Origin of the sequence: Halorubrum salsamenti (genome assembly GCF_007671685.1) — an archaeon.
Taxonomy (GTDB): domain Archaea; phylum Halobacteriota; class Halobacteria; order Halobacteriales; family Haloferacaceae; genus Halorubrum; species Halorubrum salsamenti.
On record NZ_VCNL01000001.1, the window covers coordinates 53,969 to 166,117 of the forward strand.

Below are 112,149 nucleotides of genomic sequence, written 5' to 3' on the forward strand. Positions count from 1 at the left end.
CGGACTCGCGCTGTTGCCGGTGCTGGTTCGCGCGCTCCTCGGCGGCGAACTCGGGACGTTCGCGACGTACCTCTCGATCGCCGCGTTCGCGCTGATCCTCACCGTCGAGCTCCACATGTTCACCTCGCTACGGGTCACCCACTGGTTCGCGGTGCTTTTCGTCGTGTTGACGACGATGGCGACGGCGGCCGCGTGGACGGTGCTCCGGTGGAACGCCGACCGACTGCTCGACACCAACTTCCTGACGACGAACGAGGCGCTGATGATCGAATGGATCTACGTGACGCTGGCCGGGCTCGTCGCCGGCGTCCTCTTCGACGCGTACTTCCGGCGACGCGGGGCGCAGCTCCGCAGCGCGATAGGGTGGGTGGTTCACCGATGAGCGTCCGCGGGGCCCTCCGCACTCGGCCGTCGCTGCGGACACAGCGCCGGCTCACGAGGACGATGCAGATCCTGCTCGCCGCCATCGTCGTCTACGGCGCGGCGTTCGGCCAGCCGAAGGCGATCACCAACGGCGGGCTCGGCCTGTTCGTCACGTTCGTGCCGGCGCTGCTCGAACGCAACTACGACATCCCGCTCGACCCCTGGCTCGGCGTGTGGATCACGTCGGCGGTGTTCCTCCACACGCTGGGGTCGGCGTGGTTCTACGCGCAGATCCCGTGGTGGGACCACCTCACGCACGCGCTGTCGGCCTCGCTGGTCGCCGGCGCGGGGTACACGACGCTGCGCGCGGTCGACCTCCACAGCGACGAGATCCGGATTCCGCCCCGCTTCGCGTTCGTGTTCATCTTCGTGGTGGTGCTCGCGTTCGGCGTCGTCTGGGAGCTGTTCGAGTTCGGGCTCGACATCCTCGCCGACGAGACGGGGATCTCGATGCCGCTCGCTCAGTTCGGACTCGACGACACCGTGGCCGACCTGATGTACAACTCCGTGGGAGCGCTGGTCGTCGCGACGTTCGGACAGGCGCACCTCACGGGGGTCGCGGAGCGGGTCCGAGAGGGGTTATTCGGCCCGTCGGAGGACAAGCCCTAGCGCAGACACGCGGCCACGACCCGCAGCGCGGCTTCCCCGCGAACCTCCTTCGCGAGCAGCGGCACTCGCTTCACGTCGCGCCCGCGGAACAGGTCCGTCGCCCGGCGCAGCGCCGCCTGCTGGACCTCCCATCGGCGCGCGCAGAACTCGCAGGTGTCCGGGTTCGGCTCGACGATCCACTCGGGGTCGATCGCGGTCCCGCTCCCGTCGGTCACGTCGCCGACGCCCTCCATCACCCGGTTGACGACCAGCGTGTTCACCGGAATGCCGAACTCGTCGAGCCGCGCGACGAGCCGTTCCGACTCGGTGACGCTCATCTCCTCGGGGATCGTCACCACGCGGAAGTCGGTCTTCGCGGGGTCCCGCAGCACGCTCCGGAGGCGCTCGACCCGCTCGCGGAGCTCGTCGAGGTCGGCGGAGGGGTCGGGGTCGTCGCCCCCGCCGCCGAACATCCCTTTGATCCCGTCCATCATCCCGGAGAAGCGGTTTCGGAGCTTCATCACCCGGCCGATCATCGAGTCCATGATCTCGGGCAGTTGGAGGAGCCGGAGGGTGTGGCCCGTCGGCGCGGTGTCGACGACGACGCGGTCGAACCGGGGGTCGTCGAGGTACTCCAGCAGCTGGCGCATCGCGGCCGCCTCGTCGGCGCCGGGCATCGTGCCGCCGAGGAGGGAGTCGAGGCCGGCGTCGGCGTCCTCGTCGCCAGCGGGACCGTCCGCGTCGCCCGCACCGCCCATCATCCCGCCCATCGCGTCCCCCATTTCGCCCATTCCGCCGAGAGGGTCGCCGTCGGCGCCGAACATCCCCTCCTCCATCGCGTCGTCGGGGTCGATCTCGGCGGCGTACAGCGGGATCTCCTCGCGGATCCGCGACGGCTCGGCCGGGATCTCCGTCTCGTAGGTGTCGGAGAGGGAGTGGGCCGGGTCGGTGGAGACCACCAAGGTGTTGACCCCGCCAGCCGCCGAGGCGAGCCCGGTCGCGGCCGCCATCGTGGTCTTCCCGACCCCGCCCTTTCCGCCGTAGAGGACGTAGTCCGGGGCGTCGACGCCGACCGGGAGGTCCGTGGCGGCGTCCGTCTCGGTCGGGAGGTCGGCGTCGTCGGGTGCGGGGTCGGCGTCGGCGCTCCCGTCGCTCCCGTCTCCCTCGCTCTCCGGCTCCTCGACGCGATCCACCGGCTCGACGTCGATATCGTCCATACCCGGTCGTGGGCGCGGCCCGCTTGTGTACCCGTCGGTCCCGATATGTTGGCGTGTCATGAGTGATTGGGCGATTCGGTGATTCGAGAGCGCGAGTGGCTACCGTCGATCGCTTATAAACCGTTGCCAGTAACTCTGCGGTGAAGACCTCTAAAGCCCCAGCCGAGAGGCGGGCGCACGCTCGCTGCGCTCCTCAGTCGCTCACTGCGTTCGCTCCTTGCGGTGTCGCCGGCGGCTTCGCCGCCGGCTTTCCGTGGCGCGTAGCGCCACGCTACTTACGTCGCCTGCGCCCGCCTCTCGGCTGCCCCTTTGAGTCCCACCCCGAACCGCCCAGCACCGCAGCCTCACACCTCCCCAGCCTCGCGCCTCGCTCGGGGCTCCCTCCGGTCGCCCGCGTCGCTCACCGCGTCCCTCGCGCGACGCTCCTCACGCCCTTATCAGGGCGCTCGGAGGCGCACGCCACCGCACACGGGTCCTGAAAAGTCGTCTTAAAAATCGTGAGTGTGCGCTACTCGTCGACCTCGTCCCCGTCGCCCCCGGCCCCGTTCCGCACCTTCACGGCGACTCCGCTCTCGAAGGCCTCGGCCTCAGACCCGGAGAGTTCGGCCCGCCCGACCGCGAACAGCGCGTCGCCCTCGTCGACCACGAGCACCTCGTCGCCGGGGCGGATCCCGTCGTCGGCCGCGGTCACGAACTTCGCGAAGGCGTTGCGCCCCTCGCGGACGAACGGCTCGCTCTCCTCGCCGACGACCATCCGGTGGCGCGGGGCCGTGAACGCCTCGCGGAGCCGGTTTCCGCCGGCGATCCCGAGAGTGAACCGCCCGTCAGTGCCGTACGAGACGAGCCGATCGCCCTCCGGGCTGCCGGGGTCGTCGTCCACGTCGCCGACGATCACCTGTCGGGGGCGGCCGCCGCTCGACCGCCTGAGGGTCAGCGTCTCGTCAGGGGGGAACAGCGCGTCGCCCGCGCCCGCGCCGAACTGGTAGTCGGCGCCGGTCCGCAGGTCCGCGAGGGCCGCTGCGTCGCTCATACCTCGGCTACCGCGGCCACCCGCAAAGCCGTTGCGACACGGGACGCGGACGGAGTGGCAGGGGCGGGCTACAGCTCGATCCGGTCGACGATCGACCCGTTGCCGTCGTCGTCGCGGTGGGTGTTGATCGCGATCGTCCGGATCTGGTCTTCCAGCAGCGACCCCTCGATCTTCGCTTTGAGCAGCGAGTCGACCTGGTAGACGCCGGCCGCGTTGTTCATCCGGATCACGACCTGCGCCGGGGTCTCGTCCCCCTCGCGCAGGGAGACGCGCTCGATCGCCTGCGAGGAGACCGTGTTGATCCCGCGCCCGCCCTCCTCGTAGGGGACCCGCGAGCGCCCGCGCTCCATGTCGAGACCGTCGGCGATCCGGACCACGCCGGCCTCGCGGGTCAGCGGCTGCTCCTCGGTGTGGTGACAGAGGATGGCGTGGAGCACCTCGGCCTTGATCCGGACTTGGTCCGGAACGTCGTAGAAGGAGGGGAGGAAGTCGTCGAGGAAGTCGGCCGCGAGCGGGATCGAGTAGTACGGGTGGTCGTGGCGGTGGACGACGTGGCCGATGTCGTGGAGCGTGGCCGCGAGCGCGATGATCACCGGCTCGTCGGCCTCGTCGAGCCCCTGCTGGCGGGCGCCGTTGAACTCGACGCCGCCGGCCTTCAGCAGGTCGTACAGCCGGAGCGCGCGGTCGCGGACGATCTCGACGTGTTTTGCGCCGTGGTCGTTGTACCCCTTCCGGTCGACCGGGTTGACGTTCTGCGCCTCCAGGTACGCCGTGATCTCCGGGTTCGACTCGATCCGGTCGAGCATCTCGTTGAGCCGGTCGTCGGGGAAGGCGTGCTCCCCGTCGGAATGGTACTCGTGGCGATCGGCGTCGGGATTGTCGTCGGGATCGACGCCGATATCGGCGTCGTCGAGGGCGTCGGCCGGGTCGGACTCAGCGTCGACCGAATCGGATCCGGCGGAGTCGCTATCGGCGTCGGAGGAGTCGGTCATGAGATCGTTTCAAACGCGGCGAGTTGTTAAAAGGATGTTCGTGGCTGATCGGCCGGACCGGCAGTTTCGACCCGAGGCACAACCTATAAGCGAGCCAAAGCCGCATACTGGGGTGTGACCCGACCCGCGTCCGAACGCGGCTCGCCGACGCCGACAGCGACGCGGCTCTTCTCGAAAAAACGCGCGTGAACCGTCCGCCGGCGGGAGTGGCGACCCCGTCCCGGACGACCCCCGACCCGCGCGAGCGACTGATTCGACGACTACCGACGATCCGCGGCCGGCTCTGGCCGACACCGCGGCTGACCGCGACACACCCACGACCCACACCATGACGGACACCACGACCACGACACCCTACGCGACGCAGGACGCGATGGACCGAGAGACGACCGACGAGCCCTTCGAGGGCGTCTACCCGGCGATGACGACGCCCTTTACCGACGACAACGAGGTCGATCACGAGCGGCTCGCCGACAACGCCCAATACCTCGAACGCGCCGGCGTCGACGGAGTCGTCCCCGTCGGCTCCACCGGCGAGTCGGCGACGATGAGCCACGACGAACATGTCGAGGTGATCGAGACGGTCCGCGACGCCGTCGAGGACGTGCCGGTGATCGCCGGCACCGGCTCGAACAACACCGCCGAGGCGCTCTCGCTGTCCCGGCGCGCCGCCGACGCGGGCGCCGACGGCCTCCTGCTCATCTCACCGTACTACAACAAGCCCGAGCCGCAGGGGTTCCTGAACCATTACCGGACGATCGCCGACGAGGTCGACCTCCCGCAGATCGTCTACAACGTCCCGAGCCGGACGGGCCAGTCGATCCCCGTCGACGTGACCGTCGAGCTCGCCCAACACCCGAACATCCAGGGGTACAAGGCCGCTTCCGGCGACCTGAACCTCATCAGCGAGGTGATCGAGCGCACCCGCGACGAGGAGTTCTCGGTGGTCTCCGGCGACGACGGGCTCACCCTCCCCGTACTCTCGATCGGCGGCACCGGCACCATCAGCGTCGTCGCCAACGTCGAGCCGGAGCGCTCCTGCGCGATGGTCGGCGCCGCGCTCTCGGGCGACTACGACCGCGCGCGGGCGCTCCACCACGAGCTCTCGCCGCTCGTCCGCGAGCTGTTCGCCGAGACGAACCCGATCCCGGTGAAGGAGGCGATGCACATCCGCGGACGCGGCGGCCCTCGTGTGCGCTCGCCGCTCAGCCGGCTCTCCGAGGACCGGCGCGAGATACTGCGCGAGCTGCTCGCCGAGTACGACGAGGGCGCGCCCGGCGCCGTCGATCCGGAGGCCGTCGAGCCCGCGACGGGGGACGCCGAATGAGCGGCGACGCCGGCGCCGACCTCCGACTCGCCGTCACCGGCGCCGGCGGTCGGATGGGGCGAGAGGTGATCGAGGCCGCCGCCGACCGCGACGGCGTCGCCGTCGCCGTCGCGGTCAACCGCACCCCGACCGACCCCGTGGCGGGCGTCGCGGTCGAGGACGCCGACCGGCTCGACGAGCTGCTCGCGGCCGCGGGGCCGGACGCGCTCGTCGACTTCACCGGCCCCGAGTCGGCGGTCGCGTACGCCGAAACCTGCGTCGACGCCGGCGTACCGATGGTCACCGGGACGACCGGGTTCGCGGACGCGCAGCTCGACGGTCTCCGGGCCGCGAGCGACTCGGTCCCGGTCCTCAAGGCGTCGAACTTCGCGCGCGGCGTCGCCGCGCTCCGGCGCGCGGTCCGGGAGGCCGCGGCCGCGCTCCCCGGCTACGACGTGGAGCTGACGGAGACGCACCACAACGCCAAGCGGGACGCCCCCTCGGGCACCGCGAAGTCGATCCTCGGCGACGTGGAGTCGGTCCGAGACGACCTCGACCGGCGCGTCCACGGCCGCGAGGGCGACGCGCCGCGTGAAGCGGGCGAGATCGGCGTCCACGCCCGGCGCGCGGGCGACGTGACCGGCGAGCACGAGGTGCTGTTCGCCGGCAACCGCGAGTCGATCGAGCTCACCCACCGCGCCGGCGACCGCGGCGTGTTCGCCGAGGGCGCGCTCGACGCCGCCGACTGGCTCGCCGGTCGCGACCACGGCTGGTACGGGTTCGACGACGTGCTGGACGCGGGCGGCGGAGACGCTGGTGAATAACTACCGGACATACGCACATCGACGAATAAATACCGACACTCATCCATACACCATTCAATGACGCTGGAAGCCGACGTATCCGATCTGTGGGACCGCTATCAGGACGGGCTGACCGCGGCCGACGCGACGGACGAGGACGCCGCCGTCGTCGACGAGTTCCTCGCCGCGCTGGAGGCCGGCGAGGTCCGGGCCGCCGAGAAGACCGGCGACGACGTGACCTCGTGGGAGGCCAACGAGTGGGTCAAGCGAGGCATCCTGCTCAACTTCGGCCTGCGCGAGACCGAGGCGCGCGAGTACGGCGGCGTGACCTACCACGACGTGCTCCCGCTGCGCGACACCGACGACCTCGGCGAGCGCGGCACCCGAAACACGCCGGACGGCACCGCGATCCGCCGGGGCGCCTACCTCGGCAGCGACTGCATCATGATGAGCCCCTCGTTCGTCAACATGGGAGCGTACGTCGGCGACGGCACCCTCGTCGACTCGTGTGACACGGTCGGCTCCTGCGCCCAGCTCGGCGAGAACGTCAAGCTCGGCGCCAACACGCTGATCGGCGGCGTCCTCGAACCGGTCGAGGACGCGCCGGTGATCGTCGAGGACGGCGTCTCGCTCGGCGCCGGCTGTCGCGTCACCTCGGGCTTCCGCGTCGGTGAGAACAGTATCGTCGGCGAGAACACCCTGCTTACCCCCCGCATCCCCGTCTACGACCTCGTCGAGGAGGAGGTCGTCTACGGCCACCTCCCGGCCGAGCGCCGGGCGTTCACACGGATGGTGGAGTCGTCCGTCGGCGACCACGACCTGTTCGAGGGCGGCGCGTACAAGCCCGCGGTCGTCGCCACCCACGTCGAGGAGGAGACGCTGGAGGCGACGCAGCGGGAGGACGCGCTCCGCGAATGAGCGACTGCGACGCGGCCGCGGAACCGACCGCCGAACCCTCCGACCGCGACACCGCCGCTGGCAACCCGCCGGTCCGGCGCGTGAGCGACTGGAGCGCCGACCGCCTCGCCGACCTCGCGAGCGAGCACGGCACCCCCCTCTACGTGCAGGACCTCGACCGCGTGCGCGAGAACTGCGAGCGCCTGCGCGACGCCTTCCCGGACGCCGACGTGCGGTACGCGGTGAAGGCACACACCGGCCGGGCCGTGCTGGATGCGGTCCGCGAGGCGGGGCTCGACGCCGAGTGCGCCTCGGCGGGCGAGGTCGACCGCGCGCTCGCGGCCGGCTTCGGCGGCGGCCGGCTCCACTACACCGCGGTCAACCCGCCCGCCGGCGACCTCGACTACGTCGTCGACGTCGCAGAGGCGGAGCCGGACCTCACGGTCACCGTCGGCGCCGTCGACACCCTCGACCGCCTCGCCGAGCGCGGCTACGACGGCCGGGTCTGCGTCCGGGTAAATCCCGGCGTGGGCGCGGGCCACCACGAGAAGGTCCGGACGGGCGGCGCGGCGAAGTTCGGGATCCCCTACGACCGGGCCGCGGCGGCGACGCGGGACGCGGCCGAGCGCTTCGACGTGGTCGGGATCCACGCGCACGCCGGCTCCGGCATCGACCCGGACCAGCTCGACAGCCACCGCGAGCTGGTCGCGCGGATGGGCGAACTGGCGCGAGAGCTGGCAGATCCAGACGACGACACTCCCCCTCCCGACATCGAGTACGTCGACGTCGGCGGCGGCTTCGGCGTCCCTTACGAGGAGGAGGAGCCGCCGCTCGACCTCCCGGCCGTCGCCGAGGCGACGCGAGAGGCGGTCGCGCCCCTCCCCGCGGGCGTCGATCTCGCGATCGAGCCCGGGAGGTACGTCGTCGCCGACGCGGGCGTGCTCCTGACGCGCGTGAACACGGTGAAGCCGACGCCGGACGAGCGCGTCGTCGGCGTCGACGCCGGGATGACGGACCTGCTGCGCCCGGCGATGTACGACGCCTACCACCCGATCCGGAACCTCGGGGGCGGGCGGGAGAGCGACGGGAGCGACGCTCCCACCCCCGAGGATCGGTCGGCAACCCCTGTCACAGTCGCCGGACCTATCTGTGAGACCGGCGATACCCTCTGTACAGACCGAGCGCTCGCCGACCCGGCACGCGGGGACCTCCTCGCGGTCGGGATCGCGGGCGCGTACGGATACGAGATGGCGAACCAATACAACTCACGACCGCGGCCGGCGGAGGTCGCGCTCGACGACGGGACCGCGGCGGTCGTCCGCCGCCGAGAGACGCTCGGCGACCTGACGACGGTCGAGCGAGACGCGAACCGGAACCGAGCCGACGGAACGGGGGCGGACCGATGAGCACCCACGCCGTCCCGTTCGAGAAGTACCACGGCACGGGCAACGACTTCATCGTCGTCGACGCGGACGCCGATGTCGTCGGCGACCGCGCGGCCTTCGCTCGCGCGCACTGCGACCGCGAGACGGGCGTCGACGGGACGGACTTCGGCGCCGAGAGAGACAGTGAATCGATCGGCCGACGCGGCGCCGACGGCGTCCTCTTCCTCAGCGTCGAGGAGCGGTTCAACCCCACCCGCGTCGTAATGACGCTCGTCCAGCCCGACGGCTCCACGGCGACGATGTGCGGCAACGGCGCCCGCGTCGTCGCGCTGTGGGCCCACGACCGGACGGGCGACCGCGAGTTCATGATCGACACGCAGGCCGGAACCCGGCGCGCCTCCGTGAACGCGGACGCGACCGCGGCCACCATCGAGATGGGCGAGCCGACGTTCGCCCCCGCGAGGGTCCCCCTCGCCCGCGACGCGCCCCTGATCGACGAGCCGGTCGAGGGCCTGACGGTCACCGCCGTCAACACCGGGGTCCCGCACGCGGTGGCGTTCGTCGACGGCGGCCGCGACGCTCCCGACGGGATCGACGCGATCGACCTCGACGCGGTCGCGCCGCCGGTCCGCCACGCCGAGGTCTTCCCCGAGGGCGCGAACGTGAACCTCGCGAGCGTCGTCGATGACGGTTCCGGTGACGGCCCCGCCGTCATCGACCAGCGCACCTTCGAACGCGGCGTCGAGGGCGAGACCCGCTCCTGCGGCACCGGCGCGGTCGCGATCGTCGCGGCCGCGCGACGGCTCGGGCTGATCGACGGCGAGTCGGCGGTCAGCCGTCCCCCGGGCGGCGAGCTGGAGATCGCGGTTCCCGACCGCGGCCACGCGACCCTGACCGGTCCCGTCGCCCGCGAGTACGAGGGAACGCTCCCGGTCGACCCGCGATGAGCGAGGCGGCGTTCGACTCGGTCTCATTCTTGGAGCAGGCGGTCCGAACGCCCTCTCACCAATCGGTCGACGAGATGCGGGACCTCGCCGTCGAGACGCTCGACCGGTTCGGGATCGAGAGCGAGGTCGCCGCCGGCGGCTGCGTGCTCGCCGAGAAGCGCTCGGACGCGCCCGACGACGGGCCGCACCTCGTGTTGAACACCCACCTCGACACGGTGACGCCGCACGTTCCCTTCGATCGCGGGGACGCTCGCGAAGACGAGCGAGGCGACTCCGCCTCCACCGATCCCGCCTCTAACGACGGATCCGGAGACGTGATCCGCGGCCGCGGCGCCTGCGACGCGAAGGGGCCGCTCGCCGCGCTGCTGTCGGGGTTCCTCGCTGCCGAACCGGACTGCGGGCGGCTCACGCTGGCGCTCACCCCGGACGAGGAGTCGCTGTCGCTCGGCGCGGCCGCGCTGACCGGTCGCTCGCCCGGGACCGAGGACCGGCTCGACGGCGACCTGTTCCTCGTCGGCGAGCCGACGGGTCTCGACGTCTGTACCGCCGCGAAGGGGCGGTTTCAGGGGACCGTGGAGCTGTCGGGGACCGCGGCCCACGCCGCGGAGTTCGCGGGGGCGAACGCGGTCGCGGCCGCCGAGGGCGCGCTCGCGGCGATCCGAACGTTCGACGACGGCGCCGACGGACACCCCCAGCTCGGCCCGCCGAAGCTCACCCCCACCGTCATCGGGGGCGGCGGTGCGACGAACCAGGTGCCCGCGGACTGCGAGATCACCGTTGACCGACGGAGCGTCCCGCCCGAGACCGCCGAGGGGTTCCGGTCGTCGCTCGCGGACGCGGTACGGGAGTCGACGCCCAACGACGTCGGCGTCGCGGTCGCGCTGACGGACCGCGAGTCGCCGTTCTTCGAGGCGTTCTCGACGGACCCGGACCACGAACTGGTGGAAGCGGTCGCGAGCGCGGCTCGGACCGCCGGCGAGTCGGTTGGGCTCTCTGCGGACCGCGGCGGCACCGCCCGCCCCTTCGGTGCGGCGACGGAGGCGTCGTACTTCGCGCCGGCGCCGACGGTCGTGTTCGGCCCCGGCGACCTCGCGGACGACGCCGGGGCGGTCGCGCACGCCGAGCGGGAGTACGTCCGGGTCAGCGAGGTCGAGGCGGCCGCGGAGACCGTCGAACGGTCGATCGCGGCCCTACTCGGAGACACGGGTACGACGGCGGGCGGAGACGCGGTCTAGAGGAGGAACGTCTCCTCCTCTTCCGCGAGGTCGACGAAGTCGTCGGCGGCGTCGATCAGTTCGTCGGCGGCGGAGTTGCCGAAGCCCATGGCCTCGACGCGGACCCCCTCGTGGCGGAGGTGCGAGCAGAGCCGGGCGAAGTCGCCGTCGCCGGTACAGAGCACCACCGTGTCGACGTGGCTCGCTAGCGAGACGGCGTCGAGGCTTATCCCGAGGTCCCAGTCGGCTTTCTTCGAGCCGTCGGCGAACGTCTTGATGTCCTTGATCTTCGTCTCGAAGCCGATGTCGCGCAACGCCTCGAAGAAGCTCTCCTCCTCCGGCGAGTCGGCGCGGATCACGTACGCGATGGCTCGAACGAGCGATCGGTCGTTGACAGCCTCTTCTAGTAGTCCCGAGTAGTCGATATTTCGAGAGTACACGCTCTGTGCGGAGTGATACAGATTTTGTGAGTCGGCGAGCACTGCGACGCGCTGATCGGGGTGGATTTCGGTCATACGCCCCGTTCGACCCGGTGGCTTAGGGGTTTTGGGATCCGTCTGTCTTGTCGCGCAAGTCGATGTCGATCTGGGTGTTTTTGTATTCCTTCTTATTTGATTAGAACGTGCTACGGCAGCGTGATCACGGTAGAACTGACAGAGAGAGTTATGTTGGCCGGCGGCAATGGCTCTCCGCGCTCGGTGCCGCCGGCGTCGCGCCGCTGGCCGGCTGTTCCGACCGGGGCGGCGACGGCGGCGATGAGGTCAGCGGAAGGGACGGCGGGGACGGACGTGACGGAAGCGGCGGTGGCGACACCGTGTCAGCCGGTCGCTTCCCGCGGTTCGGCGTCGACGACCTGTACGGCGAGGAGGTCGCTCGCGACCTCGCGCGGCAGGCGTTCGAGGGGTCCGAGTACGACTACGGCTTCGACGACGGGGACCTGATCACCCCCGAGGGCGACCAGGTCGAACTCGATATCTACCACCGTGCAGACCAAGGTGTCTCACGGGCCACCGCCGAGTTCATCGCCCGGGAACTCGGCAACAACCTCGGCATCGACGTCGTCCCCCAGGCGATCGACGGCACCCGGTTCAACAACGAGTACTGGACCGCCGAGCCGCAGGGCGGTACCGACACCGTCGACGGGGAAGAGATCGAGTGGGCGGACCCGACGCCGCAGAACCCTGGCCCGCGGTCCGTCACGAGCGAGGAGCCGTGGGACATGTCGATCGTGTTCGGGCTGAACACACATCCACTCAACCCTCTGGCGAACGAGATGTTCTTCGACGGTGCCAACCCGTTTTACAACCCGGTCGGCTACTACCCCGAGTTCGACGCTACCGGGCTGTTCGAGGACGCTCGACAGGCGACCGGCCGCGACGAACTTCGGCGGGCATTCGTCGACCTCTTCGAGAGCCTCGCCCGCGAACAACCGTACATCACGCTGCTGGTCAGAGACGACCTCATCGGTTACAACTCCGACCTCAACGGGCCGGTCGGGAACTTCTCGAACGGCTGGGACCTGCCGGCGTGGTACTTCGACGACCCCACCGTCTCCGGGTCGTACGACACCGTCACTTCGGACGGATTCACGACGCTGAACCCGCTGTACAACACTGAGAGCGGCGATCAGACGGCGATAGCCCGTGCGCTCGATCGGGGGTACACCTTCGACGCGAACCAGGAGTACGTCCCGCTCCTGTACGATATGTCCACCGAGGACGGCGAGGTGTGGACGTTTGACGTCCGAGAGAACCTCCGGTTCAGCGAGCCGTACGGACGGGTGACGGCGGAGGACTTCGTCTACCTGATTCAGCGGCTCCACCAGAGCGACTGGGCGAACACGGCGGCGTCCAGTAGTTGGGACGGCGTTGAGGTCGAGCAGACCGGGGAGTTCCGGTTCGAGGCGACGCTGGAGACGCCGAACCCGCTGTGGCCTCGGACGAACGACCCGCTCCTGTATCCGATCCCGCGTGGCTTGGTCGAACCGTACGTCGAGGAGGAGGACGTCGACGGGCTCGAACAGGACGAGAAGCTGCTGGAGCTCCGGTTCACCGGCAACCTCGGAGCGTTCACCCTCGACGAGTGGAACCGCGGCTCCGGTACGGAGTACACCCGCAACGACGAGTACTACCTGCGTGACGTCGACGAGGGGCCGGACCTGTTCGCCGAGGGGCCGCTGTTCGAGGAGGCATCGATCAGCGTCGTCGAGGACCAGGCGTCCCGTCTCGACGCCTTGGAGACCGGAGAGGGCGACTCGGTCGCCGTCCCGCCGGAGCAGTACGAGTCGTACGACGAACGCGACGGCGTGACAGTCCGGCAGGTGCCCACCGCTTACAACACGATCGTCTCCGTGAACCAGCGTGCGAACGGATGGAACGCCGGTCCGGGAAACCTGTTCCAGCGCGTTCCGTTCCGGCAGGCGCTGGCGTCGGCGATCAGCAAAGATCGGCTCATTCAGGACGTCTACCGTGGGCTCGCGGAGCCGCACTTCACCTGGCAGCCTCGCTGGTCCGAGTTCCATCCGGGCGACGACTGATCTCCCGGCGCTACCGATCTCCGAGTAGCGGCTCGCCCTCAACGGGTCTCGAGCGCCGGAAGCGTCGCCCGCTCCGGCTCCGGCGGCTCGGGGTCGGTGTCACCGACGACCACCGCCAGATCGCCGCGGGACTCGCCGTTCTCGCGGCCGGAACCCCTCTCCGTCAACACGATCGTTCCGCCGACCGAGAGCGGCGCGACCACCCCGGCGGCCAGCGCCCGTGGGTCCGAGAGGTCGCTCCGGAGGACGACCCGGGTCTCAGCGTCGATCCCGTGTCGCTCGGCGGCCGAAGCCGCCGCCGCGAGGAGGGCTCGGTGGGTGACCTCGCCGGCGGCGGCGCGGACGACCGGGTCGTCGGGACCGACCGCGCTCGGCGGCATTCCCGGGTTCTCGCTCCACAGCTCCTGTTCCCAGTGGGTCGTCTCGGGGCGGTCCGGCGGGCCACCGAAGGCGGCGAGGTTGGTTCCGGGTGCCGGTTCGGTCGCCGCCTCGTCCTCGATGGAGACGAGGACCACACGGTCTCCCCGTTCGATCCCCGCCGCGGGCGCGAACCGGACCGGGGCGCCCATCCCCGCGGCACCTAAAAAGGCGAGCGTCGTGTGGAGTCCCGGCGTCGGATCGACGGCGACCGTCGACCCCTCGCGGGCGCCGAGATAGCGCAACACGTTGGCGGCCTTGTACGCGTTGGTGATCAGATCTCGATACGTGCGTTCGCGGCCGTCGGCCGTGACGAGCGCGGTGTCGCGGCTCCGCCGGTCGCGGGCAAGCAAGTCGCCGACGACGTCCATACGCGGGGCTCGGTGCGGGTAGGACTTAAAAACGTGGAGGCGTTCTCGGGAGCCGCGAGCCGTGGTCAGGAGCCGGGGACCGCGAGTCGGGACGGGGCCGCGCTCAGGGCGCGCCGGCGATGACCATCTTCGAGCCGTCCGCGGAGAACGACAGATCGCGGGTGGAGTCGGCGTCGACCCGGACCGCGTCGCCGGGCCCGAGCTCGACGGGGTCGCCGTCGACGATGAGTGTCGCCTCGCCGTGGAGCAGCACGTACACCTCCTCGTGGCCCTCCTCGGCGTGGTCGTGTTCCATCCCCTCCCAGCCGTCGTCGGCCTCCACGACAGTGACTCCGAGTTCCTCGCAGCCGAGCGCGTCGCGGAGGAAGTACATTCCGGGGGAGACCGGTTCCACGTCGTCGTAGGCGGTCGTGTCGTAGCCCATATCGGGGGAAGGGGCCGGACCGCGGAAAAGGTACGGGTCGGAGAAGGCCGAACGGCGAGGAAGGGATCGCCGAAGGACGCTTAAAACGAACTCTTCAGCTTCTCGAAGAACCCGCCGCCGACGTCGACGTCCTCGCCGCCGGCCTCGGCGAACGCCTCCAGCGCCTCGCGCTGTTCCTCGTTGAGCGAGTCGGGGATCACGACGCCCACCTGCACGTAGAGGTCGCCGCGCCCGCGCCGACGGAGCCGTGGCATCCCTTTCCCCTTGAGACGGAACGTCTCGCCGCTCTGGGTGCCGGCCGGCACGTCCATCTCGACGCTGCCGTCGACCGTCTCGACCTCGATGGTGTCGCCGAAGACGGCCTGCGGGAAGGAGACGGCCTCGCTCACCCGGAGGTCGTCGCCGTCGCGCTCGAACCGGTCGCCGACGTCCACGTCGACCTCGATCAGCAGGTCGCCCTTCGGGCCGCCGTTCTCGCCGGGCGCGCCCTCGCGCTCCATCCGGAGGCTCTGTCCCGAGCGGATCCCCGCGGGGATCTCGACCGAGAGCGTCGCCTCCTCCCGGACGACGCCGTCGCCGCCGCAGTCGGCGCAGTCCTCGCTGTACAGCTCGCCGGACCCTTCACACCGGGGACACGTCGAGGTCTGCTGGACGCGACCGAGCGGCGTCTGCTGGACCTGCTGGACCTGCCCGCGCCCGTTACACTGCGAACAGGTCTCCACGTCGGCGTCGGGCGGGTGGCCCGCGCCGTCGCAGGTGTCGCACTCGGTCGGTCGGGTGAGGGTGACCTCCTTGGTCGCGCCCTCGAACGCCTCCTCCAAGTCGATCGTGAGCCCGGTGCGGAGGTCCTGTCCCTGACGGGGTCGGTTGCCGCCACCGCCGCCGCGGCCGCCGCCACCGCCGAAGAACTGGTTGAAGATGTCCTCGAAACCGCCGGCGCCGCCGGCACCCCCCGCGCCGCCGAAGGGGCCGCCCGCGCCGCCGGGACCGCCCCCGCCGGTCGCGCCGCGCTTGTCGGCCTCGGTGAAGCGGTCGTGGCCCATCTGGTCGTACTGCTGGCGCTTCTGCTCGTCGGTGAGCACCTCCTTGGCCTTCTGGATCTTCTTGAACCGCTCCTCGGCGTCGTCGTCGTCGCTGACGTCCGGGTGGTGTTTGGCGGCCTTTTTACGATACGCCTTCTTTATCTCCTCCTCGCTGGCGTCCCGCGAAACGCCCAAGACGTCGTAGAAGTCCTCACTCATTCGTTATCGACTGTAGCCGACTCAGACACTTCAAAAGCCCGGGTCGACGGCCGGCGAGCTGTCAGGTCATCGCGCCGGGGAACGGTTAAGTCGGAGCCGAGAGAACGCGCCCACATGACAACTGAAGAGTACGTTCACGTCGCCGACCTCGACGACCTCGCCGCGGAGGGGCGGGCGGTCGTCTCGGCGGGCGGTCGGGCCGTGGCGCTGTTCCACCACGAGGACGAGGTGTACGCCGTCGACAACCGGTGTCCCCACATGGGGTTCCCGCTGTCGGAGGGGAGCGTCGAGGAGGGGGTACTCACCTGTCACTGGCACCACGCGCGGTTCGAACTCGAGGCGGGCGACACGTTCGATCCGTGGGCCGACGACGTCCAGACGTTTCCGGTGGTGGCCCGTGACGGCCGCGTGTACATCGATCCGGACCCGGAACCGGACGTCCCGCCGGCGACCCGATGGCGGAACCGGCTCGCCGACGGCCTCCAGGAGAACCTGCCGCTCGTCATGGCCAAGTCGGTGGTTGGACTCGACGACCACGGCGACGGGTTCATCACGCCGCTGGAAACGGCGGTGAACTTCGGCACCCGATACCGCGCCGGCGGCTGGGGGCGCGGGCTCACGACGCTCGGCTGTCTGGCGACGCTCCACGACCACCTCGGCGGTCGGGACCGACGACGGGCGATGTTCCTCGGGGTCCGCGAGGTGGCGGCCAACTGCGCCGGCGAGCCGCCGCGGTTCCAGGGGTACTCGTTCGACAACCGCGACGTGCCGAAGGAACGGCTGCAGTCCTGGTTCCGCGACAACTGTGAGGTCCGCGACGAGGACGGCGCGGAGCGGGTGCTGTTGACCGCGGTCGACGCGCTTCCCCCTGCAGACGTCGCGGACCTGCTGTTCACGGCCGCCACCGACCACCTCTACATGAACAGCAGTCACACGCTCGACTTCATCAACACCGCCTTCGAGACGCTGGACCACGTGGGGTGGGCGGAGCACGCCGACGCCGTCCTCGCCTCGGTCGTCCCGGCGATCACCGACGCGAGCCGGTCCGAGGAGCGCTCCTCGTGGCGGAACCCGGTCGACATCGCGGCGTTGTGCTTCGACGCCGCCGACCGCCTCCCGGAACTGGTCGCCGAGGGCGAGGGCACGCGATGGAAGCGCCCCGACGACTTCGTCGAGACGCTGCTCTCCGCGGATCCCCACGAGATCATCGAGGCGCTCACCGGTGCGATCCGGTCCGGGGCCTCGGCCGAACGACTGGCCGATGCCGTCGCTCGGGCCGCGACGCACCGGGTGGCCTACTTCGCGACCAACAACGAGTTCGACGACTGGAACACCGTCCACCACACGCTGTCGTACGCCAACGCCGTCCACCGAGCGACGACGCGCACCGACACCGCGGCGCTGTACCGCGGCTGTTTCGACGGCGCGATGTCGGTGTATCTCGACCGGTTCCTCAATTCGCCGCGGGCACCGGTCCCCGAACCGGGCGACGGCGACGGCGACCGCGATCCCGAGGCGATCCGCGAGGACCTGCTCGCGTGCTTCGACGAGCAGGGCGCGGTGAACCGCGCCGGCAGGCTGGTCAACGACCACTTCGACGCGGGCGGGGATCCCGCGGCGCTCAAGCGGACGCTGAGTCGCGGCCTCCTCCGGGAGGACGCCGGCTTCCATACGATCCAGAACTTGGAGGCCGGGATCCAGCGGTTCGAGGTGATCGACGACGAGCGGGGTCGACGGCTGGCGCTGATCGCGCCGGCCCGATACATGGCCGCACACTTCCCGACGCGCCGCGAGAACGAACAGACCTTCTCGATCGCGACACGGCTCCATCGCGGCGAGAAGCTTCACGAGGCGACGTGACGGCCGCTCAAGAGGAGCGTCCGGCGTAGTCGGACGGTAACTCGACCGCGGATCGAGCGGGTCCGCATCGGCTCGCGCTCAGGCGAACACCGCCCGCGCGGGAGAACGCGACGGCTCCTCGTCGTCCTCGCCGACTACTCCTCCTCGTCGTCCTCGCCGACTACTCCTCCTCGTCGTCCTCGCCGACTACTCCTCCTCGTCGTCCACGTCACCAGCACTGCGTCGCAGTTCTGGTTGGCTGATGAGACCGACTACTCGTCGTCGTTCTCATCAACGTCCTCGAAGTCGGCGTCGACGTACTCCTCGTCGTCGCCGTCGGCACCCGCACCGCCTGCACCGCCGGGGCCAGCGCCGCCCGGACCGGCGGCGCCGCCCATGCCGCCCATCCCGCCGGGACCGGCGCCGGCGGCACCGCCCGCGCCGCCCGGACCGGCCTGAGCGGCCTGTCCCTCGTACATCTGCTTGCCGATCTCCTGCAGCTCCTCGGAGAGGGCTTCGGTGGCGGACTCAATCTCGTCGGTGTCGGCGTCCTCGTCCTCGAGGACCGCCTCGACGTCCTCGATCGCCGCCTCGATGTCGGCGACGAGCTCGTCGTCGTCGAGATCCTCCTCGTTCTCCTCTAGGAGGGTCTCGGCGCGCTGGATCGTCGTCTCGGCCTCGTTGCGGGCCTCGATCCGCTCGCGGCGGGCCTCGTCCTCCTCCTTGTGCTTCTCGGCCTCCTCCTGCATCTCCTCGATCTCCTCGTCGGAGAGGCCGACGCCGCCCTCGATGGTGATCGACTCGGCGTTGCCCGAGCCCTGGTCCTCGGCCTCCACGTTGACGATGCCGTTCTCGTCGATGTTGAAGGAGACCTCGATCTGGGGCGTTCCGGCGGGCGCCGGCGGGATGCCGGAGAGCTGGAACGCGCCGAGCAGCTCGTTCTCGTCGGCGATCTCGCGCTCGCCCTGGAAGACGCGGACGTTGACGGAGGTCTGGTTGTCGGCGGCCGTGGTGAACACCTTCGACTCCTCGGTCGGAATCGTGGTGTTCTTCTCGATGAGCCGCTCGAAGAGGCCGCCCTTCACCTCGATCCCGAGCGAGAGCGGGGTCACGTCCAGCAGGACGATGTCGTCGACGTCGCCGGAGAGCACGCCGCCCTGGACCGCCGCGCCGAGCGCGACCGCCTCGTCGGGGTTGACGTTCTTCTTCGGCTCCTGTCCGACGAGCTCCTCGACCTGCTCCTGGACCTGCGGCATCCGGGTGGAGCCGCCGACGAGGATGACCTCGTCGATGTCCGACTTGGCGTAGTCGGCGTCGGAGAGCGCCTGCTCGGTCGGTTCGACGGTGCGCTCGATGAGGTCGGACGTGAGGTTCTCGAACGTCGCGCGGGTGACGGACTGCTCGAGGTGGACCGGACCGCTGTCGGTCGCGGTGATGAAGGGGAGGTTGACGGTGGTCTCCTTCTTGTTGGACAGCTCGATCTTCGCCTCCTCGGCGGCGTCCTTCAGGCGCTGAAGCGCCTGCCGGTCGTCGCGGAGGTCGATCCCGTGGTCGTTCTGGAACTCGTCGGCGAGGTGGTCGATGAGCGCCTCGTCCCAGTCGTCGCCGCCGAGGTCGTTGTCCCCGTTCGTGGCGACGACCTCGTAGACGCCGCCGCCGAGGTCGAGGACCGACACGTCGAACGTGCCGCCCCCGAGGTCGTACACGAGGACCGTCTGGTCGGACTCGTCGTCGAGGCCGTACGCCATGGAGGCCGCGGTCGGCTCGTTAACGATGCGCTCGACCTCGAAGCCGGCGATCTCGCCGGCGTCCTTGGTCGCCTGGCGCTGCTTGTCGTTGAAGTACGCGGGGACGGTGATGACAGCCTTCTCCACGTCGTCGCCGAGGTACTCCTCGGCGTCGCGCTTGATCTTCTGGAGGATCATCGCCGAGACCTGCTCCGGCGTGTACTCCTCGTCGCCGATCTCGACGGTGTAGCCGTCCTCGCCCATGTGCCGCTTGATCGACTGGATCGTGCGGTCGGGGTTCTGGACGGCCTGGTTCTTCGCCGGCTTGCCGACGAGTCGCTCGCCGTCGTCGGCGAAGGCGACGACCGACGGGGTCGTCCGGTCGCCTTCCGCGTTGGCGATGATCTCGGGCTCGTCGCCCTCCATCACCGCGAACGCGGAGTTGGTGGTACCGAGGTCGATACCGAGGATTTTGTTGCTCGCCATCTTACCCAAATGTACCGGCTTGTGTCGGTTAAAGGTTACTAGACGGAGCGATCTCGACGAACAGCCGATCCCGACGCAGTCATGCGGTTTCTCCGATCGTGTGAACGCGTCGCACCGGTGTCTTTATACCGATCCGCAAGCGCAGCAACACGATCCGGATCCGGGAGTCGCGGGTTCGGATGCCGACCGACGCTGCGGGGCTCTCAGATCCCGCTGATGAGGCTCTCAGATCCCGTCGAGGGGCCCTCAGATCCCGCTGACGAGATCCTCCAGCACGGCCTCCGGGTCGTCGGCCTTTGCGACGCCGGAGGCCAGCAGGACGCCCGCGGCACCGAGGTCGCCGGCGGCGGCCACGTCCTCGCCGGTCGAGACGCCGGCGCCGCAGAACACGTCGACGTCGGGGTCGACGGCCTCGGCGGCCGCGACCGCGTCCTCGACGATCCCGGGGTCGGCCGTCGAGACGGAGACGTCGCCGCCGATCAGCTCCGGCGGCTCGACGGCGACCGCGTCGGGGCCGAGCGCGGCGGCGGCGCCGACCTGCGCGGGGTTGTTCGCGCAGACGATCGTCTCCAGGTCGGCGCGCTCGGCCGCGCGGACGGAGCCGTCGATGTCGGCGAGCTTCAGCCGGTTCTCGGAGTGGTTGACGAGCGTCCCCTCGGCGCCGTTGTCGGCGACCGCCTCGGCGAGCGTCGACCCGGTGTGGGAGCCGTGGGCGTTCGGCGAGACGTGCTGGGCCCACGTCTCGACGCCGGTGTCGGCGACGCGGGCGACGTCGGCGGCCTGGGGCGAGACCCCGATCCGCGCGCCGGACGCCTCGGCCACGTCGCGGGCGGCGGTCGCGACTTCGATCGGGTCACACGGGTACGCCTTGAGGTTCACCAGGATGAACATACTCTCATTCGGGGTGCGCGGCGCAAATAGCTTCATACTTCGGCGACGCTCCATCGGCGCGTCCGCGCGGACCCCGAGACCAGGGCCCGTTTGCGACCCCGAGAGCAGAAACGACCTTATACCACGCCACTGTGGGTCCGACAAGGGATGTCCCTCATCGAGCTCATCGCCGGCGTGGAAGCTCACGAGGCCACGTTAACCGTCTTCAACGTCGACCCCGAGGTCGCGGAGGAGCTTCGGGAGCACTTCGCCGACCGCAACATCCGGATCGTCGAAGAACGGACCGCCGCCGGCCCGGAGGAGTTCGCCGTGCTCTCGCGGGACGGCGAGTTCGTCACGGCCGTGACCGTCGACGACCTGTTGCCGCGGCCGGGCGGAAACGGGAAGCCGGAAGCCGATGCATCGGGAGACGGAGAGCCGACCGACGACCGCGTCGGGGGGCCGGTGTTGGACCATCTCGACGAGACGATGTTCACCTCCTACTCCCGTGCGGACATGGTCGCCGCGTCCCGCGAGATCGAGGATCGCGCGTGGCGGGTCGGCGACGGGGAGCTCCACGCCGGGTTCCAGACGCTCGACGTGCTCACGGGCGAGTCGGACACCTACGACCTGCTCGGCGAGAAGGAGCGCCTCGACGTGCACGCGTACGCCGCCGACGAGGGCGACGCCCCCGACGTGGAACACTACGCCGTCCACGTCGGCGAGACCGCCGAGATCCGCGAGACGTGGTTCGTCGCGTACGACGGCGGCGGGTACGACGACGCGAAGTGCGCGCTGCTCGCCGAGGAGCGCGCACCGGGCGAGTTCTACGGGTTCTGGAGCTACGACCCCGAGACGGTCGACTACGTCATCGACTACCTGACGGAACGGTACGGCGGATCGGAACGAACGGACGACGGCGGGGCCACGGTGTGACGAGGCGCCCCTCGGTGACGACGCTCTGGCTGTCGGTCGCGGCGTTCGTCGCGACGGTCGCGACCGCGGGGAGTCTCTGGTTCAGCCTCGGGCTCGGTCTCACGCCCTGCGATCTGTGTTGGTACCAGCGGATCGCCATGTACCCGCTCGTCGCGGTGCTCGGCGTCGCCGCCGTGGAGAAGCGAGCGGCGGTCGTCGGGACCGCGCTCCCGCTCGTGGCTCTCGGACTGAGCCTCGCCGCCTACCACTCGTTCCTTCAAGCGACGGTGACGGAGTGCACGCTCGGCGGCCCGTGCGCGGCCGTTCAGTGGCAGAGCCCCGTGGTCGGGCTCACGATCCCGAACCTCTCGCTCGTCGCGTTCGCGCTGCTCGCGGTCCTGCTCGCCGGGATGTGGGTTCGGGTCGGACGGCGGTGACCGGCGGGAGAACGGGAGGGCGGTCGCGGACGGATCCGGGCGTCAGTCCTTCCGCTTGACCACGTCGCCGAGCGTCATCGTCCCGGCGTCGCCGCTGTCCCAGTCGGCGTCGTCGACCGACTCGCCCTCGACCAGCGAGATGTCGAGCGCGCTCTCCAGCTTCCGCTGGATGTCGTCGGTGGGGAGCGTGTCGCCGCGCTCCAGCTTGCGGATGAGGCTCGCCTTCTCGTTGAGCTGGTTCGCCAGCTCCTCCTGGCTGAGATCGCGGGACTCGCGGGCGTTTCGGATCTGGTCGTCGTAGTCCGTGGCGATCTCGTCCATGTCGTCGAACATGTCGCGCGGACGCGTCGAGCCGCCCGACGAGCCGGACGACCCGTCCGAGGAGCCGGAGGAGGACCCGGACGACTTCCCGGTGCTCGAACTCGTGGAGTACTTGCTGCCGCCGGAGCCGGTCGACTCGTCGCGGACCTCGGTACCGAAGTCCGTACACGAGCTACACAGCTCCAGCTCGGCGCCTTCGACCTTCGTCGTCGTCAGCGAGGCCTCGTCGGCGCCACACATCTCACACTGGGGCATACGCGACGGTAGCGCTCCCGGTGGTATAAAGGGTGCGCCGCGGGCGCCGGGTCACCGAACCGCGTTCGGATCCCGTCCGCAGAATCGTGCCGCGGCCGGTACCCACTTGTCGCCGCGGGCGGGAGGGGACGTATGGACGTTCACGTCACCACCTCGGCCGTGCGGGGGACCACCCGCGCGCCGCCCTCGAAGAGCTACACCCACCGCGCGCTGCTGGCCGCGGGGTACAGCGACGGCGCGACCGTGCGCTCGCCGCTCGTCTCGGCCGACACGAAGGCGACCGCCCGGGCCGTGACCGCCTTCGGCGGCGCGGTGGAGCCGGAATCCGGAGAGAGTTTCGACGGCGCCGACGCGCTCGCCGTCGACGGTTTCGGAGGCCGCCCCGCCGTCCCCGACGACGTGATCGACTGCGCGAACTCGGGGACGACGATGCGGCTCGTCACCGCCGCGGCCGCGCTCGCGGACGGGACCACGGTGTTGACGGGGGACGGCTCGCTGCGGTCGCGCCCGCAGGGACCGCTCCTGGAGGCGCTCGGCGACCTCGGCGTGCGCGCGGAGTCGACACGCGGGAACGGGCAGGCGCCCCTCGTCGTCTCCGGACCGCTCGCGGGCGGCGAGGTCGCGATCCCCGGCGACGTCTCCTCGCAGTACGTCACCGCCCTGCTGATGGCCGGTGCGGTCACCGACGAGGGCGTCGAGATCGACCTGACGACGCCGCTCAAGTCGGCCCCGTACGTCGACATCACGCTCGAACTGCTCGCCGACTTCGGGGTCGAGGCCACCCCCGTTGACGACGACGGCGACGCGCTCGACGGCGCGGCCGGCGCGGCGGGCTTCGTCGTCGACGGCGGGCAGTCGTACGCGCCGGCGGGCGGGAGCTACACCGTTCCCGGCGACTTCTCCTCCATCTCGTATCTGGTCGCCGCCGGCGCGGTCGCCGCAGAGCCGGGCCAGCCGGTCCGGATCGAGGGCGCCGTGCCGAGCGCGCAGGGCGACTCCGCGATCGTCGAGATCGCGGAGCGCATGGGCGCAGATATCGAGTGGGACCAAGAGGCGGGCGTCATCACCGTCCGACGCTCGGAGCTGTCGGGCGTCGAGGTCGACGTGGGCGACACGCCCGATCTGCTCCCCACGATCGCCGCGCTCGGCGCGGTCGCCGACGGCGACACCCGGATCACGAACTGCGAGCACGTCCGGTACAAGGAGACCGACCGCGTCGCCGCGATGGCCGAGGAGCTGGAGACGCTGGGCGCCGAGACGACCGAGGAGCCGGACACGCTGACGGTCCACGGCTCCGAGAGCGACCTCCGGGGCGCGAGCGTCGACGGTCGCGCGGACCACCGGATCGTGATGTCGCTCGCGGTGGCCGCCTTGGTCGCCGACGGCACCACGACGATCCGCGGCGGCGAGCACGTCGACGTCTCGTTCCCGAACTTCTTCGAGGCGATGGCCGACCTCGGGATGGCGGTCGAGCGCGACGGCGCGGGCGAGTAGCGCACAGCGTAGCTTATAAAGACGGTGCGGTGGCGCGTGCCTCTGAGCGCCCGCCGGACGCGAAGAGCACGCGCGAGGGACGCCGCGAGCAGCGTGGCGCGAAGCGCCACGGGCAGCCGGTGCAAAGGGCCGGCGACGACGTGGGTGACCGAAGGGAGCCCCAAGCGAGCGGCCGGTAGGCCGCGAGCCCCTCGCGACTGGGGCTTTGGAGGCCTTCACCGTCGATCCGGTAGCGACCACTTATAAGCGAGCGGCTGGAGCCTTGGAGATATTCACCGCAGAGACGTCGTCGATCACGTATATATAGCCGACGGCGACACCCGAATCGATTTATAAGAACCCGCCGAGACCGACCGCCTCGATCAGCGGGACGCCGGCGACGACGGAGCCGATCAGGTAGCCGCCGATCGCGCCGCCGTTTAAGAGGGGGAGCCCGGCGTGCGGCCGCCCCTTGATCACCCAGCTCATCAGTACCAGCAGCCCCGCGAGGCTGCCGACCATCGCGAACAGCGCGGGGAGGTTGATCCCGATCAGCGGCACGGAGAGGTTCGCGGCCGGCGAGAACATCGCCGCGCTCGCCACGAGCACCGCCGGGATCACGGCGTCTCCGAGCCCGATGAAGAACGCGTCGCGGTCCTCGATGTCGGTCGGCTCCGAGACGTCGGCGTCTTCCTCGTCCGAGTCGCCCGAGTCGACATCGGGATCGCCGTCGGAGCCGTCGCCGATCAGGGAGTCATCGCCAACATCCTCGCCCTCCGGTTCCGCTCCCTCCCCGAGAAGCGAGTACGAGAGCGACAGCGGGATCACGAGCACCACGGGGATGTTCAGGTCCATCACGCCCTCCGCGAGCGACAGCATGTGCTCGGTGCCGTACACCGAGATCGCGTCGTAGACCGCCAGGAAGCCCAACAGGAGCAGTGCGGGCAACAGCCCGAAGGAGATGCCGAACAGCCCGGCCGCGCCCGCCCCCATCAGCACCCCAGCGGCGTCGATCACGTACCACTCGGGGTACGCGAGGAGGGCGACGCCGACCGCGACCGCGGGCACCGCGGCCGCGAGCGGCGAGACCACCGCGGAGAAGACGTACCACGAGAGCCACGCGGAGACGCCGACGATCAGCAGCCGGATCCCCTGATCGAGGTCGTAGCGGAACGCCGCGAGCATCAGCCCGGTCATGGCGATGATCGCGGCGATGTACACGAGGCTGTTCGTCGGGTTCTTCGGGTCGTCGACCGCCTGATAGCCGCTCTCGGCGAACTCCGGAACCAGTGCTAACGCGCCCACCTGGACGACGAGGAACAGGCCCACGACGAAGGCGACGCCGCGGTACTCGCGGGGAAACATTCGATCGTCGGTTCGAGATCCGAGGGTTTCGTCCTTGCGCTTCGCACCGGAGTGTATCGGTCGCGACGGGCGTGGGTGCGGTACCGAGACACGGGAACAGGTACGGTGCCGAGAAACGGGGTCGGGTACGGTGTGGGAGCGGGTGAACCCGAGCCCGAAAGCCGACGGACGACGGACGGTGGAAGCGAGTCTCCGACCGGCCCGCCCGAAAACGGGATTGGGCCGGCCGGTTTCGTCCGCGGCGTTTACGTGCTCCCCCGAGCGAGGTAAGTAGCTACCGCTCAAATTATTATAATTGATACTTCTGACGCTTCTGTGGTGCGGAGCGCGGAAGACGAGGTCACTGCTGTGCGGCGTTCTGAAAGGGAAGAGGCGAGAGGGAGGCGAAAGGCGAAGCGGAAGGTTGAACGACGGGAGGCGGGCGGGCGGCGGCCGAACAGCGGACCCCCGGGCTGTCATCGGCGTCGCCGCCCGAGTGGTCGGGACGGGCGCGTGGTTTTGTCGCCGAACCCCAACGAGAAAAGCGTCGGACTTCGGCATCGGACCGTTGTCGCTTCTCCCGTATAAATGAGACGGTCCGTGGCTACGAATGAGGCGGTCCGCAACTACCGACGATCGCGCAGCGCGGGGAACTCTTCGCGCACCGCCGCGGCCTGGTCGGGGTCGACTTCGGCGGTCACGGTCGTCGGCTCCTCGCCCGCCGACGCCAGCGTCGTCCCCCACGGGTCGTAGACGGTCGTTCGGCCGCAGAGCGCGTCGCCGCCGTCGAACGCGCCGCTCCCGTTAACCGTCGCGACGTAGGTCAAGTTCTCGATCGCCCGCGCGCGGCCGAGCGTCCGCCAGTGCTCGACGCGCGGGTACGGCCACGCGCTCGGGACCAGCACGCAGTCGACGCCGTCCTCGACCATCCCTCGGAACTGCTCGGGGAACCGGAGGTCGTAGCAGGTCGTCACGCCGACACGGACGCCCTCGACCTCCGTCACGGGGACGCGCTCGCCGGGGACCATCCGGGCCGTCTCCTCGGACCCGTAGCCGAAGAGGTGCCGCTTCCGGTAGACGAGCCGGCGCTCACCGTCGCGGTCGAACAGCACCGCAGTGTTCGCGAACCCCTCGTCGGCCGGTACGTCGATCCCGTCGGTCGCGGACGCGGCGAGGTCCTCGACGACGGTCCCCGCCAGCACGTTGACGCCCTCCTCGGCGGCGACCGCGGCGAACCGACCCAACCGGTCGCCGGCGACGCTCTCGGCCGCGCGGGCGTACGAGTCGAACGCGAAGTACCCCACGTCGAACAGCTCCGGGAGGACGACCAGGTCGGCGCCGTCGGCCGCGGCCTCGCGGACCGACTCGATCGCGCTCGCGACGTTGCCCTCGACGGCGCCGCCCTCGACGCCGAGCTGGACGCAGGCGAGCCTCATGCCGTGGTTCCGAACGACGCTCGCAGGGCGTCTTCCAGGTTGTCCAGCTCCGCGTCGAAGTTGCGCTCGAAGAAGGACTCGACGCCCGGCAGCCGGCCGTCGACCACGAACTCGTTGGCCAGCCGGCAGCCGCCGTCCGTCTCGGTGATCGTGTGCTCGCCGGTGACGCGGAAGGCGCGCGACTTGCCGACGAACTTCACCCGGGTCGGCGGCTCGCGCTCGACCTCCTCCGTCTCGACGGAGATGGTCGACCGTATCATCGGGATCGGGAGCGCGACGTGCCACGTCGCTCGCCCGTCGCCGTGTACCTCGAAGGTGTCGACGACGCTGATCGCTCCTGCGCGCTGCTCGGCGTCCGAGATGAACGCCCACACGTCCTCAGGGGGGGCGTCGAACTCGAACGTCCGGGAGACTCGGACGGTCATACGCTCCCGTTTGGGGCTACGGGAGTTAAAAGCACGCGAGTCGAGCGGGCAGGGGCGGAGTCAAGCGGACGGGAGGGGGATCGTCTCAGCCCTGCGGGGTCACGCGCCACGTCGTCGACCGCGCGCGGCCCCACTTCTCGATGTCCACGTCGTCGGACTTCTCGGCGAGCCGGGGGAGTCGGGAGCCGACCTGCTTGGCGGTGAGGCCGATGGCGTCGGCGATCGTCTTCGAACGGACGTACCGCTCGCCACGGGTGACGCTGTCCGTGAGGTACGCGAGGATTCGCTGCTCCTCCTCGGTGTACTCGCTCATATCCCGGAGGTAGGCGGCAAACGTCCTTAACGGTTTCTCGTTCGGACCGCGCTCAGTCGAAGATCTGGACGGCGACGACCGAACAGAGGGCGAAGACGAACGCCGCCCCGAATCCCCACGCCTTCCCGAGCTGCGCCGGGTGGCCGAACATCACGACGGCGCCGACGACCGCGATCGCGCCCAACGCGAGCGCCACGCCGACCTCCTTGTCAGAGTCGATGGATGCCTCACTCATACTCGTCGCTTTGCGGGCGACTACTTAGTTCATGCGAACGCGGGAGATCGGACTCGAAACGGCGACGCTCGCCTAGATGATCTCGACGTGCTCGGAGGCCTCGTTGAGCGCGAGGTTCGCGGCGATCTCGGCGTTCCGCATCGCATACTCCGCGGTGTGCTGGAGACTGACGAGCACCTCGCGGGTCATCAGCAGGGTGTCGTTGTCGAGGTCGCTCGGGAGCTCCCCGAGGATCTCCTGTTCGCGGTCTTCGAGCCGGGCGAACAGCTTGCGGCACTCGACCGTGAGGTCGTAGTCGCGCTCGACGACCGCCCGCACGGCGAGCGCGGTCAGCTCGTCCACCTGGTCGGTGAACTCCCGGATCTGTCGCATCGTCGCGCTGTCGACGTCGAGCGTGTGACCCTCCGCCTCCATCACGATGTCGGCGATGTCCTCCGCGTTGTCGGCGGTGAGCTCGAGGTTCTTCGCGACCGATCGGTAGCCGATCAGGGGGAACCCCTCCTCCAGCCCGACTGCGCGGGCGAGGTTCGGGTTCTGGTACGCCGTGAAGATGAGCCGGAGCAGGAGGACGAAGATCTTGTTCGCCTGCCGCTCGCGGTTGAGCGCGCGCTGGGCCAGGTCGGGATTGCCGTGCGCGAGAGCCTTCACGGCCTCGCCGCGCATCGTCGATCCCGTGTTCTCCAGCCGTTCGAGCAGGTTGTCGAGAGTGAAGTCCTCGGGGTCGACGGAACACCGGATCGAGATGTCCGAGGGCGTCTCCTCGATGACGCCGAGCCCCATCAGCTGGGTCTCGGCCTTATAAACGGCGTTGATGTGCTCGCTGTCGAGCGTCCCCTCGCTACGGACGTGGATCACCCGCCGCCCCAAAACGTACTGCGCGACGATAGCGCGTTCGAGAGACTGCGCGTCGAGCCCGTCGGCGTTGATCACCGCTTCCGACTCTTCCGTGCTTACCGACTCCGGCAGGACCGTGAGGGTCCCCTTACCGCCCATCCGCAGCGACACCTCGTCGCCCTTGTTGACACCGTGTTCCTTCGCCCACTCTGCGGGGAGGGTCATCGCCAGCGTCGACGGCCCCAACCGCTGGACTTTCCGCGTTTCCATGGACGTGGATACCGCCGGATACACCTTAACCTTGTTCCTATGTTCATTATACGCTTCATCGAATATACAAGGTCTTCTTCCGCGTCGCCGGCGAAGTGGGAGGGAGGAGGAGAAAGGAGACGGTCAGCCGGTGCGTGATCGATCCGCGCGTTTATCCCGTTTAGCTGCCGACGAATGCGCATGACCGAGCGGGTACTCGTCGTCGACGACTCCTCGTTCCAGCGCACCGTCGTTCGGGACGCGCTGGACGGCCCCTTCGAGGTGGTCGGCGAGGCGGAGAACGGCGCGGAGGCGGTGGAGCTGTTCGAGGCGTACGAACCGGACGCGGTGTCGATGGACGTCGTCATGCCCGAGATGACCGGGATCGAGGCGACCGCCGCGATCAGGGACCGCTGGCCCGACGCCGTGATCGTGATGTGCACGAGCGTCGACCAGCAGGAGAAGATGATGGAGGCGGTGAAGGCCGGCGCCGACGGCTACGTGACGAAGCCGGTCGACGCCGACGAGCTGGTCCCCGAGATGCGGAGCCACTTCGAGTGAGGTGGCCGCGGTCGGTTGGGGAAACCGGGTCGACGCTCTTACGCCGGGTCGAACGATCGCAGGATCGCCCCGAGCGCGCTCGCGAGCTCCTCGAAGCGGTCGATATCCATCGAGTCGGTCGTCACCCATACCCCGTGACCGTTGTTGATAACGCGCGTGAGGTAGCCGTTTTCGAACACGCGGACCGTGAACTGGTAGTCGCCGAGCTGGGTGTCGGCGTACAGCGACTGCGCGTGGAACCCGTGTCGCTCGCTCTCCGCGAAACCGACGAGGTCGGCGGTCCGGCTCAGGTCGCTGCGGAGGTAGAGCTGCTCGACGTCCACCTCGGTGAAGTACGTGAGGCTCCGAAGCTCGTCTCCGGTCGCGGTCCGCGCGGCACTGAGCAATTCCTCGACGCTGTCGTCCGGTGGGTGTCCCATGCTACCACGATCGATCGTCTGGTACATGAGCGTATGGGTGCCCGCAGGACCGGCGGTAGTCCCGGTCTGTGGGGTTTCGGTCTGGACCCGGAAGGACAGAGTTTAGCGACTCCCCTGATATCGGCTCCATAATGAGCGAGTACGACGACGTCTGCGTCCTGCTGCCGACGATGGACGAGATCGAGACGGTCGCGCGCGTCGTCGAGGCGTTCCGCGACGCCGGACTCGACGAGGTCCTCGTCATCGACGGCGGATCGACGGACGGCACGCAGGAGGCGGCTCGCGAGGCGGGCGCGCGCGTCGTCGAGCAGTCAGGGCGCGGAAAGGGGCAGGCCGTCAGGGAGGCGGTCCGCGACCACATCGACGCGTCATACGTCGTGATGGCCGACGCGGACGCGACGTACGACGCGGACGACGCCGACGCGATGCTCGAACCCCTGCTGTCCGGCGAGGCGGACCACGTCATCGGGAACCGGTTCGCGGACATGCGACCGGGCGCGATGACGCGACTGAACCGGATCGGCAACCGGCTCATCAACCTCTCGTTCCGCGCGATTCACGGTGAGAGCTACGGGGACATCCTCTCCGGTTACCGGGCGTTCACCCGCGAATCGTTCCGCAGACTCCATCTCACCGCCGACGGGTTCGGAATCGAGACCGAGATGGCGGTCGAGTGCGTGAAGAACCGGCAGTCGGTCGCGGTCGTCCCGATCACCTACCGCGAGCGCCCCGGCGGCTCCGCCACCAACCTCCATCCCGTCCGCGACGGCGGGGTGATCTTCCTCGAACTGTACCGGAAGGCGAAGACGAACAACCCCCTGTTCTACTTCGGCAGTCTCGGTGTGATCTCGACGAGCGCCGGCGCGCTCATGACCGGATACGTGCTCTACGACTGGTTCGTCAACGGGATCACCCACGAGATAATCGCGATCGGCGCCGTCGGGGCCGCGACCTTAGGGATCCAGCTTCTGATCTTCGGGTTCCTCGCCGACATGATCCTCTCGCTCCACCGTGAACAGGTGGCGCGCTACGAGCGCGCGGTCGACGACGGTCCGAGTCGGTAGGCGTCGCGCTCTCCGCCGGGACCGGCAGGGCCCCCATAGTTTATGTCCGACCGCCGAGAGGAACCGCCATGGACGAAAAGCGGTTCGTCATCGCCCTCTTCGGACTTGTCGTCGCGCTGCTCGTCGGGTTCATCGCCCTCCGGTTCGTCGCTCCGCTCACGGTCGCCGTCTTCCTCTACTACTCGACCCGGCGTCTCCACCACCAGCTCGAACGCTTCCGGCTCCCCGCTCGGGTCAGGGCCGTGGCCTCGCTGTCGCTGATCGGTATCCCGCTTATCGGACTCTTAAGCTACACCGTGCTCCTCCTGCTGATCGAAGCGCGCCGATTCATCGAGCAGTACCCGGTCGCCGAGACGGTCGGCGCCGAGAACTCGTGGGTCGGCGACCTCGCCGCGCTCTCGAACCCGACGTTCGACGGGGTCATGCAGGCGTACCAGTCCGGCCAGCTCGACCCGCTCATCAACTTCGCCTCCGAGCAGGCAACGTTGCTGGCGGGCGTGCTCTCGGGGTTCGCGTTGAATCTCCTCATCACGATCGTCGTCACCTACTACCTGCTGCTCGACGGGTCGAAGTTCCACGAGTGGCTGCTCACGTTCGACGACGACGCGGTCGTCCGCGAGTACCTGGAGGCGGCGGACGCCGAGTTGGAGGCGGTGCTGTACGGGAACCTGCTCAACGTCATCGCCATCTCGATCATCGCCGTCGTGACATACACCGGCTACAACGTGGTCGCGCCCGAGATCGTCGAGGTGCCGTACCCGGCGCTCGCGGGCGCGCTCACCGGAATTGCCAGCCTGATCCCCGTGATCGGGATGAAGATCGTGTACGTCCCGCTCGCGGCGGTGACCGCGATCCCGCCGGTCCTCGGGGACGAGGTCGCCGCGCTCGCGTACGTCGCCGGGTTCCTCGTCGTCGCCGCGATCGTGGTCGACACGATCCCCGACATCGTGCTCCGACCCTACTTCAGCGGGAAGACCACCCACGTCGGGCTGCTCATGCTCGCGTACATCTTCGGCCCGGTCGTGTTCGGGTTCCACGGGCTGTTCCTCGCGCCGATCGTGCTCGTGTTGGCGCTCACGTTCGCCGACACCGCTCTGATACGGTTGCTCGGCGGCGACTCCGAGGATGTCGGTCCGGAGGTCCCCCGCGGACAGCGCCAGCTCGACGAGTTCTGATCGACGAGTGCCGAGCCGGGATTCTCCCCTCGGGCCGAAGAGATAAACCCCCGCTCGACGACCGGGATGACGTATGCGTGTACACGTGATCGGTCTCGGGGGCGCCGGCGGCCGGATCGCCGACCGGCTCGCCGCCGACAGCGACGGGGACCGGTTCCTGCAGGGCGTCAACGCGTTCGACACCGACGCGGCCGCGCTCGACGCCCTCCGTTCGATCGACGAGTCCCGCCGGTACCGCTTCGGCGACGCGGCCGGCGGGGGCGGGCTCGACGGCGACCTCCACGCGGCTCGGCGGCTCGGCGACGCCCACGCCGGCGAGCTGGGCCGGGCGATGGACGATCAGCAGCCGTCGCTCGCGGAGGCGTTCGTCCTCGTCGTCGGGCTCGGCGGCGGCGCGGGTGCGGGCGTCGCGCCGGCGTTGACCGACGAGCTGACGCGGCTCTACGACGTTCCCGTCTACGCCGTCGGGCTGCTCCCGACGCCGGCGGAGTCCGAGCCCGGCGAGCCCGACCCGGCCCACGCGAGCCGGACCGGAGACGCTCCCGAGGAACGCCCCCCGGAGCGCCCCCTCGCGGAGAAGAACGCGGCGCGGACCCTCGACGCGCTCTCGGACCGGTGTGCGGCGGTCTTCCCGTTCGACAACGACGAGTGGCTCCGTCCGGGTGAGGCCGTCGCAGACGTCCGAGACCGGCTGAACGGGGTCGTCGCGGAACGGATGGCGGCGCTGTTCGGCGCCGGCGAGGCCGACGACGCCGAGTCGACGCCCCAGCAGGTGCTCGACGCGAGCGACGTGGCTCGGGCGGTCGGCGACGACGGAGAGATCGCCGCCATCGGTCACGCGACGCAGGCGGTCGAGCCGCCCGAGTCGGGGTCGCGGTTCGGACTCGGGCTGTTCGGCTCCTCGGAGCCGGCGGAGGTCGACACGAGCGCCGCGGTGTCGGCGATCGAGACGACGATCCGGAAGGCGGCCCGCGGGAAGAACACCGTCGAGGTGCCGGGAGGACGGGCCGACCGGACCCTGCTCGTTGTCGGCGGGCCGCCGGCGTGGCTCAACCGCGAGGCGATCGCGGACGGGCGGCGGTGGCTCGCCGAGGAGACCGGCTCCGGCGCGATCCTGAGCGGCGACGCCCCGGTTCCGGGCGGAGACGAGGTGTTCGCGCTGGTGGTGCGCTCGGGGATCGACGAACCGGCTCGTGTCCGCGAGATCCGGGAGTCGATCGCGTGATCGTCGGTGATCGGCCGTCGTTGCGCTCGGGGACCCGAACTCGTTAACCGGGTGAGGCGCCCAGTACGCCCGTGACCACCCACGCCGATCTCGGGCTCGACCTCGACGTGCGCGACACGGACGCGGTCGCCGACCGGCGCGACGAGCTCGTCGCCGCCGTACGCGACCACGCCGGAACGATCGCCTACCAGCTCGCGAGGCTGCAGGGCGGCGACTACGGCCGACAGGAGCTGTCGACGCCGGGCGGGACGTGGACCGTCAAACACGAGGCCGGCGAGCTGGAGTTCCTGCTGTTCTCGCCGAAGTCGGGCTCGGACGTGTACGTGATATCGACGAAGCAGCCGCCGGAGCCGGCCGACCTGGCGACCGCGCTCGACGACTACGCGAACTTCGTCGCGGCGTGGAACGAGTGGGTGGGGTCGCTGTCGGGCGTCCTCGACGGCGTGAGCGCCGAGTTCCCGGAGCCGGCCTCGACCGACGGGGTCGTCGCCGAGCGCGATCGAGTGCTGGACCGCGTGCGCGACACCTGCTCGGTCATGGCCGGCGAGATCTACCGGTACGAGGGCGACGACTACGGGACCTTCACCGCTCGCGTCGGCGGCGACCGCTGGGAGCTGAAGTGGGACGAGGGAGCCGTCTCGTACCTCCGCGTCGGCGGGTCGGGCGGGCTCTACCTCCTCTCGCAGTACGAGGCGCCCTCGGCGGCCGACGTGCGCGAGTACGCCGACTCGTTCCGGGGGTTCGTCGACGCGTACAACGAGTTCGTCGCGGAGCTGGAGAGCGACCTCGCGTCGGTCGAGCTGTAGACTTCGCGGTCCGTTCGTGTGCGGTCAGTTCCGTCGGAACCGCTTGCAGCGATCGTTGTCTGGACCCTCGATCGATCAGTACGGACGCGGCGACGATCGATAGCGGGAGTGGGTGTAGTACGTCGTGAGAGTAGCCATTTATAAGTCGGATTGTGGTGTTGCTGTCGGCTGTTTATAAGGGATCGACGGCTTTGCGGTGAAGACTTCCAAAGCCCCAGCCGGCGAGGCGGACGCACGCTCGCTGCGCGCTTCGGTCGCTCGTGCTGCTCGCTCCCTGCAGTGCTTACGTCACCTGCGTCCGCCTCGCCGGCTGCCCCTTTGAATCCCACCCGTACAGCACCGCAACCGCACCTCACGCCTCCCCAGCCTCGCGGTTCGCGCTCTGCGAGCGCTCACCGCGTCCCTCGCACGCGCTGACTCGCGGCCGCCGGGGGCGGCCGCTCGCAGGCGCGCGCCAACCGCAACCCTCGTTTATAAGCGATCGATGCCGTGGTTCAGGTCTATTTAAATAACTAAATCGGTACCACCGAACTGCAATACCTACTCCCGCTATCAATCAAAAAGCGCCTTTCGACGCCTAGTTGGTTCATATCTTCTGTCTGAGAAGCGCACTTCAGCGGAGCCACACAGTGTAACCACGAACGTGTGTATTTCTACGTCTGATGTGGGAATATTTATGCAGCAACGTCCGGTACCGCCGCGTATGACGATCACGCTACCGGGACCGACGCTCGGCGTCGTCGGCGGCGGTCAACTGGGTCGAATGATGGGGGAAGCGGTCGCGCCGCTCGGCGTCGAGGTCGTCGTGTTGGACCCGACGCCAGACTGTCCGGCCAGCCCCGTCGTCAGCGACCAGATCGTCGGCGGCTTCGACGACGCCGACGCGATCCGCGAGCTGGCGAGTCGCGCCGACGCTCTGACCTTCGAGATCGAGTTGGCCGACCCGGACCTGATGGCCGAGGCGGCCGCCGAACACGACGTACCCGTTCATCCCGATCCGGACACGCTCCGCACCATTCAGGACAAGCTCGTGCAGAAGGAGACGCTGGTCGACGCCGGGATCCCCGTCCCCGAGTTCGTCGCGGTCGCCACCGCCGAGGGGCTCGAACGCGTCGTCGAGGAGTACGGCGGCGTCATGCTGAAGGCCCGCGAGGGGGGGTACGACGGCCGCGGGAACGTTCCCGTCGACGACCCCGCGGACGCGGCCGGCGCGCTCGACGAAGTCGGCGGCAACGCGATGGCAGAGGAGTTCCTCGACTTCGAGCGCGAGATCGCCGTGATGGGCCTGAAGGGCGCCGACGGCGAGACGCGGACCTATCCCGTCACCGAGACGGTCCACCGCGAGGAGATCCTCCGCGAGAGCGTCGCGCCGGCCCGGACCGACGACGCGGTCGTCGCCGAGGCCGAGTCGATCGCGCGTGACGTGCTCGACGTGCTCGACGGCCGGGGCGTCTACGGGATCGAGCTGTTCGAGACCCGCGGCGGCGACGTGCTCGTCAACGAGATCGCGCCGCGGCCGCACAACTCCGGCCACTGGACCATCGAGGGCGCGCGCACCTCGCAGTTCGAAAACCACGTCCGGGCCGTTCTCGGGTGGCCGCTCGGCCCGACCGACCTCGTCGCGCCCGCGGTCACGGCGAACGTGCTCGGGGACGTCGAGGAGACCCAGCCCGCGACGCTGTCGGGCGTCGAGGAGGTGCTCGCGGCGCCCGACGCCGACCTCCACTGGTACGGGAAAGACGACGTGCGCCCGCTCCGGAAGATGGGGCACCTGACGGCGACGGACCGAACCGCCGACGCCGACCGCGACGCCCTGCTTTCGCGGGCGCGCGAACTCCGCGACGGGCTGACGTTCCGGGACGCGTAGCCGCTGGCCGATGCCCGACGACCCCGCGCCCGACGCGCCCGCGAACGCCAGTCGATCCGGCTCCAGCCGGACCGGATCGAGGCTCTCCGCGAGTGCGCGGAGAGAGGGACTGCCCCGGCCGCCGCGGTCGCGTTCGGGACCGACTACGTCGTCTTCGCGGCGCGCGTACCTCTCAGGAAAGGACCACTAACCGCCCGTTGCCGGTTCCCGTCGCCACCGTCGCGAACAGCCTCCCGTCGGCGGCGGTGACGTAGCTCGCGCCGCCGTCGACCTCGTGTTCGAACCGCGTCTCTCCGAGGCGGACGGACCGGAAACCGATCCCGCCGTCGACGCCGATCCCGTGGAGTCGCTCTCCGCCGACGTATATCCTGTCGCCCACGAGCGCCGGCGGCGTCGGTCGAACGGCGTTCCCGATCTCGGTCCGCCACGCGTGGCTCCCGTTCTCCGCGTTCAGCGCGTACAGCCGTCCGCCGGAGGACGCGAACACTCCGCCGTGACCGACCGCCATTCCGCCCTCGACGAACCCGCGAAGGTCGGTTTCCCACTGCGGCTCCCCGCCGGGATCGAAACACCGAACCGACCCGTCTCCCGCGCCGACGACCACGTCGCCCGACCCCCGTATCGACTCGCCGTCCGGACCGCGTGACCCGACGACGGTCGGCGGGGTCCGGATCCCGGCTTCGACGGTTCGACCCCAATGGACCCGACCGTCGTCGTCGACCGCGTACAGATTCCCGCCGGTGGTCGCGACGTAGACGACGCCGTACACCGACGCCAGTGCGCGGGCGGCGGCGCGTCGGACGATGCCGTCCAGCCGGCGCTCCCACTCGAGTTCACCCGTCGAGCCGTCGAACGCCCGGAGGTACTCGCCGGCGCCGATGATCACCCGGACATCGTCCCCGTACTCCACCACGAGCGGCGTCGTCTCCCCGAAGACGTACTCGAACTCGTGACTCCACAACTGCTCGCCGGTGTCGAGGTCGCGCGCGACCAGCGTGTCGCTCTCGGGGACGTACGCCGCGCCGTCCGCGACGGCCGGCGCCCCGGTGTAGCGGAAGGCGTCGTTGTCGTCGGGAGCGACGGACCAGCGCCGGCTCAGGTCCTCGCGATCGAGCGCGACCACGTCCACGCCGGTGTTCAGAAGTACGGTTTCGGCGGTTACCACCGGATCGCCGGCGGGGATCCCGTCGAACTCGTGCGTCCGGTCGACGGTCGGGTCGTCTCGCGGCGCGGTCCCGTCCGGAACCGCCCGCGAGTTCAAGTCGTCGCCGCCGCCGGTCGGCCAGTCGTACGTCTCGTCGGTTCCGGGAGCGGCGTCGAATCCGGTGAGACAGCCGGCGGTAGCCGTCAGTCCGGCCGCTCCGAGGCCGGAGAGAAACGCGCGTCTGGAGGGCATGTTCGTCCCGCGATTCCGCGGCTAGACCCTTCGGCGTTGCGGTCGCCGGGGCGTCTATCGACGGCGTACTGGTCGGCCGCCGGACCGGCACGATTTACAACCCGCCTCGCGTCACCCACACCCATGACAACGGTCCAAGACCTGATCGACCGGCTCGAAGCGGAGGCGGCGGCCGACGCCGACCCCGAAACCACCCCCGACGTGGGGATCATCATGGGGTCCGACTCGGACCTCCCCGTCATGGAGGGCGCCTACGAGGCGCTCGACGAGCTCGGGTTCGCCGAGCAGACCGCCTTCGACGACGCGCCCGACGCGCGGTTCACCTACGAGAGCTACGTCGTCTCCGCACATCGGACGCCGGAGCTCATGTACGCGTACGGGGAGACCGCGGCGGCCCGCGGGCTCGAGGTCGTGATCGCGGGCGCGGGCGGGAAGTCCGCCGACCTCCCGAACATGACCGCGTCGCTCGCGTACCCGATCCCGGTGATCGGCGTCCCGGTTCAAGAGAAGTCGGTCGACTCCGTGATCGGGATGCCCACCGGGGCCCCGATCGTCGCCGTCGACGCCGGCAAGTCGTTCAACGCCGCCCTGTCGGCCGCGCAGGTGCTCGCGCGGGAGCACGACGCGGTCGAGGAGCGGCTGATCGAACACCACGAGGGGCTGAAAGGCGGTGTCGCGGAGGTGTCGGTCGATCTGCACGACCTCGGCATCGACGGGTTCCGCGACCGCGACGAGTCGTAGGACGGCCGGAGAGCCGAGACGACACCCGACCCCGATCGTCCGTCCGGCTCGCTCGCCGGCGTTTTCGGTGACGTGGGGGCGTTGCGGTGAAGACTCAACGCTTATGAGGGGGCGGTCCAAATCCTCGCACGTTACGGAGACCTATATGAGCGATTGGATAGCGATCGGCGCCTTGGCGGCCGTCGGCGTGCTCATCCCGCTGGGGATGATGTCCGTGTCGGCGTTACTCCGTCCGAGCGTGCCTGAGACCGGTAAAAGTACCACCTACGAGTCCGGCGAGACCCCGACGGGCGGGACGCGGATCCGGTTCAACATTCAGTACTACATGGTCGCGCTGTTGTTCCTCGTGTTCGACATCGAGACCGTGTTGCTGTTCCCGTGGGCCGTCATCTACCGTCCGGCGATCAGCGCTGGCGTGCCGATGATCGCCCTGCTGTGGCCGATGCTGGCGTTCGTCGGAATCCTCGCGATCGGACTCGTCTGGGCGTGGCGCTCCGGCGCCATCAGCTGGGCCCGGAGTCCCCGCGCGACAAGTCGAAAGACGGAGCGTGACCTCAACTAATGAGCAGCGATCAACCATTCATCACCGACGAATCGCAAGTCGTAACCGAGACCCGCGACGCCCGGATGACCGGGCAGGGGGACCGGTTTAACTCCCGCCTCCGAGAGGCGTTCGGCTCCTCGCCGTTCATCCTCACCAAGTTCGACAAGTTCCTGAACTGGTGTCGCGGCTCCTCGATGTTCATGCTGCAGTTCGGCATCGCCTGCTGCAGCATCGAGATGATGCACACCTACGCGGTGAAACACGACCTCGACCGCTTCGGGTCGGGCGTTCCCCGCGCCTCGCCGCGGCAGGCCGACGTGATGATCGTCCCCGGGACGATCGTCTCGAAGTTCGCGCCGCGGATGAAGCGCGTGTACGACCAGATGCCCGAGCCGAAGTTCGTGGTCGGCATGGGCTCGTGTACCATCTCCGGCGGTCCGTTCCAAGAGGGGTACAACGTGATCAAGGGCGCCGAGGAAGTCATCCCGATCGACATCCACGTCCCCGGCTGTCCGCCCCGCCCCGAGGCGCTCGTCTACGGCGTCGTGAAGCTGCAGGAGCGCGTCGCCAACGGCGAGGCTTCGCCCGTCACCGTCAAGCCGTACGAACTGGAGGAGTTCTCCGATCTCGAACGCGACGAGCTCGTCGACAAGCTCGCCGACGAGATCGAGGACGACGAACTCGTCATGCGGTACAACTTCGCTGATTCGCCATGAGTCTCGAACGACCAGACACCGTCGACGACGGCGCCGTCGAGCGCACTCCCGACGAGCTGGAGGCGCTCTTGGGCGATCTCGTCGTCGACCGCGACGACCACCTGAACGCGCCCGGGTTCGTCATCCGGCCCGACACCGTCCAGGAGACGCTCTCGATCCTGAAAGAGCAGGCGGGATACGACCACCTCTCGGTGGTCTCCGCACAGGAGTACGAGAACCGGTACGAGTCGATCTACCACCTGAAGAAGTTCGACGACCCGACCCAGGAGGTCAGCGTCGTCGTCCCCGCCGATAAGGACAACCCCGTCTCCGAGTCGGCCGAGCCGGTGTTCCGCACCGCCGACTGGCACGAGCGCGAGGCGTACGACCTGATCGGCGTCGAGTACGACGACCACCCCGACCTGCGCCGGATCCTGCTGCCCGAGACGTGGCAGGGCCACCCCCTGTCGATGGACTACGACAAGGACCGGCCGCAGATCGCCACGCTGCCGGAGCACGCGAACCCACTGGAGGAACACCACAAGGACGCCGAGTCCGACACGATGTTCCTCAACATCGGACCGCATCACCCGGCGACGCACGGCGTGCTCCACCTGAAGACGACGCTCGACGGCGAGCAGGTCGTCGACGTCGAGCCCGACATCGGCTACCTCCACCGCAGCGAGGAGCAGATGGCGCAGAACGGGACGTACCGTCACCAGATCATGCCGTACCCGGACCGCTGGGACTACATCTCGGCGGGCCTGCTCAACGAGTGGGCGTACGCCCGCGCGGCCGAGGACCTCGCCGACATCGAGGTGCCCGAGTACGCGCAGGTCATCCGCACGATGGGCGCGGAGATGTGCCGGATCGCCGCGCACATGCTCGCGCTCGCCACGTTCGCGCTCGACATCAACGGCGACTTCACGGCGACGTTCATGTACGCCATCAACGACCGCGAGCGCGTCCAGAACCTCTTGGAGGACCTGACGGGTCAGCGGCTGATGTTCAACTACTTCCGGCTCGGCGGCGTCGTCTGGGACCTCCCGGAGCCGCGCGAGGAGTTCTTCTCGAACACGCGGGACTTCCTCGACCAGCTTCCGGAGTCGATCGAGGAGTACCACAACCTCATCACCTCCAACGAGATCTTCCAGATGCGGACGATCGACACCGGGATCCTCCCGCCGGAGGTCGCGAAGAACTACGGCGCGACCGGTCCGGTCCTTCGCGGGTCGGGCGTCGACTACGACCTGCGCCGCGACGACCCGTACGGCTACTACGACGAGCTCGACTGGGACGTGATCACCGAGGACGGCTGCGACAACTTCAGCCGCCTGCTCGTCCGGATGCGCGAGGTCGAGGAGTCCGCGAAGATCATCGAGCAGTGCGTCGACCTGCTCGAGGACTGGCCCGAAGACGAGCGGAACATCCAGGCGAACGTGCCGCGCACGCTACGCCCGGACGACGACACCGAAATCTACCGGGCCGTCGAGGGCGCGAAGGGCGAGCTCGGCATCTACATCCGCGCGGACGGCACGGACAAGCCGGCGCGGTTCAAGATCCGGTCGCCGTGCTTCTCGAACCTCCAGACGCTCCCGGAGATGGCGAACGGAGAGTACGTCCCCGACGTGGTCGCCGCGCTCGGTAGCCTGGACATCGTTCTCGGGGAGGTGGACCGCTAATGGGCACGGCGCCCGCACAGCTGTTCCCCGAGTTCCTCGTCGACGCGTTCGGGATCGACAGCGTCCTCGGCGACGTCGTCGCCTCGCTGATCGGGGCGGCGCTCGTCGCGAACATCATCCTCGCGTTCTCCGGCGTCGCCGGACCGTGGGCGAAACGGAAGATCACGGCCGCGTTCACCGACCGGATCGCGGTCGACCGGATCGGGCCCTACGGGCTGCTCATCATTCCGGCGGCGGCGGTCCAGCTGCTCGCGAAGGAGCTCATCGTTCCCGAAGGCGTCGACCGTCCGGCGTGGGACATCGCACCGATCCTCCTGCCGGCGTCGGCGATGCTCGGTTTCTCCGTGATCCCGATGGGCCAGATCGGCCCGCTGAACATTCACCTCGCCGACCCCGAAGTCGGGCTGGCGCTGGTGTTCGCGTTCGCCTCCATCGCCTCCGTCTCGTTGGTGATGGCGGGCTACGCGTCGAACAACAAGTACTCGCTGCTCGGCGGGCTCCGCGCCGTCGCGCAGAACCTCGCGTACGAGATCCCGCTCATCGTCACCGCGATGTCGGTCGTGATCTTCGCGGGAACGCTCCAGATAAGCGGCGTCGTCGGGGCGCAGACGGAGACGCTCGTGACGATCGCCGGGGTCTCGATCCCGTCGTGGTTCGCGTTCGTGAACCCGTTCGCGTTCGTGCTGTTCCTCACGGCGAACATGGCGGAGATCGGACGGAACCCCTTCGACATCCCCGAGGCACCGACGGAGATCGTCGCTGGGTACCAGACGGAGTACTCCTCGGCGTACTTCGTCCTGTTCTACCTCGGCGAGTTCGTCCACATCTTCCTCGGCGGCGCGATCCTCTCCGTGGTGTTCCTCGGCGGCGCGTCCGGCCCGGGTCCGGAGAGCATCAGCTTCATCTGGTTCGTGGTGAAGGTCTGGGGCTTCTTCCTGTTCACGCAGTGGGCCCGCGCGGCGATTCCTCGCGTCCGGATCGATCAGCTGATCGAGATCGGCTGGAAGGGAATGCTGGTGCTGTCGTTCGCGAACCTGGTGCTCACGGCCGTAATCGTGGGGGTGATCGCGTAACATGATCGGACTTATGAAATCCATGGCGACGACGATGAAGCACGCGCTCGACGGGAAGACGTTCACGGTGGAATATCCGGAGGACGCGCCCGAGGTGAGCCCGCGCTTCCGCGGCGTCCACAAGTTCAGTCAGGAGCGGTGTATCTGGTGTCGACAGTGCGAGAACGTCTGCCCGAACGACACGATCCAGATCGTGCAGGACGACCAGCGCAACGGCGAGCAGTACAACCTCCACATCGGCCAGTGCATCTACTGCCGGCTCTGTGAGGAGGTCTGCCCCGTCGACGCCATCCTGCTGACGCAGAACTTCGAGTTCACCGCGGACACGAAGGACGACTTCGTGTTCAACAAAGAACAGCTCAAGAACGTCCCGTGGTACAAGGGAATCGACCCGCTGGAGTCCCGGAACCCCGATCGCGGCGCGTGGATCGGGGAGGGAGACGGCGAGGTCGACTACCAGTAGCGGGCGCGTCTCGAAATCTTCAAAGGGACTCTCATAGGAGACAAACACAATGGTTTATGCTACCATCGCGTTCGGGCTGTTCGCCGCGGTCACGCTGGCGTTCGGCCTCGGGGTCGTCCTAGCGCGCGACGTGTTCCACGCCGCGTTGCTTCTAGGCGGTGCCCTGACGAGCGTTGCGGTGCATTACGTGATGCTGCAGGCGGAGTTCATCGCCGCCATGCAGATCCTCGTCTACGTGGGCGGGGTCTTAATTCTCGTCACGTTCGCCGTGATGCTCACGCGATCGAACACGGAAACGGAGGTGAATAGCGCATGAGTAACGATGACTCCCGGAGCCGCGGGCGTCTCGTTCCCGCAGTCGCGGTCGGACTGCTGTTCGCGATAATGGCCATGACGGTGCTGTCGGCCGACTTCGGTGAGGTCGCGGCGTTCCCGGCGGACGCGTCGATCGTCCACAACATCGGGTACGCCCTCTTTAATCTCGCCGAGTACGAGCTCGGATCTGTGCCCTCGGAAGGGTTCCTCGCCGCGTTCCTGATCGCCGCCGTCGCGCTCGACGTGGCCGTCGACGGCGCGGTTTACCTCGCGAAACGCGAGGAGGACGGCTCCATCGTCTCCGCGATGGGCGAGGCGCTCACCGACGGCGGGCGCGAGGGGGGTGAGCGGTAATGACCGCCGTCGCCTCCTCGATCCCGCCCGAGTGGTACCTGCTGCTTGCCGCCGCCGTGTTCTGTATCGGCCTGTTCGGCGTGCTCACCCGGAGTGACGCGCTGTACTTCCTGATGAGCGTCGAACTCATGATGAACGCCGCGAACATCAACTTCGTCGCGTTCGCGCTGTACTACGGCGACCTCACGGGACAGGTGTTCGCGCTGTTCGTCATCGCGCTCGCGGCCGCGGAGGTCGCGATCGGGATCGGCATCATCCTCGTGTTGTACCGCAACTTCGGCGTCACCGACGTGACCGTTCCAACGGAGATGAGGTGGTAACATGATAGACGTGTTCTCATACGTTCCGGCGATCGTTCTCCTCCCGTTCTTCTCGTTCCTGATCGCTCTCGGTGTCGGGAAGTACCTCCCGAAGGGCGGCGCCTTCGGCGGCATCGCGGCGACGGCGGGGTCGTTCCTGCTCTCGCTGTGGGTGCTCGCGACGGTGGCGGGCGGGGAGGCGGCGAATCGAACGCTCTACACGTGGGCGAGCGCGGGCGGCATCGGCCCGACGGACGTCGAACTGTCCTTCGGGATTCTGGTCGACCCGCTGTCGGCGCTCATGCTCGTCATCGTGACGCTCGTGTCGCTTCTGGTCCACGTGTTCTCGCTCGGCTACATGAACGACGAGGGCGAGACGGGGCTGCCCCGGTACTACGCCGGGCTCGGCCTGTTCTCGGCCTCGATGCTCGGCTTCGTCGTCGCCGACAACCTGCTGATGGCGTTCATGTTCTTCGAGCTGGTCGGGCTCTGCTCGTACCTGCTCATCGGCTTCCACTTCCGGGAGCCCGGCCCGCCGTCGGCGGCGAAGAAGGCGTTCCTCGTCACGCGGTTCGGGGACTACTTCTTCCTGATCGGCGTCGTCGCGGTGATCGCGACGTTCGGCACCGCGCAGTTCGCGGGGACCGAGTCGTTCCCCGCCCTCGCTGAGGCCGCGCTCGCCGGAGAGGGCTCGGTCGCGTGGACGCCCGGCGGACTCGAACTCCAGACGTGGCTGACGGTCGTCGGCCTGCTGGTGTTGGGCGGCGTCGTCGGGAAGTCCGCGCAGTTCCCGCTGCACACGTGGCTCCCCGACGCGATGGAGGGCCCGACGCCCGTCTCCGCGCTCATCCACGCCGCGACGATGGTGGCGGCCGGCGTCTACCTCGTCGCGCGCATGTACGGGTTCTACGCCCTGACGCCGACGACGCTCGCGGTGATCGCCTTCATCGGCGGCTTCACCGCGCTGTTCGCGGCGACGATGGGCGTCGTGAAAGACGAACTGAAGCAGGTGCTCGCGTACTCCACCATCTCGCAGTACGGGTACATGATGCTCGCGCTCGGCGCGGGCGGGTACGTGGCCGCGGTCTTCCACCTGACCACCCACGCCTTCTTCAAGGCCCTGCTGTTCCTCGGCGCCGGTGCGGTGATTATCGCGATGCACCACAACGAGGACATGTGGGACATGGGCGGGCTCAAATCGAAGATGCCCGTCACGTACTACACCTTCCTGGCCGGATCGCTGGCGCTCGCGGGCATCTTCCCGTTCGCCGGCTTCTGGTCGAAAGACGAGATCCTCTACGAGGCGCTCGTCCACGGGCTCAACGATCCGCTGCTGCTCGGCGGCTACCTGATGGGGCTGCTCGCGGTGCCGGTCACCGCCTTCTACACCTTCCGGATGGTGTTCCTGACGTTCCACGGCGAGCCTCGGACCGAGACCGCCCGCGACCCCGAATCCGTTCGCTGGAACGTGAAGGGACCGCTGACGGTGCTGGGCGTGCTCGCGGTCGTCACCGGCTTCATCAACATGGTGCCGGTCCAGAAGGTCCTCGGACTGGAGGGGATCGACCTGCTCCACCTCTGGCTCGACAACGAGTGGGGCGGCATTGAGGGGCTCTCCTCGCATCACTACGGCGACATCGGGCCGTACAGTAGCGGGTACCTCGTCGGCGGCGAGGTCGGTACAGTCCTCGTCGGCGCGGCCGTCTCGCTCGGCTTGGCGCTGACCGGGCTCCTCGTCGCCTGGCGGCTCTACAACGTTCCGTCGCCGACGGAGCACACGGCGAAGCTCGGCGGGATCAAAGACGTGCTGTACAACAACTACTACTTGGACGAACTGCAGGTATGGCTCGCGTATCGCACCGAAGACGTCGCCGGCGGCGCTAACACCTTCGATCAGGGGATCATCGACGGCGTCGTCAACGGCGTCTCGTCGGTGAGCCTCTTCGGCGGGAGTCGGGTCCGCCGGCTTCAGAGCGGCGTGGTCTCGCAGTACGCCACGCTGCTCACGCTGGGGCTCGTCGCGTTGCTTCTCGCGCTCGGCGTGACCGGGGGGTGGTTCCTGTGATGATCGAAGCCCTCATCGGGTTCACGTTCGTGGCCGCGCTCCTCGTGCTGCTCGCGCCGGACGAGTGGGCGGGTCGGCTGGCGTTCGCGTTCAGCCTGCTCCCGTTCGTCGGTTCGATGTATCTCTGGTCCGGCTTCGACGGCGCCGGCAACGCCCTCACGGGCGGCGACATCGCGTACGCGACCCAGATCGAGTGGCTGGAGGTCGGCGGTCGGACCGTGTCGTGGTTCGTCGGCGTCGACGGGATCAGCCTCCCGCTCGTCGTGCTTACGACGTTCCTCGTTCCGCTCGCGATCGTGAGCGCGTGGACGCCGATAGACGCTCGTCAGAGCCAGTTCTACGGGCTCATGCTGTTCATGGAGGCGAACCTGCTCGGCGTGTTCACCGCACTCGACTTCTTCCTCTGGTTCGTCTTCTGGGAGGCCGTCCTCGTGCCGATGTACTTCCTCATCGGCATCTGGGGCGGTCCCCGCCGGAAGTACGCCGCGATCAAGTTCTTCGTCTACACGAACGCGGCGTCGCTGCTGATGTTCATCGGGTTCATGTCGCTGACGTTCGCGCTCGGCGACTCGGCGAGTTCGTTCGCTCTCCCGGAGATCACGGGAGCGATCGCCGACGGCGGTCTCGGGACGTGGTTCGGCATCTCGCCGGACCGAATCGCGATGGTCGCGTTCCTCGCGATGTTCCTCGGGTTCGCGGTGAAGGTCCCGATCGTTCCGTTCCACACGTGGCTGCCGGACGCCCACGTTGAGGCCCCGACGCCCGTGTCGGTGCTGCTGGCGGGCGTCCTCCTGAAGATGGGGACGTACGCGCTGCTCCGGTTCAACTTCACGATGCTTCCGGATCAGGCGTCCGCACTCGCGATTCCGATCGGCGCCATCGCCGTCATCAGCGTCATCTACGGCGCGATGCTGGCGCTGGCTCAGAAGGACCTCAAGCGGATCGTCGCGTACTCCTCCGTCTCGTCGATGGGATACGTCATCCTCGGGCTGATCGTGTTCACCGAGTACGGCGTCGGCGGCGCGACCTTCCAGATGGTCGCGCACGGCCTCATCTCGGGGCTGATGTTCATGGCCGTCGGCGTCATCTACAACGCGACGCACACGCGGATGGTCGGCGACATGTCCGGCATGGCCGACCGGATGCCCGTGGCGGTGGGCATCTTCGTCGCCGGTGCGTTCGGGTACATGGGGCTCCCGCTGATGGCCGGCTTCGCCGGTGAGTTCTTCATCTTCGTGGGGTCGTTCTCCGCCCCGGCGCTTCCGTACGCACCGATCTTCACGGCGCTCGCGATGTTCGGTATCGTCATCGTCGCCGGATACTTGCTGTCGGCGATGCAGAGCACGCTGTTCGGGCCCTTCGAGCTCGAAACCGACTACGACGTGGGTCCCGCGCCGTTCCACGACGTCGCCCCGCTCGCGGTGCTCCTGGTGGCGATCATCGTGCTCGGCGTGGCGCCCGACATCTTCTTCGAGATGATCCGTGACGCCGCCGTTCCCGTGGTCGAGGGGGTGACTATCGATGGTTAACACGCTTCCGCAGGTCGCGGCGCTGTTGCCCGTCTTCCTGCTCGCGTTCACCGGGCTCGCGCTGCTGCTGGTCGATACCATTACCCCTGATGCGCGGTCGAACACCTCGATGGCGGTCGTCGGCGCGCTCGGGTCGCTCGCCGCGCTCGCGGCGAGCGTCTGGCTGGTCGTCTCCGGCACCGGAAGCGCCGACACCGGCGGCGCGATCACCCTGTTCGCCGAGGCGATCAAGGTGGACACGATGGCGCTGTTCTTCACCGCCATCTTCGCGTCCGTGACGGCGCTGGTCGTCGTCGCGGCCCACGACTACTTCCACGACCACGAGAGCCCGGCGGCGTTCTACTCGCTCGTCGTGTTCGCGGCGACCGGGATGGCGCTGCTCGCGGCCGCGAACTCGCTCGCGGTCCTCTTCGTCGCCTTGGAGATGGTGTCGCTGCCGTCGTACGTGCTCGTCGCGTACCTCAAGCGGAACCGCGGCAGCGTCGAGGCGGGGATGAAGTACTTCCTCGTCGGGGCGCTCTCCTCGGCGATCTTCCTGTTCGGCATCTCCCTCGTGTACGCGGCGACGGGGTCGCTGCTGCTCAGCGATGTCGCCGAGGGGATCGGCTCGCTCGACGGCCTCGCCGGCGTCGCCGGTCTCGGCATCGTGATGATCGTCGGGGGCGTCGCGTTCAAGACCGCCTCCGTCCCGTTCCACTTCTGGGCGCCGGAGGCGTACGAGGGCGCGCCCGCACCGGTGAGCGCGTTCCTCTCGTCCGCCTCGAAGGCGGCCGGCTTCGTGATCGCGTTCCGCCTGTTCACCGAGGCGTTCCCGGTCGGCGCGTCGCTCGCCGCCGGCATCGACTGGGTGCTGGCGTTCGGTATTCTCGCGGCCGTGACGATGACGCTCGGTAACTTCGCGGCGGCCGTTCAGGAGGAGGTCAAGCGGATGCTCGCGTACTCCTCCATCGGGCACGCGGGCTACGTGCTCATCGGCGTCGCGGCCCTGTCGCAGGACGGGGGCGCCAACGGCGCCGTGATGGGCGCGGCGATGGCGCACCTGCTCGTCTACGGGTTCATGAACACCGGCGCGTTCCTCTTCGTCGCGATGGCGGAGCGGTGGGGCGTCGGCCGGACCTTCGAGGACTACGCCGGGCTCGCGCGGCGCGCGCCCGTCGCCTCGACGGCGATGGCCGTGTTCATGTTCTCGCTCGCCGGGCTGCCGCCGTTCGCCGGCTTCTTCTCGAAGTACTTCCTGTTCATGGGCGCCATCGACAACGGCTTCCTGTGGCTGGCGGCGTTCGGTGCCGTCAACAGCGTCGTCTCGCTGTACTACTACAGTCGGGTCGTGAAGGCGCTGTTCATCGACGACCCGGCGTCGTCGAGTTCGCTGGACGCGATCGACGTGCGGCCGACCGGGCTGTACGCCGCGGTCGTCTTCGCGGCGGTCGCGACGGTGCTTCTCCTGCCCGGCTTCGGACCGGTCATCGAGACCGCCGAGGCCGCGGCGTCGGCGCTGTTCTAGCGCTTCGACGCGCCTCGCGGCGCTTTCGGCTTCTGCTTTTCGCACCGGTACCCGCAGGTATTAGCGCGTCCGTCGCCTCCGTGGACCCGTGAGCAGAACCCGGACCTACCGCTGTTTGAATTGTCTCGAACACACGGAGACTCGCGAGTTCGACACCTCGCACCTGTCGGTGACGTGTCCGAACTGCGAGTCGTTCGAGCGGTTCGTCAACGAGGCGGTGTACCAGCAGTTCCGGGCGTTCGAGGAGTCACCGCCGGGAGAACTCGACTGGGAGCGGCTCGATCGGACCGAGAAGCTCGTCGTCGCGGAGCGGCTCGCCCGCTCGACGAAGACGATCGAGGACTTCGCCGTCGTGGAGAGTAACAGAGATGGAGGCGAAGACGAGGACGGGGACGAGGAGGGGAACGGAAACGGCGACGTCGACAAAGACGAGGACGAAAGCGCTGGGGGCCCCGCTGAGAACCCGGCTGAGGCGCCGACTCCCGAGTAGGGCTGCGTCAGCGCGCGTACAGCTTCCCGCCGACGAGCGCCGCGACGTCGTCGTCGCTCGGCGTCACCGCCACGTAGGGGCGATCGACCGGGCCGAACACGTCGACGACGCGGCCGACCGTCGCGAGCGACTCGTCGACCACGGACGAGCCGATCCGGGGCGGTTCCTCGTCCGCCTCGGCGCGCGCGATGGCGAGCCCCCCGGTGGTGCGAACGACGGTGCCGACGCGGCGCATCGTCACTCCCGGATGACCCCGAGGTAGGCGGCGATCGCCTGCACGAGGTCGTTTTTCGCGGTGTCTTCGGTCCCTCGAACCACTACCGCGCCCCGCGGAGCGAACTCGCGGGAGTAGGTTTTCTCGCGTTCGATCACCGCGTCGTAGCCGACCTGTTGGACAGCCTTCGCGATCTCGTCGACGGTGGGCTCCTCTATCGCGAGGTCCATCGGGACGCGACGCCCTTCCGACCGCGACCGGTCGGCGTCGAAGTACGCGGGATAGACGACGTTCTCGACCATATATCGGAGAGGCGAGCGCGTGGCGTAAGGTCGTTTCGGACCGGCTCGGTCCGGTGCGCTCACGAGGTTTTGAACTCGAACCGCGCGCCGCCGGACTCGCCGGTCAGCGCGCGGACCTCCCAGCCGTGTGCGTCGGCGATCCGTTTCGTGATCGCGAGCCCGAGGCCGGTGCCGTTCTCCGCGGTCGTGAACCCGCTCTCGAACAGGCGATCGCCCTCCTCGGGGAGCCCGCGACCGTCGTCTTCGACGAAAAAGCCCCTTCCCGCTGCCCCGTCATCGCCGCGGAATGCCGCATCGCCGACGCGCACGGTGAGGGGGTCGCCGTCGTCGTCCGGCGACTGTCGGCCGCGATCCACGCTGTCGTCGGGCTCCGCCCGACTGCAAGTCGAGCCGTGCTCGACACTGTTCCGGAACACGTTCTCAAGTAGCTCTCGCGTCCGGGTCGCGTTCGCGTCGACCGTCACGTCGCCGTCGACGACGAGCTCGACGCCGCCGGTGTCGACGCTCTCCCACGCGTCCCTCGCGAGCGCTTCGATGGAGACGGGTTCCGTCTCGCCGACTGACTCCCCCTGTCGAGCCAGCGAGAGCAAGTCACCGACGAGTTCGTCCATGCGGTTCAGCGCCCCAGCGGCCTTCTCGAGCTGGGCCGTCTCGTCGGTCTCTGTCGCGAGATCGACGTACCCCTTCGCGACGGAGAGCGGGTTCCGGAGGTCGTGGGAGACGATGCTCGCGAACTCGTCGAGCCGCCCGTTCTGTCGTTCCAGCGCCGCCTCGCGCTCGCGACGCTCCGTCACGTCGGTGTAGATGGCGTACCCGGAGACGTTCTCGGCGTCGAGCCGAATCGGCACGACGTGGAGGATGAAGTGTCCGATCCCGTCAGCGGTCTCGCGGGTGACCTCTCGTCTGACGTTCTCGCCGCGCTGGAGACGGTCGTTGAGTTCCGCGGCCTCGGCTTCGGCCTCGTCCGTGGGGGGAACGATGAAGTCGTCGACGGACTCGTCGACCACGGTCTCCGCGTCGTAGCCGAACGTTTCCTCGAACGCGTCGTTGACGCGGTGAACGATCGGTTCGCCGTCGACGTAGTCGTAGGCGATCGCCGGGTCAGGGACGTTCGAGAACAGCGCGAGCAGGCGATCGCGTTCGGCTCGCAGCGCCTCGTCGCTGCGGTCGACTTCCCGCTCCTCCCTGGCCGCGAGCCAGCGGAGCGTCGCGTCGAGGTCCGCCGGCGTGGTCGCGACCGCGTCGACGAGGGAGTCGGTCGCCGGCGGCGCGGCGGGGTCGTCGACGAGCGCGACCACGCGGAACGCTCCCTCGCGACCGCGGACCGCGTCGAGCCCGTCGACGTCGAGGACGACGGCCACGTCCGCCGCCGCGAGGTCGTCGACGACACGGGAACGAGCCTCCGCGTCGTCGACCGACGCGGGAGCGGCGCTATCCAACGCCTCGGCAACGTCGGCCGCCTCGTCCGCGTTTCCGGCGAGGACGAGAACGGACGACCGCCCGCTCGGCCCAGTGTTCACTATATCGATACATGTCCGGAGCGCGGATAAATTCACCTTCCGTCGTCGGTTTCTCCGGAATCTGGAACCGGCCAGTTGAGAAGACGGCGAGGACTCGCTGAACGCTCGCGGCGGGGACGCGAGGCACCCCGGAACCCTTTTGGAGGAACACGGGTCACGTTCCAGTAATGAGCGATCTCGAAGCGGAGTACCGTCTCGACTACTTCGAAGAGGAGGGGTTCGAGCGGAAGGAGTGTCCCTCCTGCGGCGCGCACTTCTGGACCCGCGACGCCGACCGCGAACTGTGCGGCGAGCCGCCCTGCGAGGACTACAGCTTCATCGACGACCCGGGCTTCCCGGAGGCGCACTCGCTCTCGGAGATGCGAGAGGCGTTCCTCTCGTTCTTCGAGGAGCACGGCCACGAGCGGGTCGACCCGTACCCGGTCGCGGCGAACCGCTGGCGCGACGACGTGCTCCTGACGCAGGCGTCGATCTACGACTTCCAGCCGCTCGTCACGTCGGGGCAGACGCCGCCGCCGGCGAATCCCCTCACCATCTCGCAGCCCTGCATCCGGATGCAGGATATCGACAACGTCGGCAAGACGGGCCGACACACGATGGCCTTCGAGATGATGGCCCACCACGCGTTCAACACGCGCGAGGAGGTCGACGAGGACGAGTACGCCTACCACGGCGAGGTGTACTGGAAAGACGAGACGGTCGAGTACTGCGACGAGCTGTTCGAGAGCCTCGGCGCGGACCTCGAAGAGATCACCTATATCGAGGACCCGTGGGTCGGCGGGGGCAACGCCGGTCCCGCGATCGAGGTTATTTATAAAGGCGCCGAGCTGGCGACGCTCGTCTTCATGTGCATGGAGCGGGACCCCGACGGCGACTACGAGATGAAGGACGGGCACACGTACTCGTTCATGGACACGTACATCGTCGACACCGGGTACGGGCTCGAGCGGTGGACGTGGATGAGCCAGGGGACGGCGACGGTGTACGAGGCGATCTATCCCGACGCGATCGACTTCCTCAAGGAGAACGCGGGGATCGAACGCACGGAGGAAGAACGGAAGCTCGTCCACCGCGCCGCGAAGCTCTCCGGCCGGCTCGACATCGACGACGTCGACGACGTGGAGGCCGCTCGCGGCGAGATAGCCGATCGGCTCGACGTCGATGTCGATCGCCTGCGCGAGCTGGTCGAGCCGCTCGAATCGATCTACGCGATCGCCGACCACTCGCGGACGCTCGCGTACATGTTCGGCGACGGGATCGTCCCCTCGAACGTCGGGACGGGCTACCTCGCGCGGATGGTGCTGCGGCGCACGAAGCGGCTCGTCGACGAGGTCGGGGTCGACGCCCCGCTCGACGAACTGGTCGACATGCAGGCCGAGCGGCTCGGCTACGAGAACCGCGACACGATCCGCGAGATCGTCCGCACCGAGGAGCGGAAGTACCGGAAGACGCTCGAACGCGGCTCCCGCAAGGTGGAGTCGCTCGCCGACGAGTACGCCGGCACGGGCGATCCGATCCCGACGGAGGCGCTGCTGGAGCTGTACGACTCCCACGGGATCCAGCCGGACATGGTCGCCGACATCGCCGAGGAGCGCGGCGCGACCGTCGACGTGCCGGACGACTTCTACGCGCTCGTCGCCGATCGCCACGAGGAGGAGGACGGCGAGGAGGCCCACGCCGAGCGAGACGACCGCTTCGACGATCTCCCGGCGACGGAGAAGCTGTTCTACGACGACCAGGGGCGCACCGAGTTCGAGGCGGTCGTCCTCGACGTGTTCGAGCGCGAGGAGGGGTACGACGTGGTGTTGGACCAGACGATGTTCTACCCGGAGGGCGGCGGACAGCCGGCCGACCGCGGGCAGCTCACGGCCGGCGAGACGACCGTCGACGTGGTCGACGTACAGGAGCGCGACGGCGTCGTACTCCACCGGACGGACGCCGACCCGGGTAAGGGAGAGTTCGTCAAGGGACAGGTCGACGGCGACCGCCGCGACCGGCTCCGCGCGCACCACACCGCGACGCACCTGATCGGCCACGCGGCCCGCGAGGTGCTCGGCGATCACGTCCGGCAGGCGGGCGCACAGAAGGGGATCGACTCCTCCCGGCTCGACGTCCGCCACTTCGAGCGGATCACCCGCGAACAGGTCCGGGAGATCGAACGCGTCGCCAACGACCTCGTCCGCGACGACGTGCCGGTCCGGCAGGAGTGGCCCGACCGCAACGAGGCGGAGGCCGAGCACGGCTTCGACTTGTATCAGGGCGGCGTCCCGCCGGGAACGAACGTCCGGCTGATCCACGTCGGCGACGCCGACGTGCAGGCCTGCGCCGGCACCCACGTCGAGCGAACCGGCGAGATCGGCGCGGTGAAGGTATTGAAGACGGAGCCCGTCCAAGACGGCGTCGAGCGGATCGTGTTCGCCGCGGGCGGCGCGGCGATCGAGGCGACCCAGCGCACCGAAGACGCGCTGTACGACGCGGCCGACGCGCTCGACGTCGACCCGCTCGACGTGCCCGAGACGGCCGAGCGGTTCTTCGACGAGTGGAAGGCGCGGGGCAAGGAGATCGAGTCGCTCAAAGAGGAGCTCGCGGCGGCGCGCGCCTCCGGCGGCGCCGACGCCGAGGAGGTCGACGTCGGCGGCGTCACCGCGGTGATCCAGCGGCTCGACGGCGACGCAGACGAGCTGCGCGCGACGGCGAACGCCCACGTCGACGACGGGAAGGTGGCGGTCGTCGGCAGCGGGGCGGGCGGCTCCGCGAGCTTCGTGGTCGGCGTCCCGGACGGCGTCGACGTGAACGCCGGGCAGGTCGTCTCGGAGCTCGCCGGGCGCGTCGGCGGCGGGGGCGGCGGCCCGCCGGACTTCGCGCAGGGCGGCGGTCCGGACGCGGACGCGCTCGACGACGCCCTCGACGCGGCGCCGGACGTCCTTCGCACCCTCCAAGAGGCCTGACCCCTTCCCAGCGAGTTCTCCATGCCCCACGCGAACAACGCCGGCGTCGAGATCCGGTACGAGGTCGACGCTCCCGACGTCGGCGACCCCGACGAGGCGGTCGTGTTCTGCGGCGACGTGGGGCTCGGCGCGTGGCAGTTCGGCTGGCAACACGCCGCGCTCGCCGGCCCGCACACGGTGATCACGCCCGAGACGCGGGGTGTCGGTCGGTCCGATGCGCCGCCGGGACCGTATACCGTCGAAGCGCTCGCGAGCGACGTGGACGCGGTGTGCGCCGCGGAGGGGGTCCGGAACGCGCACCTCGTCGGGTACGGGCTCGGCGGGATGGTCGCGCTCGCGTACGCGCTCGCCTCGTCGCGTCCGGCGAGTCTCTCGGTCATCGGGACGCCGCCGGCGGGCGACGCCTACAACCCCGACGGCGTGTGGGCCGATCCGTCGACGCCGGCGGCGGTGAAGGGATCGCTGAACGGGCTCCTCTCGGAGTCGTTCCGGGAGACGCACCCCGACGTGCTCTCGCGGATCGTCGAGTGGCGGCTCGGCGAGGACGCCGGCCGCGAGGCGTTCGAGGCCCACCGCGCCGCGGTCGAGGAGTTCGACGTCTCGGACCGGCTGTACGAGCTCACGACGCCGACCCTCGTCGTCCACGGGACCGAGGACACCGTCTGTCCGAAACCGGCCGCGGAGGGACTCGCCGAGGGGCTCCCGCGCGGGGAGCTCCACTCGGTCGCGGACGCGCGTCACCTCGTCGGCGTGGAGGCGTCCGCCGCGGTCAACGACGCCCTCGTCGGCTGGCTCGCGGAACACGCCGCGGACCCCTTCTCGGAGTGAGCGGGATTTCCAGCCGACCGAACTCGCCGCTCGCCGACGCCGGTAGCGCTTCCCGCCGTCGCAACCGTTTTTGCCCCGTCCCGCCTCGAAGCGTTCAATGACACGCCTCCGGTTCGCCCTGCTGAACGCCGCCCACGACGGCGCGAACACCCGACGGAACTTCCGCCGGGAGCTCGACGCCGACCTCGTCGAGTTCTCGGCCAGCGACGGCCACCTCCCCGACCACACCGAGTTCGACGGGGTTGTGGTCACCGGGTCCCGCTCGTCCGTCTACTGGGACGAGGAGTGGATCCCGCCGCTCGTCGACTACGTCGCCGAGGCCGCGGAGGCCGGTCTCCCGGTGCTCGGCGTCTGTTACGGCCACCAAGTGGTCGCCGAGGCGCTCGGCGGCCGCGTCGCCGGGATGGACGAGTTCGAGATCGGGTACAACGAGGTGCGCCACCGCGGCGACGACGAGCTGTTCGCGGGGATCGACGAGGAGTTCACCGTCTTCACGACCCACGGCGACGCGGTCGTGGAGCTCCCGCCGAGCGCGACCCTGCTCGCCGAGAACGACCACGGCGTCCACGCGTTCCGGGACGGCCACTGTTGGGGCGTGCAGTTCCACCCGGAGTACGACCTCGAAACGGCGCGAGAGGTCACGGAGGGGAAACGCGAGCGGCTCGGCGACGCCCGCGTCGATTCGGTGCTCTCCGAGATCACGCCCGAGGCCTACGACGCCGCCTGCGAGGCGAAGCCGCTGTTCGACAACTTCACCGAGTACGCCCGGCGGCTGAAGGCCGATCGGGGGGCGGTCGCGGCGGCCGACGACTGAGCTACGGAGCGATTTCCCGTCGACTCGGACGCCGACCGGGTCGAACACGCTTATACGGTTCCCGCTCGGAACCACGGTATGAACGTAGTACCGGACACCAGTGCGGTCGTGGACGGCCGCGTGTCCGAACGCGTCGAGGACGGGACCTACGCGGCGGCGACGGTGCTCGTCCCGGAGGCCGTCGTCGGCGAGCTGGAGTCGCAGGCCAACGACGGGCTCGAATCGGGCTGGGACGGGCTGAGCGAGCTCAAGCGGCTCGCCGACTTCGCCGACGAGGGGACGATCGAGCTGGAGTACGTCGGCGAGCGAGCCGACGGCGACGCCCGCTCGCACGCCCACGAGGGGGACGTGGACGCGCTGATCCGCGACATCGCCGCCGACCGCGACGCCACGCTCCTCTCCAGCGACATCGTGCAGGCCGAGGTCGCCCGCGCGAAGGGGATCGACGTCGAGTACGTCGAGCCGGTCGCCCGCGGCGTCGTCGACGAGCTTCCGATTCAGCAGTTCTTCACCGACGAGACGATGTCGGTCCACCTCAAGACGGGGACGAAGCCGAAGGCGAAGCGCGGGGCGCTCGGCGAGATGCGGTACGAGGTCATCGACGACGAGGAGACGAGCGAGGAGCAGATGGACGAGTGGGCCACCGCGATCGTCGATCTGGCGCGGCAGTCCAGCGAGGGGTTCATCGAGCTCTCCGACGACGGGATGGACATCGTCCAGTTCCGGAACTACCGGATCGCGGTCGGGCGCCCCCCGTTCGCGGACGGGATCGAGATCACGGCCGTGAGACCGATCGCGAAGACGACGCTCGACGACTACGAGTTCGCCGACGAGCTCCGCGAGCGGTTCCAAGAGCGGAAGCGCGGCGTGCTCATCTCGGGGTCGCCCGGCGCCGGGAAGTCGACGTTCGCGCAGGCGGTCGCGGAGTTCCTCAACGACAGCGACTACGCGGTCAAGACGATGGAGAAGCCGCGGGACCTGCAGGTCGGTCCGGAGATCACCCAGTACGGCGCGCTCGGCGGCGAGATGGAGAACACGGCCGACTCCCTGCTTTTGGTCCGCCCAGACTACACCATCTACGACGAGGTCCGGAAGACGAACGACTTCGAGGTGTTCTCGGACATGCGGATGGCCGGCGTCGGGATGGTCGGCGTCGTCCACGCCTCCCGCGCCATCGACGCGCTCCAGCGGCTCGTCGGCCGGGTCGAACTCGGGATGATCCCGCAGATCGTCGACACCGTCGTCTACATCGAGGCCGGCGAGGTCCACACCGTCTACGACGTGACGACGGAGGTGAAGGTGCCCGCCGGGCTCACCGCCGAGGACCTCGCGCGCCCCGTGATTCAGGTGTCGAACTTCGAGACGGGTCGGCCGGAGTACGAGATCTACACGTTCAACCGGCAGGTCGTCACGGTCCCGCTGAACGAGGACGGCGGCGAGGCCGAGAGCGAGACGGGCGTCGGTCGGATCGCGAAACAGGAGATCGAACGCGAGATCAAGTCGGTCGCGCACGGCCACGTCGACGTCGAGCTCAAGGGGAACGACGAGGCGGTGGTGTACGTCTCGGAGGGCGACATCGGCACCGTCATCGGGAAGGGCGGCGGCCGAATCAGCGACATCGAAAATCGGCTCGGGATCGAGATCGACGTCCGCACCCACGACGAGAAGCCGGGCGGGGGCGGTTCGGGCGGCGCCGGGCGCGGCGCGAACGGACAGGGAGACGGTCGGGGCGGACAGGTCGGCGAGGAGCGCGGCACCGTCGTGACCCCCGAGATCACCTCTCGACACGTCGTCATCGACGTCGACGCCGGCGTCGGCGAGACGGTCGAGGTGCGCGCGGACGGCGAGTACCTCTTCACCGCCACCGTCGGCCGCGGCGGTGAGGTGCAGGTGTCCCGCGGCTCCGCGATCGCCGAGGAGCTGGAAGACGCGATCGACCGGAAGCGCACCGTGACGGTCGTGCCGGCTCGCTGATCGTCGCGTTCCCACGCCGGTCTCGGGCGGGATCTCCGCGGTTCGTCGCGGCGGCGCTGGTAAACCGACTGACCGCGACGCCGTCGCCCGACGCGGATCGCTTCGACGATCGTCGTGCGTATTCCTCCTGAAAGATAACGCTTTTTTGGTGGTGGTCGGAACTTCCGTGCATGTCAGACGAGTTAAAGCGCGGGCTCGAAGGCGTCCTCGTCGCGGAGTCGGATCTGAGCTACGTCGACGGCGAGGTCGGCAAGCTCGTGTACCGTGGATACGACATCGAGGACCTCGCTCGGGGCGCGAGCTACGAGGAGGTGCTGTACCTCCTGTGGCACGGCTCGCTGCCGACGCGCGAGGAGCTCGACGACTTCGCCGCGGATCTCGCCGCCGAGCGCGCCGTCGACGACGACGTGCTCGACGCCGTTCGGACGCTCGCCGACGCGGGCGAACGCCCGATGGCCGCGCTGCGGACCGCGGTCTCCATGCTCTCGGCGTACGAGCCCGAGGTCGACGCGGACCCCGCGGACCTCGACGCGACGCTCCGGAAGGGCCGCCGGATCACGGCGAAGATCCCGACGGTCCTCGCGGCCTTCGAGCGCGCCCGGCAGGGCGAGGACCCGGTCGCGCCCGACCCGGACCTCTCGCACGCCGCGAACTTCCTCTACATGCTCACCGGGACCGAGCCCGACGACGTGAGCGCCGAGACGTTCGACATGGCGCTGACGCTCCACGCCGACCACGGGTTCAACGCCTCGACGTTCACGGCGATAGTGATCGGCTCGACGATGGCGGACGTGTACTCCGGCGTCACCGGCGGGATCGGCGCGCTCTCCGGGCCGCTCCACGGCGGCGCGAACCAGGACGTGATGGAGGTGCTTCAGGAGGTCGACGCCTCCGATAAGGACCCCGTGCAGTGGGTGAAAGACGCCCGCGAGGAGGGGCGGCGCATCCCCGGATTCGGCCACCGGGTTTATAAGGTGAAAGACCCCCGCGCGAAGATCCTCGAAGGGAAGCTTCGCGACCTCTCGGAGTCGTCCGGCGACACGAAGTGGCTCGACTACACCACCGCGATCGAAGAGTACCTCACCGATCAGGGACTGCTCGATAAGGGAATCGCCCCGAACGTCGACTTCTACTCCGGCTCCGTCTACGACTCGTTGGGCATTCCGGTCGACATGTACACCCCTATCTTCGCGATGAGCCGCGTCGGCGGCTGGCTCGCTCACATTGTGCAGTACCAGGAGGACAACCGCCTCATCCGCCCGCGGGCCCGATACACCGGCCCCGAGGCGTCGGAGTTCGTTCCCGTCGACGATCGGTAAGGGGCCTCAGTCGGCCGCCTGTCCCCCGTCGACGGGGATCGTGTGGCCGGTGATATACGACGCGTCCGACGAGCAGAGAAACGCGACGACCCCCGCCATTTCTTCCGGGTCAGCGATGCGATCCATCGGCACGTCGCGCATGGTCGACGTGTCGAAATCCGCGCGGAGCGTCCGGATCGCGGTGCGGACCAGCGCGGCGGCCGACCGGAGCCGGTCGCGGAACGACGCCGGTCCGGCGCCGCCGGTGCCGCCGAGGAGCCCCGACTGGATGTTCGTTTTCGTCGGCCCCGGAGCGATCGCGTTTACGCGGATCCCGCGGCTCGCGTTCTCCAGCGCGACCGACTTCGTGAGCCCGACGACGCCGTGTTTGCTGGCCGAGTAGCTGGAGAGCCCGCCCATCCCGACGAGCCCGGCCATCGAGGCGGTGTTGACGACCGCGCCGTGGCCCTGTCGTTTCATCACGGGAAGTTCCGCCTTCAGGCAGGTCCAGATCCCCTTGAGGTTCACGTCCACCAGCCGGTCCCACTTCTCCTCGGTGACCTCGGTCGTCTCGACGAAGTCGGTGAGGATGCCGGCGTTGTTGTGCGCGATGTCGAGGCTCCCGTACGTCTCGACCGCGACGTCGACCATCCGCTCGGCGGACGACGGGTCGGCCACGTCGACCTCGGCGAACGTGGCGTCCCTGCCCGCGTCGGCGATCTGGTCGACGGTCTCGCGGGCGGCTTCCGCGGCGATGTCAGCGGCGACGACGTTCGCTCCCTCGTCGGCGAAGCGGAGCGCCGTCGCCCGCCCGATCCCGGATCCGGCGCCCGTCACGACGGCGGTCTTCCCGGCGAATCGGTTCATAACGTGTAGTCGTGTTCGCCGGTCTCCGACTCCAGGAAGGCCGTTAGTAGGTCGATCGTCGCCGCCACGTCGTCGCCGTCGGCGGTCTCGGTGACGGTGTGGAGGTACCGCGTCGGGATCGAGATCGCGCCGACGGGCTTCGCGCCAGCGGTGTTCTGGAACCCGGCGGTGTCGGTGCCGCCCGCGGGCAACACCTCGTGCTGGTGGTCGATCCCCTCATCCTCGGCGACCGCGGTGAGCCGCTGGTGGACCTTCGGGCTGGTGATCACCGAGGAGTCCTTCAGCTTGACCGCGGCCCCGTCACCGAGTTCCGTCACGGCGTCGGCCGCGTCGTCGATCTGGGGCACGTCGTTCGCGACGGTCACGTCGAGGGCGATCGCGAGGTCGGGGTCGATGTCGACGCCGAGCGCGCGAGCACCGCGAAGTCCGACTTCCTCCTGAACGGTCGCCGCGAAGTGGACCGTCACGTCCGGGTCCTCGATCCGCTCGGCGGCTTCGAGCGTCGCGAACAGGCAGATCCGGTCGTCGAGCGCCTTCCCCGTGATCCGGTCGCCCATGCGAGTCGTCGTCTGATCGAGGGTGACCAGGTCGCCGACGCCGACGAGTTCCTCGACCGCCTCGGCGTCCCGTCCCACGTCGATGTAGGCGTCCGAGACCTCGTCCTCTTTTTCCTTCTGTTCGTCCGTGAGCGTGTGCGGCGGGACGGAGCCGATGACGCCGGTGAGGTCCTCCTCGCCGTGGACGGTGACGCGCTGCGCGCGCAGCACGCGGGCGTCGAACCCGCCGAGCGGGTCCACTTGGACGAACCCCTCGTCGGTGACGTGGCGGACCATGAAGCCGATCTCGTCCATGTGGGCCGCGACCGCGACCGAGTACTCCGAGTCGCCCTCGATCGTGGCGACGACGTTGCCCATCGCGTCGGTGCGGACGCGATCGGCGCGGTCGGCGAACTCGCGGCGGACGATCTCGCGGACCTCGTCCTCGTACCCCGGGACGCCTCGGGCCTCGGTCAACTCACGGAGCAGATCGTAATCGAACTCGAACGACATACGCTCTCCTCGCGACCCATCGACAAAGTTTCGCAGGTTCCGGAACGCGAACCCAGTTTCCCTGATCGCTCCGGCTCCGCCCGGTCCGCCATGTAAGAACCATCAATACGTTTATCGTTGTTCCGCAACGCTTTTGCGGGCCCTCCCGGGAAGTGGGTGTATGACAGACGTGAAAGCGGAACTCCGCGAACAGTTCTTAGAGGCCTTCGGCGGCGCCGACTTCCCGGTCGAGAACCAGATGGACCTGGTCCCCGCGCTCCCGGACGGGCCGGCCACGAAGTTTGAGGCCGGCGACGTGAGCCTCACCGCGATGGAGTTGGCCGCGAAGCTCGGCAGCGAACAGGAGTTCCCCTACGACACGCCCGAGGCGCTCGTCGACGACATCATCGACGGGCTCGAAGCGAAAGGGATGATCTGACCCCGCGATCGACGCGCCGCGTCTTCTTTGAATCGTCTGCTGAACCCGCCGAGAGGTTGATACGCTCGGAGCCGTAACTGCGGGCGTGGTCGTCGAGATCATCCGCCTCCTGCCGCCGTGGGTCGTGTTAGGCCTCGCGCTCGGCGCCGTCGCCTCCGGACTCGTCGCACTCGTCTTCTACCTCGGAGACCGGTACGTGGGACCGGTCTCGAGCGGGCGGCGAGGGGGCGCCGGTCCCGCGGGCACCGCCGCTGGCGCCGCCTCCGGAGCGACCGGCGACGAGCGCCGACAGCGGGAGATCCGCGAGTACCTGCGGGCGATCGACGAGCGGTTCCGCGAGGACCACGCGTTCGATAGCGTGACAGTTCCCTTCTACCTCCCCGAGCGCGGGGTCGCCGTCACGTTCGACGCGCACGACTACTTCAGACTGGAGGGCGAGGGTATCTACACCGTTCTCTGTGAACACGAAATGCCCGGCCGCGGGCTCGGTCGACGCCTCCCCTTCGACGTGCCGGAACCCGAGCGGACGACCGGCGGGCGGACCGGGGGAAGCAGGGGGCGCGTCGGCGGAGGCGGCCGGGCCGCCCGCGGCGGCGGGAGGAGCGTTGGCACGGCCGGACGCGACCCCGTCGCCGCCGCCTTCGCCGAACTCGACGTGGCGACCGACGCCGACGCCGCCGAGGTGAAACGCGCCTACCGCGAGCGCGTCAAGGAGACGCACCCCGATCAGGGCGGCGACGAGGAGGCGTTTCGGCGCGTTCGCGAGGCGTACGCGACCGCGCGCAACCACGTCGGCGAGGGTGATGGTCGCGTCCCGCGGACCGATCGCGACGCCCGATCGGGAAGCACCGGTCGCGACGACCGCTCCGACCCGCGGACGGGCTTCGGTCGGTGACTGTGTGAATCGACAACGCATAACTATAAGGATCGTTCAGGTAAATTACGCACCGGTTTTCCGTTCACGCGTCGGGTCGGCGGTCTCGCTCCGTCACCGTCGCGTTCGCGGGCGGCCGCGGCGCGGGAAGACCCCACTATAACGAACGTTTATGATGAAGGCTGCGAGACACTATACCCCATGCAAGCCGCCAGACTCCACGAGTACACCGACGACATGAGCGAAGGACTGACGATCGACGAGGTTGACCGCCCCCACGCGACCGGCGCGAGCGACGTGATCGTCGAGGTCGAGGGCGCGGGCTGGTGCCAGACGGACAACCACATCATCGAGGGAATGTGGGAGGAGTACGTCCCCCAAGAGCTCCCCATGACGCTCGGCCACGAGAACGCCGGAACGGTCGTCGAGACGGGCGAGGACGTAGATCTCGTCTCCGAGGGCGACCCGGTGATCTGCCACCCGGTCCAGACCTGCGGCACCTGCCGTCCGTGTCGGCTCGGCGAGACGATGTACTGCGAGAACGACGTCTTCAACGGGCTCACCACCGACGGCGGCTTCGCCGAGTACCTCCACACCAGCGAGCGCTCGGTGATCCCGCTGCCGTCCGGCGTCGAACCGATCGACATCGCGCCCCACGCCGACGCCGGGATCACGGCGTACCACGCCGCCAAGAAGGCGGTCGCCGACCTCAACCCGGGCGATCACGCGGTCGTCATCGGTGTCGGCGGGCTCGGCCACATCGGTCTGCAGTGTCTCGACGCGATGAGTGCGGCCCGCATCACGGCGATCGACCTGAAGGAGTCCGCCCTCGACCTCGCGGAGGGGTACGGCGCGGACCACCTGATCAACCCGAGCGAGGCCGACGTCCGCGAGGAACTCGACGGGATCACCGACGGGAAAGGCGCCGCGCAGGTGCTCGACTTCGTCGGCGAGGACGTGACGACCGCGTACGCGCCGGACGTCACCGCCGCCGGCGGCGACCACCACATCATCGGCTACGGCGGCCACGTCCACGAGCCGGCGCAGGCGCTGGTGAACGGCGAGTTCTCCTTCGTCGGCAACATCGTCGGCCGGTACGCGGAGCTACAGGAACTGGTCGCGCTCGTCGAGCAGGACGACGTCGACCTCCACACCAGCCGCTACGACCTCGGCGACGTGAACGCGGTCGCGGAGAAGCTCGAACACGGCGAGATCGACGGGCGGGCCGTGATCACGCCCTGAGTCGGAGTCGGTCGCCGGAATCCGGGTCGGCCCACAAATCGCTTTATCGATCGGTATAAATCCTCGAGTAGGGATCGCAGCGCCCTCCTCACCGTGATCGACGGGAGCGTGTACGGCGTCATCGTCGGCGAGTCGCGGTCGACGCGGCGACGGGACCGCCGTCTGGCCGCGACCGCTAACTCCTTGTGACCGCGGCACACAGCGATCTCCCATGGACGAGAACGGCGCCGAGGCGGTCGGCTCCCTCGATTCGATCGCCGATCCCCTCGCCGACGAGGACTGCTACCGCGTGCTCGGGCCTGACGGTAGTCCCCTGCCGGACGCGACGATCCCGGACCTGTCGGACGAGCGGTTCCGCGCGCTCTACCGCGATCTGGTGATCACGCGCCGGTTCGACGAACGTGCAGTGAGCCTTCAGCGACAGGGAAGAATCGGGACGTACGCCCCCTGTGCGGGCCAAGAGGGCTCGGCGGTCGGATCGACCCACGCGCTCGCGGACAGCGACCTGATCAGCTACCAGTACCGCGAGCACGGGGCGGTCGTCGTCCGCGACCTCCTCTCGGAGTACCTCCCCTACTGGATGGGCCACGAGTCGGGGACGGAAGCGATCGCCGACGGCAACGTCTTCCCGCTGAACATCGGGATCGCGGCGCACCTCCCGCACGCGGTCGGCGCCGCGTGGGCGTTCGACTACCGGGACGAGGACCGAATCGTCGCCGCGCACTTCGGCGGCGGCGCGACCAGCGAGGGCGACTTCCACGAGGCGATGAACTTCGCGGGCGTCTTCGACACGCCGACTCTCTTCTGCTGTCACAACAACGGCTGGGCGATCTCGGTCCCGGAGTCGCGCCAGACGGCGAGCGACACCTTCGCCGAGAAGGCGGCCGCCTACGGCTTCGACGGCGTCCGCGTCGACGGGATGGACCCCCTCGCGAGCTACGCGGTCACGAAGAAGGCCGCCGAGCGGGCGCGGGGCGGCGGAGGCGGTTCGGGGACCGACGGCTCGGAGGGCGGCTCGGAGGGCGACGGCGGCGCGGCCGACGACGGCGACCCCCGCCCCGCCCTCATCGAGTTCGTCGAGTACCGGTTCGGCGCGCACACCACCGCCGACGACCCGACCGCCTACCGCGACCCCGACGCCGTGGACCCGTGGCGCTCGCTCGACCCGCTCGACCGCATGGAGGCGTTTCTGCGGGAGACCGGGCGGATCGACGACGAGGGCGTCGCGGCGATCCGCGAGGAGGCGGACGAGGTCGTCGCCGACGCGATCGACTTCGCGGAGTCGATCGAGCCCGATCCGGCCGACATGTTCGACCACGCGTACGACGAGCTGCCGCCCGAGATCCGCCGCCAGCGCGACGAGCTGCTCGCGGCCGTCGAGCGGCACGGGGAGGAGTCGTTCCGGCGAGAGGAGTAGCGCCGCGGAACTCCGCTCCAGCGTTTATAGGTAGTCACCCGTCGCCTCGGCCGCCGCCCGCCCGCTCTCTAAGGCGCCCTGAATCGACGACCACTCCGTGTAGTCGCCGGCGAGGACGACTGGGCCCTCGGGGTCGTCGGGGCTGGGGAGGTCGGCGTGGACGCCCGGCGGCTGCGCGAACTGCGCGAACCGAATTCGGTGGACGTCGAGGGTCTCTAGGCCGTCGAAGTCGCGGCCGGGGTACCACGCCTCGAGCGCGTCTCGGACGTCGTCGCGGAGGCCGGCCGCGGGACGGTCCAGCGGCGCCCCGCCGAGGAACGTCGCCGCGAGCAGCGCGCGGTCGTCGGGGGCGTACTCGGGGGCGACCTCCGACATCGGGACCACCGCGTTCGGCGAGTCGTCCGCGGCGTTGAGCAGGATGCGCTTTCCCGTTTCGAACGACTCTCCTGCGGGAAGCGTGTACCAGCCGGTCACGTTCGGGACGCCCTCGGTGGGGATCGACTCGACGCCCGTGAGCCGTCGGGCCTCGGGCGGGGTGGTCGCGACGACGACCGCGTCGGTCTCGCGGGTCGACCCGTCCGCGAGCTCGACGGTCGCGCCCTCGGCGTCGGCCGAGCCGAGCCGGAACGGGATCCGGCCCTGGCCGGCCGTCCGGACCGACGCCACGTCCTCGCCGGTCTCGATCGTCGCGCCGGCGTCGCGGGCGCGCTCGGCGAGCGCTTCGGGGATCGCGGCCATTCCCTCCGCGGGAACGCCGATCGCGCCGCGGCTCATCGCGCGGAACGTGTACTCGAAGACGCCCTTCGAGGTCGAGAGACTTCGATCGAGGGTGATCCCGCCGTAGAACGGCTCGACGAAGTTCTCGACGTAATCGTCGGCGAACCCCCAATCGCGGAGGTACCCGCGGATGGAGGTGTCGCGGCCGTCGAAGAAGTCGTCCTCGTCGCGCTTCGCGAGGTCGTGCCGGAGCGCGAGCGTCCGGAGCTTGTCGGAGAAGGAGACCTCGGGGTTTCGGAGCGAGGCGATCGCGGCGCGGGGATCGCGGAGCGGGTCCGATAGGGTCGAGCGCGAGCCGGGCCGACAGATCGTCGCGCCGGGCGCGAACCGGCGAACGTCGAGGGCGTCGGCGTCGAGCTCCGCCGCGACCGCCGGGTAGCTCGTGAACAGCACCTGAAAGCCGCGGTCGAGGGTGAACCCGCCGACGGTCTCGGTCCGCACGCGCCCGCCGACCGCGGGCCGTCGCTCGTACAGCGTCACGTCCGCGCCCGCCTCGGCGAGCCGGGCCGCCGCGACGAGCCCCGCGAGCCCGCCGCCGACGACGGTGGCGTCTCCGTCCATACGCGTGATTCGAGGCGAGAGAGGTTATAAGCGGCGGCGAGTCGGACGGGACGCGGCGAGTACCGATCGCCGGTCGCGGTCCCGAGGCGGGGGCCGCGCCGTCGCCCGCGGCGAACCGCGTCGGTCACTCCGCCAGCCGGACGCCCGGTTCCGCGGTGAACGAGTCCATGCACCGACCACAGAGCCACAGATCGATCTCCCTGGAGCCGGATTCCCGCTCGAAGACGAGGGAGACGCGGCCGAAGGCGGGATCGCCGCAGTGAGTGCACCACTCCGTCCGTGCGCCGGGATCCGACTCCGACCGTGACGGTTCTGGACCGCTCATGAGCCCCGGACGCGACCGTCTGATCCCCCGACCGACGGTCGCCGCGGTGCGTTCGTCGGGACGGGGGTGATCGACCACTCTCGCCGTCTCGAATCGGAGGCTGTCGCCCCTTTCGCGGGACCCGTTCTCACGGTCGCGGTCGACGCAGCGGGTCTCCGTCGAGTCATCGGTATCGATCGATCGGTCGCGGAGGCGAATCAAGCCTTACCCTGTTAGTGGTTTTCACACACAAGCCGCGTTTAACCCTCGGATCAGTCGCCCTCCAAACGCACGTCCGGGAGGCCCAACGCGTCGTGGACGACGTTTCGCACGCCGCGACGGACGCGCTCCGAGGCGGCCTGCTGGGTGATCCCGAGAGTTCCTCCGATTTCCTCCAGGCTCGCGTCGCGCGGAACGTCGAAGTAGCCCCGCTCCGCGGCCGCGGCGAGTGCCTCGCGCTGTTCCGGCGTCCACGGCTTCGATCCCCGGTCGGACCGTTGTTTCAGCTGATAGATGCTGTCGATCCTGAAGTCCGTGATGTCGTTGTCGGCGAGGTACTGATAGAACTCGGCGACGTTCTGATGGTCGGGGAATCGGAACCGCAGCCGCCAGTAGTCGTTCGTGCTCTTGCCTTCGAGCACCGCGCCGTCGGCGTCGATGATGCCTTTGATGACGTCGAGATCGCCGGCCACCCATTCGATCCGGTAGAGGCGCTGGTACTCCTCGGAGCCGTCGATCAACAGCTCGTCGAGCACGGCGACCGAGTTCGTCTTGTCGCTGGCCTCGAGCGACTCGGTGAGCGAATCCAGCGTCTCCGACTCGCCGGACACCCACACGTACGGTATGACGCGGTCGCCGGTCGGAACGATGCGTTCGAGCTCGGCCTCCAGCGCGAGGTCGGCGACGAAGCCGCCGAGTTCGAATCGTTCGACCGAGATCCCGAAGTCGACCAGTATAGTCATATTAATTATTATGAATACAATAAGTTATGTGTTCCTCCCGTCCGGACCCCGAGTGAGAAGCGATTAGTCGCCACCGACGTAAGGCCGTGTATGGAGACGACGACGGCGTTCCGCGGGCTGGAGAGTCGCGCGTCGGGCCGCGTCCACGAGACGGCGGACCCGACGACGGTGTCGGCCGAGGAGCAGGCGCGCGGGCTCGACCCCGCCTACGACTACGAGGCGGTCGATTCCGAGACGCTGTTGGGGTCGCCGCGGGACGGTCCCGCCGGGACGGGGCGCGGTCACTGGCGCTTCGACGCGCTGCTCCCGTTCCCGGCCGAGACCGCCATTTCGGCCGGCGAGGGCGCTACTCCCCTCGTGCCGACCGACCGACTCGCCGACGAGCTCGACGTCGACGCGGTGTACGTCAAAGACGAGGGGCGGAACCCGACGGGCACCGTGCTCGACCGCGGGCTCTCGGTCGCGCTCACCGCGGTCGCGGCGCGGGCGGCCGAGGGACAGGACGTCGAGCCGCTGGCGTGCGCGAGCCCCGGTAACGCCGGGCAGTCGATGGCGGCGTACGCGGGCCGGGCCGACCTGCGCTCGTACGCGTTCGTCCCCTCGCGGTGCGCGTTCTCGAACAAGGCGATGACCAACGTCCACGGCGGGGACATGCGCGTGGTCGGCGGGCGGTTCCCGGACGCTGCCGACGCGGTCGACGAGCAGCTGGAGACGGAGTACACCGACCTCGGGGAGTTCGCGACGCCGTACCGCCACGACGGCGTGAAGACGCTCGCGTTCGAGCTGGTCGCCGACCTCGACGCGGCGCCGGACGTGGTGGTCGTCCCGACCGGCTCCGGCGAGGTCGTCGCCGGCGTTTATAAGGGGTTCGCGGAGCTGGAGCGCGTCGGCGCGATCGACGGGGTTCCGAGGGTCGTCGCGGCGCAGGCCGCGGGCTGTGCGCCGATCGCGGCCGCGATCGAGCGCGACCTCGACGAGCCGGAGCCGTGGGAGACGCCCGACACGATCTGCGGCGAACTGGAGATCGCCGACCCCGCGGGCGGCGCGGCCGCGGTCGAGGCGGTCCGCGAGAGCGACGGCACCGCGGTGGGAGTCGAGGACGAGGACGTCCTCGCGAGCGCGGTCGCGGTCGCCCAGAACGAGGTGATGGAGATGGGCGCCACCGGCGGGGCCGCGCCCGCCGGCGCGTGGGCGCTCAAGGAGGACGGCTTCTTCGACGGCGACGAGACGGTGGTCCTGATCAACAGCGACGCCGGGCTCAAGACGCCGGACGTGCTGCGTAGCCACCTGATGGGACAGGGTATTTAAACCGCAGCCGCCCCGACGCCCCGCGGGGAACCGTTTTTACCTCGGCCCGCCTACGTGCATCCATGTACGTCCGCGACGCCAAGAACCGTGACGAGGCGTGGTTACTGGACGCGATCGAGCGGCTGGGGCTCGACGACGTCGCCTTCCGGTCACGGGACTACGTGATCGCGGTCGACGAGGAGTCGGGCGACCGGGCGGGGTTCGGCCGGCTCCGCCTGCACCGCGGCGGCGAGGAGGCGGAGAACCGGATCGAACTCACCGGCATCGGCGTGCTGCCCGAGTGGCGGGGCCGGGGCGTCGGCGCGCACGTCGTCGAGCGCCTCGTCGACACCGCGGCCGCGGACCGGTTCGAGACGGTGTACGTCCTCACCGACCAGCCCGAGTACTTGACCCAGTTCGGCTTCGAGGAGGTCGACACCGACGACCTCCCGGAGGCGCTCTCGGACCGGCTCGCGGAGAAGCGCGAGTTCCTCGGCGGCGACGTGGTCGGTCTGCAGTTGGCCGTCGACGACTTCGAGATGCCCGATCGGTTCCGCGAGGCGTTCAAGAAGGCCGAGCCGGCGGACGCCGCAGACGACACGACCGAGTCGCCCGAGGACTTCGGGATCGACCCCGACTCGGCAACCTATAAGTACGACACGGGGCGCTGAGGGCGGCCGCCCGCCGCGGAAGACGCGCCGAGATCGACCGCAATCCGACCGCTTATCGGCCCGCCGGTCGACGCCTCCGTATGGACCTGATCGAGGCCGCGCGCGACGCGCTCGACGACGCGCACGTCCCGTACTCCGAGTACCGCGTCGGCGCCGCGCTCCGGACCGCCGACGGCACCGTCTACACCGGCTGTAACATCGAGAACGCCAACTACTCCAACAGCCTCCACGCCGAGGAGGTCGCGCTCGCGGAGGCGGTGAAGAACGGCCACCGCGAGTTCGACCGGATCGCGGTCGCCTCCGGCGTTCGCGACGGCGTCACCCCCTGCGGGATGTGCCGGCAGTCGCTCGCGGAGTTCGCGGCCGACGACCTCCTCGTCGTCTGCGACGAGGGCGACGGCGAGACCAGCGAGTACACGCTCGGTGAGCTGCTCCCGAACACCATCTCCGAGGATACGCTCGACGACGCGCGCGGGATTTAAAGGTAGGCAAGAGCCTGAGCGACTGAGACGGAACTACTTTTAAACGGCTCGCCGAAGGGCGGAGACATGACCGACAAGAGCGACAGGAGCGAGGACCCCAACGACGAGGTGCAGTACCACGTCGAGGTCGGCGACGGCGACGTCGCGGACGCCGTGCTCCTCCCCGGCAACCCCGAGCGCGTGGACAAGGTCACGGCGCTGTGGGACGGCCACGAGGAGGTCGCGCACCACCGCGACCGGCACCTACGAGGACGCGCCGATCTCCGTGACCTCGACCGGGATCGGCTCGCCGTCGGCCGCCATCGCTGTCGAGGAGCTCGCCAGGGTGGGCGTCGACACGTTCATTCGGGTCGGCTCCTGCGGCGCGATCCAGCCGGGGATGGACGTGGGCGATCTGGTGATCACGACCGGCGCGGTCCGACAGGAGGGGACGAGCGACGAGTACGTCCGCGAGGACTACCCGGCCGCCGCCGACGGCGAGGTCGTCTCCGCGCTCGTCGCCGCCGCCGAGCGGCTCGGCCACGACTATCACACCGGCGTGACGATGAGCGCCGACTCCTTCTACGCCGGGCAGGGGCGCCCCGGATTCGAGGGGTTCGAGGCGGCCGGCTCCGACGAACTGGTCGCGGAGCTGCGGGACGCGAACGTGAAGAACATCGAGATGGAGGCGTCGGCGATCCTCACGATCGCGAGCGTGTACGGGCTCCGCGCGGGCGCGGTCTGCTCCGTCTACGCGAACCGGGTCACCGGCGAGTTCCGCACCGAGGGCGAGTCGCGGGCGGCCGAGACCGCGAGCCTCGCGGTGAAGCTCCTCGCGCGGATGGACGAGGTCAAGCGCGAGGCGGGCGCCGACCGCTGGCACGCCGGCCTCTCGCTGTAGGCGGGCGGAGCGGACTCCGGCCGGTCCGGATCGCGTGCGTTCCAAAGCGACTTTATTCGCGCGCTGTGGAACGACACACATGACTACACAGGTCGTCGTCGTCGGTTCCGGCTACGCCGGAGCGGGTGCGGTGAAGGCGTTCGAAGACGAGGTCGGCGATGGCGAGGCCGAGCTGACGTGGATCTCGGAGCACGACTACCACCTCGTTCTCCACGAGGTCCATCGCGCGATCCGCAACCCCGCGGTCGCCGAGAAGATCACCATCCCGGTCGACGAGATCAAATCGCCCGAGTCCGACTTCGTGCAGGGCCGCGTCGTCGACGTCGACACCGACGACCGCGTCGTCGAGACCGACGACGGGACGACCGTCGACTACGACTACCTCCTGCTCGGCGTCGGCTCCACGACCGCCTTCTTCGGCATCGAGGGGCTCGAGGAGAACGCCCACCAGCTCAAGAGCCTCGACGACGCGAAGGCGATCCACGAGGAGGTCCGGTCGGCTGCCGCCGAGGCGACCCGGTCCGACCCCGTCGAAGTCATCGTCGGCGGCGCCGGCCTCTCCGGTATCCAGACCGCGGGCGAGATCGCGGAGTACCGCGACAAACACCGCGCCCCCGTCGATATCAAGCTCGTCGAGGGACTCGACGAGGTCTTCCCCGGGAACGACCCGCAGGTCCAGGGCGCGCTCCGTCAGCGGCTCGAGGACGCCGACATCGAGATCCTCACCGGCGACTTCATCTCGAAGGCCGACGAGGACGCGGTCTACCTCGGTGGCGGCGACGACGAGGAGCCCGAGGAACTCGAGTACGACGTGCTGATCTGGACCGGCGGCATCACGGGCCAGCCGGAACTGGAGAACGTCGAGGTCGAGAAGGACGAGCGCTCGAACCGCGTCCACGCCGCCTCCGACTTCACCACCAGCGACGACCGCGTGTTCGCGATCGGCGACACCGCGCTGGTCGAGCAGGGCGACGACGACGTGGCGCCGCCGACCGCGCAGGCCGCCTGGCAGGCCGCGGAGATCGCCGGCGAGAACCTCGCGCGCGCCGCCCGCGGCGCGCCGCTTCAGTCGTGGGAGCACACGGACAAGGGGACCGTCATATCGGTCGGCGAGGACGCGGTCGCTCACGACGTGATGGGGATGCCGATCCAGACGTTCGGCGGCACCCCCGCGAAGCTGCTGAAGAAGTCCATCGCGGTGCGGTGGATCGCGAAGGTCTCTTCGACCGGACGCGCCGCGAGCGCGTTCGGCGACATGTAACGTCGGCGAGATCGAGACTCGACGGTTTCTTTTTCGTTCAGCGGGACGGTTCTCGACCCCGAGAGCGACGGTTTCACCGACGGCGACGAAATCCGCGGCCGAGTTCGAGCGGCTGCGCTCGGGCTGTTGGCGGGGTCGCGAAGAGAGGTACGCAGAACGATACCGTCGACGAGACGGTCAGTGCTCGGCGGGCTCGTCCGGCGCGCGCATGTCGTCGATCCGCAGGATGAGAATGTTCGCGGTGTCGTCTTTGCCGTCGACGGTCCCGTCGATGACGAGCTTCGAGAGCGGGGTCGGGCCGACGGTGACGGAGTCGCCCTCGTGGAAGTCGCGGACGGAGCCCTGCACGTGGATCTCCGCGCGGCAGAGTTCGGGGTGGTGGACGCTGGAGAGGTCGATCCCGTCGACGTTGATCCCGGTCACTTCCTCGCCCTCGTGGTAGATGGGGACGTCCGCGGGCTCGTCCATCCGCTGGATGTCGAGCGCCTCGTACGCGTTCGAGGTGGGCTTGTACCCGCCTTTCGGTCCCGGTACGCCCTCGACCAACTGGAGGGCCTTCAGGCTCTGCATCTGGTTGCGGATCGTGCCCGGATTGCGGTCGACCTCCTCGGCGATCGCCTCGCCTTTGACGGCGTCCTCCTGTTCCCCGTACAGGTTGATGAGGGCCGTGAGGATGCTCTTCTGACTCGATGTGAGCTCGATCGATGACATAGACGAGAGTAGATGGCCGCCCCGCTTAAATGCGATGGAAGCCCGTTATAAACGATCGTGTGGTTTCTCACGATCCGCGGAGCCGACGGAGCCGGACGTACGCGATCGGGCTGGAGAGCGCCACGACGACGCCGACCCCGATCAGCGCGAGACCGAGGTCACTGAGGAAAAAGGCGACTCCGGCACCGACGAGCCCGATCACGGCGCCGGTGAACGCGACGGCGATCATGGCGCCGATCGGCTCGATGTCGGCCGGAGCGAAGTCGCCTTCGGAGCCGCTCATACCCCCCGTTGTCGGTGGGCCGTGAAAACCGTGTGCGATCGCGGTGCGACCGTGACGGGGACCCAAACCATTCAAGCGTCGCCGGGGCGCTCTCTCGGACATGACCACCGTCAGGATCATCGGCGCGCCGACCGACTACGGGGCGAACCGACGCGGCGTGGACATGGGACCGTCGGCGATCCGCTACGCGGGACTGGCCGACCAGCTCGCTGGCGCGGGCGTCGAGACGGTCGACGCGGGCGACCTCGCGGTTCCCCGCGCCGAGGAGCGCGACCCGGACGCGGAGGCCCCGCGCGACGGGGACGCGAAGTTCCTCCGCGAGACGGCCGACGTCTGCCGCCGTCTCGCGGACGAGGTCGGCGGGACGCTCGCGGCGGGGGACGTGCCGCTCGCGCTCGGCGGGGACCACTCGATCGCCATCGGCTCGCTCGCCGGGTCCGCGCGCGACGCGGAGATCGGCGCCGTGTGGTTCGACGCCCACGCCGACCTCAACACGCCCGCGACGACGCCCTCCGGGAACGTCCACGGGATGCCGCTCGCGGCCGCGCTCGGACTCGGCGAGTTCGCGGAGTCGGACTGGGCGACCGCGCCCGGGCTCGACCCGGAGAACGTCGCGCTCGTCGGGCTCCGCTCCGTCGACGACGCGGAGGTCGAGGTGATCCGCGACAACGGGTTCGCGGCGTACACGATGTCAGACATCGACGAGCGCGGGATCACGGACGTCGCGGAGGAGGCGATGACGGAGGCGTCCGCCGGCGTCGACGGCGTCCACGTCAGCCTCGACCTGGACTGGCTCGACCCCAAGGAGGCGCCCGGCGTCGGCACCCCAGTCCGGGGCGGCGCCACCTACCGGGAGGCCCACAGCGCGATGGAGGTCGTCGCCGAGAGCGACTCCCTCCGTTCGATGGAACTCGTCGAGGTGAATCCGACGCTGGATCAGCACAACGAGACCGCGGAGCTCGCGACGGAGTTGGCCGCGAGCGCGTTCGGGAAGCGGGTGCTGTGAGACTTCGGGTCCCAGTCAGGGGCTGCGGTCCAGCTGATCGACGACCTGCTGCAGGTCCGCCTCGCGCTCGATCTCCCGTTTGATCTCCTCGCGGCGGCGGACCGCCGCGGAGTCGGCGTCGTACGCGCGCACGAACTCGGCCCGAGTGTGCTCGTCGAACGCGTGTCGGATCGCGAAGTAGCCGTCCGGGACGATCGTGCCGCACACCTTGCACTCGTGGCGCTGGTGGCCGTTCGTCTGGTGGACGATGGCCGACTCCACGTCGTCGAAGCCGGCGTCGCAGCCGTCGATTCCGCACGTCCAGCGGGGCATGTCATCCCGTCTCCGCCCCGAGGGATTAACGGTTTCCCCCGACTCCCGCGTCCCGGTCCGATCGCGTCGTCCCGCGACCGGTCGGGCCGGGCCGACTCGCCGTCGAACGATACGCCTTTGCTCGGCCACGAAGAACGCTCACCCGTGACTCGATCGAGAACGCGCGTCGACGCCCACGTGAAGGTGCTCGACGACGACGTCGTGGCCCTCGCGAAGGAACGGGGGATCGACGCGCTCGTGTACGCCCCGCACTTCACTCGCCTGCCGACGATCCGGGAGCGCGCGACTCGGTTCTCCGACGACGACCTGACCGTGATTCCCGCGCGCGAGGTGTTCACCGGCGACTGGGGGAACCGGCGGCACATCCTCGTTCTCGGCTTGGACGACCCCGTCCCCGACTACATCACCTTCGAGGCGGCGATGGCCGAGGCCGACCGGCAGGACGCGGCCGTCTTGGCGCCCCACCCGAGCTTCGCGACCATCTCGCTCACCCGTCCGGAGATCGCGGCCCATGACGCCCGGATCGACGCGGTGGAGACATACAACACGAAGCTCCTCCCGCACCAGAACGCTCGAACGCGACGGATCGCCGAGGCCACGGACCAGCCTGGGTTCGGCTCGTCGTACGCTCACCTTCCCGGCACCGTCGGCGAGGCGTGGACGGAGTTCGACGGCGCCCTCGACGGCGTCGACGCGGTCGTCGACGCCTTCCGCGAGGCGCGGCCCCGCACCGTGGTCCACCGCGGCGGGGCCGGCCACCAGCTCCGCGGGCTCGTGGAGTTCGCCCACCTCGCGTACGAGAACACGTGGGAGAAGCTCGACCGACAGTTCCTCTCGGGCGACGAGCCGACCCTCCCGAGCAACGTCGCCTACGAGGGGCGGTTCAACGACGTGAGCGTCTACTCCGGGACGCTCTCCGACTACCGGCCGAACTAGGTCGCGGTCGCGGTCTCAGCGGTTCCCCACGTCCCTCCGACGCCTCAGATCCCGATCCCGGCGGCCGCTTCCGAGGCGACCGCGGAGACGTCCAGATCGAGGGTCACGACGTAGGTGTGGAGCGCCCAGAAAACGGCGAGTTCGACGGCCGTGACGATCACGGTGACGAGATCCGCGTACTTGCTGCTCGTCGTCACGCCGGTCGGCATCCCGTACTCGGTGTCCGACAGCGGGTGGAACAGCGCGATCCCGCGGCGGCTCCCGACCACGTCGAGGACGTAGTGGGTCAACACGCCGATCCAGACGTACTGGAGGTTGCCGAACACGATCGGGTACGCGAGGAAGACCCCGAGCACCGGGAGGCTGTGGAGCGTCTTCCGGTGGCGGCCGAAGGCGGTGTCGACGTCGGGGAACAGCGCCCCCAACACGATCGGGACGGTGATCTCGGTGACGGTCCGCGCGGTGGCCGTGCTGAGGCCGGGCTCGATGACGAAGCCGAGCCCGAGCGCGAGCAGTAAGGCGTTGAGAACGTGACCCCGTTTGTTCATACCTCCGGGTGGCCGGGACCGTAGGTGAAACCACCGGATCGGGGTCGGAAACACGGTCGCCGTAACGCACGCGGGCGGCCGGTCGAACACGCGGAGGGCCAGCCGAAAGAGCCACGGCGCACGACGCCGAGCGACCGGTATGGAGTACGAGGAGCCGAAGTTCTTCCACGTGATGCAGTACGCGGCCGCGGCCGACGGGGACGTCATCGACATGGTGAGCGGCAACCCCGACTGGGAGCCGCCGGTCGCGCTGCGGGAGGCGCTCCGCGAGTACGCCGACCTCCCGCCGGACGCCTTCCAGTACCCGCCGAGCGAGGGGCTGCTGGAACTCCGCGAGTCGATCGCCGAGCGCCGGAACGTCGACCCCGACCGCGTGGTGGTGACGAACGGGACCGGCGAGGCGAACTACCTCGCGATGGCGCGCGCGTTCGAGCGCGGCGCGGGCGACGAGGCGCTGCTGATGGACCCGGTGTACCCGTACTACCCCGGCAAGGCGGAGATGCTCGGCGGGGAGTCGACGCTCGTCCCGACCGCGCGCGACGGGGGGCTCGACGTCGACGCGATCCGCGAGGCCGCGAGCGCGGACACCGCCCTGATCGTCCTGAACACGCCGAACAACCCGACCGGCGCCGTCTACGGTCTCGGCGCGATCCGCGAGACCGTCGCGGTCGCGGAGGCGGTCGACGCCCTCGTGATGGTCGACGAGGTGTACGACCACTTCGATCTGACCGGCGAGTTCGAGTCGGCGTTGACGCTTTCCTCCGACCGCGTGATCGTCACCGGCGGCTTCTCGAAGTCGATGGCGATCACGGGGTTCCGGGTCGGGTACGGGATCTTCCCGGAGGCGCACGTCGGCGACGCCAAGACGCGGCACATGCTCGTGAACGTCGCCGGCGCGCGCCCCTCGCAGTACGCGGTCCACCACGCGCTCGCGGAGACGCCCCCCGACTACTACGCGGAGGCACGCGACGTACTCGCCGATCGCGCGGACGCCTTCGCCGCCGCGCTCGACGCGGCCGGCGCGGAGTACACCCGCCCGGAGGGGGCGTTCTACGTACTCGCGCGCTTCGAGGGGTTCCCAGGGACGATGGCGAACGTGAAGCGCCTCGTGGACGAGGCCGGCGTCGCAGGGATGCCGGGCGAGGCGTTCGGCACCGCGCGCGCCGAATGGGTCCGGTTCGCCCTCGTGACGCCGCGGGCCGAGGAGGCCGCGGAGCGGCTGGTAGACTACTTCGGCGACTGATCCGAGACGGACCCGCGGTGGCGCGTGCCTCTGAGCGCGAGGGAGCCCGCGGCCGCCATCGGCGGCCGCGGCAGCGAGGCGCTTCGTGCCTCTGGCAGCCGGCGGCGAAGCCGCCGGCGACGAGGCTGGGGAGGCGTGAGGTGCGGTTACCGTGCGGGGCGGGACGCAAAGGGGCAGTCGCGAGTCCTCGCGGCTGGGGCTTTGGAGGTGACCACCGTCGATCCGGAATCAACTATTTATAAGCGAGCGGCTCGGGAATTGAGGGTGGTTCACCGTCAACTCCCAATCGACCATTTATAAACGGACAACCGAGTGTCACGAACCGCGTCTAGCCGAAGTTCTCGACCTTCGCGGCCTCGGCGTCGCCGCCGGCGGCTTCGACGGCCGCCTCGGCGTCGGCCACCAGATCGGCGAAGCCGTACACGAAGACGGTCTCGCCCTCGCTCCCGGTCAGCGCCTCGGCGACCGCGTCGTCGAGCGCCTCGTCCGCGTCGAGGAGGTGAACCGCGGCGCCGCGCGCTTCCAGCCGATCCAAGCGGTCCGCGTGCGACACGTCGTCGTCGCGGTAGACGACCGCGGCCTCGGCGCCGTCGTCGAGCGCGCGCTCCGCGATGGCGACCGCCGGGCCGACGCCGGGGCCGCCCGCGATCACGACCGCGCGCGGCTCGCCGTCGTAGTGCTGGTCACCGAACGGGCCGGAGAGGGTCATCTCGGTGCCCGCCTCGGCGTCGGCGAGGAACGCGGAGAACTCGCCGCCCTCCTCGGGATCGATGCCGACCGTGACCTCGAAGGTGTCGCCGACCGTCGGCGACGAGAGAGTATAAAAGCGGGCGACCGACTCGCCGTCGATCTCGGTGCCGAGCTTGACGAACTGCCCGGGCTCGGCGGCGAACCCGTCGGGTGCGTCGAACCGAAGCGCGTACGTGTCGCGGCCGACCGTCTCGACCGCGTTGACCGTCGCTGTCGTATCCATGGCTCCGATCCGACCGGGAGACACAAACGTGTTCCCGTCGGCGTCGGTGCTGCCCGTGTCGAAACCTTTGGGGACACTTGGGTCGCCAGATCGAACCGCGCGCGCCGTCCCGTCGGCCGGAGGCGTTCTGTTCGACGGCTGTCGAAACATCCGACGACGATGAGGGTCGATCGTGATAGATCCGAGAAACGTTTGTCCACTATAATTGGTCTGTATCTGATTATAACGGTTTATTAGCGACAATATTCGCGAAAAATATAACGCACGTTCAGAAATGGGTCGATAGCTCCTTCCAGAAGTCTTTTGATGAGTCCGGCGAAAGCCCTCGTATAGCATGGCTGCGGACTTCAACTGGGCCGTCGGCGGAGAAGCCGGCGACGGCATCGACTCGACCGGGAAGATCTTCGCGCAAGCGCTCTCTCGGGCGGGTCGACACGTGTTCACGTCGAAGGACTTCGCCTCGCGGATCCGAGGCGGCTACACCGCCTACAAGGTGCGAACCTCCGTCGACAAGGTACAGAGCGTCGTCGATCGCCTGGACGTCCTCATCGCGTTGACGCCCCGGACCATCGAGGAGAACCTCGAGGAGCTCCACGAGGGCTCGGTGATCATCTACGACGGCGAGCGGACCACGATGCAGGACGTGGAGATCCCCGACGGGATGATCGGGATCGACGTCCCGCTCAAGCGGCTCGCCGAGGAGGCGGGCGGGGCGATCATGCGGAACGTCGTCGCGCTCGGCGCGGCCTGCGAGGTCGCCGAGTTCCCGATCGAGAACCTCGACTCCGCGCTGGAGAAGCGCTTCGCGGACAAGGGCCAGAAGCTCGTCGACAACAACAAAGAGGCCGCCCGCGCGGGGCAGTCGTACGTCGACGAGGAGTACGACCACGAGTTCGACTACGACTTAGAGACCACCGACGAGGACTACGTCCTCCTCAACGGCGACGAGGCCATCGGGATGGGCGCCATCGCGGCCGGCTGCCGCTTCTACGCCGGCTACCCGATCACGCCCGCGACCGACGTGATGACGTACCTCACCGGCCGGATCGAGCGCTACGGCGGCCACGTCGTGCAGGCGGAAGACGAGCTGTCCGCGATCAACATGGCGCTCGGCGCCGCCCGCGGGGGCGCGCGGTCGATGACCGCAACGTCCGGTCCGGGGATCGACCTGATGACGGAGACGTTCGGGCTCATCGCGACCTCGGAGACGCCGCTGGTCATCTGTAACGTGATGCGCTCCGGCCCGTCGACCGGGATGCCGACGAAACAGGAGCAGGGCGACCTGAATCAGATGCTGTACGGCGGCCACGGCGAGGTCCCCCGATTCGTGCTCGCGCCGACGACGATCTCGGAGTGCTTCTGGAAGACCGTCGAGGCGTTCAACCTCGCCGAGAAGTACCAGCTCCCGGTCTACCTCACCGCCGACCTCTCGATGGCGGTCACCGAGGAGACGTTCCCCCCGGAGGCCTTCGACATGGACGAGGTGGAGGTCGACCGCGGCAAAGTCGTCGACGAGGCCGACATCGACGACCACATGAGCGAGTCGGGCGGCTTCCAGCCCCACGAGATCACCGACGACGGGGTCTCGCCGCGGGCGTTCCCCGGCACCGCCGACGGCGCGCACATGTCCACCGGCCTCGAACACGACGAGCAGGGGCGCCGGACCGAGGACACGGAGATGCGCGTCGAGCAGGTCGACAAGCGCAACCGGAAGGTGGAGACCGCCCGCGAGCGCGAGGACTGGAGCCCGCGCGAGTTCGGCGACGAAGACGCCGACACGCTCGTGGTCACGTGGGGGTCGAACGAGGGCGCGCTCGCCGAGGCCGTCGAGTTCCTCGCGGACGACGGGCTCGACGTGCGGGTGCTCTCGGTCCCGTACATCTTCCCGCGGCCGGACCTGTCCGAGGACGTCGAGGCGGCGGAGAACGTCATCGTCGTGGAGTGTAACGAGCAGGGGCAGTTCGCGGACCTGGTCGAACACGACGTGTTAGCGCGCGTCGATCGGATTAACAAGTACAACGGCGTGCGGTTCAAGGCGGACGAACTCGCAGACGACATCAAGGCGACCCTCGCGGAGGGGGTGGAGGCGTAACCAATGAGCTCAGACATTCGATTCACCGACTTCAAGTCCGACAAGCAGCCGACGTGGTGCCCGGGATGCGGCGACTTCGGCACCATGAACGGGATGATGAAGGCCCTCGCGGAGACGGGCAACGACCCCGACAACACCTTCGTCGTCGCCGGCATCGGCTGTTCCGGAAAGATCGGCACGTACATGCACAGCTACGCGCTCCACGGCGTCCACGGACGCGCGCTCCCGGTCGGAACCGGCGTCAAGATGGCCCGGCCCGACATCGAAGTGATGGTCGCCGGCGGCGACGGCGACGGCTACTCCATCGGCGCGGGCCACTTCGTCCACGCCGTCCGACGGAACGTCGACATGACGTACGTCGTGATGGACAACCGCATCTACGGGCTGACGAAGGGGCAGGCCTCGCCCACCTCGCGCGAGGACTTCGAGACCTCGACGAGCCCCGAGGGCCCGAAACAGCCCCCGGTCAACCCGCACGCGCTGGCGCTGGCGTCGGGCGCGACGTTCATCGCGCAGTCGTTCTCCTCGGACGCGCTCCGCCATCAGGAGATCATCCAGAAGGCGGTCGAACACGACGGGTTCGGCTTCGTGAACGTCTACTCGCCGTGCGTCACCTTCAACGACGTGGACACCTACGACTACTTCCGCGATTCGCTAGTCGACCTGAAGGAAGAGGACCACGACCCCAGCGACAAGGAGGCCGCCAAGGACGTCATCTTCGACGACGAGACCGAGCACCAAGGTATCATCTACCAGGACGAGGAGTCGGTGCCGTACCACGAACGTCACGGCGTCGACGAGGATATGTCCGTCATTCCGGACGGCGCGCCCGAGGGCGCGACGGACCTCGTCCGCGAGTTCTACTGAACCGGCGCCGAGCGCGGGATGGGTTCCCCGTCCTGCGTTCTGATCCGCGGCCAGTTTTCCTGACGGCGGGAACCGTGGCCCCTGCCGTGATTCCGTCCTCGGAAGACGGCCAAAATCCGGCGACCGAGCCGGCTCACGCCCCCTTTGCGACCGGTTTCAGCAAGCCTAATTACGTGGGTCCGTATTCACGGGTATATGGTTGATCGCTACGACGTCGTGATCGCGGGTGCCGGACCGGCGGGCGCCCAGTGCGCTCGCGACCTGGCGACGCGAGGCTACGACGTCGTCGTTCTCGAAACGGAGCAGGAAGACGAGTTCCCCCGCCAGAGCAACAAGTCGACCGCCGGGACGTTCCCGTCGATGATGTCCTCCTTCGGGGTCCCCGACGACGTGGTGATGTCGTACACCGACGACGTGGTGTTGGAGTCGCCCAACAGCCACTACAAGAGCTACCAACCCGGCGCGGTGTTGGAGTTCGCCGACTTCAAGCGGTTCCTCGTTGCCGACGGTCGCGAGAACGGCGCCGAGTACCGGTTCGACTCGCGCGTCTCCCGGCCGATCCTCGACGACGACGGCGTCATCGAGGGAGTTCGGTACAACGGCGACGAGGAGGTGTACGCCGAGGTGGTCGTCGACGCCACCGGTCCCGCGGCGCCCATCGCGAGCGCGCTCGACGTGGTCGACCTCGAACGCGAGAACCAGGCGATCGGCATCGAGTACGAGATGGAGGGCGTCGAGATGAACCACCCGGAGTTCGCCGACCTGCGCCGGGCGATGATGCTCCGGCTCGACCACGACATCGCACCCGGCGGCTACTCGTGGATCTTCGCCACCGGCGAGGACACCGCGAAGGTCGGGCTCTGTTACATCCAGAACGACCGGCACCGCGAGTTCGCAGAGGAGGGGCAGACCGTCGACGGCTACCTCGACGCGTGGGTCGACCGCGACCCGCGGTTCGACGGCGCCGAGAAGATCGACGGGAAAATCCACCGCGGCTCCGCGCACATCCAGATGCCCGACGAGATGCACACCGACCGCTTCCTCGCGATCGGGGACACGGTCCCCTCCATCGACCCGCTGTGGGGCGAGGGGATCCACAAGGGGATGAAGTCGGCCCGCGCCGCCGCCGCCACCGTAGACCGGTGCCTCACCGACTCGGAGCGCCGCCTCGACGCCGACAGCCTCGCCGTCTACGAGCGGCTCTGGCACCGCGACGTGGCCCCGCGGATGAAGTCGCGGCTGATGCTCACGCGGCTGCTGTACCTCGCGCCCAACGAGCGCTACGACCGGTTCATGCGCGACCTCCGACGGGCGGACGAGAACACGCTCGAGAAGGCGAACCAGGGCGAGAAGGCGGCGATGGCGAAGCTGCTCCACCTCGACGACGTCCCGCTTCTGGCGAAGTTCGCGCGCGAGCAGCTGTCGTAGCGGCGACCACGTCGCGGCGACGACCGCTTCGGATTCTCACCCTCCAGAACCGTTTTGTCCGGCGGTTGCGCACTACCGATCATGCTCGATTACGTGGGACTAGAGGCCGACCTCGGCGAAGAGGAGCGGCTGATCCGCGACGCGGCCCGGGAGTTCGTCGACGAGCGGGTGCGACCCGACATCGGCGACCACTTTCAGGCGGGGACGTTCCCGACGGAGCTGATCGAGGAGATGGGCGAGATGGGGTTTTACGCCCCGAACCTCGACGGGTACGGGCTCCCGAACGTCTCCGAGACGGCGTACGGAATCCTGATGCAGGAGCTGGAGGCGTGCGACTCCGGGCTCCGGTCGATGGCGAGCGTGCAGGGCGCCTTGGTGATGTACCCGATCCACGCGTACGGCAGCGACGCCCAGAAGGAGCGGTGGCTGCCGGCGCTCGGCGAGGGCGAGGCGGTGGGCTGTTTCGGGCTGACGGAGCCGGACCACGGTTCGGACCCCGCCGGGATGGAGACCACGGCGCGGAGAGACGGCGACGCGTACGTCCTCGACGGCTCGAAGACGTGGATCACGAACGCGCCGATCGCCGACGTGGCGGTGGTCTGGGCGCGCGACGTGTCCGGCGAAGTGGGTGACGGTGAAGGAGGCGGCGACGGGACCAAAGCCCCCGTCCGCGGGTTCCTCGTTGAGACGGACCGCGACGGCGTGACCACGAACGAGATCGACGACAAGCTCTCGCTGCGCGCGTCGATCACCGGGGAGATCAGTTTACAGGGCGCCCGCGTCCCCGAGGAGAACGTCCTCCCCGGCGTGTCGGGGATGAAGGGGCCGCTCTCGTGTCTCACGCAGGCCCGCTTCGGGATCGCGTGGGGCGCGGTGGGCGCGGCGCGGGACTGCTTCGAGCAGGCGCGCGAGTACGCCCTCGACCGCGACCAGTTCGGCGGGCCGATCGCCCGGTTCCAGCTCCAACAGGAGAAGCTCGCGGAGATGGCCACCCAGATCACCACCGCCCAGCTGCTCGCGTACCGGCTCGCGGAGCTGAAGGAGCGCGGCGACCTCACGCCGCAGCACGTCTCGATGGCGAAGCGGAACAACGTCCGCACGGCGCGCGACCAGTCGCGGATCGCCCGGGAGATGCTCGGCGGAAACGGGATCACGACCGACTACTCGCCGATGCGCCACATGGCGAACATGGAGACCGTGTACACTTACGAGGGGACCCACGACATCCACACGCTCGTGCTCGGCGAGGATCTGACCGGGATCGCGGCGTTCCAGTGAGGAAGCGGTGCGCCCGGCCGAGACGGCGGCCGCCGAAACCCGCCGGTTTAATGCGACGTAGATCGTGGCACGCTACCAAGAGCCGTGATACGCGATGGATGACGTGGAACTGTCCGAGGGCGACGCCCTGCGCCGGATGTACCGGATCACCGCGGAGCAGGAGCGGTCGTTCGAGAGCAAGCTCCCGGACCTCCTCGATCTGGGCTGTGTGTACCTCGGGGTCGAGACCGGCTTTCTCACCGAAATCGACGGCGATACCCAGCTGATCGTGGCCGCGAGCGGTGACCACGAACTGCTCCAGTCCGGTCGGAGCTGTCCGCTGTCGAAGGCGTACTGCAGGAAGACGATCGATGTCGACGGCGCGTTGACCGTCCAAAACGCACGCGTTGAAGGGTGGGAAGGGGACGCCGCTTACGAGGAGTTCGGGCTGGAGACGTACATCGGCGCCAAGGTCGTCGTCAACCGCGAGGTGTACGGCACCTTCTGTTTCGCGGACACCGAGGCGCGCGACCGGCCCTTCTCCGAGGACGAGGAGACGTTCGTGGAGCTGATGGCCCAGTGGGTGAGCTACGAGCTCTTCCAGAAGCAGGCCACCGAACGGATGCAGAAACAGCGCGACCAGTTGGAGGAGTTCACCCGCGTCGTCTCCCACGACATCCGGAACCCGCTCGGCATCGTCGACGGCTACCTCGACCTGGCCGAAGAGACCGGCGACCCCGAGCACTTCGAGCGGTGCCGCGACGCGATCGACCGGATGGAGTCGCTGATCGACGACCTGCTGTTCCTCACCCGCGAGGGGCAGACGATCGGGGGCCGCGAGGAGATACGAGTCGACGAACTCTCCCGGGAGTGCTGGTCGTTCGTGAACGCGACCGACGCGACCCTCGAGGTCGACACCGACCGCGTCGTGTTGGGCGACTGGAGCCGACTCCAGCAGGTGTTCGAGAACCTGTTCCGAAATGCGCTCGAACACGGCGGCGAGGACGTGACGATCCGCGTCGGCGACTTAGCGGACGGCGACGGCGTCCACGTCGAAGACGACGGCGCGGGGATCCCCGCGGACGAGCGCGATCAGGTGTTCGTCGACGGGTTCACCACCGGCGAGTCCGGCACCGGACTCGGACTGACGATCATCCAACAGGTCGTCTCGGCGCACGGCTGGGAGGTGTCGGTGACCGAGAGCGACGCGGGCGGCGCCCGGTTCGAGATCCGCGGGATGGAGTCGGTCGAGTCGGGTACGGACGGTGGCGAGTAGCCGAAAGCCTCCGTTGCGATCCCCCTCGTGACGTTTCGTTCCGGTTACGGAGAATCGAGGAGAAAGCCTCGCGCTTCAGCGCGGGGAGGATGTCAAGGACGCCCCGGCGAACGATTTCGGGAATAGGTGTAGTACGTGGTGAGAGTAGCCGTTTATAAGTCGGATCGTGGTGTTGCTGTCGGCTATTTATAAGCGATCAACTTCGCTGCGGAGGCGACCTCCAAAGCCCCAGCCTCGTCGGCTGGCGGCTGGCGCCGCCAGCGACTCCCTCGCGCCGGCGGTTCGCGGCCCTCTGGGCCGCTCACCGGGGCGCGCCACCGCCGCGTTCATTTATAAGCGATTGTCGCCGTCGCTTCTGCTTATTTAAATACTGAATTTCCGCAACCCATCTGCAACACCCACTCCCGTAATCGATCGGGGAGTGGCCCTCAGCGATCGACTCTTTGGCAAACCCCGTCTGAAAAATGGGTGTTCAACGGCGTCGTCGCGGACGGAACGGCCGCCGCTCAGTCGTGGCGGAAGCAGCGCGACCCCGTGAACGCCATCGCCATGTCGTGTTCGTCGGCCGCGGCGATCACGTCCTCGTCGTTGACCGAGCCGCCCGGCTGGATCACGGCCTCGATGCCGGCCTCGGCCGCCTCCTCGATCGCGTCCGGGAACGGGAAGAAGGCGTCCGAGGCCATCACCGCGCCCTCGGCGGACTTCCCGTCGGCGTCCTTCTCCGACTTCATCGCCGCGAGCGTGACGGCGTCGACGCGGGACACCTGTCCCATCCCGACGCCGACCGTCTCAGTGCCGGTCGCGAACAGGATGCCGTTCGACTTCACGTGTTTGAGCGTCTTCCACGCGAACGCCATCGTTTCGAGCTGCTCGTCGGTGGGCTCGCGCTCGGTGACCACGTCGAGGTCCCCCGCGGTCGGCGACTGACGGTCCCGCTCTTGGACCAGCCGCCCGCCGACGATCGGCTTCTCGGTGAACCGCTCGGAGAAGCGCTCGCCGCCTTCGCCGAGGGGACCGACGTCGAGCACGCGGAGGTTCTTCTTCTCTCGGAGCACGTCGAGCGCGCTGTCGGTGTAGCCGGGGGCGACGACGACCTCCTTGAACGAGTCGACGACGGCGTCGGCGGTGTCGGCGTCGCACTCGCGGTTCAAGGCGACGATGCCGCCGAACGCGGACTTCGCGTCGGTGCGGAGCGCGCGGTCGTACGCGTCTGCGAGCGTGTCGCTCGTCGCGCAGCCGGCCGGGTTCGTGTGCTTGATCACGGCGGCGGCGGGCTCGTCGAACTCCTTGACGAGGTTCAAGGCGGCGTCGGCGTCGTTGTAGTTGTTGTATCCCATCCCCTTCGCGCCGGAGTTCAGCTGAGGCGCGTCGACGACGCTCGCCTCCTCGCAGCCGTCGTCGACGTAGAGCGCGGCGTCCTGGTGGGGGTTCTCGCCGTACCGCAGCGTGTCTGTGCGCTCCTCGGAGACGAACCGCCGCTCGGGGAAGTCGCCCCCGGTGTCGCCGTCGACGGTCACGTTGACGGGCGTGTCGTCGTCCTCACGCTCGACCGTCACTCGATCCTCCGCGAACCACCGCACCGCCCGCGGGTACGCCGTGAACTCGGCGTCGTGAAGCACGCGGTCCTTCAGCGCGTCGGCGTCGTCGCCCTCGTAGACGGGTACCGGCTCCTGCGTGACGATCGGCCCGGCGTCGACCTCCTCGGTGACGACGTGGACGGTGCAGCCGGTGGTGCGGACGCCGGCGTCGAGCACCTGCTCGTGGGCGTCCGTGCCGGGGAACGCCGGCAGCAGCGACGGGTGGACGTTCAGCGTCGTGGGAGTCGCACCGAGGAACTCGTCGGTGAGCACGCGCATGTACCCGTCCAGACAGACGAGATCGAAGTCGTACCCCGCCAACCGGTCTACGATCCGTCGCTCGTGCGACTCGCGCGACTCGCCCTCCTCGCGCTCGACGACTTCGGTGGGGACGCGCCGCTCCGTGGCGGCCTCCAGCACGGGCGCCTGTTCGCGGTTGGTCAGGACGACCGACAGCTCGGCGCCTCCCGGCGCGGCGTCGGCGATGTGTCTGAGGTTCCGTCCCCGGTTGCTCGCGAGTCCGGCGATCTTCATACCTGTGGGGTCCGACCGATCGCGTATATCGATTGCGGTCCGCCGCGGGTGTGTATTCACGTTCGCGGATATATGTCGCCTGAGAACCCGATAGAGATCGAAAACGGATCCACGTCCGTGCGACTCCCCATCGACACGCTTTTGCTGGCTCCGGCGGCAGTCGCGGACATGACCGACGACTCCGAACCGGTGGGCCGTGACGCTATCGCAGGGTTGTCGCGCTCGGACCCCCTCGCGGCGGTGTCCCCGCTCGACGGTCGGTACGCCTCTCGGACCGCGCCGCTGTCGCCGTACGCGAGCGAGGCCGCGCTCATGCGCGCCCGGACCCGCGTCGAGGTCGAGTACCTGATCGACCTCGCCGCTCTCGACGCGACGCCGATCGCGCTCGACGACGACGCCGAGTCGGCCCTCCGCGCGGTCTCCGAGGACTTTTCCGCCGAGGACGCTCGCCTCATCAAGGCGCTGGAGGTCGAGGGCGCCGAGGGGTACGGCGCGACGAACCACGACGTGAAGGCGGTCGAGTACTTCCTTCGGGTCCGACTCGACGGACTGGAGGACTCCGGAGCGATCGCGGAGAGCGAGGCGCTGTATCCGTGGATCCACTTCGGACTCACGAGCGAGGACGTGAACAACCTCGCGCACCGGCTCTTGGTGAAGCAGGCCGTGAGCGAGGCGATCGTGCCCGCGATCCGCGATGTGCGGGACGCGCTCGCCGACCTCGCGCGGGAGCACCGCGAGACGCCGATGCTCGCGCGCACCCACGGCCAGCCCGCGACGCCGACGACGTTCGGCAAGGAGATGGCCGTGTACGCCTCGCGACTCGGTCGCGCGCTCGGGCGGGTCGTCGTCGCGAACGGCGACCTCTCCGGGAAGCTCGCGGGGGCCTCCGGAACCTATGCGGCCCACGACGCCGCGTACCCCGACGTCGACTGGCAGGCGTTCGCCGAGTCGTTCGTGCGCGGGCTCGATCTGGAGCACACGCCGCTCGCGACGCAGGTGAACCCCTGCGACGACCTCGCGGCGCTGTTCGACGCGCTGCGGGGCGTCAACAACGTCCTCCTCGACCTGGATCTCGACGCGTGGCTCTACGTCTCCGACCGCTACCTCGGCCAGCGGACCGTCGAGGGCGAGACCGGCTCCTCGACGATGCCGCACAAGGTGAACCCGATCGACTTCGAGAACAGCGAGGGGAACCTCTCGAAGGCGAACTCGGACCTCACGTTCCTCGCCGACTACGTGACGACTTCGCGGCTCCAGCGCGACCTCTCGGACTCCACCGTCAAGCGCAACGTGGGCGCCGCCCTCGCGCACTGCCTGATCGGCTACTCGAAGGCCGGCGACGGGCTCGCGACGGTGGTCCCGAACGAGACCGTCATGCGCGAGGAGCTGGCGGCGACGCCCGAGGTGATCGGCGAGGCCGTCCAGACGATCCTTCGGCGCGAGGGCGACACCGACGCCTACGAGCGCGTGAAAGAGCTCACCCGCGGGAAGCGCGTCACCCTCGACGACTTCCGCGACCTCTTCGACGACCTCGACGTCGACGCGGGCGTCCGCGAGGAGCTGAAGGCGCTGACCCCGGCCGGCTACGTCGGCGTCGCCGACGAGCTGGTGGACGAGATCGACGAGTGACGCCGCAAGAGGTTTGTCGATCGCCCGAGCAGATCCGGCCGATGCCCTCCGACAACGACGACGAGACGGAGTACTCCGTCTTCGGCAACGAAGCGAGCGACGAGTGGGACGACGCGGGAGACGACGGTCGCGCCGACCCCGACTCGGCTCGAACGAGAGACCGTCCCGAGTCGCTCGCGGCCGGGGACGACGACGGCTGTCCGAAGTGCGGGCACGAGGAGACGGAGACCGACGAAATCGCGACGAGCGGCACCGGCCTCACGAAGATGTTCGACGTCCAGAACCGCAAGTTCGTCGTGGTCTCGTGTGCGAACTGCGGCTACTCGGAGCTGTACAAGGGACAGTCGAAGGGGAACGCCATCGACTTCTTCATCGGCTGAACGAACCGCGGCGACTGCGATCCGCGAGATCGCCCCGTAGCGACTCTCGGGCCGTCCTGCGCCCCGGAGAGCGACCGATTTATGTCGGCGGAGGGAACAGTTACGGCCGCGCATGGCCTCCCTCCGTTCACCCTCCACCCTCCCGGTCGTCGGTGTCCTCGTCGACGGCCGGACGTACAGACACCTGTTGTACCTCCTGCTCGCGATTCCGCTCGGGTTCCTCTACTCGATGCTGTTCTCGTTCGGGTTCGTGTTCGGACTCGTCCTCTCCGTGGTACTCGTCGGGCTCGTCATCCTGTTCGCGACCCTTCTCGGCGCCCGGATCGCCGCCGGCTTCGAGCGCTGGCTCGCCAACCGGCTGTTGGGCACGGACCTCGACCGGTACGACGACGTGCCCGCCGACGCGGACGGCGCGGTCGCGGGCGTCAGGAAGTACGTCGACGCCGCGTCGACGTGGCGTGGCGTCGGTTTCCTCTCGCTGAAGTTCTTCGTCACCGCCCTCGCGTTCGTCCCCCTGGTCGCGCTCGCGAACGGGCTCTCGCTCATCTTCGCTCCGCTGCGGTACCCCTACGTGGCCGACTTCGGCGAGTCCAACGGGGAGCCGGTGACGTGGGCGATAGACGCGCTCCCCGAAGCGCTACTGGCGGCCGCCGTCGGCGTCGTCGCCGTTCTCGTGGCGCTCCACGTCACGAACCTCCTCGCGTACGTCTGCCGGCAGATGGCGACTGCGCTGCTCGGTGAGCCGAGGGCGGACGAAGGGTCGGGGGTCGAGGAATCGGTGGCTGACGACGAGGGCCCGGTGACGGTCGACGATCCGGCGATTGACGATGAGCCGGCGGACGAGGGGTCGGCCGAGTCTGGGCCTGCCGATTCGCCGCCCGCCGAGTCCGCGCCTCCCGAGGCTGACGAGTTCATCCCGGCGAACGCGGTCGAACCGGACTCGGACTCGGACTCGGACGAGGATCCGGTCAGAACGGAAGACGGCTCCTGATCCGCCGGAGCCGAATCGATCTCCTCCCCCGGTGCGCTTATCCTCGTGCGACCGTCAGGAGCGGTATGGCTCCGACGCTCGTCGCCGCCGCCGTCGGCGCGTTGCTGGCGGCGGCCCTGCTCGGCGCCGCGTTCGACCGGCGCGCGGTCGCCGTCGTCGTCGCGGCCGCGGTCGCTCCCGACCTCGACGCGGTCGCGAGCCTCGTTCTCCCGGGCGCGACGAACGCGCTTTTCCACGCGATCTGGCTCCCGCTGTTCGCGGCGGGCGCGCTCTACTGGGACACCGCTGTCAGCGAGGCGTCCCGGTTCCGCGCCCGGTTCGGGTGGCGCGGCGTGCGGATCGCGTGGGTCGCGCTCGCGGCGTTTCTCGTCGCCGGTGTCGGGGCGGACTTGTTCGGGTCGGCGGGGGCGAATCTGCTGTACCCGATCCACGACGCCTACTACCGGATCGACGGGCGACTCGTGTTCTCGACACGGGAGGGGATCGTCCAGACGTTCGTCGCGCTCGGTGCGGAGGGGCCCGGAATCCTCCCGATCGCGAGCCCGGGGACGACCGCCTCGCACGCGATCCCGACGTTCGTGAACCCCGACGGACGACCGGGGCTCGCGCTCGACGCCGACCGCGAGCTGTCGCTCGTCCGGAGCGGGTGGCAGCTGGTCGTCGTCGCGGCCGCGGTCGCGACGCTCGCGGTCCGGTTCGGGCGACGGGAGGTGGCCGAGTAGTGCCCTCGACCGTCGTCCACGCCGGGTTCGCGCTGCTGCTCGCGGCCGCGCTGCTCGGCGACTACTACGACCGCCGGGCGCTCGCGGTCCTGCTCGTCGTGCTGGTGCTCCCCGAGACCGACAGCTTCCTCGGTCCGGTCATGCCCGGCGCCCACCGAACGGTCGGGCACAACCTCGTCTTTCCCGCGGTCGGCGCCCTGCTCATGTACTACGACACCCGCGTTCGGGACCGATCGCTGGTCCGCGACCGGCTCTCCGACCGATGGGTCGCGGTCGCGTGGGTGGCGATCTTCGCGCACGTCTTCGCGCACGTCGCGGTCGACTGGACCCACCTCGACGGGGTGAACCTCCTCTGGCCGCTTCGGGACCAGTTCCTCGCGCTCGACGGGGAGATCCTGCTCTCGACGGCCGACGGCGTCGTGCAGACCTTCGTCGACGTGCGGACCGACCCGGAGACGGGCGCCCGGAGCGTCGACGCCGGGACGACGGGATCGACGGAGACGGTCCACGTCAACAATCCGGTCCAGCCGCGGGATCCGGCGGAGGTCACCGAGGAGCCGGTGGATCGGCGGTTTCCGATCGCCAACAGCGGCTGGCGGCTCTACCTGGTCGGGTTGGGGCTCTTCGCGCTCGCCGCGAGACGGATGCAGGGGTCGGGGGCGGAGTCGGCGTGATCTCGTCGGACGCGGTACTTGAGGCGGCGAGAATCGCAGGTGTCGGTTACGAACGGGTCGCAGTGTCGCGCCGCTCGCAGTGTCGCTCGCGGCGCAAAAACATGGACTCGCGGGGGTCCCGTGAGTGAAACGAACGGGACCAAGCGAGGGAGCCACTGAACGTACGAAGTGAGTGAAGAAGTGGACTCGCGGGGATTTGAACCCCGGGCCTTCCCCGTGCCAGGGGGATGATCTACCACTGATCTACGAGCCCTCGTACGCATCCATTCGTTCCCCGCTGGATATATTAAGGCCTTCGACTCGGGGACACCGTCGCCACCGACTCCCACACGCGCTCAGATCCGCGCGGAATCGACGTACACGTCGAGATCCACGTCGCGCGTCGAGTCCTCTAAGTCGCGGACGGCGCGCTCGACGACGCGTTCGGCCTCGCCTCTGATCAGGGGGATCGCCTTCTTCACTACCCAATCGAACGAGACGAGCGTCGGGAGATCGAGCGCGTCAGAGCTTGCCGAGCCGGGATCGAACTCGACCTCGAGCGCGACCTCGCACGGGCGGTCGGTCGGGTCGGCGGCGGTGTCGTCTGTGTCGTCCGTGTCGTCCGTGGCGGTGGGGCCGGAACCGCCTCCTGCCTCCGGCGGCGTCACCCGCCAACACCCGCTGGCGTCGATGTCCTTCGTGATCTCCCAGTCGATCCGCTCGGGCGGCTCGACGCCGGTCACTCGCGAGTGGGCCGTGTAGGTGATCTTCCACCACGCGAACGTCAGGGCGTAGCGGGTGTTCGGTCCCCCTTCCCCTTCTAAGGTCCGGACCTCCCGGAGGTACTCCGAGTAGTTGGCGTACCGCGGGAAGTCGAGCAGGAACGCGTACACGTCCTCGGGAGCGGCGTACACATCCGTGCTCACGACGAGTTCGTCCACGCAGGGAGGTTCGACCGGCGCCTAATAAGCAGTCCGACGATCGGACGTGGTGATCGTGTTTCTCGAGGCTCCGTCTACTCGACGGTGAACACCTCCAAAGCCTCACCCCCGGTGGCGCCCCTCGTCGCCGGCGACGCCGAGCGCACGTCGTTTATGACCGTCGGCGTTTCGATCACGCTCTCGTTCGGGACCTGGAAGGGGCCGCTGAAGGCGGTGAAACGGTTTGAAAAACGGGCCTCGTGAATCTCGTCGGATCAGTCGTCGCTCGACGCCTGCTCGGTCGCGTCGGGCGCGGAGCCGGGGACGGCGGCGGCGGGTTCCGGCGGCTCCTCGCGCACGTCGGCGCCCGTGCCCTCGGCGATGACCTCGGCGTAGGCGTCGGGGAAGACGCGGACGAAGTCGTCGAGCGCGGCCGTCCAGTCGTCGAGCAGCTCGGCCGCGCGGTCGCTGTCGGTGTAGGCGTGGTGGTTCTCGACGAGCCGGCGGAGCATGCGCTCGTCGGACTCCGCTAAGGTCTCCGAGACCGATACCATCCCGCGGTTCACGCGGTCTGCGAGCCGGTCGTCCGGGTCGTACACGTACGCGACGCCGCCCGACATCCCGGCCGCGAAGTTCCGCCCGGTGTCGCCGAGCACGGCGACGACCCCACCGGTCATGTACTCGCAGCCGTGGTCGCCGACGCCTTCGACGACCGACTTCACGCCGGAGTTGCGGACGCCGAACCGCTCGCCGGCGACGCCGTTGACGTAGACCTCGCCCGCGGTGGCGCCGTACAGCCCGACGTTGCCGGCGACGACGTTCTCGGCGGGGTCGTAGCCGGCCTCCTCGGGCGTGTTGATCACGATCCGACCGCCGGAGAGCCCCTTGCCGAGGTAGTCGTTGGCGGCGCCGGACAGCTCCATCGTGATCCCGGGCGCGAGGAACGCGCCGAAGCTCTGGCCCGCGTAGCCGTCGAACCGACAGGTGACGGTGTCGTCAGGAAGCCCGTCGCCGCCGTGCTCGGAGACGACCCGGTTCGAGAGGGTCGCACCGATCGCGCGGTCGACGTTCTCCACGTCGCGGGTGAGCGCGACTGGCGCACCGTCCTCGATGGCCGGGCTCGCCTCCTCGATCAGGTCCCAGTCGAGCAGTTCGTCGATGCCCGGGTGGTCCTGCTCGCGGGTCTTCGTCCGGGCGTCGCCCGCGGGCTCGGCGATGACCGCCGACAGGTCGAGGTGTTTCGCCTTCTCGTGGTCGGTCTCGCGCTGGGAGAGCAGTTCGGGCCGCCCGATGAACTCCTCGACCTCGCGGAACCCGAGCTCGGCCATGAGCTCGCGGAGCTCCTGGGCGATGAACGTCATGTAGTTGATGACGTGGTCCGGCTGGCCGGGGAAGCGCTGGCGGAGGTCCTCCCGCTGGGTGGCGACGCCGACCGGACAGGTGTTCTCGTGGCACTGACGGGCCATCACGCAGCCGGCGGTGACGAGCGAGGCGGTGCCGAACACGTACTCCTCGGCGCCGAGCGCGGCTGCGACAGCCACGTCGCGGCCGGTCTTCATCCCGCCGTCGGCCGTCACGCGGATGCGGTCACGCAGGCCGGTCGCGCGGAGCATCTGGTTCGTCTCGGCCAGTCCGAGTTCCCAGGGGAGCCCCGCGTTCTTGATCGACGTCTTCGGGGAGGCGCCCGTCCCGCCGTCGTGGCCGGAGACGTGGACCACGTCGGCGTTCGCCTTCGCGACGCCGGCCGCGATGGTGCCGATGCCGGCCTCGGAGACCAGCTTCACGTTGACGTCGGCGTCGGGACTCGCGGCCTTCAGGTCGAAGATCAGCTGCTTGAGGTCCTCGATCGAGTAGATGTCGTGTTGCGGCGGCGGCGAGATGAGCCCGACGCCGGGGGTGGAACACCGGACGTGCGCGATCATCTCGTTGACCTTCTTCCCGGGGAGGTGGCCGCCCTCCCCGGGCTTCGACCCCTGCGCCATCTTGATCTGGAGCTCGTCTGCGCTCGCGAGGTACTCGGAGGTGACGCCGAACCGACCCGAGGCGACCTGCTTGACGTTACACTCCTTCTCGGTCCCGAACCGCTCCGGGGGCTCGCCGCCCTCGCCCGTGTTCGACTTCGCGCCGAGCCGGTTCATCGCGATCGCGTTGTTCTCGTGGGCCTCCGGCGAGATGCTCCCGAGGCTCATCGCAGCGGTCGAGAAGCGCTCGACGATCGACTCGACCGGCTCGACCTCCTCGATCGGCACGGGGTCGCGGTCGGACTCGAACTCTAAGAGCCCGCGCAGCGTCTGTAGCTCCTCGGACTGGTCGTTGACCAGCTCCGCGAACTCCCGGTACTGCTCGTAGTCGCCGCCGCGGACCGCCTGCTGGAGCGTCCCGACCGTCTGGGGGTTCCAGCCGTGTTTGACCCCCGACGAGCGGTGTTCGTACTCGCCCGTGGTCTCCAGTTCGGGGTCGGAGCCGAACGCCATCGCGTGGCGCGTCCGGAGGTCGCCCTCGATCTCCCCGATCCCGATCCCCTCGGTGCGGATCTCGGTCCCCTCGAAGTACTCGGCGACGAATTCGGAGGAGAGCCCGACGGCCTCGAAGATCTGGGCGCCCTGGTACGACTCCATCGTCGAGATGCCCATCTTCGCCATCGTCTTGAGGAGGCCGTCCTCCAGCGCGTGCCGGTAGGCGGCCAGCGCCTCGTCCTCGTCGGCGCCGTCGGGGCCGGCGACGACGTCGGCGATGGAGGCGTACGCGAGGTACGGGTCGACCGCGTCGGCGCCGTAGCCGACCAGCGTCGCGAGGTGGTGGACCTCGTGCGGCTCGCCGGACTCGACGACGAGCCCCGCGCGGTTGCGTAGCCCGTTGCGCACGAGGTGGTGATGGACCGCACCGGTCGCGAGCAGGCTCGGCACCGCGAGCCGGTCCGGCCCGACCGCCCGGTCGGAGAGGACCACGGCGTCGGCGCCGTCCCGGATGGCTGTCGCGGCGTCCTCGCGGATCCGGGTTACGGCGTCGACGAGCGAGTCGTCGCGGTCGTACGTCACGTCGACAGTCACGGAGGTGAATGACGCGGCGTCCGGCTCGTCCCCGTCTCCGTCGGTCGGCGCGCGTTCGCCCGGGCCGGGGAGTTCGCGCATCGCTGTCGTCTCCGCGTCGGTGAGTACCGGGGTGTCGGAGACGATCTGCTCGGCGTGTTCGGGCGTCTCGTCCAGCAGGTTACGCTGGTTCCCGATCCGGGTCTCCAGCGAGGTGACGAGCTCCTCGCGGATGTAGTCGATCGGCGGGTTCGACACCTGCGCGAACAGCTGCTTGAAGTAGGTGAACAGCGGTCTATCGACGTCGGCGAGCACCGACAGCGGGGTGTCGTCGCCCATCGAGCCGACCGGGTCCTTCCCGTCCTTCGCCATCGGCTCGACGAGGTGGTTCAGCGAGTCGGTGGTGTAGCCGAACGCGGCCTGATGGGCGCGGACGGTCGGCTCGGTCTCGGCGTCGTCATCGTCCGGCACGACCTCGCTGCCGTCGGAGTCCGAACCGATCCCGGCGGCGATCCCGTCCTCCTCGACGAGCTCGTCGAGGTCGACCTGTCGCTCGTCCACCCACTCGCCGTACTTCTCGTCGGTGAGGTCGTCGAACACCTCGTCGTCGGGGACGATACGCCCCTGCTCGGGGTCGGCGACGAAAATCTCACCGGGCTGGAGCCGGCCGCGGCGCGTCACGTCCGCCGGCTCGGTCGGGAGCGCGCCGACCTCGCTGCCGACGACTAGCCGGTTCTCCTCGGTCACCTCGTACCGGCAGGGGCGGAGCCCGTTGCGGTCGAGGACGCCGGCGACGCGGTCGCCGTCGAAGCCGATGACGAGGGCGGGGCCGTCCCACGGCTCCACGAGCGAGGCGTGGTAGTCGTAGAAGTCCGCGCGGGCCCGATCCATCAGGTCGTCGTCGCGGAACGCCTCCGGGATCAGCATCCGGAGGGTGTGCGGGAGGTCGCGGCCGGCCTGAAGGAGGAGTTCGACCGCGTTGTCGACGCTCGCGGTGTCCGACTGGTTCGGGTCGTCGATCACCGGCTTGATCGTGTCGAGCTCCGCGCCGAACGCCGGGTGATCGAGGTCGTTCTCGCGGGCGCGCATCCAGTTGACGTTCCCGCGGATCGTGTTGAACTCGCCGTTGTGGACGATGTTGCGGTACGGGTGTGCCAGATGCCACGCGCCCAGCGTGTTCGTCGAGAAGCGGGCGTGGACTAAGGCGACGTGGCTCGCGAAGCGCTCGTCGGTCAGGTCGGGGAAGTAGCCGGCGAGCTGAGAGCCCTTCAACAGCCCCTTGTACACGACGCGCTGGCGGTCGAGCGAGCAGACGTAGAACCGGCCGGCGCCGTCGACCTCCGACACCGCGTTCTCGATCTCGCGGCGGGCGGCGTACAGCGCGCGGTCGAAGCCGAGCGTCTCCGGGTCGGCGTCGTCCGGGCGGGTCTCCTCGTTGGTGAACCGCTCGGCGAGGCCGGCGCCCTCGACGGGCGCGACGAACAGTTGGGCGACCTCCGGCTCGGAGTCGAGCGCGGTCGCGCCCAGGTCCGCGTTGTCCGTCGGGACGGAGCGCCACTCCAGGACCTCCAGCCCGTACACGGAGAACACCTCCGCGATGACGTCGTGGATCTCGGCCTGCACGCTCGGTTCGGTCGGCATGAACACCGAGCCGACGGCGTACTCCTCGGGCAGGTCGGCGTCGACGACCTCGCGGAAGAAGCCGTCGGGGCGTGCGACCATGATGCCGGCGCCGTCGCCGGTGTCCTCCTCGGCGCCCGTCGTGCCCCGGTGTTCGAGGTTCTCGAGCAGTTCGACGGCGTCAGTGACCGTCTCGTGGCTCGGATCGTTGTCGAGGTCGACGATCCCGCCGATCCCGCAGTTCGAACGCTCGTCCGTTACCGTCGCAAGCCCCCCACCGTGGCCCGAGAGATCTCGCTCCGATACCTCCCGGGTGTTACTACGTGGCTCGGTCATGCCACACACTCTGGATCCAGGAGTTAAAGGTATGACCCTGATAGGGGTAGGATCCATAGTACACACATTAGGGAATATAAGGTAATTATTCATAAGGCGTGTGTTCCAATGACACAATTCGTGTTTGATCAGAGAATACCCGAAACTGAGTAAACAACCGGATCGTTATCTGGGATGTCCGAGACGTTAGTGGTCGAATTCGGAATACTACTGAGTGATCGTCAACCCGGCGGCTCGAGGTCACGTCGAGAGGCACCAGCGCCGGAGACGGTAGCGGCGAGAATGGGGTGAGGAATACGCGCGCAAATGAGCGCCTCGCCCCGAACCTCGGTCACTCGCTCAGCGGAGTGAACGTCCCGTTAATGTCCCACTCGTGGATGCAGTAGACGTTGCCGGGCTCGTCGTCGATCTGCCACCCGTCGGCGTCGTCGTCCCACCGCTCTTCGCGGCCGCACAGCTCGCACTTGCGCTCCCGTGGCGGGGTAATGGTGACGCTCATACGCTCACGATGGGCGCGGTCCAGCAAAAGGATACCGCCGACCCCGTACCGAATCCACGATCGATCGCAAATCAGTGGCCCCGCTGTCTCCGGGTCGCAGCCAGAAGCGCCAGCGCGAGAGCCGCAAGCGACTCCAGCGGACCGAATCCGGGAACGTCTTCGGCGGTCACCCGGATCGGCGCGTTCTCGTAGGTCGGTGTCTCCCGATCTGAGTCGTCGGTCTCGTCGCTTGCGGTCTCCGAACCGTCGTCTCCCGTGGCGGCAGCCTCGGCGTCGATCGACGGAGTGCCGTCCTCGGTTGCGTCGGTCGCGTCGGTCGCGTCGGTCGCGTCGGTTCCTCTGGACACCCCGTACTCCTCGACCGCTGTCGGCGTCGACACGGCGATCGGTCCGTTCAAATGCGGAGTCCGGCGCTCGGCGTTCGGACGAGTTCCGAACCCGACGCCCCGAGCGGACTCGGTCCGTTCGTCTCCCTCGCCGTTGCTCTCCGTGTCTCCCGTTGCACCTCCCGTAGAACCGCCTGTTCCGATGTTACCACCGCCGGTTCCGCCCCCGCCTCCACCACCGGTGATGGGATCTCCGGACGCGATCCGCTCGCGGCCGTCGCCCGACGAATCGCCCGACGAATCGTCCGACGAATCGCCTGCATCGGTGCCGTCGAACGCGACGGTTGCAGTCGCGCGGTGGCCGTCCGGGGAATCCGACGCGGCCTCCCGGAGGCGATCGTCGGTGACGCGGAATTCGGCGGTGAACTCCTCGCCGGGCTCCGGCTCTCCGTCGGTCGGGAGTGCGTCGTCGCCGTCGCTGACCACGTAGAGTCCGGTCTCGTCGACGTGGACCGTCGAGTTGCGCGGCGTCTCGCCGAGCGCGTCGCTTGTAGTTCGTCCGTCGTCGTCCGCCGTCGATCGAACGCCGAACTCGATCCCGTCGAGGCGGTCGAGGTCGCCGCCCGTCTCCGGCGTGGCGTTCCGCGCCGCGGGCAGCCCGGTCAGTCCGGACGCGTTCACAGCGTAGACCACGGTGTCGTTCGCGGCGATGCGTTCTGACCGCGAGAGAGCGTCGCCCTCGATGGCATCCCGTACTGCCGCCGCGCTCCCGAGATCGGACCGGTCCGCCCCTACCCCCGCGTAGGTGGCGAGTCCGTTCGTCGACCGTCGCACGAGCGTTACGGTCGCGTTGTCGCTCGTCGTTGCGATCCCGTGTTCCGACCGAACCGCGATCTCATAGGTCCCCGGTGAGAGCGTCCCGTTTCTCTCCGACGTGGTGACCGACTCGATCGACGCTCCCGGTCCAGTCACCGCGACGCTCTCGTTCAAAGACCCGTTTGCCGCCGTATACGTATTGAAGTTGAGCGTCGTCTGTCCCTTCTCTGGTGTTGCGAGTTCGACGGTGGCGGCTGTGGTGTTGGTGTTTGTATTGTTGAGGTATACATTAGTAGTATTATATGTTGAGGAGATTTCAATAGGCAGAATATGTCCTGAGGATACTGATTCAGTTGATACTGGAAGGTTCGATACGACATCTTTCTCTTTTAATACAGTCGCTGTTTTGTTACTGGCTTTACTAGAACCGATATCTCTGAATTCTATTTTGTAGTTTCCACTCTCAGAAACATTTATTATTTTATTAGTCTTGTCAGTGGCACCGATAGTAAATGTCTTCCTCTTCACTTCCGAACTTTTGTAAACTTTAGCGGTGATTTCCCGAGTTACTTGGTCTGATTCAAATTTGGAAACTATGCCATTTTCGACTGACGTGGTTGGTATATTTGGTGATAAGGATGTATTGACGATCTGGACTTGTGTCTGATTGATTTTTGTCTCTGATTGAATTACGTACTCTCCTTCTGAAAGAATTGTTGTATTGATGATTCTGATATTCCCACTTTTATTGATCGGGATTTGTTGTGCATCTTGTTCTTCTGAAGATAGTGATATGGTAGCAGTCTCACTTGTATTTAGACCAATATACGAGCCCTGAGATGCAGTTATATTTGTCTTGTTTTCAATAGTATGGGTGATTCGGCGAGGAGAGTATTTCTTTTTAGCAAATGTGCTTTTGTAGTGTTTTGATTCAAGATTATCGATGGAAATCTCACTTATATGGGGAAATTCTCTACTAGTATTTGATTCTGTACCATTTAATAAAACATCAACTCGCTTTCCATTCATATTGTACTGTTTAGTATCTTTACTGAGATTGATCGTTAATCTGGATTGATCAAAAAATAGTATAGATATATTTCCCTCCTCTGTGCTTATTTCTGTATTAAATGAAATTGATAGAATAGATCTAGTGTTGTTTTGTACTGAAGAGTTGTCAAAATAATGTATTGGCTTTTGAACTGCTTCTATTAGGACTGGGAACCGCACAGATCGGTTATCAGCTGCATGGATAATATCTGTATTTGGTTCTGTTTTTCCTGGATGAACTGTTGCTGCGAGTTCGATTTCACCACTTACATTCTCACTGGTAACATTGATTTTCTTTTTGTTACCTTGTGAACTCCCAAGTTGTTTGACTAATTCTCCACTCTTAGATCTCTTCCAAATCACCACATAATCTGTGCTATTGATCAGTTTTAATTCTTCAAGAGAAATGTTTCCGTTCCTGTATGTGTCATTCTGGATACTAACCTCCGCAGGAGAAACTATGCTAAATTGAATATATTTTTCAGAAAACCCCTGCTCTAAACTATATTCAACTTCTTTGTCAGATTTAGATAATTTATTGTTGTATACACTTACATTCCTCGTATCTATATTTGATATTTTTATATCAAATCCAGACCCATCTGGTATGGACTTGTTTACAATTATCGTAGCGTTCTCTTTATTTTCGTTTTTTATATACACATCTGAACCGGCCACATCTTCTCGATCAGGTACAGTATACGATGAATTTGCATCATCCAGTTTAGCACCTTTGTTAATCAGATCTCCCACTCGAATTTTGACATCCTTATTTCCATCGCGTGTTTCAATCCCACTAATTATTTGTGTCTCATTAGTTCCTACTCTAATGTCATCTACCCCTCCTACACTCCAAACTGCCCCATTCACGGTCACTACCCCAATAACGGAGAGAACACCGAAGGAGAGAACGAGGGTACAGATCAACACACACCGAATTGTTGTTCTCCGATCCATTATCGTGTCCACGGTTGCTAGAGCGGCGGCTATCGGACTCTCAGACCGCGGATCGCGGCGGCACGAGTCCGTACCGCAGTCTCACAACGCGAGGTGGTCGCATTCGGCGCGATTAGTTATAAATGGGTTGCGGACCGCGAAGCTTCCGTTCGCAGAAACGTCTTCGTTGAAGGCGATGCAGTCGTGCGATCTCGACCGCCATCCTCAGCCCGGATCACAGGCTGTACGGGTGAAAACTGCCTTAAAAAGGCAAAAACGGTCGACTAGTGTTCGACCTGTTCCATCAGGGACAGCAGTGAGTCGGAGGCGTCGACGGCGGTGGGATGGACGCCGACGAGTGCGATCACGTCCTCCTTGTGTTGGACCGTCCCGACGTACAGGAACACCGGAACGTCTTCGACCGACCCACTCTGCCCGTCGCCGGCGTCGACCTCCGCGTCGACGGTCGTTTCGAGCTTTGAGATCTCTACCTCCTCGCCGAGGATGGTGCGGGTCTTCGACCCTCGATCCTCGATGTCGCTCGTCTCGATATCGGTGCCTTCGCCGGTGATACCGCGCTGATCGATCTGCTCTAACAACCGCCGGATCAGCTCCGTGTCGTCCGCGCGGACGAGGGGGTTGACCGACTGCCCGCCCACCGACGCGTTGGGGGTGCTCGCCACGAACAGCGCCGACCCGTTCTCGGAGTTCTCGTACCCGGCGGCCCACGTCGTCGCGGACAACTGCGCGTTCACGCCGGCCATTTCGAACTCCTCTTCGATGTTGAACGACTTCGGCTCCTCGCCCTCGTACCCTGCTTCGGAGGCTGCCGAAGACGGGACCCTAGCCGGGTCCGCGTCGAACTCGAAGTTGCCGTCCTCGCCGCCGGTACACCCGGCGATCGCGACGGATGTCGATGCGGCGATCGCCGCGAGCAGTCCGCGTCTATGCATACGCCAGATAACGCCCGCTGGGACGGTTAAGCGTATCGCCGCGGGTACGGCGATCTGATAATTTCTTCGTTCTGAGCCGTTAAGTCGGTGTTAACGGTTCCGAAACCCCGCGATCGCGAGCCCCCGGAGACGCGATCTCGGCGGAGCCGAAGGCACAAAGTTCACGGTGTGTCGCGCGCGAGGTGAGCCAAATGGAACGCCGAGGACAAACTGGACTGGCGGAAGCGCTCCTCCTTGACGTCGTCCGTCTCCACGAGACGTGGATGGAGGTCGTCTTCCCCAGACAGCTCGATCCGAGCGCGGTGTTGGGGAAGTGGAAACCGGAGACCGCCGTCGAGTCGGTCGGATACTACCTCTGGGCGGTCCTCGGGGCCCCGCTCGTGGCGGTGACGTACCCGCTCCTGCTCGTCGGGTTCGCCACTCGGTACTACGCCGCCAAGCTCGACTCCGCGGTCACGCGGTTCGGCGTGCTCGGCGCGGTGATCGTCGCGACGGTCGTCTGGGGCTCTTTGACCCTCCTCGCGCACTTCCAACTGCCGACCGAGGTGATGCTCGGGATCGGCGGCGCCAGCGTCGTCGCCGTGGCCGCCGCCGGACTCGCTGCCGGGTTCTCGAAGGCCGGCGGTCGGTTCGTCAGCGTCGCCCTCGCGTACCCGTTCGCGATGACGGCGATCTTCCTGCCGCCGGTCGTCGCGGCCCTGCTGACACCCTCGATCTCGAACGTGATCCTCGACCCGAGCTACGAGCTCGCGCGCTGGATCCTCGACACGTTCCTCGCGGTCGGCGGGATAAACGAGACGCTCCGCGGCGCCTTCGATCTGGAGACGTTCGGACAGCAGTGGGGCGTCACCGGCCTCGGCTACGTGCTGATGTGGGTCGGCATCTCCGTCCCGCTCGGCTGGTTCCTCGGACTACTCGTCGCGCTGGCGAACTTGATCCGTCCGAAGCCGGACGCCTGACGCGCCGGTCGACACCTCCCCTTCGCACCACATTCCCCGGCACCGCGTTCTCTGTTACTCTCCTCGGTCGAACCGCTCGCTCGCGGTCTCGAACGCGGACTCCGACTGCTCCTTGCTCCGCCGGCGCTCCCGCGCCCCGATCGCCTCGGGATCGGGACTGGCGTCGTCGTCGATCCGGGCGAACGACTTGTGGACCTTCGTGTGACACCAGCGACACAGCGCGACGGTGATCTCGTGGGGGCCGGCGTCATCACGGTCGTGGATGTCGGGGGGGAGGGCGGGTGAGGAGGAATCGCCGTCAGGAGTAGCGTCGCCGTAGGAGAGGTGGTGTTCCTCCACCAGCGGGCGGGCGTCGTCGTGGGCCAGCCGGACCTCCGTCAGTCCGCATCGATAGCACTCTTTCCCCTCTGTCGTCGATCGGTAGTGCGGGCAGGCGCGCCACGCGTCGTCGGCGCCGACGTGGCAGGCGTAGCCGTCGCTGCGTCGCTCGGCGGCGAACTCGGGGTCGTCGCCCGACCGCGTCAGCGCGAATCGACAGCGACCGTCGTCGGTGAGGTGGTCGCAGACGCCGGCGACCGCGTACGGGTCGTCGACGCCGACCGGGGTTCCGTCGGGCGTGCGTTCCACGTCGACGCCACCTCAGATGAGGCTCGCGCCGTCGAGGTCGGTCCGACCGTAGTCGACGTCGAGCAGGCGCAGGAGGGTCGGGGCGACGTCGAGTAAGTCCGCGTCCTCGACCTTCGCGTCCGGATGGTCGACGAACAGCGCGGCGTCCTCGAAGGTGTGCATCCCCGACCGGGGACCGTCCGGGTCGAACACCGCGTCGTGGGAGCGGAATCCGGCCTTGAGGTCGAACCCCTCGTGCGGGATCACCACGAGGTCGGGCGCGATGGCGTCGTGGTCGCCGCGGAACACCGTCTCGCGCTCGACGACCCGCTTCGCGACCGGGTTTCCGTTCGGCCCCTCCCACGCCTCGAGATCGGCACGGAGCTCCTCGCGGACCGCCTCGTACTCCGACTCGGGGACGACGCCGTCGGGTTCGCGACCCTCCACGTTGAGGTAGAAGCGACCGGGCACGAGCGAGTACGCGCGGGCGTCGCCGGCGATGTCGGACAGCGATCCGTGGTCGTCGACGTCCTCGTACGAGAGCCATCCCTCGCGTTCGAGCCACTCGTTGCAGTACACGTCGTATCGGAGCCGCGTGAACCCGTGCGTGGAGCCGACGACGAGCCGCACGTCGTTCGGGAGCGCCGTCCGGATGGCGTCGATGTGCTCGTCGAGGGCGGCGTAGAACGCCAGCATGTCCTCGCGATACGGCCCGCCGTCCTCGTAGTCGCCCCACAGGAAGTGGTTGATCCGGTCCGGCGTGGAGAACACCCCCACGAACAGGTCCCAGTCGTCCATCTCGACGTAGCGCGTGAGCGCCTCCGCGCGGGCGTCGAGGGTCTCGCGGGCCTGCTCGATGAACTCCGATTTGTCCTCCCGGTGGCCGAGCTTCGCGTTGACCGACAGCCTGTAGTCGCTCTCGGTGAGGTACTTCCGAAGCTCCTCCGGGTGGGCGGCCTTGTCGACGTCGGGCGAGAGGTAGCCGGAGACCATGCGCTGGACCGTTCGCTGCGGCGGGAACGTGACGGGGACGTTCATCACCGTCGCGTCGAGGCCGGCGTCGGTCGCGCGGTCCCACACCCGCGTCGCCTGCACGTCGCGGCCCATCGGGACGTAGGTGTCGTACGAGCCGATCTCGCGGTCCTGAAAGCCGTACACGCCGGTCTCCCCGGGATTCACGCCGCTCATAAGAACCGGCCAGCACGCGCTCGATTCCGGCGGCACGGCGCTGTCGATCGGTCCCCCGTCGCCCTCGTCGGCGATCGCCGACAGCGTCGGAAACGTGTCCGGATTGTCGGCGACGAGGCGGTGGGGAAGCCCGTCGATCCCGATGAACGCCACGCGGGGCGTGTCGTTCCCTCGCAGCCGGTCGAAGAGGCCCATAGGGGTACATCCGCCGTCGAGGGCAAAAGGGTTGACATCGCTTCCCGGACGTATTGCGTCCGGACTCCGACTCCCCGAGGTCTCGGGACCCTTTTGAATGCGGGCCGTCACGGGGGCGCATGGAGACGCGACGCACGCTTCTCGTCGACGCGTTCGCGGACGAGCCGCTGTCCGGGAACGTCGCCGGCGTCGTGCCGGACGCCGCGGGACTGAGCGACGACCGGATGGGACGGATCGCCGCGGAGATCGGCGCGTCCGAGACCGCGTTCCTGTTCGACGCCGCCGACGCCGACGACCGGCTCCGGTACTTCACCCCCTCGACCGAGGTCGATCTCTGCGGGCACGCCACGATCGCGACCTACGGCGCCCTGTTCGCCGAGGGCGCGATCGACGCCGGCGAGCGCACCCTCCGAACCAACGTCGGCGACCTCGATATCACGGTCGACGACGACGGAACCGTCTGGATGCGGCAGAACCCGCCGACGGTCGACGTGATCGATCTCGACAGTGAGGGTGAGTCCGACCTCGACGCCGACCGCCTCGGCGACGCGCTCGGGATCGACCCGGCCGCCCTGCGCGACGTGGGCGCCGACCTCCCGGTCGCGGTCGCCTCCACGGGGCTCCCGTGGCTCGTCGTCCCCGTGAACTTCCTCGAACGGCTCGGCGAGGCCGAGCCCGACATGGCGGCGATCGAGGCCATCTCAGAAGCGCACGACGCCGCCGGCGTGTACGCGTTCACGTTCGACGCGATCGGCGCGGAGTCGACGCTTCACGGCCGGGCGTTCGCCCCGGCGCTCGGGATTCCCGAGGACCCCGTCACCGGGATGGCGAGCGGCGCGGTCGGGGCCTACCTCCGCGAGGTCGGCGCGTTCGACGGCGACTTCCCCGACGAGTTGCGCTTCGAGCAGGGCCATTTCGTCGATCGACCCGGTCACGTCCGCGTCCGGATTGACGGCGACGCGGTGCGCGTCGGCGGGCGGACGGTCGTCTCGATGGACGGCGACCTGCGGGTGCCGGCGGACGACGACGACGACGAGATCATCGAGGCGTAGCGCTCCGGCGGATCGGGGGACACGCGGTTCGTCCGACGGAGACGGCGCTTCCGCGGGCCGAACGCTTAGGGGATCGCGAGCCCTACCGCGACCATGGAGTTCGACCTCCCGCGTGCGGTCGGCATCGTCGCGCTCATCGTCGTCCTCGGAACCGCCGGGGTCGCCTTCGGGTCGCCGATGGCGCTCCAGACGACGCTGATGATGGTGCTCCCCTCGATGGTCGTCTTCGGTGCCATCGCGTTCGTCGTCGGGATGAAACACGGCGAGTTCCGCGCGACGCGCGCCTGAGACGTCTCGCGTCTCGCCCGCTGTGACGCTCCGCGGGCCCGCGCCGCTCCGGAATCACGACGCTTTTTAAATGCCGACGACAACCCGGAGCCGTGCTACTCGGGTCGCCGCTCACGGAACTCCTGCTGCTCGCCGGCGGCGCCGCCCTCCTGTACGCCGGGGCCGAACTGCTCGTCAAGGGCGCCAGCGACCTCGCGCTCGCGGTCGGGCTGAAGGCGTCGACGGTCGGGGTCACGGTCGTCGCGTTCGCGACCACCGCCCCCGAGCTGTTCGTCTCCCTCCTCGGGGCGATCACGGTGTCGACCGACACCGGGCTTGGCGCGATCGTCGGATCGAACATCGCTAACATCGGGCTCGTGTTGGGGGTCTCTGCACTGATCCGCCCGCTCGACATCTCGCAGACCGTCTTCGAGCGCCACGTCCCGTTCATGGTACTCGCCGCGCTGCTCCTCGTCGGTCTCGGGTGGGACGGCCGGATCGGGGCCGTTGACGGTGTCGTCCTGCTCGCCACTCTCGTCGCGTTCACCGTCGTCGTCATGCGGCGGGTCCAGCAGACCCAGTCCGGGATCTCCGCCGCCGAGCGCGCGGAGATGCCCGACGCGCGCCTCCGCGACGTGGCTCTCGTCGTCGGCGGGATCGTCGCGCTGATCCTCGGCTCCCGCTGGCTCATCGACGGCGGACAGTCGCTGCTCTCGGCCGCCGGATTCTCCGACATCTTCATCGGGCTCACCGTGCTGGCGCTGGGGACCTCGCTGCCGGAACTGGCCGCGAGCGTCGTCGCCGCGATCCGCGGCGAGGCCGAGTTCAGCGTGGGCAACGTCGTGGGGTCGAACATCTACAACATCCTCGCGGTCATCGGTATCGTCGCGATCATCACGCCGATCAGCGTAGCCCCCAGCGTGCGCGGCTTCGAGTTTCCCGCGCTCCTCGCGTTCACCGCCCTGCTGGTCGGGCTGATGTACCGCGGCGACCGCATTTCCCGGATCGACGGCGGCGCTCTCGTCGTCGGTTACGTCGCGTTCATCTACCTGCTGCTACCGTGAGCGCTCGGCGGACGCACCGGATCGATGCGTCGACGACGGACGGTATCCATAAATAGAAACTCGGCAATCTCGGTGGCGCGCGCCTGTGAGCGGGCCGTCGGCCCGCGAGCAGCACGCGCGAGGGACGCCGCGAGCAGAGAGGGACCGGAGGTTCCTCATGCAACCGGCGCGCAGCGCCGGCGACGAAGCGAGCGACGAGGCTGGGGATTTGGGGATGTTCACCGCCGATTTGCCAGCAACCACTTATAAGCGATCGACCGGACATTCAGGCGAGCTCGTCACCGCTCCATCGACGTCGTATCGACGGCTATTCGGCCGCCCGACTCCGATCGAAAGCCGTGATAGCGATCGTCGTCAGCCGGGCCGACAGCGCCTCGGAACACATCGGCGAGCACCTGCTCGACCTCGGCGACTGGGAGCGCCGCGACGACCCGAGCCGCCCCGACGTCGCGGGGGGCGGGACGTACTACCGGACCGACGGATTCGAACTGCGGGAGTTCGACGACCTCCACATCGATCTGGAGGACCCCGCGGCCGCGTTCGGCGGCGGAGACGACGCGGCGGACGGGGAGGACGGCGACTCCCCCGAGTTCCTCGTGTTCGTCTCGCGACACTCCGGCGAGACGGGGGAGCTGCTCACGGCGCACGTCACCGGGAACTTCGGCCCCGCGCCGTACGGGGGCGAGCCGGAGACGCTGGCGCGGGCCGCTCCGGGGGCCGAGAAGCGCGTCGTCGAGGCGCTCGCGGCGCACGCCCCCGAGGGGTACGACACCGGGATCGAGTGCACCCACCACGGGCCGACCGACACCGCCGTCCCGTCGCTGTTCGTCGAACTCGGCTCCGACGAGCCGCAGTGGACCGACCCCGAGGCGGCTCGGGCGGTCGCGCGGGCGGTGCTCGACCTGCGGGGAACCGGCGCGGATCTGGTCGGCGGTGCAGGCGAGGCGACTGACGAGACCGCTGCCGGTCCGCACCTCCGCCACGTCGTCGGCTTCGGCGGCGGCCACTACGCCCCGCGGTTCACCCGGATCATCCGCGAGACCGAGTGGGCCGTGGGGCATATCGGCGCCGACTGGTCGCTCGGGGAGATGGGCGCGCCCGACGCGAACCGGGACGTGATCGAGCAGGCGTTCGCGCGGAGCCGCGCGGATCTGGCCGTGATCGAGGGCGACAAACCCGACCTCGCGGCGACGGTCGAAGACCTCGGCCACCGCGTCGTGAGCGAGACGTGGGTGCGCGAGGTCGGGGAGCGTCCCCTGCCGCTGGTGGAGCGGCTGGAGTCCGAGGTCGCGACGGTCGACGAGGGGCTCCGGTTCGGCCAAGTCCTTCCGACGGAGCCGACCGCGACCCACGTCCGAGCGCTCCCGGCAGACCTGCTCTCGCGGGCGCAGGGCGTGGATCCGGACGCGACCCGCGAGGCCGTGGAGACGAACGCCGTCGCCTTCGACACCGAGCAGGCCGGGACGCGGGCGGCGGGACGAGCCGCCTTCGCGGACGAGGAGAGGGCGCCCGGGTACGACGACCTCGTCGCGGATCTCGCGGGCGTGTTGGAGCGCGGGTACGACGCGGTCGAAGTCGCCGACGATGCCGTGATCGCGCGCGAGACGGCGTTCGACCCGGGGCTCGCCGCCGAGCGAGGCGTCCCGGAAGGGCCGGCGTTCGGGCGGCTCGCCGACGGGGAGTCGGTCGAAGTCGACGGCGAGACCGTCGCGCCCGAGGATGTCTCGCGGGCGCGGACGGATCGGTTCGCGATCGAGTGACGCCCCCGACAACGATGCGTCGTAGCGCGGCGGTAGCGCGACGGTAGCGCGATCGCCGATCGGCCGTCCGACATGTCGTTTTTGATCGGTGACACGCGGGTTTCGGCGGCTCTGGGGACCGTCTCCGGGCGTCTGACTCGCGTCAGACGATCGGGCAAAAATAAATACGTCCGGGTCGCATCCACACCATATAATGGACTCTATCGTAGAGGACGCCATCGACGAAGCCGAGGAATCCCCGGCGGACGACGCCGGGGAGGCCGGCGCCGGCGCGAACGACGCGGCCGCTGGTGCCCCGCCACAGACCGGGACAATGACCGACGAGGAGTTGCAGGACGTCCTCCAAGACCTCCAGACGAACATCACCGTCGTCGGCTGTGGGGGCGCCGGCGGTAACACGGTCAACCGAATGACACAAGAGGGGATCCACGGCGCGAAGCTGGTCGCCGCCAACACCGACGTCCAACACCTCGTCAACATCGAGGCCGACACGAAGATCCTCATGGGCCAGCAGAAGACGCAGGGGCGCGGCGCCGGCTCCCTCCCGCAGGTCGGGGAGGAGGCTGCCATCGAGTCCCAAGAGGAGATTCAGGACGCCATCGACGGCTCCGACATGGTGTTCGTCACCGCCGGGCTCGGCGGCGGCACGGGGACCGGGTCGGCGCCGGTCGTCGCGAAGGCCGCCCGCGAGTCGGGCGCGCTCACCATCGCCATCGTCACGACCCCCTTCACGGCCGAGGGCGAGGTTCGACGGACGAACGCCGAGGCCGGCTTAGAGCGGCTCCGAGACGTTTCCGACACCGTCATCGTCGTCCCCAACGACCGCCTGCTCGACGCGGTCGGGAAGCTCCCCGTCCGGCAGGCGTTCAAGGTGTCCGACGAGGTGCTGATGCGCTCGGTGAAGGGGATCACGGAGCTCATCACGATGCCCGGACTGGTGAACCTCGACTTCGCCGACGTTCGCACCGTCATGGAGAAGGGCGGCGTCGCGATGATCGGGCTCGGCGAGTCCGACTCCGACTCGAAGGCGCAGGACTCCGTGAAGTCGGCGCTCCGCTCGCCGCTGCTCGACGTCGATATCTCCGGTGCGAACTCCGCGCTGGTGAACGTCACCGGTGGCACCGACATGTCCATCGAGGAGGCCGAGGGCGTCGTCGAGGAGATCTACGACCGGATCGACCCCGACGCGCGGATCATCTGGGGGACCTCCGTCGACGACGAGCTGGAAGGAGAGATGCGGACCATGATCGTGGTGACCGGCGTCGAGTCGCCGCAGATCTACGGCCGCAACGGCGAGACGCCCGAGGGGACGGAGCCCGAGATGGAAGACATCGACTACGTCGAGTAACCGAGCGTTTGGCAGCGAATCCGGGCCGTCCTCGCCTCTCTCACTCTCTCCCCCGCTTACGTCCGTTCTCGCTCTCTTCGTCCGTCCGTCTCGCATCAAAAGGTAAAAACCGGATCGACTCGAACCTCTTCGTAACATGGACGTTCCGTACGACCTCAACAGCTACATTCGGGTGCTGAAACTGGCGAGCACGCCGAGCACCGACGAGTTCCTCCAGGTGTCGAAGATCGCCGGTGCCGGGATCCTCCTCATCGGCTTCATCGGCTTCCTGATGTTCGCGATCATGAGCCTCCTGCCGGGGGTCGGCGCGTAATGCCGATCTTCTCGGTCAAGACCACCGCGAGCCAGGAGCGGACCGTCGCCGACATGCTCGCGGAGAAGGAGATGCCGGAGATCCAGGCTGTCATCGCCCCCGATCAGCTGACGAGCTACGTGATGGTCGAGGCGACCGACGGCAGCGTGTTCGCTCGGATCCTCGACGAGATCCCCCACGCTCGCGGCGTGATCCAAGGCTCGGATGGACCGGCGAGAAGCCCCTTCTCCGAGGTCGAGCACTTCCTCTCGCCGACCCCCGACGTGGAGGGGATCGCCGAGGGCGACATCGTCGAGCTGATCGCCGGGCCGTTCAAGGGTGAGAAGGCCCGCGTCCAGCGGATCGACGAGGGGAAAGACCAGGTGACCGTCGAGCTGTACGAGGCGACCGTCCCCATTCCGGTGACGGTCCGCGGCGACCAGATCCGCGTGCTCGACTCGGACGAGCGCTGAGCGCTCCCGGCCACCGCCGCTATCCTGCGCGATTTACCCGACGGTTCGTCGGCAACGACAAGGGCTTTATCCGCTGACGACTGACAATTCGGACATGTTCGGTTCCGGCGTGCCGGCGGTTCTGAGCCTGTTGCCGGACACGTTCACGTTCGCCTGGCTCGTAGCGATCCTCTTCGCCGTCGCGTGGCTGCTCGACAGCCGCGGGCTGGCGGCGGGTCGATCGCTCGCGGCCGGTACGTGGGCGCTGTTCGGCCTCTTCTGGCTGACGACGGTCCCGTACTTCGCGTTCGAACACCAGAGCTACGTCGAGTCGATCCTCGCGCTCGTCGGGGTGCCGGCCTGTCTGTACGCCGGGTACCTCCTGTACAACGGGCGGGCGTCGCTGTTCACGCTCACGCGGGCGATCGCGATCATGCTGTTCATCTACCTCCCGTTCGAGACGATCCCGGCGTTCACGCTCGCCGGCGTCGCGTTCCCCGAGCCCCGCCGTGTCCTCATCGAGGTCGTCGCGACCCAGACCGGGATGCTCATCGACCTGCTCGGCTACGCTCCGGAGCGGGTGGCGAGCAGCGAGGGGTACGACGCGGCCTACTTGTGGACGCTCGACGACGGCCACACCTACCGGATCGACATCGTGCTCGCCTGCACGGGACTCGGGAGCATGGCGATCTTCGGCGGCCTCGTCGCGGCGGTCGAGGCGCCGCTACGACGGAAGATCCGCGGGCTCGCCGTCTCGGTCTCGCTCATCTATGTCCTCAACATCCTCCGGACGACGTTCATCTCGATCGTCGCGGGCAACCAGTACATGCAGTGGTACCCCGACATCGTGTTGACGATGTTCGGCGCGAGCGACCCCTATCGCGTGTCGTTCCTGA

108 protein-coding genes, 1 tRNA gene and 1 pseudogene (2 of these 110 only partly in view) are annotated in these 112,149 nt (G+C 68.5%); 69 read left to right on the plus strand and 41 right to left on the minus strand.

From position 1 onward, the window contains the following. Together FGL94_RS00285 and FGL94_RS00290 are read left to right on the plus strand one after the other, a co-directional pair. Positions 1-382 carry the 3' portion of a hypothetical protein gene (locus tag FGL94_RS00285; protein WP_186313299.1) on the plus strand. 365 nt of this gene lie to the left of the window's left edge, so the window shows 382 of its 747 coding nt (coding positions 366-747); the start codon falls outside the window, past its left edge; its stop codon occupies positions 380-382. Further along, a complete protein-coding gene (locus tag FGL94_RS00290) occupies positions 379-1,032 on the plus strand; it encodes a hypothetical protein (protein WP_144919833.1) in 654 nt (217 codons plus the stop codon). Before FGL94_RS00285 ends, FGL94_RS00290 begins: the two co-directional genes overlap by 4 nt. On the opposite strand, the gene FGL94_RS00295 is transcribed toward FGL94_RS00290, so the two are convergent. The 3 genes from FGL94_RS00295 to FGL94_RS00305 all read right to left on the minus strand — a co-directional run bounded on the left by FGL94_RS00295 (position 1,029) and on the right by FGL94_RS00305 (position 4,250). After that, positions 1,029-2,228, minus strand: coding sequence for an ArsA family ATPase (locus FGL94_RS00295; RefSeq protein WP_144919835.1), 1,200 nt, complete (start codon positions 2,226-2,228; stop codon positions 1,029-1,031). The genes FGL94_RS00290 and FGL94_RS00295 overlap by 4 nt on opposite strands. Positions 2,229-2,736: 508 nt before the next feature. Beyond that, complete coding sequence (locus FGL94_RS00300) at positions 2,737-3,258, minus strand: PUA domain-containing protein (RefSeq protein ID WP_144919837.1); 522 nt, start codon at positions 3,256-3,258, stop codon at positions 2,737-2,739. 68 nt (positions 3,259-3,326) lie between these two features. Beyond that, on the minus strand, positions 3,327-4,250 hold the full coding sequence (locus FGL94_RS00305; RefSeq protein WP_144919839.1) for an HD domain-containing protein: 924 nt from the start codon (positions 4,248-4,250) through the stop codon (positions 3,327-3,329). A gap of 328 nt (positions 4,251-4,578) precedes the next feature. Here FGL94_RS00305 and dapA point away from each other — a divergent pair, with 328 nt between their 5' ends. From dapA to FGL94_RS00335, 6 genes are read left to right on the plus strand one after another with little or no spacing between them, the layout of a single operon-like run. Further along, entirely contained in the window at positions 4,579-5,577 is a 999-nt protein-coding gene (gene dapA / locus FGL94_RS00310; RefSeq protein ID WP_144919841.1) for a 4-hydroxy-tetrahydrodipicolinate synthase, read from the plus strand. Continuing rightward, positions 5,574-6,380, plus strand: coding sequence for a 4-hydroxy-tetrahydrodipicolinate reductase (dapB, locus tag FGL94_RS00315; protein ID WP_144919843.1), 807 nt, complete (start codon positions 5,574-5,576; stop codon positions 6,378-6,380). Before dapA ends, dapB begins: the two co-directional genes overlap by 4 nt. Positions 6,381-6,437: 57 nt before the next feature. Next, positions 6,438-7,277, plus strand: coding sequence for a 2,3,4,5-tetrahydropyridine-2,6-dicarboxylate N-succinyltransferase (locus FGL94_RS00320; protein ID WP_144919845.1), 840 nt, complete (start codon positions 6,438-6,440; stop codon positions 7,275-7,277). After that, on the plus strand, positions 7,274-8,662 hold the full coding sequence (gene lysA / locus FGL94_RS00325) for a diaminopimelate decarboxylase (RefSeq protein WP_144919847.1): 1,389 nt from the start codon (positions 7,274-7,276) through the stop codon (positions 8,660-8,662). Before FGL94_RS00320 ends, lysA begins: the two co-directional genes overlap by 4 nt. Continuing rightward, complete coding sequence (dapF, locus tag FGL94_RS00330; RefSeq protein WP_144919849.1) at positions 8,659-9,588, plus strand: diaminopimelate epimerase; 930 nt, start codon at positions 8,659-8,661, stop codon at positions 9,586-9,588. The genes lysA and dapF overlap by 4 nt, the downstream gene beginning before the upstream one ends. Then, entirely contained in the window at positions 9,585-10,823 is a 1,239-nt protein-coding gene (locus FGL94_RS00335) for a M20 family metallopeptidase (RefSeq protein ID WP_144919851.1), read from the plus strand. Before dapF ends, FGL94_RS00335 begins: the two co-directional genes overlap by 4 nt. On the opposite strand, the gene FGL94_RS00340 is transcribed toward FGL94_RS00335, so the two are convergent. Further along, positions 10,820-11,317, minus strand: a complete 498-nt coding sequence (locus FGL94_RS00340; RefSeq protein ID WP_144919853.1) for a LabA-like NYN domain-containing protein — start codon at positions 11,315-11,317, stop codon at positions 10,820-10,822. The two genes, FGL94_RS00335 and FGL94_RS00340, sit on opposite strands and share 4 nt — an antisense overlap. A gap of 107 nt (positions 11,318-11,424) precedes the next feature. Between FGL94_RS00340 and FGL94_RS00345 the strand changes: the two genes are divergently transcribed. Beyond that, on the plus strand, positions 11,425-13,338 hold the full coding sequence (locus FGL94_RS00345; protein WP_144919855.1) for an ABC transporter substrate-binding protein: 1,914 nt from the start codon (positions 11,425-11,427) through the stop codon (positions 13,336-13,338). 38 nt (positions 13,339-13,376) lie between these two features. Here the strand turns inward: FGL94_RS00345 and FGL94_RS00350 are convergent, their stop codons facing one another. The 3 genes from FGL94_RS00350 to dnaJ all read right to left on the minus strand — a co-directional run bounded on the left by FGL94_RS00350 (position 13,377) and on the right by dnaJ (position 15,791). Continuing rightward, positions 13,377-14,126, minus strand: coding sequence for an acyl-CoA synthetase family protein (locus FGL94_RS00350; RefSeq protein WP_144919857.1), 750 nt, complete (start codon positions 14,124-14,126; stop codon positions 13,377-13,379). A 103-nt stretch (positions 14,127-14,229) separates the two neighbouring features. Continuing rightward, the gene (locus tag FGL94_RS00355) at positions 14,230-14,550 is read right to left on the minus strand and encodes a cupin domain-containing protein (protein ID WP_144919859.1); all 321 of its coding nucleotides are present in this window, start codon (positions 14,548-14,550) and stop codon (positions 14,230-14,232) included. An 80-nt stretch (positions 14,551-14,630) separates the two neighbouring features. Then, a complete protein-coding gene (gene dnaJ / locus FGL94_RS00360) occupies positions 14,631-15,791 on the minus strand; it encodes a molecular chaperone DnaJ (protein ID WP_144919861.1) in 1,161 nt (386 codons plus the stop codon). Positions 15,792-15,905: 114 nt separating this feature from the next. On the opposite strand from dnaJ, the gene FGL94_RS00365 reads away from it, so the two are divergent. Then, positions 15,906-17,651 carry a Rieske (2Fe-2S) protein gene (locus tag FGL94_RS00365; protein WP_144919863.1) on the plus strand — a complete coding sequence of 582 codons (1,746 nt, stop codon included), beginning with the start codon at positions 15,906-15,908 and terminating at the stop codon, positions 17,649-17,651. 251 nt (positions 17,652-17,902) lie between these two features. Here the strand turns inward: FGL94_RS00365 and dnaK are convergent, their stop codons facing one another. Together dnaK and tpiA are read right to left on the minus strand one after the other, a co-directional pair. Continuing rightward, positions 17,903-19,843, minus strand: a complete 1,941-nt coding sequence (dnaK, locus tag FGL94_RS00370; protein ID WP_186313300.1) for a molecular chaperone DnaK — start codon at positions 19,841-19,843, stop codon at positions 17,903-17,905. Positions 19,844-20,089: 246 nt separating this feature from the next. After that, positions 20,090-20,734, minus strand: coding sequence for a triose-phosphate isomerase (gene tpiA, locus FGL94_RS00375; RefSeq protein WP_144919867.1), 645 nt, complete (start codon positions 20,732-20,734; stop codon positions 20,090-20,092). Positions 20,735-20,881: 147 nt separating this feature from the next. Here tpiA and FGL94_RS00380 point away from each other — a divergent pair, with 147 nt between their 5' ends. Together FGL94_RS00380 and FGL94_RS00385 are read left to right on the plus strand one after the other, a co-directional pair. Further along, a complete protein-coding gene (locus FGL94_RS00380) occupies positions 20,882-21,649 on the plus strand; it encodes a DICT sensory domain-containing protein (protein ID WP_144919869.1) in 768 nt (255 codons plus the stop codon). Next, entirely contained in the window at positions 21,646-22,065 is a 420-nt protein-coding gene (locus tag FGL94_RS00385) for a disulfide bond formation protein B (RefSeq protein ID WP_144919871.1), read from the plus strand. The genes FGL94_RS00380 and FGL94_RS00385 overlap by 4 nt, the downstream gene beginning before the upstream one ends. 42 nt (positions 22,066-22,107) lie before the next feature. On the opposite strand, the gene FGL94_RS00390 is transcribed toward FGL94_RS00385, so the two are convergent. Next, positions 22,108-22,641 carry a multiprotein bridging factor aMBF1 gene (locus FGL94_RS00390; RefSeq protein WP_144919873.1) on the minus strand — a complete coding sequence of 178 codons (534 nt, stop codon included), beginning with the start codon at positions 22,639-22,641 and terminating at the stop codon, positions 22,108-22,110. Positions 22,642-22,773: 132 nt separating this feature from the next. Here FGL94_RS00390 and aroA point away from each other — a divergent pair, with 132 nt between their 5' ends. Then, positions 22,774-24,135 (plus strand): 3-phosphoshikimate 1-carboxyvinyltransferase, encoded by a 1,362-nt coding sequence (aroA, locus tag FGL94_RS00395; protein ID WP_144919875.1) that lies wholly within the window; start codon positions 22,774-22,776, stop codon positions 24,133-24,135. A 330-nt stretch (positions 24,136-24,465) separates the two neighbouring features. On the opposite strand, the gene FGL94_RS00400 is transcribed toward aroA, so the two are convergent. The 6 genes from FGL94_RS00400 to FGL94_RS00425 all read right to left on the minus strand — a co-directional run bounded on the left by FGL94_RS00400 (position 24,466) and on the right by FGL94_RS00425 (position 28,971). Further along, positions 24,466-25,479 carry a presenilin family intramembrane aspartyl protease PSH gene (locus FGL94_RS00400; RefSeq protein ID WP_144919877.1) on the minus strand — a complete coding sequence of 338 codons (1,014 nt, stop codon included), beginning with the start codon at positions 25,477-25,479 and terminating at the stop codon, positions 24,466-24,468. A gap of 605 nt (positions 25,480-26,084) precedes the next feature. Continuing rightward, entirely contained in the window at positions 26,085-26,894 is an 810-nt protein-coding gene (locus FGL94_RS00405; RefSeq protein WP_144919879.1) for a carbon-nitrogen family hydrolase, read from the minus strand. Continuing rightward, positions 26,891-27,319 carry a CoxG family protein gene (locus FGL94_RS00410; RefSeq protein WP_144919881.1) on the minus strand — a complete coding sequence of 143 codons (429 nt, stop codon included), beginning with the start codon at positions 27,317-27,319 and terminating at the stop codon, positions 26,891-26,893. The genes FGL94_RS00405 and FGL94_RS00410 overlap by 4 nt, the downstream gene beginning before the upstream one ends. 85 nt (positions 27,320-27,404) lie before the next feature. Continuing rightward, on the minus strand, positions 27,405-27,632 hold the full coding sequence (locus FGL94_RS00415; protein ID WP_007998354.1) for a DUF7123 family protein: 228 nt from the start codon (positions 27,630-27,632) through the stop codon (positions 27,405-27,407). Positions 27,633-27,684: 52 nt separating this feature from the next. Then, on the minus strand, positions 27,685-27,867 hold the full coding sequence (locus FGL94_RS00420; RefSeq protein ID WP_144919883.1) for a DUF7525 family protein: 183 nt from the start codon (positions 27,865-27,867) through the stop codon (positions 27,685-27,687). Between the two features lie 72 nt (positions 27,868-27,939). Beyond that, positions 27,940-28,971, minus strand: coding sequence for a phosphate signaling complex PhoU family protein (locus FGL94_RS00425; RefSeq protein WP_144919885.1), 1,032 nt, complete (start codon positions 28,969-28,971; stop codon positions 27,940-27,942). 180 nt (positions 28,972-29,151) lie between these two features. Here FGL94_RS00425 and FGL94_RS00430 point away from each other — a divergent pair, with 180 nt between their 5' ends. Continuing rightward, on the plus strand, positions 29,152-29,511 hold the full coding sequence (locus tag FGL94_RS00430) for a response regulator (RefSeq protein WP_144919887.1): 360 nt from the start codon (positions 29,152-29,154) through the stop codon (positions 29,509-29,511). Positions 29,512-29,549: 38 nt separating this feature from the next. On the opposite strand, the gene FGL94_RS00435 is transcribed toward FGL94_RS00430, so the two are convergent. Continuing rightward, a complete protein-coding gene (locus FGL94_RS00435; RefSeq protein WP_144919889.1) occupies positions 29,550-29,930 on the minus strand; it encodes a DUF7522 family protein in 381 nt (126 codons plus the stop codon). Between the two features lie 131 nt (positions 29,931-30,061). Here FGL94_RS00435 and aglJ point away from each other — a divergent pair, with 131 nt between their 5' ends. The 5 genes from aglJ (at position 30,062) to FGL94_RS00460 (ending at position 36,067) form a co-directional block, all read left to right on the plus strand. After that, the gene (aglJ, locus tag FGL94_RS00440; protein WP_144919891.1) at positions 30,062-30,994 is read left to right on the plus strand and encodes an S-layer glycoprotein N-glycosyltransferase AglJ; all 933 of its coding nucleotides are present in this window, start codon (positions 30,062-30,064) and stop codon (positions 30,992-30,994) included. Positions 30,995-31,062: 68 nt separating this feature from the next. Beyond that, the gene (locus FGL94_RS00445; protein WP_144919892.1) at positions 31,063-32,169 is read left to right on the plus strand and encodes an AI-2E family transporter; all 1,107 of its coding nucleotides are present in this window, start codon (positions 31,063-31,065) and stop codon (positions 32,167-32,169) included. Positions 32,170-32,242: 73 nt separating this feature from the next. After that, the gene (locus FGL94_RS00450; RefSeq protein ID WP_144919894.1) at positions 32,243-33,394 is read left to right on the plus strand and encodes an FtsZ/tubulin family protein; all 1,152 of its coding nucleotides are present in this window, start codon (positions 32,243-32,245) and stop codon (positions 33,392-33,394) included. A 71-nt stretch (positions 33,395-33,465) separates the two neighbouring features. Continuing rightward, positions 33,466-34,200, plus strand: coding sequence for a hypothetical protein (locus FGL94_RS00455; RefSeq protein ID WP_144919896.1), 735 nt, complete (start codon positions 33,466-33,468; stop codon positions 34,198-34,200). A 703-nt stretch (positions 34,201-34,903) separates the two neighbouring features. Then, positions 34,904-36,067, plus strand: coding sequence for a 5-(carboxyamino)imidazole ribonucleotide synthase (locus FGL94_RS00460; RefSeq protein WP_144919898.1), 1,164 nt, complete (start codon positions 34,904-34,906; stop codon positions 36,065-36,067). Positions 36,068-36,239: 172 nt separating this feature from the next. Here FGL94_RS00460 and FGL94_RS00470 read toward each other — a convergent pair whose 3' ends face one another. Continuing rightward, entirely contained in the window at positions 36,240-37,463 is a 1,224-nt protein-coding gene (locus FGL94_RS00470) for an outer membrane protein assembly factor BamB family protein (RefSeq protein ID WP_144919900.1), read from the minus strand. 123 nt (positions 37,464-37,586) lie between these two features. Between FGL94_RS00470 and purE the strand changes: the two genes are divergently transcribed. From purE to FGL94_RS00535, 13 genes are all read left to right on the plus strand, one after another. Next, the gene (gene purE, locus FGL94_RS00475) at positions 37,587-38,204 is read left to right on the plus strand and encodes a 5-(carboxyamino)imidazole ribonucleotide mutase (RefSeq protein WP_144919902.1); all 618 of its coding nucleotides are present in this window, start codon (positions 37,587-37,589) and stop codon (positions 38,202-38,204) included. Positions 38,205-38,349: 145 nt separating this feature from the next. Beyond that, positions 38,350-38,766 carry an NADH-quinone oxidoreductase subunit A gene (locus FGL94_RS00480; protein ID WP_144919904.1) on the plus strand — a complete coding sequence of 139 codons (417 nt, stop codon included), beginning with the start codon at positions 38,350-38,352 and terminating at the stop codon, positions 38,764-38,766. Next, the gene (locus FGL94_RS00485; protein WP_144919906.1) at positions 38,766-39,464 is read left to right on the plus strand and encodes an NADH-quinone oxidoreductase subunit B; all 699 of its coding nucleotides are present in this window, start codon (positions 38,766-38,768) and stop codon (positions 39,462-39,464) included. The genes FGL94_RS00480 and FGL94_RS00485 overlap by 1 nt, the downstream gene beginning before the upstream one ends. Further along, positions 39,461-41,125 (plus strand): NADH-quinone oxidoreductase subunit D, encoded by a 1,665-nt coding sequence (locus FGL94_RS00490; protein WP_144919908.1) that lies wholly within the window; start codon positions 39,461-39,463, stop codon positions 41,123-41,125. The genes FGL94_RS00485 and FGL94_RS00490 overlap by 4 nt, the downstream gene beginning before the upstream one ends. Next, positions 41,125-42,198 carry a complex I subunit 1/NuoH family protein gene (locus tag FGL94_RS00495; RefSeq protein ID WP_144919910.1) on the plus strand — a complete coding sequence of 358 codons (1,074 nt, stop codon included), beginning with the start codon at positions 41,125-41,127 and terminating at the stop codon, positions 42,196-42,198. Before FGL94_RS00490 ends, FGL94_RS00495 begins: the two co-directional genes overlap by 1 nt. A 1-nt stretch (position 42,199) precedes the next feature. After that, the gene (locus FGL94_RS00500) at positions 42,200-42,661 is read left to right on the plus strand and encodes a NuoI/complex I 23 kDa subunit family protein (protein ID WP_006629674.1); all 462 of its coding nucleotides are present in this window, start codon (positions 42,200-42,202) and stop codon (positions 42,659-42,661) included. A gap of 49 nt (positions 42,662-42,710) precedes the next feature. After that, positions 42,711-42,977: an NADH-quinone oxidoreductase subunit J gene (locus tag FGL94_RS00505; protein ID WP_144919912.1), complete on the plus strand. Its 267-nt coding sequence runs from the start codon at positions 42,711-42,713 to the stop codon at positions 42,975-42,977. Next, on the plus strand, positions 42,974-43,330 hold the full coding sequence (locus FGL94_RS00510; protein WP_144919914.1) for a hypothetical protein: 357 nt from the start codon (positions 42,974-42,976) through the stop codon (positions 43,328-43,330). The genes FGL94_RS00505 and FGL94_RS00510 overlap by 4 nt, the downstream gene beginning before the upstream one ends. Continuing rightward, positions 43,330-43,650 carry an NADH-quinone oxidoreductase subunit NuoK gene (gene nuoK, locus FGL94_RS00515; protein WP_144919916.1) on the plus strand — a complete coding sequence of 107 codons (321 nt, stop codon included), beginning with the start codon at positions 43,330-43,332 and terminating at the stop codon, positions 43,648-43,650. The genes FGL94_RS00510 and nuoK overlap by 1 nt, the downstream gene beginning before the upstream one ends. A gap of 1 nt (position 43,651) precedes the next feature. Next, positions 43,652-45,694 carry an NADH-quinone oxidoreductase subunit L gene (nuoL, locus tag FGL94_RS00520; RefSeq protein ID WP_144919918.1) on the plus strand — a complete coding sequence of 681 codons (2,043 nt, stop codon included), beginning with the start codon at positions 43,652-43,654 and terminating at the stop codon, positions 45,692-45,694. Next, positions 45,694-47,223 (plus strand): complex I subunit 4 family protein, encoded by a 1,530-nt coding sequence (locus FGL94_RS00525; protein WP_144919920.1) that lies wholly within the window; start codon positions 45,694-45,696, stop codon positions 47,221-47,223. The genes nuoL and FGL94_RS00525 overlap by 1 nt, the downstream gene beginning before the upstream one ends. After that, the gene (locus FGL94_RS00530) at positions 47,216-48,727 is read left to right on the plus strand and encodes an NADH-quinone oxidoreductase subunit N (RefSeq protein ID WP_144919922.1); all 1,512 of its coding nucleotides are present in this window, start codon (positions 47,216-47,218) and stop codon (positions 48,725-48,727) included. Before FGL94_RS00525 ends, FGL94_RS00530 begins: the two co-directional genes overlap by 8 nt. An 88-nt stretch (positions 48,728-48,815) precedes the next feature. Further along, entirely contained in the window at positions 48,816-49,217 is a 402-nt protein-coding gene (locus FGL94_RS00535; RefSeq protein ID WP_144919925.1) for a hypothetical protein, read from the plus strand. Positions 49,218-49,224: 7 nt separating this feature from the next. Here FGL94_RS00535 and FGL94_RS00540 read toward each other — a convergent pair whose 3' ends face one another. The 3 genes from FGL94_RS00540 to FGL94_RS00550 are packed head-to-tail and all read right to left on the minus strand — an operon-like array spanning position 49,225 to position 51,253. Then, the gene (locus FGL94_RS00540) at positions 49,225-49,452 is read right to left on the minus strand and encodes an H/ACA ribonucleoprotein complex subunit GAR1 (protein WP_144919927.1); all 228 of its coding nucleotides are present in this window, start codon (positions 49,450-49,452) and stop codon (positions 49,225-49,227) included. A 2-nt stretch (positions 49,453-49,454) separates the two neighbouring features. After that, positions 49,455-49,733, minus strand: coding sequence for a signal recognition particle subunit SRP19 (srp19, locus tag FGL94_RS00545; protein WP_144919929.1), 279 nt, complete (start codon positions 49,731-49,733; stop codon positions 49,455-49,457). Positions 49,734-49,792: 59 nt separating this feature from the next. Next, on the minus strand, positions 49,793-51,253 hold the full coding sequence (locus tag FGL94_RS00550) for a PAS domain-containing sensor histidine kinase (protein WP_144919931.1): 1,461 nt from the start codon (positions 51,251-51,253) through the stop codon (positions 49,793-49,795). A gap of 167 nt (positions 51,254-51,420) precedes the next feature. On the opposite strand from FGL94_RS00550, the gene alaS reads away from it, so the two are divergent. From alaS to citZ, 5 genes are all read left to right on the plus strand, one after another. Next, positions 51,421-54,201, plus strand: a complete 2,781-nt coding sequence (gene alaS, locus FGL94_RS00555; RefSeq protein WP_144919933.1) for an alanine--tRNA ligase — start codon at positions 51,421-51,423, stop codon at positions 54,199-54,201. A gap of 21 nt (positions 54,202-54,222) precedes the next feature. Then, entirely contained in the window at positions 54,223-55,029 is an 807-nt protein-coding gene (locus FGL94_RS00560) for an alpha/beta fold hydrolase (RefSeq protein WP_144919935.1), read from the plus strand. A gap of 97 nt (positions 55,030-55,126) precedes the next feature. Further along, positions 55,127-55,843 (plus strand): type 1 glutamine amidotransferase, encoded by a 717-nt coding sequence (locus FGL94_RS00565; protein WP_144919937.1) that lies wholly within the window; start codon positions 55,127-55,129, stop codon positions 55,841-55,843. A 78-nt stretch (positions 55,844-55,921) separates the two neighbouring features. After that, positions 55,922-57,817, plus strand: coding sequence for a PINc/VapC family ATPase (locus FGL94_RS00570; protein ID WP_144919939.1), 1,896 nt, complete (start codon positions 55,922-55,924; stop codon positions 57,815-57,817). A gap of 170 nt (positions 57,818-57,987) precedes the next feature. Beyond that, positions 57,988-59,136 carry a citrate synthase gene (gene citZ, locus FGL94_RS00575; RefSeq protein WP_144919941.1) on the plus strand — a complete coding sequence of 383 codons (1,149 nt, stop codon included), beginning with the start codon at positions 57,988-57,990 and terminating at the stop codon, positions 59,134-59,136. A 6-nt stretch (positions 59,137-59,142) separates the two neighbouring features. Here citZ and FGL94_RS00580 read toward each other — a convergent pair whose 3' ends face one another. Together FGL94_RS00580 and FGL94_RS00585 are read right to left on the minus strand one after the other, a co-directional pair. Further along, positions 59,143-59,982: an SDR family NAD(P)-dependent oxidoreductase gene (locus FGL94_RS00580; RefSeq protein ID WP_144919943.1), complete on the minus strand. Its 840-nt coding sequence runs from the start codon at positions 59,980-59,982 to the stop codon at positions 59,143-59,145. Continuing rightward, positions 59,979-61,031, minus strand: coding sequence for a M42 family metallopeptidase (locus tag FGL94_RS00585; RefSeq protein WP_144919945.1), 1,053 nt, complete (start codon positions 61,029-61,031; stop codon positions 59,979-59,981). Before FGL94_RS00585 ends, FGL94_RS00580 begins: the two co-directional genes overlap by 4 nt. Before the next feature lie 160 nt (positions 61,032-61,191). Between FGL94_RS00585 and FGL94_RS00590 the strand changes: the two genes are divergently transcribed. The 4 genes from FGL94_RS00590 to FGL94_RS00605 all read left to right on the plus strand — a co-directional run bounded on the left by FGL94_RS00590 (position 61,192) and on the right by FGL94_RS00605 (position 64,982). Then, entirely contained in the window at positions 61,192-61,449 is a 258-nt protein-coding gene (locus FGL94_RS00590) for an MTH865 family protein (RefSeq protein WP_144919947.1), read from the plus strand. 85 nt (positions 61,450-61,534) lie between these two features. Next, complete coding sequence (locus tag FGL94_RS00595; protein WP_144919949.1) at positions 61,535-62,344, plus strand: J domain-containing protein; 810 nt, start codon at positions 61,535-61,537, stop codon at positions 62,342-62,344. A gap of 180 nt (positions 62,345-62,524) precedes the next feature. Then, positions 62,525-63,565 carry an NAD(P)-dependent alcohol dehydrogenase gene (locus FGL94_RS00600; protein WP_144919951.1) on the plus strand — a complete coding sequence of 347 codons (1,041 nt, stop codon included), beginning with the start codon at positions 62,525-62,527 and terminating at the stop codon, positions 63,563-63,565. Positions 63,566-63,776: 211 nt separating this feature from the next. Continuing rightward, entirely contained in the window at positions 63,777-64,982 is a 1,206-nt protein-coding gene (locus tag FGL94_RS00605) for a thiamine pyrophosphate-dependent dehydrogenase E1 component subunit alpha (protein WP_144919953.1), read from the plus strand. A gap of 24 nt (positions 64,983-65,006) precedes the next feature. Here the strand turns inward: FGL94_RS00605 and FGL94_RS00610 are convergent, their stop codons facing one another. The 3 genes from FGL94_RS00610 to FGL94_RS00620 all read right to left on the minus strand — a co-directional run bounded on the left by FGL94_RS00610 (position 65,007) and on the right by FGL94_RS00620 (position 67,586). After that, the gene (locus FGL94_RS00610; protein ID WP_144919955.1) at positions 65,007-66,320 is read right to left on the minus strand and encodes an NAD(P)/FAD-dependent oxidoreductase; all 1,314 of its coding nucleotides are present in this window, start codon (positions 66,318-66,320) and stop codon (positions 65,007-65,009) included. A gap of 124 nt (positions 66,321-66,444) precedes the next feature. Continuing rightward, positions 66,445-66,645 (minus strand): hypothetical protein, encoded by a 201-nt coding sequence (locus FGL94_RS00615; protein ID WP_144919956.1) that lies wholly within the window; start codon positions 66,643-66,645, stop codon positions 66,445-66,447. 251 nt (positions 66,646-66,896) lie between these two features. Then, the gene (locus tag FGL94_RS00620) at positions 66,897-67,586 is read right to left on the minus strand and encodes a helix-turn-helix domain-containing protein (protein ID WP_144919958.1); all 690 of its coding nucleotides are present in this window, start codon (positions 67,584-67,586) and stop codon (positions 66,897-66,899) included. A gap of 90 nt (positions 67,587-67,676) precedes the next feature. Between FGL94_RS00620 and FGL94_RS00625 the strand changes: the two genes are divergently transcribed. The 3 genes from FGL94_RS00625 to cdd all read left to right on the plus strand — a co-directional run bounded on the left by FGL94_RS00625 (position 67,677) and on the right by cdd (position 70,026). Further along, on the plus strand, positions 67,677-68,894 hold the full coding sequence (locus FGL94_RS00625; protein ID WP_144919960.1) for a pyridoxal-phosphate dependent enzyme: 1,218 nt from the start codon (positions 67,677-67,679) through the stop codon (positions 68,892-68,894). A 62-nt stretch (positions 68,895-68,956) separates the two neighbouring features. Continuing rightward, positions 68,957-69,544, plus strand: a complete 588-nt coding sequence (locus FGL94_RS00630; RefSeq protein ID WP_144919962.1) for a GNAT family N-acetyltransferase — start codon at positions 68,957-68,959, stop codon at positions 69,542-69,544. An 80-nt stretch (positions 69,545-69,624) separates the two neighbouring features. After that, positions 69,625-70,026, plus strand: a complete 402-nt coding sequence (gene cdd / locus FGL94_RS00635) for a cytidine deaminase (RefSeq protein ID WP_144919964.1) — start codon at positions 69,625-69,627, stop codon at positions 70,024-70,026. Between the two features lie 39 nt (positions 70,027-70,065). Here the strand turns inward: cdd and FGL94_RS18905 are convergent, their stop codons facing one another. Next, positions 70,066-70,254 (minus strand): hypothetical protein, encoded by a 189-nt coding sequence (locus FGL94_RS18905; protein ID WP_345775937.1) that lies wholly within the window; start codon positions 70,252-70,254, stop codon positions 70,066-70,068. Here FGL94_RS18905 and FGL94_RS00640 point away from each other — a divergent pair. Continuing rightward, positions 70,180-70,906, plus strand: a pseudogene (locus tag FGL94_RS00640) (nucleoside phosphorylase). The gene FGL94_RS18905 and the pseudogene FGL94_RS00640 overlap by 75 nt on opposite strands. Positions 70,907-70,985: 79 nt before the next feature. Next, positions 70,986-72,167 carry an NAD(P)/FAD-dependent oxidoreductase gene (locus FGL94_RS00645; RefSeq protein WP_144919966.1) on the plus strand — a complete coding sequence of 394 codons (1,182 nt, stop codon included), beginning with the start codon at positions 70,986-70,988 and terminating at the stop codon, positions 72,165-72,167. A gap of 177 nt (positions 72,168-72,344) precedes the next feature. Here FGL94_RS00645 and FGL94_RS00650 read toward each other — a convergent pair whose 3' ends face one another. Together FGL94_RS00650 and FGL94_RS00655 are read right to left on the minus strand one after the other, a co-directional pair. Beyond that, positions 72,345-72,878: an Rrf2 family transcriptional regulator gene (locus FGL94_RS00650; RefSeq protein WP_144919968.1), complete on the minus strand. Its 534-nt coding sequence runs from the start codon at positions 72,876-72,878 to the stop codon at positions 72,345-72,347. Positions 72,879-72,945: 67 nt separating this feature from the next. Next, positions 72,946-73,161: a hypothetical protein gene (locus FGL94_RS00655; RefSeq protein ID WP_144919970.1), complete on the minus strand. Its 216-nt coding sequence runs from the start codon at positions 73,159-73,161 to the stop codon at positions 72,946-72,948. A gap of 100 nt (positions 73,162-73,261) precedes the next feature. On the opposite strand from FGL94_RS00655, the gene rocF reads away from it, so the two are divergent. Further along, entirely contained in the window at positions 73,262-74,167 is a 906-nt protein-coding gene (gene rocF / locus FGL94_RS00660; RefSeq protein WP_144919971.1) for an arginase, read from the plus strand. A 15-nt stretch (positions 74,168-74,182) separates the two neighbouring features. Here the strand turns inward: rocF and FGL94_RS00665 are convergent, their stop codons facing one another. After that, positions 74,183-74,479 carry a DUF7565 family protein gene (locus FGL94_RS00665; RefSeq protein ID WP_144919973.1) on the minus strand — a complete coding sequence of 99 codons (297 nt, stop codon included), beginning with the start codon at positions 74,477-74,479 and terminating at the stop codon, positions 74,183-74,185. Positions 74,480-74,596: 117 nt separating this feature from the next. Between FGL94_RS00665 and FGL94_RS00670 the strand changes: the two genes are divergently transcribed. Further along, entirely contained in the window at positions 74,597-75,415 is an 819-nt protein-coding gene (locus tag FGL94_RS00670; protein ID WP_144919975.1) for a PHP domain-containing protein, read from the plus strand. Between the two features lie 44 nt (positions 75,416-75,459). Here FGL94_RS00670 and FGL94_RS00675 read toward each other — a convergent pair whose 3' ends face one another. Next, entirely contained in the window at positions 75,460-75,963 is a 504-nt protein-coding gene (locus tag FGL94_RS00675) for a metal-dependent hydrolase (protein WP_144919977.1), read from the minus strand. 139 nt (positions 75,964-76,102) lie between these two features. Here FGL94_RS00675 and FGL94_RS00680 point away from each other — a divergent pair, with 139 nt between their 5' ends. Next, on the plus strand, positions 76,103-77,206 hold the full coding sequence (locus FGL94_RS00680; protein ID WP_144919979.1) for a pyridoxal phosphate-dependent aminotransferase: 1,104 nt from the start codon (positions 76,103-76,105) through the stop codon (positions 77,204-77,206). A gap of 328 nt (positions 77,207-77,534) precedes the next feature. On the opposite strand, the gene FGL94_RS00685 is transcribed toward FGL94_RS00680, so the two are convergent. Next, on the minus strand, positions 77,535-78,179 hold the full coding sequence (locus FGL94_RS00685; RefSeq protein ID WP_144919981.1) for an FAD-dependent oxidoreductase: 645 nt from the start codon (positions 78,177-78,179) through the stop codon (positions 77,535-77,537). Positions 78,180-78,513: 334 nt separating this feature from the next. On the opposite strand from FGL94_RS00685, the gene FGL94_RS00690 reads away from it, so the two are divergent. The 5 genes from FGL94_RS00690 (at position 78,514) to FGL94_RS00710 (ending at position 85,099) form a co-directional block, all read left to right on the plus strand. Next, positions 78,514-80,271: a 2-oxoacid:acceptor oxidoreductase subunit alpha gene (locus FGL94_RS00690; protein ID WP_144919983.1), complete on the plus strand. Its 1,758-nt coding sequence runs from the start codon at positions 78,514-78,516 to the stop codon at positions 80,269-80,271. 3 nt (positions 80,272-80,274) lie between these two features. After that, the gene (locus FGL94_RS00695; protein ID WP_144919985.1) at positions 80,275-81,138 is read left to right on the plus strand and encodes a 2-oxoacid:ferredoxin oxidoreductase subunit beta; all 864 of its coding nucleotides are present in this window, start codon (positions 80,275-80,277) and stop codon (positions 81,136-81,138) included. A 195-nt stretch (positions 81,139-81,333) separates the two neighbouring features. Then, entirely contained in the window at positions 81,334-82,566 is a 1,233-nt protein-coding gene (locus tag FGL94_RS00700) for a digeranylgeranylglycerophospholipid reductase (protein WP_144919988.1), read from the plus strand. Between the two features lie 81 nt (positions 82,567-82,647). Further along, positions 82,648-83,844 (plus strand): acyl-CoA dehydrogenase family protein, encoded by a 1,197-nt coding sequence (locus tag FGL94_RS00705; protein WP_144919990.1) that lies wholly within the window; start codon positions 82,648-82,650, stop codon positions 83,842-83,844. Positions 83,845-83,938: 94 nt separating this feature from the next. Beyond that, positions 83,939-85,099: a sensor histidine kinase gene (locus FGL94_RS00710; RefSeq protein ID WP_144919992.1), complete on the plus strand. Its 1,161-nt coding sequence runs from the start codon at positions 83,939-83,941 to the stop codon at positions 85,097-85,099. Positions 85,100-85,605: 506 nt separating this feature from the next. Here the strand turns inward: FGL94_RS00710 and purN are convergent. Further along, positions 85,606-87,210, minus strand: a complete 1,605-nt coding sequence (purN, locus tag FGL94_RS00715; protein WP_144919994.1) for a phosphoribosylglycinamide formyltransferase — start codon at positions 87,208-87,210, stop codon at positions 85,606-85,608. Positions 87,211-87,378: 168 nt separating this feature from the next. Here purN and purB point away from each other — a divergent pair, with 168 nt between their 5' ends. From purB to FGL94_RS00740, 5 genes are all read left to right on the plus strand, one after another. Then, positions 87,379-88,839, plus strand: a complete 1,461-nt coding sequence (purB, locus tag FGL94_RS00720; protein WP_144919996.1) for an adenylosuccinate lyase — start codon at positions 87,379-87,381, stop codon at positions 88,837-88,839. Between the two features lie 41 nt (positions 88,840-88,880). Beyond that, positions 88,881-89,219 (plus strand): zinc ribbon domain-containing protein, encoded by a 339-nt coding sequence (locus FGL94_RS00725; protein ID WP_144919998.1) that lies wholly within the window; start codon positions 88,881-88,883, stop codon positions 89,217-89,219. A 112-nt stretch (positions 89,220-89,331) separates the two neighbouring features. Then, positions 89,332-90,210, plus strand: coding sequence for a sensor domain-containing protein (locus FGL94_RS00730; RefSeq protein WP_144920000.1), 879 nt, complete (start codon positions 89,332-89,334; stop codon positions 90,208-90,210). A gap of 65 nt (positions 90,211-90,275) precedes the next feature. Beyond that, positions 90,276-90,932 (plus strand): hypothetical protein, encoded by a 657-nt coding sequence (locus FGL94_RS00735; protein ID WP_144920002.1) that lies wholly within the window; start codon positions 90,276-90,278, stop codon positions 90,930-90,932. After that, complete coding sequence (locus FGL94_RS00740; RefSeq protein ID WP_144920003.1) at positions 90,932-91,606, plus strand: metal-dependent hydrolase; 675 nt, start codon at positions 90,932-90,934, stop codon at positions 91,604-91,606. The genes FGL94_RS00735 and FGL94_RS00740 overlap by 1 nt, the downstream gene beginning before the upstream one ends. Positions 91,607-91,787: 181 nt before the next feature. Here FGL94_RS00740 and FGL94_RS00745 read toward each other — a convergent pair. Both FGL94_RS00745 and FGL94_RS00750 read right to left on the minus strand, forming a co-directional pair. Then, a tRNA-Ala gene (locus FGL94_RS00745) sits at positions 91,788-91,859 on the minus strand. An 82-nt stretch (positions 91,860-91,941) separates the two neighbouring features. Then, positions 91,942-92,526 (minus strand): SRPBCC family protein, encoded by a 585-nt coding sequence (locus FGL94_RS00750; protein ID WP_144920005.1) that lies wholly within the window; start codon positions 92,524-92,526, stop codon positions 91,942-91,944. An 84-nt stretch (positions 92,527-92,610) separates the two neighbouring features. On the opposite strand from FGL94_RS00750, the gene FGL94_RS18110 reads away from it, so the two are divergent. Continuing rightward, positions 92,611-92,769, plus strand: a complete 159-nt coding sequence (locus FGL94_RS18110) for a hypothetical protein (protein ID WP_186313301.1) — start codon at positions 92,611-92,613, stop codon at positions 92,767-92,769. Between the two features lie 11 nt (positions 92,770-92,780). On the opposite strand, the gene gltB is transcribed toward FGL94_RS18110, so the two are convergent. The 4 genes from gltB to FGL94_RS00765 all read right to left on the minus strand — a co-directional run bounded on the left by gltB (position 92,781) and on the right by FGL94_RS00765 (position 102,070). Further along, positions 92,781-97,490: a glutamate synthase large subunit gene (gene gltB, locus FGL94_RS00755; RefSeq protein ID WP_144920007.1), complete on the minus strand. Its 4,710-nt coding sequence runs from the start codon at positions 97,488-97,490 to the stop codon at positions 92,781-92,783. A 331-nt stretch (positions 97,491-97,821) separates the two neighbouring features. Continuing rightward, entirely contained in the window at positions 97,822-97,989 is a 168-nt protein-coding gene (locus tag FGL94_RS18115) for an HEWD family protein (protein ID WP_186313302.1), read from the minus strand. A gap of 71 nt (positions 97,990-98,060) precedes the next feature. Then, positions 98,061-101,111, minus strand: coding sequence for a hypothetical protein (locus FGL94_RS18520; RefSeq protein ID WP_241659093.1), 3,051 nt, complete (start codon positions 101,109-101,111; stop codon positions 98,061-98,063). A 290-nt stretch (positions 101,112-101,401) separates the two neighbouring features. Beyond that, complete coding sequence (locus tag FGL94_RS00765; protein ID WP_144920009.1) at positions 101,402-102,070, minus strand: DUF6517 family protein; 669 nt, start codon at positions 102,068-102,070, stop codon at positions 101,402-101,404. A gap of 191 nt (positions 102,071-102,261) precedes the next feature. Between FGL94_RS00765 and FGL94_RS00770 the strand changes: the two genes are divergently transcribed. After that, positions 102,262-103,029 carry a hypothetical protein gene (locus tag FGL94_RS00770; protein WP_144920011.1) on the plus strand — a complete coding sequence of 256 codons (768 nt, stop codon included), beginning with the start codon at positions 102,262-102,264 and terminating at the stop codon, positions 103,027-103,029. 54 nt (positions 103,030-103,083) lie between these two features. Here the strand turns inward: FGL94_RS00770 and FGL94_RS00775 are convergent, their stop codons facing one another. Together FGL94_RS00775 and FGL94_RS00780 are read right to left on the minus strand one after the other, a co-directional pair. Further along, positions 103,084-103,656, minus strand: coding sequence for a DUF7097 family protein (locus FGL94_RS00775; RefSeq protein ID WP_144920013.1), 573 nt, complete (start codon positions 103,654-103,656; stop codon positions 103,084-103,086). Positions 103,657-103,668: 12 nt separating this feature from the next. Further along, on the minus strand, positions 103,669-105,018 hold the full coding sequence (locus FGL94_RS00780) for an alkaline phosphatase family protein (RefSeq protein ID WP_144920015.1): 1,350 nt from the start codon (positions 105,016-105,018) through the stop codon (positions 103,669-103,671). A gap of 119 nt (positions 105,019-105,137) precedes the next feature. On the opposite strand from FGL94_RS00780, the gene FGL94_RS00785 reads away from it, so the two are divergent. The 8 genes from FGL94_RS00785 to artA form a co-directional block, all read left to right on the plus strand. Next, the gene (locus FGL94_RS00785) at positions 105,138-106,070 is read left to right on the plus strand and encodes a PhzF family phenazine biosynthesis protein (RefSeq protein ID WP_144920017.1); all 933 of its coding nucleotides are present in this window, start codon (positions 105,138-105,140) and stop codon (positions 106,068-106,070) included. Positions 106,071-106,163: 93 nt separating this feature from the next. Beyond that, entirely contained in the window at positions 106,164-106,358 is a 195-nt protein-coding gene (locus tag FGL94_RS00790) for a DUF7333 family protein (RefSeq protein WP_144920019.1), read from the plus strand. Positions 106,359-106,450: 92 nt separating this feature from the next. Further along, positions 106,451-107,401 (plus strand): calcium/sodium antiporter, encoded by a 951-nt coding sequence (locus tag FGL94_RS00795; RefSeq protein WP_144920021.1) that lies wholly within the window; start codon positions 106,451-106,453, stop codon positions 107,399-107,401. A gap of 338 nt (positions 107,402-107,739) precedes the next feature. After that, positions 107,740-109,161 (plus strand): D-aminoacyl-tRNA deacylase, encoded by a 1,422-nt coding sequence (locus FGL94_RS00800; protein WP_144920023.1) that lies wholly within the window; start codon positions 107,740-107,742, stop codon positions 109,159-109,161. A 193-nt stretch (positions 109,162-109,354) separates the two neighbouring features. Further along, complete coding sequence (gene ftsZ, locus FGL94_RS00805; protein WP_144920025.1) at positions 109,355-110,509, plus strand: cell division protein FtsZ; 1,155 nt, start codon at positions 109,355-109,357, stop codon at positions 110,507-110,509. A gap of 136 nt (positions 110,510-110,645) precedes the next feature. Next, positions 110,646-110,822, plus strand: a complete 177-nt coding sequence (locus tag FGL94_RS00810; protein WP_006628863.1) for a protein translocase SEC61 complex subunit gamma — start codon at positions 110,646-110,648, stop codon at positions 110,820-110,822. After that, positions 110,822-111,274, plus strand: a complete 453-nt coding sequence (locus FGL94_RS00815) for a transcription elongation factor Spt5 (RefSeq protein ID WP_144920027.1) — start codon at positions 110,822-110,824, stop codon at positions 111,272-111,274. The genes FGL94_RS00810 and FGL94_RS00815 overlap by 1 nt, the downstream gene beginning before the upstream one ends. A gap of 94 nt (positions 111,275-111,368) precedes the next feature. Beyond that, positions 111,369-112,149, plus strand: partial view of an archaeosortase A gene (gene artA, locus FGL94_RS00820; protein ID WP_144920029.1) — the 5' portion only. Its footprint extends 182 nt past the window's final position; only the first 781 of its 963 coding nucleotides appear in the window; its start codon is at positions 111,369-111,371; the stop codon falls past the right edge of the window.

What these genes read in the sequence shown, in the direction of transcription:
- cdd (WP_144919964.1), top strand. Translation starts at nt 69,625, where the DNA reads ATGGACCTGATCGAGGCCGCGCGCGACGCGCTCGACGACGCGCACGTC.
- FGL94_RS00735 (WP_144920002.1), top strand. Translation starts at nt 90,276, where the DNA reads ATGGCTCCGACGCTCGTCGCCGCCGCCGTCGGCGCGTTGCTGGCGGCG.
- purN (WP_144919994.1), bottom strand. Translation starts at nt 87,210, where the DNA reads ATGAAGATCGCCGGACTCGCGAGCAACCGGGGACGGAACCTCAGACAC.
- FGL94_RS00490 (WP_144919908.1), top strand. Translation starts at nt 39,461, where the DNA reads ATGAGTCTCGAACGACCAGACACCGTCGACGACGGCGCCGTCGAGCGC.
- FGL94_RS18115 (WP_186313302.1), bottom strand. Translation starts at nt 97,989, where the DNA reads ATGAGCGTCACCATTACCCCGCCACGGGAGCGCAAGTGCGAGCTGTGC.
- tpiA (WP_144919867.1), bottom strand. Translation starts at nt 20,734, where the DNA reads ATGTTCATCCTGGTGAACCTCAAGGCGTACCCGTGTGACCCGATCGAA.
- FGL94_RS00410 (WP_144919881.1), bottom strand. Translation starts at nt 27,319, where the DNA reads ATGACCGTCCGAGTCTCCCGGACGTTCGAGTTCGACGCCCCCCCTGAG.
- FGL94_RS00300 (WP_144919837.1), bottom strand. Translation starts at nt 3,258, where the DNA reads ATGAGCGACGCAGCGGCCCTCGCGGACCTGCGGACCGGCGCCGACTAC.
- FGL94_RS00390 (WP_144919873.1), bottom strand. Translation starts at nt 22,641, where the DNA reads ATGCCCCAGTGTGAGATGTGTGGCGCCGACGAGGCCTCGCTGACGACG.
- aglJ (WP_144919891.1), top strand. Translation starts at nt 30,062, where the DNA reads ATGAGCGAGTACGACGACGTCTGCGTCCTGCTGCCGACGATGGACGAG.
- FGL94_RS00675 (WP_144919977.1), bottom strand. Translation starts at nt 75,963, where the DNA reads ATGAACAAACGGGGTCACGTTCTCAACGCCTTACTGCTCGCGCTCGGG.
- FGL94_RS00785 (WP_144920017.1), top strand. Translation starts at nt 105,138, where the DNA reads ATGGAGACGCGACGCACGCTTCTCGTCGACGCGTTCGCGGACGAGCCG.
- FGL94_RS00560 (WP_144919935.1), top strand. Translation starts at nt 54,223, where the DNA reads ATGCCCCACGCGAACAACGCCGGCGTCGAGATCCGGTACGAGGTCGAC.
- gltB (WP_144920007.1), bottom strand. Translation starts at nt 97,490, where the DNA reads ATGACCGAGCCACGTAGTAACACCCGGGAGGTATCGGAGCGAGATCTC.
- FGL94_RS00435 (WP_144919889.1), bottom strand. Translation starts at nt 29,930, where the DNA reads ATGGGACACCCACCGGACGACAGCGTCGAGGAATTGCTCAGTGCCGCG.
- FGL94_RS00695 (WP_144919985.1), top strand. Translation starts at nt 80,275, where the DNA reads ATGAGCTCAGACATTCGATTCACCGACTTCAAGTCCGACAAGCAGCCG.
- FGL94_RS00340 (WP_144919853.1), bottom strand. Translation starts at nt 11,317, where the DNA reads ATGACCGAAATCCACCCCGATCAGCGCGTCGCAGTGCTCGCCGACTCA.
- FGL94_RS00540 (WP_144919927.1), bottom strand. Translation starts at nt 49,452, where the DNA reads ATGCGCCGCGTCGGCACCGTCGTTCGCACCACCGGGGGGCTCGCCATC.
- rocF (WP_144919971.1), top strand. Translation starts at nt 73,262, where the DNA reads ATGACCACCGTCAGGATCATCGGCGCGCCGACCGACTACGGGGCGAAC.
- FGL94_RS00305 (WP_144919839.1), bottom strand. Translation starts at nt 4,250, where the DNA reads ATGACCGACTCCTCCGACGCCGATAGCGACTCCGCCGGATCCGATTCG.
- FGL94_RS00810 (WP_006628863.1), top strand. Translation starts at nt 110,646, where the DNA reads ATGGACGTTCCGTACGACCTCAACAGCTACATTCGGGTGCTGAAACTG.
- aroA (WP_144919875.1), top strand. Translation starts at nt 22,774, where the DNA reads ATGGACGTTCACGTCACCACCTCGGCCGTGCGGGGGACCACCCGCGCG.
- FGL94_RS00730 (WP_144920000.1), top strand. Translation starts at nt 89,332, where the DNA reads ATGGCCTCCCTCCGTTCACCCTCCACCCTCCCGGTCGTCGGTGTCCTC.
- alaS (WP_144919933.1), top strand. Translation starts at nt 51,421, where the DNA reads ATGAGCGATCTCGAAGCGGAGTACCGTCTCGACTACTTCGAAGAGGAG.
- dnaJ (WP_144919861.1), bottom strand. Translation starts at nt 15,791, where the DNA reads ATGAGTGAGGACTTCTACGACGTCTTGGGCGTTTCGCGGGACGCCAGC.
- FGL94_RS00765 (WP_144920009.1), bottom strand. Translation starts at nt 102,070, where the DNA reads ATGCATAGACGCGGACTGCTCGCGGCGATCGCCGCATCGACATCCGTC.
- FGL94_RS00430 (WP_144919887.1), top strand. Translation starts at nt 29,152, where the DNA reads ATGACCGAGCGGGTACTCGTCGTCGACGACTCCTCGTTCCAGCGCACC.
- dapA (WP_144919841.1), top strand. Translation starts at nt 4,579, where the DNA reads ATGACGGACACCACGACCACGACACCCTACGCGACGCAGGACGCGATG.
- FGL94_RS00770 (WP_144920011.1), top strand. Translation starts at nt 102,262, where the DNA reads ATGGAACGCCGAGGACAAACTGGACTGGCGGAAGCGCTCCTCCTTGAC.
- FGL94_RS00815 (WP_144920027.1), top strand. Translation starts at nt 110,822, where the DNA reads ATGCCGATCTTCTCGGTCAAGACCACCGCGAGCCAGGAGCGGACCGTC.
- FGL94_RS00655 (WP_144919970.1), bottom strand. Translation starts at nt 73,161, where the DNA reads ATGAGCGGCTCCGAAGGCGACTTCGCTCCGGCCGACATCGAGCCGATC.
- FGL94_RS00590 (WP_144919947.1), top strand. Translation starts at nt 61,192, where the DNA reads ATGACAGACGTGAAAGCGGAACTCCGCGAACAGTTCTTAGAGGCCTTC.
- FGL94_RS00530 (WP_144919922.1), top strand. Translation starts at nt 47,216, where the DNA reads ATGGTTAACACGCTTCCGCAGGTCGCGGCGCTGTTGCCCGTCTTCCTG.
- FGL94_RS00335 (WP_144919851.1), top strand. Translation starts at nt 9,585, where the DNA reads ATGAGCGAGGCGGCGTTCGACTCGGTCTCATTCTTGGAGCAGGCGGTC.
- FGL94_RS00570 (WP_144919939.1), top strand. Translation starts at nt 55,922, where the DNA reads ATGAACGTAGTACCGGACACCAGTGCGGTCGTGGACGGCCGCGTGTCC.
- FGL94_RS00460 (WP_144919898.1), top strand. Translation starts at nt 34,904, where the DNA reads ATGACGATCACGCTACCGGGACCGACGCTCGGCGTCGTCGGCGGCGGT.
- FGL94_RS00450 (WP_144919894.1), top strand. Translation starts at nt 32,243, where the DNA reads ATGCGTGTACACGTGATCGGTCTCGGGGGCGCCGGCGGCCGGATCGCC.
- dnaK (WP_186313300.1), bottom strand. Translation starts at nt 19,843, where the DNA reads ATGGCGAGCAACAAAATCCTCGGTATCGACCTCGGTACCACCAACTCC.
- FGL94_RS00710 (WP_144919992.1), top strand. Translation starts at nt 83,939, where the DNA reads ATGGATGACGTGGAACTGTCCGAGGGCGACGCCCTGCGCCGGATGTAC.
- FGL94_RS00295 (WP_144919835.1), bottom strand. Translation starts at nt 2,228, where the DNA reads ATGGACGATATCGACGTCGAGCCGGTGGATCGCGTCGAGGAGCCGGAG.
- FGL94_RS00510 (WP_144919914.1), top strand. Translation starts at nt 42,974, where the DNA reads ATGAGTAACGATGACTCCCGGAGCCGCGGGCGTCTCGTTCCCGCAGTC.
- FGL94_RS00685 (WP_144919981.1), bottom strand. Translation starts at nt 78,179, where the DNA reads ATGGATACGACAGCGACGGTCAACGCGGTCGAGACGGTCGGCCGCGAC.
- FGL94_RS00650 (WP_144919968.1), bottom strand. Translation starts at nt 72,878, where the DNA reads ATGTCATCGATCGAGCTCACATCGAGTCAGAAGAGCATCCTCACGGCC.
- FGL94_RS00485 (WP_144919906.1), top strand. Translation starts at nt 38,766, where the DNA reads ATGAGCAGCGATCAACCATTCATCACCGACGAATCGCAAGTCGTAACC.
- FGL94_RS00790 (WP_144920019.1), top strand. Translation starts at nt 106,164, where the DNA reads ATGGAGTTCGACCTCCCGCGTGCGGTCGGCATCGTCGCGCTCATCGTC.
- FGL94_RS00405 (WP_144919879.1), bottom strand. Translation starts at nt 26,894, where the DNA reads ATGAGGCTCGCCTGCGTCCAGCTCGGCGTCGAGGGCGGCGCCGTCGAG.
- FGL94_RS00705 (WP_144919990.1), top strand. Translation starts at nt 82,648, where the DNA reads ATGCTCGATTACGTGGGACTAGAGGCCGACCTCGGCGAAGAGGAGCGG.
- FGL94_RS00725 (WP_144919998.1), top strand. Translation starts at nt 88,881, where the DNA reads ATGCCCTCCGACAACGACGACGAGACGGAGTACTCCGTCTTCGGCAAC.
- FGL94_RS00615 (WP_144919956.1), bottom strand. Translation starts at nt 66,645, where the DNA reads ATGAGCGGTCCAGAACCGTCACGGTCGGAGTCGGATCCCGGCGCACGG.
- FGL94_RS00415 (WP_007998354.1), bottom strand. Translation starts at nt 27,632, where the DNA reads ATGAGCGAGTACACCGAGGAGGAGCAGCGAATCCTCGCGTACCTCACG.
- FGL94_RS00525 (WP_144919920.1), top strand. Translation starts at nt 45,694, where the DNA reads ATGATCGAAGCCCTCATCGGGTTCACGTTCGTGGCCGCGCTCCTCGTG.
- FGL94_RS00470 (WP_144919900.1), bottom strand. Translation starts at nt 37,463, where the DNA reads ATGCCCTCCAGACGCGCGTTTCTCTCCGGCCTCGGAGCGGCCGGACTG.
- purE (WP_144919902.1), top strand. Translation starts at nt 37,587, where the DNA reads ATGACAACGGTCCAAGACCTGATCGACCGGCTCGAAGCGGAGGCGGCG.
- FGL94_RS00505 (WP_144919912.1), top strand. Translation starts at nt 42,711, where the DNA reads ATGGTTTATGCTACCATCGCGTTCGGGCTGTTCGCCGCGGTCACGCTG.
- FGL94_RS00700 (WP_144919988.1), top strand. Translation starts at nt 81,334, where the DNA reads ATGGTTGATCGCTACGACGTCGTGATCGCGGGTGCCGGACCGGCGGGC.
- dapF (WP_144919849.1), top strand. Translation starts at nt 8,659, where the DNA reads ATGAGCACCCACGCCGTCCCGTTCGAGAAGTACCACGGCACGGGCAAC.
- FGL94_RS00495 (WP_144919910.1), top strand. Translation starts at nt 41,125, where the DNA reads ATGGGCACGGCGCCCGCACAGCTGTTCCCCGAGTTCCTCGTCGACGCG.
- FGL94_RS00350 (WP_144919857.1), bottom strand. Translation starts at nt 14,126, where the DNA reads ATGGACGTCGTCGGCGACTTGCTTGCCCGCGACCGGCGGAGCCGCGAC.
- FGL94_RS00645 (WP_144919966.1), top strand. Translation starts at nt 70,986, where the DNA reads ATGACTACACAGGTCGTCGTCGTCGGTTCCGGCTACGCCGGAGCGGGT.
- FGL94_RS00320 (WP_144919845.1), top strand. Translation starts at nt 6,438, where the DNA reads ATGACGCTGGAAGCCGACGTATCCGATCTGTGGGACCGCTATCAGGAC.
- FGL94_RS00610 (WP_144919955.1), bottom strand. Translation starts at nt 66,320, where the DNA reads ATGGACGGAGACGCCACCGTCGTCGGCGGCGGGCTCGCGGGGCTCGTC.
- FGL94_RS00665 (WP_144919973.1), bottom strand. Translation starts at nt 74,479, where the DNA reads ATGCCCCGCTGGACGTGCGGAATCGACGGCTGCGACGCCGGCTTCGAC.
- FGL94_RS00500 (WP_006629674.1), top strand. Translation starts at nt 42,200, where the DNA reads ATGATCGGACTTATGAAATCCATGGCGACGACGATGAAGCACGCGCTC.
- dapB (WP_144919843.1), top strand. Translation starts at nt 5,574, where the DNA reads ATGAGCGGCGACGCCGGCGCCGACCTCCGACTCGCCGTCACCGGCGCC.
- FGL94_RS00625 (WP_144919960.1), top strand. Translation starts at nt 67,677, where the DNA reads ATGGAGACGACGACGGCGTTCCGCGGGCTGGAGAGTCGCGCGTCGGGC.
- FGL94_RS00365 (WP_144919863.1), top strand. Translation starts at nt 15,906, where the DNA reads ATGACAACTGAAGAGTACGTTCACGTCGCCGACCTCGACGACCTCGCC.
- nuoK (WP_144919916.1), top strand. Translation starts at nt 43,330, where the DNA reads ATGACCGCCGTCGCCTCCTCGATCCCGCCCGAGTGGTACCTGCTGCTT.
- FGL94_RS00585 (WP_144919945.1), bottom strand. Translation starts at nt 61,031, where the DNA reads ATGTCGTTCGAGTTCGATTACGATCTGCTCCGTGAGTTGACCGAGGCC.
- FGL94_RS00420 (WP_144919883.1), bottom strand. Translation starts at nt 27,867, where the DNA reads ATGAGTGAGGCATCCATCGACTCTGACAAGGAGGTCGGCGTGGCGCTC.
- nuoL (WP_144919918.1), top strand. Translation starts at nt 43,652, where the DNA reads ATGATAGACGTGTTCTCATACGTTCCGGCGATCGTTCTCCTCCCGTTC.
- FGL94_RS00380 (WP_144919869.1), top strand. Translation starts at nt 20,882, where the DNA reads ATGTCCCTCATCGAGCTCATCGCCGGCGTGGAAGCTCACGAGGCCACG.
- ftsZ (WP_144920025.1), top strand. Translation starts at nt 109,355, where the DNA reads ATGGACTCTATCGTAGAGGACGCCATCGACGAAGCCGAGGAATCCCCG.
- FGL94_RS00605 (WP_144919953.1), top strand. Translation starts at nt 63,777, where the DNA reads ATGGACGAGAACGGCGCCGAGGCGGTCGGCTCCCTCGATTCGATCGCC.
- FGL94_RS00630 (WP_144919962.1), top strand. Translation starts at nt 68,957, where the DNA reads ATGTACGTCCGCGACGCCAAGAACCGTGACGAGGCGTGGTTACTGGAC.
- FGL94_RS00445 (WP_144919892.1), top strand. Translation starts at nt 31,063, where the DNA reads ATGGACGAAAAGCGGTTCGTCATCGCCCTCTTCGGACTTGTCGTCGCG.
- FGL94_RS00480 (WP_144919904.1), top strand. Translation starts at nt 38,350, where the DNA reads ATGAGCGATTGGATAGCGATCGGCGCCTTGGCGGCCGTCGGCGTGCTC.
- FGL94_RS00780 (WP_144920015.1), bottom strand. Translation starts at nt 105,018, where the DNA reads ATGGGCCTCTTCGACCGGCTGCGAGGGAACGACACGCCCCGCGTGGCG.
- FGL94_RS00565 (WP_144919937.1), top strand. Translation starts at nt 55,127, where the DNA reads ATGACACGCCTCCGGTTCGCCCTGCTGAACGCCGCCCACGACGGCGCG.
- FGL94_RS00680 (WP_144919979.1), top strand. Translation starts at nt 76,103, where the DNA reads ATGGAGTACGAGGAGCCGAAGTTCTTCCACGTGATGCAGTACGCGGCC.
- FGL94_RS00400 (WP_144919877.1), bottom strand. Translation starts at nt 25,479, where the DNA reads ATGTTTCCCCGCGAGTACCGCGGCGTCGCCTTCGTCGTGGGCCTGTTC.
- citZ (WP_144919941.1), top strand. Translation starts at nt 57,988, where the DNA reads ATGTCAGACGAGTTAAAGCGCGGGCTCGAAGGCGTCCTCGTCGCGGAG.
- FGL94_RS00690 (WP_144919983.1), top strand. Translation starts at nt 78,514, where the DNA reads ATGGCTGCGGACTTCAACTGGGCCGTCGGCGGAGAAGCCGGCGACGGC.
- lysA (WP_144919847.1), top strand. Translation starts at nt 7,274, where the DNA reads ATGAGCGACTGCGACGCGGCCGCGGAACCGACCGCCGAACCCTCCGAC.
- FGL94_RS00620 (WP_144919958.1), bottom strand. Translation starts at nt 67,586, where the DNA reads ATGACTATACTGGTCGACTTCGGGATCTCGGTCGAACGATTCGAACTC.
- FGL94_RS00580 (WP_144919943.1), bottom strand. Translation starts at nt 59,982, where the DNA reads ATGAACCGATTCGCCGGGAAGACCGCCGTCGTGACGGGCGCCGGATCC.
- FGL94_RS00600 (WP_144919951.1), top strand. Translation starts at nt 62,525, where the DNA reads ATGCAAGCCGCCAGACTCCACGAGTACACCGACGACATGAGCGAAGGA.
- srp19 (WP_144919929.1), bottom strand. Translation starts at nt 49,733, where the DNA reads ATGGTCGAGAACGTCGTCTATCCCGCGTACTTCGACGCCGACCGGTCG.
- FGL94_RS00425 (WP_144919885.1), bottom strand. Translation starts at nt 28,971, where the DNA reads ATGGAAACGCGGAAAGTCCAGCGGTTGGGGCCGTCGACGCTGGCGATG.
- FGL94_RS00355 (WP_144919859.1), bottom strand. Translation starts at nt 14,550, where the DNA reads ATGGGCTACGACACGACCGCCTACGACGACGTGGAACCGGTCTCCCCC.
- FGL94_RS00290 (WP_144919833.1), top strand. Translation starts at nt 379, where the DNA reads ATGAGCGTCCGCGGGGCCCTCCGCACTCGGCCGTCGCTGCGGACACAG.
- purB (WP_144919996.1), top strand. Translation starts at nt 87,379, where the DNA reads ATGACCGACGACTCCGAACCGGTGGGCCGTGACGCTATCGCAGGGTTG.